104 protein-coding genes, 3 pseudogenes and 1 riboswitch (2 of these 108 running past the window's edge) are annotated in these 113284 nt (G+C 63.0%); of the genes and pseudogenes, 38 read left to right on the forward strand and 69 right to left on the reverse strand.

Annotated elements, in window-relative coordinates:
- Nucleotides 1-106: the 3' portion of a DUF6021 family protein gene (locus R6G97_RS06250; protein WP_167358058.1), read on the forward strand. 62 nt of this gene lie to the left of the window's left edge; only the last 106 of its 168 coding nucleotides appear in the window; its start codon lies beyond the left edge, outside the window; the stop codon is at nucleotides 104-106.
- Nucleotides 107-138: 32 nt separating this feature from the next.
- Here the strand turns inward: R6G97_RS06250 and R6G97_RS06255 are convergent, their stop codons facing one another.
- Together R6G97_RS06255 and R6G97_RS06260 are read right to left on the reverse strand one after the other, a co-directional pair.
- Nucleotides 139-390 carry a hypothetical protein gene (locus tag R6G97_RS06255; RefSeq protein WP_043210548.1) on the reverse strand — a complete coding sequence of 84 codons (252 nt, stop codon included), beginning with the start codon at nucleotides 388-390 and terminating at the stop codon, nucleotides 139-141.
- Between the two features lie 24 nt (nucleotides 391-414).
- A complete protein-coding gene (locus R6G97_RS06260; RefSeq protein ID WP_043210547.1) occupies nucleotides 415-915 on the reverse strand; it encodes a DUF4142 domain-containing protein in 501 nt (166 codons plus the stop codon).
- A gap of 167 nt (nucleotides 916-1082) precedes the next feature.
- On the opposite strand from R6G97_RS06260, the gene R6G97_RS06265 reads away from it, so the two are divergent.
- From R6G97_RS06265 to R6G97_RS06275, 3 genes are read left to right on the forward strand one after another with little or no spacing between them, the layout of a single operon-like run.
- Complete coding sequence (locus R6G97_RS06265) at nucleotides 1083-1325, forward strand: hypothetical protein (protein WP_043210544.1); 243 nt, start codon at nucleotides 1083-1085, stop codon at nucleotides 1323-1325.
- Nucleotides 1322-2116 (forward strand): exodeoxyribonuclease III, encoded by a 795-nt coding sequence (xth, locus tag R6G97_RS06270; RefSeq protein ID WP_043210542.1) that lies wholly within the window; start codon nucleotides 1322-1324, stop codon nucleotides 2114-2116. The genes R6G97_RS06265 and xth overlap by 4 nt, the downstream gene beginning before the upstream one ends.
- Nucleotides 2117-2159: 43 nt before the next feature.
- Nucleotides 2160-3722, forward strand: a complete 1563-nt coding sequence (locus R6G97_RS06275) for a sensor domain-containing diguanylate cyclase (RefSeq protein WP_102082040.1) — start codon at nucleotides 2160-2162, stop codon at nucleotides 3720-3722.
- On the opposite strand, the gene R6G97_RS06280 is transcribed toward R6G97_RS06275, so the two are convergent.
- Nucleotides 3708-4214, reverse strand: coding sequence for a GNAT family N-acetyltransferase (locus tag R6G97_RS06280; protein ID WP_043210539.1), 507 nt, complete (start codon nucleotides 4212-4214; stop codon nucleotides 3708-3710). The genes R6G97_RS06275 and R6G97_RS06280 overlap by 15 nt on opposite strands.
- 132 nt (nucleotides 4215-4346) lie before the next feature.
- On the opposite strand from R6G97_RS06280, the gene R6G97_RS06285 reads away from it, so the two are divergent.
- The gene (locus tag R6G97_RS06285) at nucleotides 4347-4811 is read left to right on the forward strand and encodes a sterol desaturase family protein (RefSeq protein WP_043210605.1); all 465 of its coding nucleotides are present in this window, start codon (nucleotides 4347-4349) and stop codon (nucleotides 4809-4811) included.
- A 2-nt stretch (nucleotides 4812-4813) separates the two neighbouring features.
- Here the strand turns inward: R6G97_RS06285 and R6G97_RS06290 are convergent, their stop codons facing one another.
- The 3 genes from R6G97_RS06290 to R6G97_RS06300 are packed head-to-tail and all read right to left on the reverse strand — an operon-like array spanning nucleotide 4814 to nucleotide 7577.
- A complete protein-coding gene (locus R6G97_RS06290; RefSeq protein WP_317847904.1) occupies nucleotides 4814-5836 on the reverse strand; it encodes a FecCD family ABC transporter permease in 1023 nt (340 codons plus the stop codon).
- Entirely contained in the window at nucleotides 5836-6804 is a 969-nt protein-coding gene (locus R6G97_RS06295; protein ID WP_317847905.1) for an ABC transporter substrate-binding protein, read from the reverse strand. Before R6G97_RS06295 ends, R6G97_RS06290 begins: the two co-directional genes overlap by 1 nt.
- Nucleotides 6801-7577: an ABC transporter ATP-binding protein gene (locus tag R6G97_RS06300; RefSeq protein WP_317847906.1), complete on the reverse strand. Its 777-nt coding sequence runs from the start codon at nucleotides 7575-7577 to the stop codon at nucleotides 6801-6803. Before R6G97_RS06300 ends, R6G97_RS06295 begins: the two co-directional genes overlap by 4 nt.
- Nucleotides 7578-7685: 108 nt before the next feature.
- Nucleotides 7686-7892, reverse strand: a riboswitch (cobalamin riboswitch).
- Between the two features lie 208 nt (nucleotides 7893-8100).
- On the opposite strand from R6G97_RS06300, the gene qhpR reads away from it, so the two are divergent.
- The 4 genes from qhpR to R6G97_RS06320 all read left to right on the forward strand — a co-directional run bounded on the left by qhpR (nucleotide 8101) and on the right by R6G97_RS06320 (nucleotide 12187).
- Entirely contained in the window at nucleotides 8101-9147 is a 1047-nt protein-coding gene (qhpR, locus tag R6G97_RS06305) for an AraC-like transcriptional regulator QhpR (protein ID WP_317847907.1), read from the forward strand.
- 209 nt (nucleotides 9148-9356) lie between these two features.
- Nucleotides 9357-10688, forward strand: a complete 1332-nt coding sequence (locus R6G97_RS06310; RefSeq protein ID WP_182819061.1) for an MFS transporter — start codon at nucleotides 9357-9359, stop codon at nucleotides 10686-10688.
- 72 nt (nucleotides 10689-10760) lie between these two features.
- The gene (locus R6G97_RS06315) at nucleotides 10761-11414 is read left to right on the forward strand and encodes an HAD family hydrolase (protein ID WP_043210527.1); all 654 of its coding nucleotides are present in this window, start codon (nucleotides 10761-10763) and stop codon (nucleotides 11412-11414) included.
- A 227-nt stretch (nucleotides 11415-11641) separates the two neighbouring features.
- Nucleotides 11642-12187: a hypothetical protein gene (locus tag R6G97_RS06320; protein ID WP_317847908.1), complete on the forward strand. Its 546-nt coding sequence runs from the start codon at nucleotides 11642-11644 to the stop codon at nucleotides 12185-12187.
- A 301-nt stretch (nucleotides 12188-12488) separates the two neighbouring features.
- Here R6G97_RS06320 and R6G97_RS06325 read toward each other — a convergent pair whose 3' ends face one another.
- Nucleotides 12489-13406 (reverse strand): LysR family transcriptional regulator, encoded by a 918-nt coding sequence (locus R6G97_RS06325; protein ID WP_182943216.1) that lies wholly within the window; start codon nucleotides 13404-13406, stop codon nucleotides 12489-12491.
- A 108-nt stretch (nucleotides 13407-13514) separates the two neighbouring features.
- Between R6G97_RS06325 and araD1 the strand changes: the two genes are divergently transcribed.
- From araD1 to R6G97_RS06345, 4 genes are read left to right on the forward strand one after another with little or no spacing between them, the layout of a single operon-like run.
- Nucleotides 13515-14513 carry an AraD1 family protein gene (araD1, locus tag R6G97_RS06330; RefSeq protein ID WP_043210520.1) on the forward strand — a complete coding sequence of 333 codons (999 nt, stop codon included), beginning with the start codon at nucleotides 13515-13517 and terminating at the stop codon, nucleotides 14511-14513.
- 56 nt (nucleotides 14514-14569) lie between these two features.
- Nucleotides 14570-15889 (forward strand): MFS transporter, encoded by a 1320-nt coding sequence (locus R6G97_RS06335; protein ID WP_182819059.1) that lies wholly within the window; start codon nucleotides 14570-14572, stop codon nucleotides 15887-15889.
- A 27-nt stretch (nucleotides 15890-15916) separates the two neighbouring features.
- Nucleotides 15917-17470: a UxaA family hydrolase gene (locus R6G97_RS06340; protein WP_090342853.1), complete on the forward strand. Its 1554-nt coding sequence runs from the start codon at nucleotides 15917-15919 to the stop codon at nucleotides 17468-17470.
- A 30-nt stretch (nucleotides 17471-17500) separates the two neighbouring features.
- Nucleotides 17501-19087, forward strand: coding sequence for an aldehyde dehydrogenase (NADP(+)) (locus tag R6G97_RS06345; protein WP_182819058.1), 1587 nt, complete (start codon nucleotides 17501-17503; stop codon nucleotides 19085-19087).
- A 67-nt stretch (nucleotides 19088-19154) separates the two neighbouring features.
- Here the strand turns inward: R6G97_RS06345 and R6G97_RS06350 are convergent, their stop codons facing one another.
- Entirely contained in the window at nucleotides 19155-19994 is an 840-nt protein-coding gene (locus R6G97_RS06350) for an amino acid permease (RefSeq protein WP_317848144.1), read from the reverse strand.
- Here R6G97_RS06350 and R6G97_RS06355 point away from each other — a divergent pair.
- Nucleotides 19889-20788, forward strand: a complete 900-nt coding sequence (locus R6G97_RS06355; RefSeq protein ID WP_269475580.1) for an efflux RND transporter permease subunit — start codon at nucleotides 19889-19891, stop codon at nucleotides 20786-20788. The genes R6G97_RS06350 and R6G97_RS06355 overlap by 106 nt on opposite strands.
- A 114-nt stretch (nucleotides 20789-20902) precedes the next feature.
- Here the strand turns inward: R6G97_RS06355 and R6G97_RS06360 are convergent, their stop codons facing one another.
- From R6G97_RS06360 to R6G97_RS06375, 4 genes and pseudogenes are all read right to left on the reverse strand, one after another.
- Nucleotides 20903-21925: a D-cysteine desulfhydrase family protein gene (locus R6G97_RS06360; protein ID WP_182819056.1), complete on the reverse strand. Its 1023-nt coding sequence runs from the start codon at nucleotides 21923-21925 to the stop codon at nucleotides 20903-20905.
- A gap of 44 nt (nucleotides 21926-21969) precedes the next feature.
- Nucleotides 21970-22101: pseudogene (locus R6G97_RS06365) on the reverse strand (oxidoreductase); the annotation flags it as partial.
- Nucleotides 22102-23319, reverse strand: a complete 1218-nt coding sequence (locus tag R6G97_RS06370) for an MFS transporter (protein ID WP_232095244.1) — start codon at nucleotides 23317-23319, stop codon at nucleotides 22102-22104. It lies immediately after the preceding pseudogene.
- 12 nt (nucleotides 23320-23331) lie between these two features.
- Nucleotides 23332-23958 carry an isochorismatase family cysteine hydrolase gene (locus R6G97_RS06375; protein WP_090342828.1) on the reverse strand — a complete coding sequence of 209 codons (627 nt, stop codon included), beginning with the start codon at nucleotides 23956-23958 and terminating at the stop codon, nucleotides 23332-23334.
- A gap of 210 nt (nucleotides 23959-24168) precedes the next feature.
- On the opposite strand from R6G97_RS06375, the gene R6G97_RS06380 reads away from it, so the two are divergent.
- The gene (locus tag R6G97_RS06380; protein WP_317848145.1) at nucleotides 24169-24666 is read left to right on the forward strand and encodes a helix-turn-helix domain-containing protein; all 498 of its coding nucleotides are present in this window, start codon (nucleotides 24169-24171) and stop codon (nucleotides 24664-24666) included.
- A gap of 65 nt (nucleotides 24667-24731) precedes the next feature.
- On the opposite strand, the gene R6G97_RS06385 is transcribed toward R6G97_RS06380, so the two are convergent.
- Nucleotides 24732-25661: a LysR family transcriptional regulator gene (locus tag R6G97_RS06385; protein WP_043210492.1), complete on the reverse strand. Its 930-nt coding sequence runs from the start codon at nucleotides 25659-25661 to the stop codon at nucleotides 24732-24734.
- A gap of 128 nt (nucleotides 25662-25789) precedes the next feature.
- Here R6G97_RS06385 and R6G97_RS06390 point away from each other — a divergent pair, with 128 nt between their 5' ends.
- From R6G97_RS06390 to R6G97_RS06400, 3 genes and pseudogenes are all read left to right on the forward strand, one after another.
- The gene (locus R6G97_RS06390) at nucleotides 25790-26620 is read left to right on the forward strand and encodes an oxidoreductase (protein ID WP_317847909.1); all 831 of its coding nucleotides are present in this window, start codon (nucleotides 25790-25792) and stop codon (nucleotides 26618-26620) included.
- A gap of 202 nt (nucleotides 26621-26822) precedes the next feature.
- On the forward strand, nucleotides 26823-27116 hold the full coding sequence (locus R6G97_RS06395; protein WP_317848146.1) for a winged helix-turn-helix transcriptional regulator: 294 nt from the start codon (nucleotides 26823-26825) through the stop codon (nucleotides 27114-27116).
- Nucleotides 27014-27349 (forward strand): annotated as a pseudogene (locus R6G97_RS06400) (DHA2 family efflux MFS transporter permease subunit); the annotation flags it as partial. The gene R6G97_RS06395 and the pseudogene R6G97_RS06400, both read left to right, overlap by 103 nt.
- Before the next feature lie 136 nt (nucleotides 27350-27485).
- On the opposite strand, the gene R6G97_RS06405 reads toward R6G97_RS06400, so the two are convergent.
- Both R6G97_RS06405 and R6G97_RS06410 read right to left on the reverse strand, forming a co-directional pair.
- Nucleotides 27486-27908, reverse strand: coding sequence for an organic hydroperoxide resistance protein (locus tag R6G97_RS06405; RefSeq protein ID WP_317847910.1), 423 nt, complete (start codon nucleotides 27906-27908; stop codon nucleotides 27486-27488).
- A 338-nt stretch (nucleotides 27909-28246) separates the two neighbouring features.
- Entirely contained in the window at nucleotides 28247-29038 is a 792-nt protein-coding gene (locus R6G97_RS06410; protein WP_317847911.1) for an SDR family NAD(P)-dependent oxidoreductase, read from the reverse strand.
- Between the two features lie 105 nt (nucleotides 29039-29143).
- On the opposite strand from R6G97_RS06410, the gene R6G97_RS06415 reads away from it, so the two are divergent.
- Nucleotides 29144-30097, forward strand: a complete 954-nt coding sequence (locus R6G97_RS06415) for a GlxA family transcriptional regulator (RefSeq protein ID WP_197852865.1) — start codon at nucleotides 29144-29146, stop codon at nucleotides 30095-30097.
- 77 nt (nucleotides 30098-30174) lie between these two features.
- On the opposite strand, the gene R6G97_RS06420 is transcribed toward R6G97_RS06415, so the two are convergent.
- Nucleotides 30175-31062 (reverse strand): MerR family transcriptional regulator, encoded by an 888-nt coding sequence (locus R6G97_RS06420; RefSeq protein WP_102081660.1) that lies wholly within the window; start codon nucleotides 31060-31062, stop codon nucleotides 30175-30177.
- 154 nt (nucleotides 31063-31216) lie between these two features.
- Here R6G97_RS06420 and R6G97_RS06425 point away from each other — a divergent pair, with 154 nt between their 5' ends.
- The 7 genes from R6G97_RS06425 (at nucleotide 31217) to R6G97_RS06455 (ending at nucleotide 36724) form a co-directional block, all read left to right on the forward strand.
- Nucleotides 31217-31663, forward strand: a complete 447-nt coding sequence (locus R6G97_RS06425) for a PAS domain-containing protein (protein ID WP_043213914.1) — start codon at nucleotides 31217-31219, stop codon at nucleotides 31661-31663.
- 104 nt (nucleotides 31664-31767) lie between these two features.
- On the forward strand, nucleotides 31768-32190 hold the full coding sequence (locus tag R6G97_RS06430) for a nuclear transport factor 2 family protein (protein WP_182943236.1): 423 nt from the start codon (nucleotides 31768-31770) through the stop codon (nucleotides 32188-32190).
- A complete protein-coding gene (locus R6G97_RS06435) occupies nucleotides 32187-32939 on the forward strand; it encodes an SDR family NAD(P)-dependent oxidoreductase (protein ID WP_182943238.1) in 753 nt (250 codons plus the stop codon). Before R6G97_RS06430 ends, R6G97_RS06435 begins: the two co-directional genes overlap by 4 nt.
- 6 nt (nucleotides 32940-32945) lie before the next feature.
- Nucleotides 32946-34193, forward strand: coding sequence for an NAD(P)/FAD-dependent oxidoreductase (locus R6G97_RS06440; RefSeq protein ID WP_102081663.1), 1248 nt, complete (start codon nucleotides 32946-32948; stop codon nucleotides 34191-34193).
- Nucleotides 34190-34999: a DUF1365 domain-containing protein gene (locus R6G97_RS06445; protein WP_090342804.1), complete on the forward strand. Its 810-nt coding sequence runs from the start codon at nucleotides 34190-34192 to the stop codon at nucleotides 34997-34999. The genes R6G97_RS06440 and R6G97_RS06445 overlap by 4 nt, the downstream gene beginning before the upstream one ends.
- Nucleotides 34974-36236: an SAM-dependent methyltransferase gene (locus R6G97_RS06450; RefSeq protein WP_090342800.1), complete on the forward strand. Its 1263-nt coding sequence runs from the start codon at nucleotides 34974-34976 to the stop codon at nucleotides 36234-36236. Before R6G97_RS06445 ends, R6G97_RS06450 begins: the two co-directional genes overlap by 26 nt.
- On the forward strand, nucleotides 36233-36724 hold the full coding sequence (locus R6G97_RS06455) for a DUF2878 domain-containing protein (protein WP_090342797.1): 492 nt from the start codon (nucleotides 36233-36235) through the stop codon (nucleotides 36722-36724). The genes R6G97_RS06450 and R6G97_RS06455 overlap by 4 nt, the downstream gene beginning before the upstream one ends.
- Here the strand turns inward: R6G97_RS06455 and R6G97_RS06460 are convergent.
- From R6G97_RS06460 to R6G97_RS06480, 5 genes are read right to left on the reverse strand one after another with little or no spacing between them, the layout of a single operon-like run.
- Nucleotides 36689-36844: a DUF2256 domain-containing protein gene (locus tag R6G97_RS06460; RefSeq protein WP_317847912.1), complete on the reverse strand. Its 156-nt coding sequence runs from the start codon at nucleotides 36842-36844 to the stop codon at nucleotides 36689-36691. The genes R6G97_RS06455 and R6G97_RS06460 overlap by 36 nt on opposite strands.
- The gene (locus R6G97_RS06465) at nucleotides 36841-38367 is read right to left on the reverse strand and encodes a cryptochrome/photolyase family protein (protein WP_317848147.1); all 1527 of its coding nucleotides are present in this window, start codon (nucleotides 38365-38367) and stop codon (nucleotides 36841-36843) included. Before R6G97_RS06465 ends, R6G97_RS06460 begins: the two co-directional genes overlap by 4 nt.
- Before the next feature lie 8 nt (nucleotides 38368-38375).
- A complete protein-coding gene (locus R6G97_RS06470) occupies nucleotides 38376-38681 on the reverse strand; it encodes a DUF6482 family protein (protein WP_043213933.1) in 306 nt (101 codons plus the stop codon).
- On the reverse strand, nucleotides 38678-39214 hold the full coding sequence (locus tag R6G97_RS06475; protein WP_090342788.1) for a DUF3833 domain-containing protein: 537 nt from the start codon (nucleotides 39212-39214) through the stop codon (nucleotides 38678-38680). The genes R6G97_RS06470 and R6G97_RS06475 overlap by 4 nt, the downstream gene beginning before the upstream one ends.
- 2 nt (nucleotides 39215-39216) lie before the next feature.
- Nucleotides 39217-39756, reverse strand: a complete 540-nt coding sequence (locus tag R6G97_RS06480) for a chalcone isomerase family protein (RefSeq protein ID WP_090342785.1) — start codon at nucleotides 39754-39756, stop codon at nucleotides 39217-39219.
- A gap of 176 nt (nucleotides 39757-39932) precedes the next feature.
- Between R6G97_RS06480 and R6G97_RS06485 the strand changes: the two genes are divergently transcribed.
- From R6G97_RS06485 to R6G97_RS06495, 3 genes are all read left to right on the forward strand, one after another.
- Complete coding sequence (locus R6G97_RS06485) at nucleotides 39933-40424, forward strand: DUF1543 domain-containing protein (protein ID WP_043213941.1); 492 nt, start codon at nucleotides 39933-39935, stop codon at nucleotides 40422-40424.
- A 138-nt stretch (nucleotides 40425-40562) separates the two neighbouring features.
- Nucleotides 40563-41198, forward strand: coding sequence for a ferric reductase-like transmembrane domain-containing protein (locus tag R6G97_RS06490; protein ID WP_070573681.1), 636 nt, complete (start codon nucleotides 40563-40565; stop codon nucleotides 41196-41198).
- 205 nt (nucleotides 41199-41403) lie between these two features.
- Entirely contained in the window at nucleotides 41404-43491 is a 2088-nt protein-coding gene (locus tag R6G97_RS06495) for an acyltransferase family protein (RefSeq protein ID WP_317847913.1), read from the forward strand.
- Nucleotides 43492-43523: 32 nt separating this feature from the next.
- On the opposite strand, the gene R6G97_RS06500 is transcribed toward R6G97_RS06495, so the two are convergent.
- The 8 genes and pseudogenes from R6G97_RS06500 to R6G97_RS06535 all read right to left on the reverse strand — a co-directional run bounded on the left by R6G97_RS06500 (nucleotide 43524) and on the right by R6G97_RS06535 (nucleotide 56217).
- On the reverse strand, nucleotides 43524-43997 hold the full coding sequence (locus R6G97_RS06500; RefSeq protein WP_043213943.1) for a nuclear transport factor 2 family protein: 474 nt from the start codon (nucleotides 43995-43997) through the stop codon (nucleotides 43524-43526).
- Nucleotides 43998-44084: 87 nt separating this feature from the next.
- Nucleotides 44085-46616, reverse strand: coding sequence for a fimbria/pilus outer membrane usher protein (locus R6G97_RS06505; RefSeq protein ID WP_182943242.1), 2532 nt, complete (start codon nucleotides 46614-46616; stop codon nucleotides 44085-44087).
- A gap of 84 nt (nucleotides 46617-46700) precedes the next feature.
- Nucleotides 46701-47453, reverse strand: coding sequence for a fimbrial biogenesis chaperone (locus tag R6G97_RS06510; RefSeq protein ID WP_167358055.1), 753 nt, complete (start codon nucleotides 47451-47453; stop codon nucleotides 46701-46703).
- A gap of 74 nt (nucleotides 47454-47527) precedes the next feature.
- Nucleotides 47528-48133 (reverse strand): fimbrial protein, encoded by a 606-nt coding sequence (locus tag R6G97_RS06515; RefSeq protein WP_043213948.1) that lies wholly within the window; start codon nucleotides 48131-48133, stop codon nucleotides 47528-47530.
- A 102-nt stretch (nucleotides 48134-48235) separates the two neighbouring features.
- A complete protein-coding gene (locus R6G97_RS06520; RefSeq protein WP_043213950.1) occupies nucleotides 48236-48883 on the reverse strand; it encodes a response regulator in 648 nt (215 codons plus the stop codon).
- Nucleotides 48884-48920: 37 nt separating this feature from the next.
- A pseudogene (locus R6G97_RS06525) lies at nucleotides 48921-52130 on the reverse strand (response regulator).
- Between the two features lie 81 nt (nucleotides 52131-52211).
- Nucleotides 52212-53405 (reverse strand): EAL domain-containing response regulator, encoded by a 1194-nt coding sequence (locus tag R6G97_RS06530; protein ID WP_043213953.1) that lies wholly within the window; start codon nucleotides 53403-53405, stop codon nucleotides 52212-52214.
- Nucleotides 53392-56217 carry an ATP-binding protein gene (locus R6G97_RS06535; protein ID WP_317847914.1) on the reverse strand — a complete coding sequence of 942 codons (2826 nt, stop codon included), beginning with the start codon at nucleotides 56215-56217 and terminating at the stop codon, nucleotides 53392-53394. Before R6G97_RS06535 ends, R6G97_RS06530 begins: the two co-directional genes overlap by 14 nt.
- 315 nt (nucleotides 56218-56532) lie before the next feature.
- Between R6G97_RS06535 and R6G97_RS06540 the strand changes: the two genes are divergently transcribed.
- Nucleotides 56533-57648, forward strand: coding sequence for a polyamine ABC transporter substrate-binding protein (locus R6G97_RS06540; protein WP_052352496.1), 1116 nt, complete (start codon nucleotides 56533-56535; stop codon nucleotides 57646-57648).
- A gap of 83 nt (nucleotides 57649-57731) precedes the next feature.
- Here R6G97_RS06540 and hemB read toward each other — a convergent pair whose 3' ends face one another.
- The 6 genes from hemB to R6G97_RS06570 all read right to left on the reverse strand — a co-directional run bounded on the left by hemB (nucleotide 57732) and on the right by R6G97_RS06570 (nucleotide 64634).
- Nucleotides 57732-58703, reverse strand: coding sequence for a porphobilinogen synthase (gene hemB, locus R6G97_RS06545; protein WP_317847915.1), 972 nt, complete (start codon nucleotides 58701-58703; stop codon nucleotides 57732-57734).
- Between the two features lie 158 nt (nucleotides 58704-58861).
- On the reverse strand, nucleotides 58862-59566 hold the full coding sequence (locus tag R6G97_RS06550; RefSeq protein ID WP_102081671.1) for an NAD(P)H-dependent oxidoreductase: 705 nt from the start codon (nucleotides 59564-59566) through the stop codon (nucleotides 58862-58864).
- Nucleotides 59563-61209 carry an ABC transporter ATP-binding protein gene (locus tag R6G97_RS06555; protein WP_317847916.1) on the reverse strand — a complete coding sequence of 549 codons (1647 nt, stop codon included), beginning with the start codon at nucleotides 61207-61209 and terminating at the stop codon, nucleotides 59563-59565. Before R6G97_RS06555 ends, R6G97_RS06550 begins: the two co-directional genes overlap by 4 nt.
- Nucleotides 61210-61211: 2 nt before the next feature.
- Nucleotides 61212-62039, reverse strand: coding sequence for an ABC transporter permease (locus tag R6G97_RS06560; protein ID WP_043210859.1), 828 nt, complete (start codon nucleotides 62037-62039; stop codon nucleotides 61212-61214).
- Nucleotides 62040-62042: 3 nt separating this feature from the next.
- Nucleotides 62043-63005 (reverse strand): ABC transporter permease, encoded by a 963-nt coding sequence (locus R6G97_RS06565; protein WP_232111562.1) that lies wholly within the window; start codon nucleotides 63003-63005, stop codon nucleotides 62043-62045.
- A 27-nt stretch (nucleotides 63006-63032) separates the two neighbouring features.
- The gene (locus tag R6G97_RS06570) at nucleotides 63033-64634 is read right to left on the reverse strand and encodes an ABC transporter substrate-binding protein (RefSeq protein WP_043210857.1); all 1602 of its coding nucleotides are present in this window, start codon (nucleotides 64632-64634) and stop codon (nucleotides 63033-63035) included.
- 162 nt (nucleotides 64635-64796) lie between these two features.
- On the opposite strand from R6G97_RS06570, the gene R6G97_RS06575 reads away from it, so the two are divergent.
- On the forward strand, nucleotides 64797-65237 hold the full coding sequence (locus R6G97_RS06575) for an RrF2 family transcriptional regulator (RefSeq protein WP_090342763.1): 441 nt from the start codon (nucleotides 64797-64799) through the stop codon (nucleotides 65235-65237).
- Nucleotides 65238-65361: 124 nt separating this feature from the next.
- On the opposite strand, the gene R6G97_RS06580 is transcribed toward R6G97_RS06575, so the two are convergent.
- The 12 genes from R6G97_RS06580 to R6G97_RS06635 form a co-directional block, all read right to left on the reverse strand.
- Nucleotides 65362-66777 carry an aldehyde dehydrogenase family protein gene (locus R6G97_RS06580; protein ID WP_317847917.1) on the reverse strand — a complete coding sequence of 472 codons (1416 nt, stop codon included), beginning with the start codon at nucleotides 66775-66777 and terminating at the stop codon, nucleotides 65362-65364.
- Entirely contained in the window at nucleotides 66770-67960 is a 1191-nt protein-coding gene (locus tag R6G97_RS06585) for a pyridoxal phosphate-dependent aminotransferase (RefSeq protein ID WP_317847918.1), read from the reverse strand. The genes R6G97_RS06580 and R6G97_RS06585 overlap by 8 nt, the downstream gene beginning before the upstream one ends.
- Before the next feature lie 20 nt (nucleotides 67961-67980).
- Entirely contained in the window at nucleotides 67981-69207 is a 1227-nt protein-coding gene (gene alr / locus R6G97_RS06590; protein WP_043210868.1) for an alanine racemase, read from the reverse strand.
- A gap of 36 nt (nucleotides 69208-69243) precedes the next feature.
- Nucleotides 69244-70851 carry a 5-guanidino-2-oxopentanoate decarboxylase gene (locus tag R6G97_RS06595; RefSeq protein ID WP_090342756.1) on the reverse strand — a complete coding sequence of 536 codons (1608 nt, stop codon included), beginning with the start codon at nucleotides 70849-70851 and terminating at the stop codon, nucleotides 69244-69246.
- On the reverse strand, nucleotides 70844-72961 hold the full coding sequence (locus tag R6G97_RS06600) for an acetate--CoA ligase family protein (RefSeq protein ID WP_043210845.1): 2118 nt from the start codon (nucleotides 72959-72961) through the stop codon (nucleotides 70844-70846). The genes R6G97_RS06595 and R6G97_RS06600 overlap by 8 nt, the downstream gene beginning before the upstream one ends.
- Nucleotides 72962-72979: 18 nt before the next feature.
- Nucleotides 72980-74140, reverse strand: a complete 1161-nt coding sequence (locus R6G97_RS06605) for an acyl-CoA dehydrogenase family protein (protein ID WP_043210842.1) — start codon at nucleotides 74138-74140, stop codon at nucleotides 72980-72982.
- A gap of 33 nt (nucleotides 74141-74173) precedes the next feature.
- Nucleotides 74174-74965, reverse strand: coding sequence for an enoyl-CoA hydratase/isomerase family protein (locus R6G97_RS06610; RefSeq protein WP_182819041.1), 792 nt, complete (start codon nucleotides 74963-74965; stop codon nucleotides 74174-74176).
- A gap of 310 nt (nucleotides 74966-75275) precedes the next feature.
- Nucleotides 75276-76688 carry an amino acid permease gene (locus R6G97_RS06615; protein ID WP_043210838.1) on the reverse strand — a complete coding sequence of 471 codons (1413 nt, stop codon included), beginning with the start codon at nucleotides 76686-76688 and terminating at the stop codon, nucleotides 75276-75278.
- A gap of 199 nt (nucleotides 76689-76887) precedes the next feature.
- On the reverse strand, nucleotides 76888-79143 hold the full coding sequence (locus tag R6G97_RS06620) for an ATP-binding protein (protein WP_317847919.1): 2256 nt from the start codon (nucleotides 79141-79143) through the stop codon (nucleotides 76888-76890).
- Nucleotides 79140-79913: a substrate-binding periplasmic protein gene (locus R6G97_RS06625; protein ID WP_090342749.1), complete on the reverse strand. Its 774-nt coding sequence runs from the start codon at nucleotides 79911-79913 to the stop codon at nucleotides 79140-79142. Before R6G97_RS06625 ends, R6G97_RS06620 begins: the two co-directional genes overlap by 4 nt.
- Before the next feature lie 5 nt (nucleotides 79914-79918).
- Nucleotides 79919-80635 (reverse strand): response regulator, encoded by a 717-nt coding sequence (locus R6G97_RS06630; RefSeq protein ID WP_043210832.1) that lies wholly within the window; start codon nucleotides 80633-80635, stop codon nucleotides 79919-79921.
- A 74-nt stretch (nucleotides 80636-80709) separates the two neighbouring features.
- Complete coding sequence (locus R6G97_RS06635) at nucleotides 80710-81354, reverse strand: TetR family transcriptional regulator C-terminal domain-containing protein (RefSeq protein ID WP_090342747.1); 645 nt, start codon at nucleotides 81352-81354, stop codon at nucleotides 80710-80712.
- A 204-nt stretch (nucleotides 81355-81558) separates the two neighbouring features.
- Here R6G97_RS06635 and R6G97_RS06640 point away from each other — a divergent pair, with 204 nt between their 5' ends.
- Nucleotides 81559-82305, forward strand: coding sequence for an enoyl-CoA hydratase (locus R6G97_RS06640; RefSeq protein WP_090342745.1), 747 nt, complete (start codon nucleotides 81559-81561; stop codon nucleotides 82303-82305).
- 4 nt (nucleotides 82306-82309) lie between these two features.
- Here R6G97_RS06640 and R6G97_RS06645 read toward each other — a convergent pair whose 3' ends face one another.
- Nucleotides 82310-83176, reverse strand: coding sequence for a LysR family transcriptional regulator (locus R6G97_RS06645; RefSeq protein WP_317847920.1), 867 nt, complete (start codon nucleotides 83174-83176; stop codon nucleotides 82310-82312).
- Nucleotides 83177-83328: 152 nt separating this feature from the next.
- On the opposite strand from R6G97_RS06645, the gene R6G97_RS06650 reads away from it, so the two are divergent.
- Nucleotides 83329-84315 carry an NAD(P)H-quinone oxidoreductase gene (locus R6G97_RS06650; RefSeq protein WP_102081733.1) on the forward strand — a complete coding sequence of 329 codons (987 nt, stop codon included), beginning with the start codon at nucleotides 83329-83331 and terminating at the stop codon, nucleotides 84313-84315.
- Nucleotides 84316-84327: 12 nt separating this feature from the next.
- Here R6G97_RS06650 and hchA read toward each other — a convergent pair whose 3' ends face one another.
- Nucleotides 84328-85203 (reverse strand): glyoxalase III HchA, encoded by an 876-nt coding sequence (hchA, locus tag R6G97_RS06655; RefSeq protein ID WP_317847921.1) that lies wholly within the window; start codon nucleotides 85201-85203, stop codon nucleotides 84328-84330.
- A 176-nt stretch (nucleotides 85204-85379) separates the two neighbouring features.
- Between hchA and R6G97_RS06660 the strand changes: the two genes are divergently transcribed.
- A complete protein-coding gene (locus tag R6G97_RS06660; RefSeq protein ID WP_182940823.1) occupies nucleotides 85380-87710 on the forward strand; it encodes a bifunctional diguanylate cyclase/phosphodiesterase in 2331 nt (776 codons plus the stop codon).
- A 43-nt stretch (nucleotides 87711-87753) separates the two neighbouring features.
- Here the strand turns inward: R6G97_RS06660 and R6G97_RS06665 are convergent, their stop codons facing one another.
- Together R6G97_RS06665 and R6G97_RS06670 are read right to left on the reverse strand one after the other, a co-directional pair.
- Nucleotides 87754-88890, reverse strand: a complete 1137-nt coding sequence (locus R6G97_RS06665) for a glycerate kinase (protein ID WP_043210818.1) — start codon at nucleotides 88888-88890, stop codon at nucleotides 87754-87756.
- Between the two features lie 118 nt (nucleotides 88891-89008).
- Nucleotides 89009-90106 (reverse strand): sugar diacid recognition domain-containing protein, encoded by a 1098-nt coding sequence (locus R6G97_RS06670; RefSeq protein WP_090342737.1) that lies wholly within the window; start codon nucleotides 90104-90106, stop codon nucleotides 89009-89011.
- Between the two features lie 162 nt (nucleotides 90107-90268).
- On the opposite strand from R6G97_RS06670, the gene R6G97_RS06675 reads away from it, so the two are divergent.
- The 3 genes from R6G97_RS06675 (at nucleotide 90269) to R6G97_RS06685 (ending at nucleotide 94334) form a co-directional block, all read left to right on the forward strand.
- A complete protein-coding gene (locus R6G97_RS06675; RefSeq protein WP_102081679.1) occupies nucleotides 90269-91597 on the forward strand; it encodes an MFS transporter in 1329 nt (442 codons plus the stop codon).
- Nucleotides 91598-91698: 101 nt separating this feature from the next.
- Nucleotides 91699-93231: an FAD-dependent oxidoreductase gene (locus R6G97_RS06680; RefSeq protein WP_317847922.1), complete on the forward strand. Its 1533-nt coding sequence runs from the start codon at nucleotides 91699-91701 to the stop codon at nucleotides 93229-93231.
- 92 nt (nucleotides 93232-93323) lie between these two features.
- Nucleotides 93324-94334, forward strand: coding sequence for an aldo/keto reductase (locus tag R6G97_RS06685; protein ID WP_043210809.1), 1011 nt, complete (start codon nucleotides 93324-93326; stop codon nucleotides 94332-94334).
- A 56-nt stretch (nucleotides 94335-94390) separates the two neighbouring features.
- Here the strand turns inward: R6G97_RS06685 and R6G97_RS06690 are convergent, their stop codons facing one another.
- The 14 genes from R6G97_RS06690 to hisN all read right to left on the reverse strand — a co-directional run bounded on the left by R6G97_RS06690 (nucleotide 94391) and on the right by hisN (nucleotide 109205).
- Complete coding sequence (locus R6G97_RS06690; protein WP_102081681.1) at nucleotides 94391-95473, reverse strand: metal-dependent hydrolase; 1083 nt, start codon at nucleotides 95471-95473, stop codon at nucleotides 94391-94393.
- Between the two features lie 123 nt (nucleotides 95474-95596).
- On the reverse strand, nucleotides 95597-96847 hold the full coding sequence (locus R6G97_RS06695; protein WP_317847923.1) for an OprD family porin: 1251 nt from the start codon (nucleotides 96845-96847) through the stop codon (nucleotides 95597-95599).
- 76 nt (nucleotides 96848-96923) lie between these two features.
- Nucleotides 96924-98123, reverse strand: a complete 1200-nt coding sequence (locus R6G97_RS06700; protein WP_317847924.1) for a benzoate/H(+) symporter BenE family transporter — start codon at nucleotides 98121-98123, stop codon at nucleotides 96924-96926.
- Between the two features lie 160 nt (nucleotides 98124-98283).
- Entirely contained in the window at nucleotides 98284-99210 is a 927-nt protein-coding gene (catA, locus tag R6G97_RS06705; protein ID WP_043210803.1) for a catechol 1,2-dioxygenase, read from the reverse strand.
- Nucleotides 99211-99248: 38 nt separating this feature from the next.
- Nucleotides 99249-99539: a muconolactone Delta-isomerase gene (gene catC / locus R6G97_RS06710; protein ID WP_043210800.1), complete on the reverse strand. Its 291-nt coding sequence runs from the start codon at nucleotides 99537-99539 to the stop codon at nucleotides 99249-99251.
- Nucleotides 99540-99668: 129 nt separating this feature from the next.
- Nucleotides 99669-100790 (reverse strand): muconate cycloisomerase family protein, encoded by a 1122-nt coding sequence (locus R6G97_RS06715; RefSeq protein ID WP_090342718.1) that lies wholly within the window; start codon nucleotides 100788-100790, stop codon nucleotides 99669-99671.
- A 29-nt stretch (nucleotides 100791-100819) separates the two neighbouring features.
- Nucleotides 100820-102148 carry an MFS transporter gene (locus R6G97_RS06720; RefSeq protein WP_317847925.1) on the reverse strand — a complete coding sequence of 443 codons (1329 nt, stop codon included), beginning with the start codon at nucleotides 102146-102148 and terminating at the stop codon, nucleotides 100820-100822.
- Nucleotides 102149-102202: 54 nt separating this feature from the next.
- Nucleotides 102203-102964, reverse strand: coding sequence for a 1,6-dihydroxycyclohexa-2,4-diene-1-carboxylate dehydrogenase (locus R6G97_RS06725; protein ID WP_043210794.1), 762 nt, complete (start codon nucleotides 102962-102964; stop codon nucleotides 102203-102205).
- A gap of 95 nt (nucleotides 102965-103059) precedes the next feature.
- On the reverse strand, nucleotides 103060-104070 hold the full coding sequence (benC, locus tag R6G97_RS06730) for a benzoate 1,2-dioxygenase electron transfer component BenC (protein ID WP_043210792.1): 1011 nt from the start codon (nucleotides 104068-104070) through the stop codon (nucleotides 103060-103062).
- A 73-nt stretch (nucleotides 104071-104143) separates the two neighbouring features.
- Nucleotides 104144-104629 (reverse strand): benzoate 1,2-dioxygenase small subunit, encoded by a 486-nt coding sequence (gene benB / locus R6G97_RS06735; protein ID WP_043210788.1) that lies wholly within the window; start codon nucleotides 104627-104629, stop codon nucleotides 104144-104146.
- Nucleotides 104626-105984 carry a benzoate 1,2-dioxygenase large subunit gene (benA, locus tag R6G97_RS06740; RefSeq protein ID WP_043210865.1) on the reverse strand — a complete coding sequence of 453 codons (1359 nt, stop codon included), beginning with the start codon at nucleotides 105982-105984 and terminating at the stop codon, nucleotides 104626-104628. Before benA ends, benB begins: the two co-directional genes overlap by 4 nt.
- Nucleotides 105985-106143: 159 nt before the next feature.
- Entirely contained in the window at nucleotides 106144-107100 is a 957-nt protein-coding gene (locus tag R6G97_RS06745) for a helix-turn-helix transcriptional regulator (RefSeq protein WP_043210786.1), read from the reverse strand.
- A gap of 302 nt (nucleotides 107101-107402) precedes the next feature.
- The gene (locus R6G97_RS06750) at nucleotides 107403-108134 is read right to left on the reverse strand and encodes a hypothetical protein (protein ID WP_043210784.1); all 732 of its coding nucleotides are present in this window, start codon (nucleotides 108132-108134) and stop codon (nucleotides 107403-107405) included.
- A 279-nt stretch (nucleotides 108135-108413) separates the two neighbouring features.
- Nucleotides 108414-109205, reverse strand: coding sequence for a histidinol-phosphatase (gene hisN, locus R6G97_RS06755; protein ID WP_102081686.1), 792 nt, complete (start codon nucleotides 109203-109205; stop codon nucleotides 108414-108416).
- Between the two features lie 177 nt (nucleotides 109206-109382).
- Here hisN and R6G97_RS06760 point away from each other — a divergent pair, with 177 nt between their 5' ends.
- On the forward strand, nucleotides 109383-110273 hold the full coding sequence (locus R6G97_RS06760; RefSeq protein ID WP_043210780.1) for a universal stress protein: 891 nt from the start codon (nucleotides 109383-109385) through the stop codon (nucleotides 110271-110273).
- 188 nt (nucleotides 110274-110461) lie between these two features.
- Here R6G97_RS06760 and R6G97_RS06765 read toward each other — a convergent pair whose 3' ends face one another.
- From R6G97_RS06765 to ptrR, 4 genes are all read right to left on the reverse strand, one after another.
- Nucleotides 110462-110923, reverse strand: coding sequence for an acyloxyacyl hydrolase (locus R6G97_RS06765; protein WP_371906675.1), 462 nt, complete (start codon nucleotides 110921-110923; stop codon nucleotides 110462-110464).
- A 386-nt stretch (nucleotides 110924-111309) separates the two neighbouring features.
- The gene (locus tag R6G97_RS06770) at nucleotides 111310-112053 is read right to left on the reverse strand and encodes a phytanoyl-CoA dioxygenase family protein (protein WP_182940836.1); all 744 of its coding nucleotides are present in this window, start codon (nucleotides 112051-112053) and stop codon (nucleotides 111310-111312) included.
- A gap of 165 nt (nucleotides 112054-112218) precedes the next feature.
- Nucleotides 112219-112662 (reverse strand): hypothetical protein, encoded by a 444-nt coding sequence (locus R6G97_RS06775; RefSeq protein ID WP_043210775.1) that lies wholly within the window; start codon nucleotides 112660-112662, stop codon nucleotides 112219-112221.
- Nucleotides 112663-112746: 84 nt separating this feature from the next.
- Nucleotides 112747-113284, reverse strand: partial view of a putrescine utilization regulator PtrR gene (ptrR, locus tag R6G97_RS06780; protein ID WP_043210773.1) — the 3' portion only. Its footprint extends 329 nt past the window's final position; only the last 538 of its 867 coding nucleotides appear in the window; its start codon lies off the right edge, out of view — the gene reads right to left on this strand; the stop codon is at nucleotides 112747-112749.

The raw sequence follows: 113284 nt of genomic DNA on the forward strand, positions 1-113284 counted from the left end.
CAAGAACGATCTGGGCTTCGACCCGGACTCACCTGATCTCGAAGATCCACAAGTAGACCCGCAAGGGCCGGCCAAGCCGCCCCGGGATGACGAAAAGAAAGCGTGAGCGCAAAGGGCCGCAAGGCGGCCCCTAGCTCATTACTGGTCTACTTTCTTGGCTTCCTCGACCCCCGCGGACGATAACTTGATCGGGTAGACGACGTTCAATTGGTGCTCGGCGTCCACATCGACACTGCCGTCCTGGATGAGGCCCTGTTCCTGCAGGGTCTTGAGCATCCCCGCCACGGCCTTTTCGCCGCGATAGTTATCCAGCAGCTCCTTGCCCAGCCCTTGCGGGTGGGCATGGAGCAGGCGGGTGAGGATTTCTGATCGCAATGCATCGTTACTCATGATGCGCCTCACGTTCGTTGCAGGTCATTTGCCGTATTTGGCCTGGAGTTGCTTGGCCTGTTCCAGGTGATGCTCGAGCTTAGGCAGGGTTTCGCTGGCAAAAGCCTTGAGCTCGGCCTTGTCGGAGGTGCTGGCTTCTTCCTTGAACAGCTTCACGGCTTTCTCATGGGCGTCGACCTGGTTGTTGATGTAGGACTTGTCGAAGGATTCGTCGCGCCATTCCAGGATCACTTTCTTGACCTTGTCGGTCAGCGCGGCTTCATCCGGTGTGCTCAGGTCCAGGGAGCGGGCGATGTCGCCGAGCTTCTGGTTGGCTTTAGTGTGGTCGGTGACCATCTGCTGGGCGAAGGCCTTGATCTCAGGGCTTTTGCTTTTTTCTTGGGCCAGGTTGCCGGCCACGACTTCGGCGATGCCGGCTTCGGTCGCATCGTCGACAAAGTCATTGGAGCTGGCGGCCAGCACGTGCATCGACGCCATGCCGAGTGCGACGGTCAACCCGACGCGCTTGAGGAACAGATTGCTCATGTGTCACTCCTTATCCATTGGCGCGACCTCAGTGTCGCTTATGGTTGAGCGCAGCCTATGGGCAAAGGTTTGATTTTTCTGTGCCGTGGCGGCACCAACGGTCATTGGTTTGAACATTAGGGCAAGACGAGGCTCAGAGATTCAAAGGTTGCATCGAGGAGCGGTCCATGAGCATCGAACGTAGCATTCCGGAGCTTGAGGCCTGGTACGCCCAGTACGATGACGCGAGCTATCGGCGCGAATCGCCAGACGCCTACCATCATGAGCTGGTGCGTACCGCCGAGGCGCTGCGTGACGACGGCGCGATCGACTGGGACGACTGGCTGGCGCTCAAAGCCCTGGCCGACCAGGCCCATGTGCGCGCCCTCGAGGAAGCCGTGCAGGCCCATGTGGACGACCCTGACGCATGAAGACATTGAAAATTGCCACGTTCAATATCAATGGTATCCGCAGCCGCCTGCCAGGCTTGCTGGCCTGGCTCGAGCGCGAGCAGCCGGATGTGGCCTGCCTTCAGGAACTCAAGGCTGCAGACAAGGACTTTCCGCGCGAGGCGCTGGAGGCGGCGGGCTATGGCTGCCTGTACCACGGGCAAGCGTCGTGGAACGGCGTGGCCATCCTGGCCCGAGGCAGCGAACCGCTCGAAGTGCGCCGAGGTCTGCCAGGCATGGACGACGACAGCCAGAGCCGTTATCTGGAAGCCGCAGTGCATGGCGTCCTGATCGCCTGCCTTTATCTGCCCAATGGCAACCCTCAGCCGGGCCCCAAGTTCGACTACAAACTGCGCTGGTTCGAATGCCTGATCGGCCACGCCAGAACGCTGCTCGACAGCGGCCACCCGACAGTATTGGCGGGGGACTTCAATGTGGTGCCCACCGACCAGGACATCTACAACACCCGCTCCTGGCTCAAGGACGCGTTGCTCCAGCCTGAATCCCGGGCGTGCTACCAACGCCTGCTCGAACAAGGCTGGAGCGATGCGATCCGCCAGTTGCATCCTGATGCGCAGGTTTTCACGTTCTGGGATTACTTTCGTAATCACTGGCCCCGCAATGCGGGCCTGCGCATCGATCACCTGTTGCTCAGCCCAGCGCTTTCTGCGCGGCTCCTGGCCGCCGGTGTTCACGCCTGGGTGCGCAACGAACCGAAGGCCAGCGACCATGCGCCGGCCTGGATCGAGCTGTCCGCACCCCCGCGTCACTGATCTATAGTCAAGGGCGGTAGGGTGCTGGACACAAGGGACTGTAATGGCAGCAAGCAGGAGGCAGGACGAGGAGGGACCGTTCGCCGTGACTGGCGAGGGCCGCGCCGTTGCCTTGTTCCGTCTGGTACTGAGCTTCATGGCGGTCGTGATGCTGGCCTTCGTGCTGATCGAAGGCTGGCGGATCTGGCGCGACTATCGGCATGCCTTCCTCAACGCCGAAGATGCGGTAACCAACCTGGCCCGGGCGACAGCCCAGCATGCCGAAGATGCCATTCGCCAAGTCGATGCGATTACGGCCGCATTGGCCGAGCGCATCGAGGGTGATGGCTTCGACCACCTGGACCGGCCTCGGCTGCATGCGCTGCTCAGGCAACAAAAAGCAATCATGCCGCAATTGCATGGGTTGTTCGTCTACGGCGCCGATGGGCGCTGGATCGTCACCGATCAACCGACCATCGCCCCGCGGGCCAACAATGCTGACCGCGATTACTTCATCTATCACCGCACCCACGCCGACCGAGGCGTGCGCGTTGGCTCGGTGGTGCGCAGTCGTTCCACAGGTGATCTGATCATTCCGATCTCACGGCGGCTGAACAACCCCGACGGCAGCTTCGCCGGCGTGCTGCTGGGTTCGATCAAAGTGGATTGGTTCGTGCGCTATTACGGCGACTTCAAGATAGACGAACGCGGTGCGCTCGTGCTGGCCATGCGCGATGGCACCATTCTCGTGCGCCGGCCCTTCGTGGAGCAGGTGGTGGGGCGCAGCCTGGCCGACAGCGAGATCTTTCGCAACCACCTGCCTTACGCCGACCAGGGTGTGGTGGAAGCCGTCGCGGTGGTCGACGGCACGCCGCGTCTGTATGCCTACCGGGCGTTGGCCAATTATCCATTGGTGGTCGAGGCTGGGCTGTCGCGTGAGTCGATCATCGCGCCTTGGCGCCACGACATGCTCAAGTCGGCCGCGGTGTTATTGCTGTTGCTGTCAGGACTCGCGGCCTTCGGCTGGGTGGTGCTGCGCCAGCTGCGCGAGCGCATTGCCATCGAGCGCGCACTGCACCAGGCGCATCAGACGCTCAAATCCTTGGCCCTGACCGATAGCCTGACCGGCCTTGGCAACCGCCGTCGGTTGGATGGGGTGTTCGAGGCGGAGATCCGTCGAGCCCGGCGTCAGGCCTATCCCTTGGCCCTGGTGATGATCGACCTGGACTACTTCAAGGCCTATAACGACCGCTACGGCCATCTGGCGGGTGACCAATGCCTGCGGCGCGTTGGCGAGTTGCTGGGCCACGCATTGAAGCGCCCTGGCGACCTGGCGGTGCGCTACGGCGGCGAAGAGTTCACGCTGTTGCTGCCCAACACCGACGCCCAAGGTGCGGTGGCGATCGTGCAGGAGATACTCATGCTGCTGCGTCGGCAGGTGATCGAGCATGCTGGCAGCCCCTTGGGGCAGGTATCGGCCAGCGCCGGAATCGCAGTGGGCTCTCCGGGGGCGGAGGCGATCACACCAGAGAGCCTGACAGCCGCCGCCGACGCCGCCCTGTATGAGGCCAAGCGCCAAGGGCGTGACCGCTACAGCCTGGCGAGCAGTGCGCTAGCCAATTGCTAACCGCATGGCGCAACGCCCGGACAGGCCATAGGCCTGTTCACTGCGCAATATGCCCCGCAAGCGTTCATCCAACTGCGCAGGCTCCAGGATGGTGAACCCCTGGCGGGCGTAGAACGGCGCATTCCACGGTACATCAGTGAAGGTAGTCAGCGTGACACCTTGCAATCCACGGCTGCGAGCAGCCTCGACAGCCGTCTGCAACAAGCGGCGGCCCAGCCCTTTGCCTTGGGCGTGCTCTTGTACCGAGAGCTCCAGAATGTGCAACTCGCTGGCGGTGGTTTGCGCACAGATGAACCCGATCGGCACATCTTGCTCGTCCACCGCGACCCAACTGGCCTGCTGCGCGATGCAGCACTGATGCGTGGCGTCTTCCAGCACATCGGCTTGTGCCAGCCAGGCCAGTTCAGGCAAGCGCTTGAAGGCTTGAGCAGCGGAGCGTTCGACCGCTGCGAGCTGGGCGAGGTCGTGGCAGTGTGTGAGACGGATACGCATGGGGCTGTCCTTGGCGAAAAAGAGTCGGCTGAAAGTGTCTGTCAGGCCGACACAAGCTTCATGGAAAAACCTCCGAAGGGAGGGCCGGCAATGGTAACCTTGCCCACCTCGTTGCTCATCTCGGACTGTTACATGTTGTTCAATCTCGCCATCCTGTTCGGCACGCTAGTGGCCATGGAGGGCGTCGGCACGCTGGCTCACAAGTACATCATGCATGGCTGGGGCTGGTGGCTGCACCGATCGCACCATGAGCCGCACCTGGGCATGCTGGAGACCAACGATGTCTACCTGGTGGCCCTGGCGCTGGTCGCAGCGGGCCTGGTGGCGCTGGGCAAGGCGGGCTACGCGCCGCTGCAGTGGGTTGGCGGCGGTGTGGCGGGGTATGGCGTGTTGTATGTGCTGGCCCACGATGGGCTCTTTCATCGTCACTGGCCTTGCGCGCCCAAACCTGTGAACCGCTACCTCAAGCGCCTGTATCGGGCGCATCGACTGCACCATGCGATGCCTGGACGCAAGGGAAGCGTGTCGTTCGGATTCTTCTACGCGCCACCCTTGCGTGTACTCAAGCGCCAGGTGCAGGCCCGCAAACATCGCTAGGTTCAGGCCTTGCGGCGCAGCAGGACGATGAAGAACAGCCCGCCGATGGCGGCCGTGGCAATACCGATGGGCAGGTCCTGAGGCGCGATGAGTGTGCGCGCACCGATATCCACCCACACCACGAACAACGCGCCGAGCAGGGCGCAGGCAGGCAGCAGCCGACGGTGCTCGGCACCGACCAGGCGACGGGCGACGTGGGGCAGCATCAGGCCGACGAAACCGATGGCGCCGGAAAGCGATACCAGCACCCCCGTCAGCAGGGCACAGCCAACGAACACTTGAGCTCGCACACGGCGCGGCTCGAAGCCAAGGCTGACGGCAGTCTGTTCACCGCTCATCAACCCGTTCAATGCCCGGGCCAGGCTCATCAGCAGCACAAACCCAGCCAACACGCAGATCGCCGGCAGCCAAAGCAGCGGCCACTGTGCCAAGCCCAGGCCACCGAGCATCCAGAACATCACCGAGCTGGCTGCATGAGGGTCGCCGGTGTACAGCAGCAGGTTGGCCAGCGCCATGACCACGAACGACACAGCCACCCCGGCCAGCAGTAGCCTGTCGCTGTCCAGTCGACCGCGCCGGCTAGCCACTGCCAGGACCAGCAACATGCTGCCCAAGGCGCCGACGAAGGCTGCCAGGGGTAGGCTGAAGGGGCCTGCAAAGGTGCCGAAGAACAGCACCACCAGCACCGCTCCGAGTACCGCACCAGAGCTGACGCCCAGCAGGTGCGGGTCGGCCAACGGATTGCGGGTGACGGCCTGCAAGGCACCACCAACCAGGGCCAGGCCTGCCCCCACCAAGGCTCCGAGCAGTACCCGTGGGGCGCGGATTTGCCAGACGATTTGCGCCTGCCCCCGGCTCCAGTCGCCCATATCGGTCATACCCAACTGATACAGCGTGATGCCCGTGACCTTCGCCAGCGGCACATGGGCCGCGCCAAAGCCCAGGGACAGCAGGCAAGAGAACAGCACACCGATCAGCAGCAGCGACATCAGCAGGCGATAGCCCCCTGGGCTACTAACCGGCATCAGTGCGTTGCCTTGGCGAACAGTTGCGGATGCAGGGCCGCAGCCAATTGCTCGATGGCACTTGCGTTGTCCACCGATGGGGTGACCTGCAGGTACGACAGCACTACGAAGCGGCGCTCGCGGATGGCCTTTACCTCGCTCAAGGCGGGGTGATTGAGCAGGAAATCGCGTTTTTGCGCCCAACTCGTCGGCCCGTAGTCAACGATGACGATCACTTCCGGATCCCGCGCCACGACGCTCTCCCAATTGACCTGGGTCCAGCTGGCATTCACGTCGGCCATTACGTTGTCGGCACCAGCGGCCTCAAACAGTGCCTGGGGCATGCCGAGTCGGCCAGAAGTGGTGGGGCGGTCTTCGCCGCTGTCGTAGAGAAAGACGCGGGGTTTGTGTTGCACTGGGGCCAGTTGCGCGTGGACCTGCGCAACGCGCTGCTGCAGATGCTCGACAAGCACATCTGCACGCGGTTGTACGCCGAAGATGCGCCCCAGGTTGAGCAGGTCCTGGTACAGGTCCTCCAGGCTTGCCTGGCGCCGGGGCATGATCCATGAGCAGGATTCGCTCAATTCATACACGGGGATGCCCAGCGGTGCGAGGGTCTGCGGCGTCAGCGGGCCGCCCACGTTCATGCCGTAACCCCAGCCAGCGAACAGAAAGTCGGCCTGGGCATCAAGGAGGTTCTCCGGCGACGGATAGCGCGGTGCAAGTTCAGGAAGGCCGGTCAAGGCCTCACGCAGGGACGGGTCGAGGGTCTTCCAACCGCTGACACCGCTGTAGCCGACCATCCGCTCGCGCAGCCCCAGTGCCAGCAGCATCCCGGTGAGGTTGATGTCGTGACTCACAGCCCGCTGGGGCGCTTGGGTGAAGGTGATGTCGCGCTCGCAACTGCGCACGGTGACGGGGTAACTGTCAGCCCAGGCTGCGAAGGGCAGGGCGGCGAGCAGGGCCAGATGAGTCAGGCGTCGCTTCATGCGGGGGTGATCCAGGTAATACGTGGGTGGGGCGCCAATGGGTGGCGATCGACCAGGGCGCGAACACCAAAGACTTGCGCCAGGCGGTGCTCGGTCAGCACTTGCTCCGGTGCCCCTTGCGCGACGATGCGACCTGCATCGAGGACATACAGGCGATCGCAGAAGGCTGCGGCCAGGTTCAGGTCGTGGAAACTCGCCAACAGGCCTAGACCAGTCCCGCGCAGATGTTCGAGCAAGGCCAGTTGGTAACGTGGGTCGAGATGATTGGTCGGCTCGTCCAGGATCAACAAGCGCGGTTGCTGCACCAGTGCCCGAGCCAGCAATACACGTTGCTTCTCACCGCCGGACAGCGGCGCAAAGCCCTGGTCGGCTCGGGCATGCAGGCCTAGTCGCTGCAGGCAGGCATCGATCAATGCCTGGTCGTCATGGCTGTCGAACCAACCTTGGTGCGGGGTTCGGCCCATGGCGACCACGTCGCGCACACTCAGGCCGAAATCTTCGGGAAACTCCTGCAGCATCACTGCCACGCGCTGGGCGACCCAGCGTGGGGACTGTTGCCAGATGTCTTCGTTTTCCAGCAGCACGCGCCCGCCATCGGGTCGGGTAAAGCGATAGGCGCAGCGCAACAGGCTGGTCTTGCCGCTGCCATTGGGGCCGATCAGGCCGACGAATTCACCGGGGTGGACTTGCAGGTCGATGTCGTCGAGCAGGCGTTGACCGCCGGGCGAGGGAGCCCAGTGCACGCTTTCCAGACGTAGGGTAGGGGATGACATGCAGACCAACCGTACCGGGGGTGAATGAAGCCCGACTGGAGACGGCGCGCAAGGAAATCGCGGACAGTGGCCTGTCCAAGACGGCCCGCGCCCGCCCACCGCGGGTGTTGCCAACAGAGGTGACAGGCCGGTCTCCGGGCTTGCGAGGGGCTTGAGGCATTCACCTTCCCATGCCGGCGGCACAGTGGTGTATCGAATGCATCGCTCGCTTACCGTTGCGGGGGCAGCGCCGGACTGATCGCGCAAGGCGAGGCACCGGCTTCCCGTTTAATCCCCGGCACGGCGGCAGGGGACACCTGAAACTGGGGCGCATCTGAGCATTAATGGACGGGTCAGTCAACCGAACAGGGCGTTCTGGCTTTGCCGGCTTTCTTGCGTGACTGATTGTTACGCGATGTTACCCATTGCCCCAAGCCTAGGGCGGTCTCTGAAAGCTATTCGACTGCAAGGGGCTGTTTGAGAGGGCGATACGAGGGCACAGCATTTGCATTACCGAATCTACGAATTCGGACTGGAATAGACCATGAGTTCTCCACTGCACTGCTGCACCGTTTCGCCAGTCGCGGGCAACCTCGGCGTCCTGTCGGCTGCTGCCAGTGGGCTGGAGGGGTTCGTGACGGAAGTTGGGGGTGACATCGACCTGGTGCTGGGACGTGCCGGCGTCAATCCTGAAAGCCTGCGCCAACCCACACTCAGCCTGCCGCTCACCAATTACTGCCAGGTGCTCGAGGAGGCAGCCCGCCAATCGCACTGCGACAATTTCGGTTTGCATTACGGTCTGCAGTTTCATCCTCAAGCCTTAGGGCTGCTGGGCTATGTCGGGTTGTTTTCCAGTACGTTGGAGGAGGCCTTGCGCAATTTCGCAGCAGCGTTTCCTTATCATCAGCACGATACCTTGATACGGCTGGCCGACTGCGGCGAGTGCTATCGCTTCGATTATCAGGTTCGGCACAGCGCCATCCTGGAGCGCCGGCAGGATGCCGAATTGACCATGGGCATGGTGCTGAACCTGATGCGCCACGTATTGGGCAAGGACTGGGCGCCATTTGCAGTCAGCTTCGAGCACGCGCGCCCACTAGACGGGCAAGCCCATCAGCGGGCGTTCGGCGCGCCTGTCTATTTCGATCGCAATTGTAATTCGATGCTGGTACCTAAGACCGACCTGAAGGACCAGATCATGCCGGAGCGCGATGCCAATCTGCTGTTTCTGGTCCAGGACGTGCTCCGGCGCTTGGGCGCACGCGATCAACGGCGCAACCTGCTGGACGAGGTGGACGCTCAGGTACGCCTTGCCCTGAGCGGCGGAGAGCCGTGCCTGGAAACGATCGCGCAGTCGCTGCAGCTCAGCGGCGCCGGATTGCAGCGCCATCTGCGCGAAGCAGGCGTGAGCTTCAGCCAACTGGTGGAGAAGGTGCGCCGCGAAGTGGCGGTGCATTACCTGCGACAGCCCAAGCGGCCAGTGTCTGACCTGGCAGCGTTGCTTGGGTACTCCGAAACCAGTGCGTTCTCCCGGGCTTTTCGCCGTTGGTTTGGCGTTAGCCCGCGACAATGGCGTAGCCAAAAGCCTTGACGATTTGTTCGCAGGCTCATGCCTTGAATCCAGTCACGCTAAGCCCCGAATTGACTTTGTACGTAGAAACTCACTCGCAGGGTCAATTCTTGGTCTAGACCAGTTGTTAACATCAAGGTCGCAAGCTCCGGATACCTCCCGGCCGGCGCCTTGATCGAGCAGTGCAGGGTGGCAGGCCTACGTTGCGGTAATCACCAGAGGACAACAACATGTACAAGAGTCCTGAGAACGCCCGCTATTACTGGAAATCCCTTCAACGCTGGCGCGTCCAGATATTCATCATCACGTGGCTGGCCTATGCCGCGTTCTATTTCACCCGCAAGGCATTTTCAGTTGCCAAACTGGGCATCGCCGAAGACCCCACTTTCACGCTCGACAAAGCGGCTATGGCCAACCTCGACGCGCTGTACCTGGCTGCCTACGCCGTCGGCCAGTTCGCATGGGGTGTGTTCGCCGACCGCTACGGTACCCGCGTCGTCGTGCTCGGCGGGCTCGTGGTGTCGGCCCTGGCCGCGCTGGCCATGGGCACCTTCGCGACGTTGCCGATCTTCGCCAGCTGCATGGTGATCCAGGGGCTGGCGCAATCCACCGGCTGGTCAGGGTTGTGCAAGAACATCGGCAGCTTCTTCGCCACACGCGAGCGAGGACGTGTGCTGGGCTACTGGAGCACCTGTTATGCCTTTGGCGGCCTGGTCGCCACGCCGTTCGCCGGGTGGTGGGCCTATCAGATCTCCCATGACTGGCGCATGGCGTTCGTATCTTCGGCCGGTGTCGTTATCGTTGTTGCCGTGCTGTTCTTCCTGCTGCAGCGCAATCGCCCGCAGGATGTGGGGTTGCCTGCGGTCGAGGCGCAGGTCCAGCCGACCGGTCGAGACGACGTCCCCCGGGAGAACTACTGGACTGTGCTGCGCAAAGTGCTCGCCAATCGTACGGTCCTGGTACTGGGGATGGCGTACTTCCTGCTCAAGCCTGCTCGTTATGCAATCCTGATGTGGGGGCCGGTGATCGTCTACGAGCGCATGCCAAGCATCGGCAAAGTGGCTTCGGCCATCGTACCGTCCGCATTCGAAGTCGCCGGGTTGGTCGGGCCAATCCTGATCGGCATCGTCTCTGACAAGTTGTTCGGCGCTCGGCGCATGCCGGCTTGCGTCCTCAGCCTGATGGCGCTGACCTTGTGGCTAATATTGTTCGTGCCGACGATGCAAAGCGGCAACATCTATCTGGTCGTCGGCTTGCTGTTCATGATGGGTGTAACCCTGTACGGCCCTGACTCGATGATCAGCGGCGCCGCAGCCATCGATTTTGGCACTAGCGAGTCCGCGGGTACCGCCACAGGCTTCGTCAACGGGTGTGGCTCGGTTGGCGCCATCCTTGGTGGGCTGCTGCCTGGCTATTTCGACACCATTACCGTGTTCTTCGTCTTCACGGGCGCGGCGCTGCTTGCAAGCTTGCTGCTGGTCCCGTTCTGGAACAGTCGCCCGGCAAACCAGGCGGCCGACGCCCAACCCCTGGCAGCGCCTGCCACCGTCGCGTCTCGCTGATGCCGCTGACATTTCACCGGGCGAAGGCTGGAAGGGCCTTCGCACCACGAACCTGTATCTTGGAGGTGGCCAATGGCCCTCGCACTTTTTGACCTGGACGACACCCTTATCGATGGCGACTGCGCCAGTTTGTGGAGCAGCCATATGGCAGCGCTCGGCTGGGTTGACGGGCCCAGCTTCATCGAACGCGATCGCGAACTCATGGCGCTCTATGCGCAGGGCAAGTTGGCGATGGAAGCGTATATGACGTTCAGCCTGTCCCCGCTGGTCGGCCGAACGATAGAGGAGGTGGCCGAAGCGGTGGACCCCTTCGTGGAGGACATCATCACCCCGCGTATCCACGACGACGCCATGGCGTGCCTGGCGAGACATCGAGAGGAGGGTGACCGGGTGTTGATCATTTCAGCATCGGCACACTTCTTGGTGAGTCGTATTGCCAAGCAATTGGGGGTCGAAGAAGTCCTGGCGATTGATCTTGAACAGCAGCAGGGCAGTTATACCGGCAATACCTGCGGGATCTTGACCTATCGAGAAGGCAAAGTGGCGCGGCTGCACAGCTGGCTGCAGGAGCATGGCGAAGGGCTAGAAGGGGCTTATTTTTATTCGGATTCTCGCAATGACCTGCCGTTGCTTTCGCTGGTCGCCAAACCGCATACCGTCAATCCGGATCCAGTGCTGCGAGCGCACGCTGACGCGACGGGATGGCCGGTTTTGCGGTGGCGGTAGTGCAAAGCATGATGGGCGATTTATATAACTCAACAAAATGAATATTTAGTGTAGTTATTCCTTGAGGTTATATTATTTAGGGCAGGGTAGCTCATCTGGTGAGCTAGGGGTAGCTCATCGGTGATCGCAAACGCTCAAATCTGCACGCTAGCGTTCAAGAATGAGCTAGGGGTAGTTCACCTGGTGAGCTACCTTCGGCGTCATCTACCATCGAGGATCACCACTCAATGACTCATTTTCCAGGCTGGATGCTTGAAAGCGCCCATAACTACCTCAAGGCCGCTGAGCTTCTACACGCCCAAAACCTCCCACATGTCGCCATGGTCAATGCAGCGATCGGTATGGAAATGCTGCTGAAAAGCTTTATTTTCTTGCCAGATCAGCACCAAGGTACGTCTGGCGAAACCTACAAGCTCGACGTCGAAGCTCTCAAAACGGCTCACCAGCACTTGCAGTCAATCGGCAAGATTCCATCCAAACAAAAGCGTGATGCTCACGATCTGCTGACGCTGTTTCACGCGATGCCTGCGGCGATTCGCGAGAGCCTGGCCCTTAACAGGCAGGAACATTCATTCGAGCGGTATCGCGATGTGTTCATCAACAGCCGATATCAGTATGAGTCGGCCAGCTGGAAATTTTCCGATCCAGTGCTGATGAGGTTGCTGCGGTGGACGTTGGCCAACGTGGTTGGCTACTACAAGGAGCGAGGCTCGCAGGATCCGTTCGTGCTGGGTTACATCGCTGAGGTCCAAGCTCGATCTGCAGCGCAGTGATTTAGGCCAGGGGCCTGGCTTCAAATCTGCCCACTCACGGCCCCGGTAGCTTCATACGAAGGTGCGCATAATGTGTATTATGTTAAATTGTATTTATTCCAGATGGATGCTGCCTCCAATTCATCCCAGCTCTCAGGTAATCGTGAATTTTGCGATAGCCATATATGCCTGCGTTTTCTAATCTTCGGCAGATTGAGGCTCCACCGGCCATGCAAGCTTTTGCAGGCTGCTGGTATTTACTCTTTCTGCCCTACCCTGATTCTTTTTTAAGTTGTGTGTGGCAGCGTGTAAGCAAAGAAGCTCAGTCCATCAAGATATCTATGAGCACATGGGTAGGACTGCTCAGTTCCACGTCGCGTCGTGTGACTACTTCGTAAGGTTCACTTCGCGACATCAGTTGCAATGGCAGCCGTACCAACATGCCATGCTCCACGGCCACTTTCGCCACATCCCACGGCATGACGGCGAGCAGTCCGGCATCCTGCTGCAGCATCGACAATGTGGTGAAGGTCGATGAGGTTTCGATGGGATACTGCGGAAAGCTCAACCCGGCCTCACGAAACTCACGCTCGAGCGTAAGGCGCAGGGGCATGTTCACCGGAAACACCACCCAGCGCGAGTCAGTCAGCTGGGACAAGTTCAGGGACTGGCTGCCAGCCAAGGGGTGTGCCGGGTTGGCCACCAACACGAGTTGTTCCTGGTGCTTGACCCGGCTTTCGTAAGCTGCCGGACGATGGCTGACGCTGGTTCGACAAATCACCACGTCCAGTCGTCCCTGATCGAGCAAGCTGAGCAAGCGGTCGCTGGTGTCCTCTACCACCGTGACCGACAGATCCGGCTGGGCCTCGCGCAAGCGCGCTAAACCCTCCACCATCATCGGCACCGCCCCCATGATAGTACCCACCGAGAGACGCCCCCCGTGCCCCTGGAGGATCCCCAACATCTCTTCGCGCAGGTGGGCGAGATCTGTGTTGATCAAACGTGCGTAGCGCACCACGCAACGACCCAAGTCATTGGCCTCCAACCCTTTGTTGGTCCGCTCGAACAGCACTGCACCCAAGGTCGACTCGATCTCGTTCAGGGCCTTGGTGGCCCCAGGCTGGGTTATGGACATTGCCTCGGCTGCTTTGTGGATCGAGCCAAGTTCATCGAGGCTGATCAGGAGGCGCAACTGACGAAGGCGCAGTCGCGAAGCCATGGAAGTCAAAGATGGGAGCATAGGGGATCACTAAAAGTTATCGCGGTGTCAGCAGCTCTCATTAGGCAGCATCAACCGGGAGAAATAAAGTGGCCAGCAATTGATCCCACAAGAACAACAGGAGTCAGCATGCGTCTGATCCAATTTGAAACTGGCCATGCCCAGCGCCGTGTCGGGGTGGTCGAAGGCGACGTAATTCAGGTCGTACGCAATACCACACACATGCGCGAACTGGCCCTGGCGGCCATCCGCAACCGGCGCAGCCTGGGCGACGAAGTTATTGCGCGAGGCCTTGAGCACAGCGATGAGTGCTACGCCCAGATGCTGGCGGAGTGTCGCGTACTGCCACCGCTGGACCACGAAGATCCCGCCCATTGCCTGGTCAGCGGAACAGGCCTGACCCACCTGGGCAGCGCCTCGACGCGTGACAAGATGCATCAGCAGAAAATCGACGATGCCGCTGCTCTGACCGACACGGCGCGCATTTTCCAGTGGGGCATCGAAGGGGGGCGCCCTACCCCTGGGACTGCTGGCGTGCAGCCGGAATGGTTTTACAAGGGCGACGGTTCGATAGTGGTCCGTCCAGGCCAAGCGTTCCAGAGCCCGGCCTTTGCCGAGGATGCAGGTGAGGAGCCGGAGCTCGCCGGGCTTTATGTCATCGGCGACGATGGCCGCCCCTATCGACTGGGCTTCGCCATCGGCAACGAGTTTTCCGATCATGTGATGGAGCGGCGCAACTACCTGTACCTGGCTCACTCCAAACTGCGCAACTGCTCGTTCGGCCCGGAACTGCGGATAGGCGAGTTGCCGCGCCACTTGGATGGTGTCAGCCGAATCCTTCGGGGCAACAGCGTGATCTGGGAAAAGGCGTTCCTCAGTGGCGAGGACAACATGTGTCACTCCCTGGAAAACCTGGAGTACCACCACTTCAAGTATGCGCAGTTCCTGCGCCCTGGCGATGTGCACATTCACTTCTTCGGCACCGCGACCTTGTCGTTCGCCGACCACGTCAGGACAGCTGTCGGTGACGTATTCGAAATCAGCCTGCCGGAATTCGGTGCCCCGCTGCGCAACGGCATTGCCCTGTCGCCAGCGACCTTCGCACCTGGACAGGTGACGGCGCTCTGATTCAGCGGCGCTTAGCTGCGCCGGCATTTCATAAGAACCATAAGAGAGAGATGAGCATGAAGAATAGCCCTTACACGGCGTCACCCTCGTCGTCCCTGGCGAGTGCCGACACTGCCCGCCCGACCAACGTACGCTGGCGGATCTTCCTGATTCTCCTGTTGCTCGCTGCCATCAACTACATCGACCGCGCCTCGCTGTCGGTAGCGTTGCCGTTGATTTCGGCCGAATTCGAACTTACCCCGGCGCTGGAGGGCCTGATACTCAGCGCTTTCTTCTGGTCCTACGCTCTGATGCAGATTCCCAGCGGCATGCTGCTGGACCGCTTCCAGGTGCGCAACATCATCGGCGTGGCCACGGTCGGCTGGGGGGCCTTCCAGGCGCTAGGCGGCTTTGCCCACCACTGGATCACCCTGCTGATCACCCGTGTCGGCCTGGGCGTTGCCGAGTCGCCGATCATGCCGGCAGGCGCCAAGCTCAATGGTGCTTGGTTGACCCCGAACGAACGCGGCCGTGGTGCGACCTTGGTTGATGGCGGCGCACCGTTGGGCACCGCGCTGGGGGCGATCATCATCGCAGGCCTGATCACCTGGTTCGACTCGTGGCGCATCGCATTCATCATCGCGGGTGTCGGCACCATCGTCGTGGGTGTCTGGGCCTGGTGGTACATCCGCAACCATCCAAGCGAACACCCGCAGGTCAACACCGCCGAGTTGTCTTACATCACCCAGGCCAATGAAGCTGCAAGCAAGCACAACGGCAACCGCAAGGCCGTGCTCAAGGAACTGCTCAAGAGCCGGTCGGTGCTGTGCATGTTTGCCGGCTATGCCTGCTACAACAGCGTGTTCTACGGTTTGCTGACCTGGATGCCGAGCTACCTGCACAAGGCTCACAACCTCGACATCAAGGCCATGGGCGGCGCGACTTTCCTGATTTTCATGTGCGGCTTCGTCGGCGAGTTGGTCGGCGGCTGGATCGCCGACAAATGGAAAACCAACGGTGGCCAGCCGAACACCGTGATGCGCAGCATGTTCGCAGGTTCTGCTGCCGTGGCTGCCTTGTGCATCCTGCTGGTCGCCTATACCCCGGATGCCGTGAAGGTCATCGCCCTGCTCTGCGTCGCGCTGTTCTTCATTCGCTGGTGCGGCATGTACTGGTGCCTGCCGGCGATCCTTGGCGGCAAGTCCAAGGCGGGCGTGCTGGGCGGCAGCATGAACTTCTGCGGCAACATGGTCGGTGTTCTGGTGCCGATCCTGATCGGCCTGATCGTGCAGTTCACCGGTTCTTACTTCCTGGCCCTGATCTTCTTCGTGGTCATGGCGTTCGGCCTGATGCTGTTCTCGGGGCTGATCGACTATCGCGAACGCGGCCTGGCCTGAGTGCCGCGTCCCCTTGAGGTAAATGTCATGCAATTGATTACAAAGACGGGCAGTGAAAGTGCTGCCAATGCCGTGATTCGACTCAACCCGCTGGACGACGTGCTGATCGCCCGCCAGGCGCTGCCCAAAGACTTGCAACTGGAAGAAGGCGTGCGGGTGCGCGAACCGATCCCCGCCGGCCACAAGGTGGCCGCTCGCGATCTCGAAGCCGGCCAGCCCCTGCGCCGTTACGGGCAGATCATCGGCTTCGCCAGCCAGGCCATCGAAGCTGGAGAACATGTGCATGTGCACAACCTGGCGATGGGCGACTTCGCCCGTGACTATGCCTTCGGTATCGATGCTCGGGGCGTGCAAGCCCCCGTAGAAGACACTTTCATGGGAATCGTGCGCCCGGATGGCCGGGTTGCTACGCGCAATTACATCGGCATCCTGACCTCGGTTAACTGCTCGGCCACGGTAGCCCGAGCGATCGCTGATCATTTCCGCCGTGACATCCATCCCGAAGCTCTGGCGCCCTACCCCAATGTCGATGGCGTGGTCGCCCTGACCCATGGTGTCGGCTGTGCCGTCGACCCCGGTGGTGAAGCGTTGGCGATGCTGCGTCGGACCCTGGGCGGATATGCCGTACATGCCAACTTCTCTGCAGTGCTGCTGATCGGTCTTGGCTGCGAGACCAACCAGATTCCTGACTTGCTCGCTGCCCAAGGCCTCAAGAGTTGCAATGCGCTGCGCACCTTCACCATCCAGGGTACCGGAGGCACATCCAAGACCATCGCCAGCGGTATCGCCCAGGTGAAGTCGCTGCTCGAGGAAGCCAACCGCGTCGAGCGTCAACCTGTCAGCGTTCGCCATCTCACTGTAGGGCTGCAATGCGGTGGCTCGGATGGCTATTCGGGCATCACCGCCAACCCGGCACTGGGCAATGCCGTGGATCGCCTGGTGGCCGCTGGCGGCACTGCGATCCTCTCGGAAACTCCGGAAATCTATGGCGCCGAGCATTTGCTAACGCGCCGCGCGGTGAGCCAGCAGGTCGGCGAAAAACTGATCGCCCGCATCCGGTGGTGGGAAGCCTATTGCCAGCGCATGGGCGCCGAGTTGAACAACAACCCTTCGGCCGGCAACAAGGCCGGCGGCCTGACCACCATCTTGGAAAAGTCCCTCGGTGCTGTGGCCAAGGCCGGTTCCAGTGACCTGGTGGATGTCTATGAATATGCCGAGCCGGTACGCGCCCATGGCCTGGTGTTCATGGACACCCCCGGCTACGACCCGATCTCCGCCACCGGCCAGGTCGCAGGTGGTGCCAACCTGATCGCCTTCACCACCGGGCGCGGCTCGGCCTACGGCTGCGCGCCCTCCCCCTCGATCAAGTTGGCCACCAACACGCGTCTGTGGGAAACCCAGGAAGAAGACATGGATGTGAACTGCGGCGGCATCGCTGACGGCAGCATGACCATCGAGGAGCGTGGCGAACACATCTATCGACTGATGCTGCGCATTGCCTCAGGCGAGCGCAGCAAAAGCGAGCAGCACGGCTATGGCCAGAACGAGTTCGTGCCGTGGCAGATCGGCGCTATCACCTGATTTCCTTGTTTACGCTTACAGGAGCCTTTCATGACCCGGATCCTCGGTCACAACTACATCGGCGGCCAACGCTCGGCCCAAGGCAACATCCAGCTCGAGAGCCTGGACGCCACTACTGGCGAACCCTTGCCAGGCCTGTTCAGCCAGGCCACCGAAATGGAGGTGGACGCCGCTGCCAAGGCCGCTGCGGCCGCCTTCCCGGCCTATCGCAGCCTGCCCGCTTGGAAACGTGCGGACTTCCTGGAGACCATTGCCGATGAACTCGACGCCCTGGGGGAAGACTTCATCGCCACGGTGTGCCGCGAAACAGCGCTGCCCAACGGTCGCATCTTGGGTGAGCGTGGTCGTACCAGCATGCAAATGCGCCTGTTCGCCAAGGTCTTGCGCCGTGGCGACTTTTATGGCGCCCGCATCGACCGTGCGCTACCCCAACGCCAGCCTGCAGCTCGCCCGGACCTGCGCCAATACCGCATCGGCATTGGCCCGGTCGCGGTGTTCGGCGCCAGCAACTTCCCATTGGCGTTCTCCACCGCCGGCGGCGACACTGCCTCGGCGCTGGCCGCTGGTTGTCCGGTGGTGTTCAAGGCCCACAGCGGCCACATGGCCACCGCCGAGTGGGTGGCCGATGCCATTCTGCGTGCTGCTGAGCGCACCTCGATGCCAGCGGGCGTGTTCAATATGGTCTATGGAGGCGGCGTCGGTGAATGGCTGGTGAAACATCCGGCGATTCAGGCGGTCGGCTTCACTGGCTCGCTCAAGGGCGGCAACGCCTTGTGCCGGATGGCCGCCGAGCGGCCGCAGCCAATCCCGGTTTTCGCCGAAATGTCCAGCATCAACCCGGTGATCGTTCTGCCCGAGGCGTTGCGCGTACGCGGCGAGGCGATCGCACGCGAGCTGAGCGCCTCGGTCACTCTGGGATGTGGGCAGTTTTGCACCAATCCAGGCCTTATCCTCGGCCTGCGCTCCCCTGCATTCAGCGCTTTCGTCGAGCAGCTCAAAGCCCGGATGGCCGACCAACCGGCGCAGACCATGCTCAATGTCGGTACCCTGGCCAGCTACCGTCAAGGCTTGGAGCACCTACACGCCCACCCAGGCATCCAACACTTGGCCGGCGCGTCGCAAGGGATGCAACAAGCCTCGCCACAGCTGTTCACAGCTGACGTCAGCCTGCTGCTTGAAGGTGATGAGCTGTTGCAGGAGGAGGTTTTCGGCCCCGCGACCTTGCTGATCGAAATCGAAGACCAGGCTCAGCTGGCCGATGCTATCAAGGCCCTGCGTGGCCAACTGACCGCGACCCTCCTCGGCGAACCGTCCGAGCTGCTGGCCTATGGCTGGTTGAGCGATCTGTTGCAGGAAAAAGTCGGCCGACTGCTGCTCAATGGCTATCCAACCGGTGTGGAAGTCTGCGACGCCATGGTACACGGCGGCCCCTACCCCGCCACTTCTGATGCCCGCGGTACCTCTGTAGGGACCTTGGCCATCGATCGCTTCCTGCGGCCAGTGTGCTTCCAAAACTACCCCGATGACCTCCTGCCCCCTGCGCTGCAAAATGCCAACCCATTGGGCCTTTTGCGACTGATCGATGGGGAATATAGTCGGGAAGCGGTGGCAGTTTAGCCTGCGCTTTCAGGAGCCATCATGAAAAAACCCCGCCAGTTGGCGGGGTTTCGATCCGACGGCGCGATTATGCAGCGCGCGTCCCACGTTGCCCTGCGTGCAACTGGCGCTTGCGCACCAACAGATGTGCCGCCCAAACCACCGCCAGGCTGATCAGGCTAGCTAGCAGTTGCGTGCGCAGCCCTTCCTGGAACGCCATAGCCACCAGCACCCCGACGATGGCTGCGATAACCGCGTAGGAAAAACCGGGGAACAGCCACATGCGTAGCGTCAGGCGCTGTGGCGCTTCGCGCTCCAGTTGACGGCGCAGTCGCACTTGAGCGATCGCGATGGCCAGGTAGACAAACAACATGATGGCGCCCGAGGCGTTCACCAAGAAAAGGAAAACACCTTGCGGTGATGCGATCGCTGCGGCGATGGCAATGTAGCCAATCATACTGCTCAGCAGTACCGCCATGCGTGGTACCCGGTGCCCGATCAGTTGCGACAGTGCAGCCGGCGCATCGCCACGCTCGCTGAGGCCGAACAGAATGCGCGAGGACACATACAACCCGGAATTCAGCGCCGACAGCACGGCGACCAGAACCACGGCTTCCATGATCGCCGTCGCACCCGGTACGTGCATGACCTCCATGGCGGCGACGAAGGGTGAATGCCCAGCCTCGATACTGCCCCAAGGCGCGATACAGACGATCAACAGAATAGAGATGACGTAGAACGCGATCACCCTGAAGATCACCGAGCGGGTCATAGCAGCGACACTCTTGGAAGGGTCATCCGCACATCGGATGATGAAATGTGATGCAGCGCCGGATATTCTGGGCGTCTGCCGCAGTCCCCTGGAACTGGAAGCAATGCAAGCGGGCTGCGCGCCAGGCTTTGGAACGGCTGATCTGTCATGGCGAATTCGGCGTTTCGATTCCGCTGGAGCAGGTGGGGCGCTTCCAGCCGGTGATGGAGGAACCGATCCTTAAACGCCGCGACCGCGACCTGACCTTCGAGGTACGAGCCGACATCCTCAAAGGCACGCAGCCGCCGGACGTAGGAAAGGCCGTGTACGCTGATCTGCAGCCGATGATCGCCCAACTGCCGGCTGGCTATCGGGTGACTATCGGCGGTCCGGTGGAAGAAAGCGCCAAGGCCAACAAGGCTCTGGCAGTCCTGTTCCCGGTGATGATCATGCTGACGCTGGTCGTGATCATGTTCCAGGTGCGCTCCTTCGCCCTGATGTTCATGGTGTTCGCCACCGCACCGCTGGGCTTGATCGGGGCGGTTCCTGTGCTCCTTCTGTTCGATCAGCCCTTCGGTTTCAATGCCATCCTGGCGCTGATCGGCATCGGCGGCATCCTGATGCGCAACACCCTGATCTTCACCGACCAGATCGAGCAGGAGCAGGCCCACGGCCGCCCCCTGCACGAGGCAATCATCGAAGCCACGGTGCGCCGCGCCCGGCCGGTGCTGCTCACTGCACTGGCCGCCGCGCTGGCCTTCATCCCACTGACCTTCTCGGTGTTCTGGTCGTCCCTGGCGTTTGTACTGATCGGTGGAATTCAGGTGGGCACGGTGCTGACGCTGCTTTATCTACCGGCACTCTGCGCTCTGGTGTTGCGTGCCAATCGCGGGGCCAACGCCAGCAACGAGCCTGAGTGGGAAAAGCTGAGCGTGCAACAGGCGCCTCTGGATACACACCAAGGTGTGTGAGCGCCGGCGAGATCCTGCACGTCGACGGTAGTCAGAGCGCAGGCCATTGATTGACAGAATGCTCATCACCGGCACATTCCGGTGATGAGCAGATTCCCTGTGGAGTCTGGTTTTTTAGAAGTCGAATGCGCTGCGATAGGCATAAACACCTGGTCCGCCGCCTGTGAACAGGAACAGTAGGTTAGCCCCCTCGATGAAATCTCCCGCCGCTATGTCATGAAGCATGCCGGCAAAGGCTTTTGCAGAGTAAACCGGATCAAGCAAGATACCTTCGGCCTGAGCCAGGGATGCAATTGCCTCAAGAGCCTCAGCCGTCGGAATCCCATAGCCTTCTCCCCGGTGATTCCCATCTACATCGATTTGATTGGGCGCGATCTCTGAGGACCCGACCAATGCCAGCGCGTCGTTAGCGAGCTTCAAGGTTTGCTGCACCGCCTGTTCTTGGTCTCCCAACACTGTATAGGATCGAATGATCGTCGGGGAGCGTCCACGCGTGACGAAACCTGCGGCTAGACCCGCATGAGTTCCCGAGCTGCCGTTAGGCAGAAGAACCTTCTCGAAGCGGATGTCGTTATCCCGTTCATACTGCATTATCTCGTCACTGCATTTGGCGTAACCCAGCGCGCCAAGAGGTGACGATCCCCCCATAGGGATCAGGTAGGGTTTTTTGCCCTGTTCTTTGAGCAGCTGGATTCTTTTATCTGCGAATTCGGCTGCCTTCTCCCCTAGCGGAAGTACATGGAGCTTGGCGCCATAGATCTGATCAAGCAGCACGTTGCCGTTGCTTTCGTATTCTGCATCATGCCGCGGCACCACCCTGCCGAGGACCAGTTCGCAGTCCAAGCCGAATCGCGCAGCAGCAGCGGCAGTAAGTCGTGCGTGGTTGGATTGGAGTCCGCCAGTCGTGACGATTGTGTCGCATCCTTGTGCAATCGCCTCACCTAACAGGAACTCAAGCTTGCGAAGCTTGTTGCCACCCCCGGCGAATGCCATGTGATCGTCACGTTTGATGTAAAGATTGACTCGCTTGATACCCAGTCGCAGTTCAAGCTTTTGTAGCCGCTGAATCGGAGTGGCCGCCTCGATGAGCGCCACTTTCTCGAAAGCGTCCAGTACATCCTTTTGAGCATCCCTCATTGATATGTGCTCCGGTTGGTATTTCACTTTGATAGCGATCCAGCCCCCACAAAATCAATCCCCGGAAACCTGGGAAAGTGCCGGGCGATCGGACTGCGGCTTGAGATGCAAAGCGCATCTTTGTAATTCAACGTACTGTGAGACACCGCAACGGTGACACTGCCGACTGGCAATTGTCATCGGATAGCTCTCGGTCCCTCGCCGATCGTAGCGCTCGACTCACGGGGTGCAAGCGCATTGATCACTGCGGCCGCAGTGGACAGCAGGATGCCAACAGCGGCAAGGCCGATCCAGCCGGCCCGGTGCACGCCATAATTCCCCAATGCGGCGCCGATCGCTCCCCCCAGAAAATACGACCCCATGAATAGGGTATTGAGTCGGCTTCTGGCCTCGCTCCTCAGAGTGAATACGCGTGCCTGGTTGGCAACCAGCCCTGCACGATTGCCCATGTCGAGCAGCACCATGCCGAGGATCAGCCAGCCAAGATCTCGCCCGCTCGCTGCAATGCAGGCGAAACCCAGGACGAGGGTCATTGCGCCGGCGAGGACCATGGTGCGTGCGCCCACGCGATCGGTCAGCGCGCCAATATGAGGTGACGCGACGATGCCCAGCAGCGCGACCAGCCCAAACAGACCAATGGTGGCGGAGTCGAGTCCGTATGGAGGTTGTGCCAATAGCGCGGCAAGCGAAGCCCACAGTGCACTGAATGCGGCGAACATCAGCAGGCCGCTCGCCGCGCAGTAACGCAGCACGCCTTCCTGTTTGACCAGGCTGCCTAACGAACCCAGGAGCTGCCCGTAGCTTATCGTCTGCAGGCTGCTGGTGGCGGGCAGGCGCTTGGCAACGATGACCAGCAACAGGACATCGCTGAGCGAGGCCAGAACGAACACGGCTTTCCACCCGGCATGTGCGCCGGCGAAGCCTCCGAGCATGCGCGCCAGTAAAAGACCTGCCGAGAGGCCGCTGAGCAGGCTCCCGACGATGCGACCTCGCTCAGCTGGAGTGGCCAACCCCGACAGACAGGGGATGATGAGCTGCGCAGTGATCGCTGTCACGCCGACAAGAAAGCTGCTCACGCACAGCATTGTGAAAGTCGGCGCTACAGCGCAAAGAAGTAAGGCAACGGCATTCCCCGCGATGGCCAGCAGCGCGAGTTGGCGTGGTTGTCGACAATCGGCGAGCGGCACGATGAACAGCAGGCCTAGCGCATAGCCAAGCTGCGTCAGCGTGGCGATCAGGCCGGCCTGTGTCGGCGCCAGGCCAAAGGACGCGGCCATCTGGGGCAGAAGCGGCTGGTGGTAGTAGATAGTCGAGACCGCCAGCGCGCAGCACAGGGCCATAAGCGTGACAAGGCGGCTGGAAACTCCCATTGGCGATGCGCAAGAGGCAGACATGACGCAGCCCCTTCACTGCTGCTGCAAAGTCTGCACGAGCCCACGGGTGTCGACGATGCTGTGCGCAAACGTCGGCCCGTTCAGCTCGTGCGCCGCGTGCATCATTTCCTTGCTGAAGGCGGCTGTCGCATCGCGTACCAGCGTGACGTGATAACCCAACTCCATGGCGAAGCGTGCGGTCGATTCGATGCAGGTGTTCGCCAGCAGGCCGACGACGATCACGTGTGTGATGCCTCGCTGCTTGAGCTGGAAGTCGAGGTCGGTATTGGCGAACCCGCTTTGTCCCCAGTGTTCCTGGATGATGATGTCGCCCTCCCGTGGCACGAAGTCAGGATGCCATTCGCCGCCCCAGGACCCCTTGGCAAAGGTGTGACGTTCCTGGATCAGGCGTTGGGTGGGATTGGGGTGATCCCAGCGGGTGTAGTCGCCGGGCTGCCAGCGCCGATGAGGTACGTAGTACACCTGAATTGCTTGTGCTCGCGCGGCGGCAACGGTCGTGCGCAGGTTGTCGAGCAGTCGAACTTCATCCGCGACGCTTCTGAGCATGGAATAAAGCTTGCCGCCATCGGACAGGAAGTCGTTGTAGGGATCGACCAGCAGCAGAGCGGTCCGCTCCGAGGCATACACAGGATGGGTCATGATAGTGCTCCAGATGAAAGGAGAAGCGATCTAGGACGTTTGCTATACCGACAAATGCCGCGCTGCGACAGCGCAAGCCGCATAGGCTTCATATTAACTATGATAATCATAGTGTCAACGGGGATGAGGCTTTGAGCGTTAATCCATGCGACATGCTTAACCTGGCTGCGTTACTATGAAAACAATAGTTTCTACGGAGAAAACAGCGTGATGCCGAGGCTGGACTTGACAAGCGATACGGTGTGCCCGGTGGCACGCTCGATGGAATTGGTGGGTGACAAATGGACCATTTTGGTCCTGCGTGAGCTGTACATGGGCGCGACACGCTTCGAGGAAATGCAGATCCAGACCACCGCTACGCCCCAGATGCTGACTTCGCGGCTCAAAGCGCTGGAGGCGAATGGCCTGGTCGAACGCCGGCCCTACAGCGAGAAGCCGCTGCGCTACGAATATCATCTGACCGACAAGGGCTGGGACTTCTATCCTGTGATTTACGCGCTGCGCGCCTGGGGTGAGAAGTGGTGCAAGAACCCGGATGAGGGGTTGGCCGTGCATTTCGTGCACCGCGCCTGCGGCCATGATGTGGGTGTGGCCAGCGTTTGTCCTCACTGCGGCGACGCTGTGGAACGCAAGGACCTGGAAGCGCTGGTCAGCGATCGTTTCATTGCCGAACGCGAGTCTCGCCTAGAAGCCTTCAAGCGGAAGTAGCTGAGGCTAAGACGACGTTCCTGGAGCGGCGGTGCAAGCTGCAAACGTCTACTGGGTATAGATCACTACCCCGATCCAGTCGGCGACGCTGTAGTGGCCGGGCTCGCGCTATATTCGCGTGCGAACTCGATGAAGGCTTTCAATGCTGCTGGCACCTGCCGCCGGCTTGGGTAATACAAATGCAGCCCCGGATAGTAGTGGCACCAGTCGCCCAGAACCTGCTGCAGATCGCCTCGCTCCAGATGTTCCTTGACCATGTCCTCGAACACATAGGCCAGGCCGATACCTTGCAAGGCAGGCGCCAGCATCAGGCTGACATCACCCAGTATCAACGGGCCTTGGACGTCGACCTCCAGTTGGACACCTCCCCGCTCGAACTCCCAACGGTAAAGTGCGCCACTGGGAAAACGGTGTCCGATACAAGGTAGTTTTTTCAGGTCTTGTGGATGTTGCGGAATGAAATGGCGTTCGAAGAACTCGGGCGAACCGACCACCACCGAGCGCAGATAAGGACCAATGGGCAATGAGACCATATCGGCCTGTAACCGCTCTCCCAGGCGTACACCGGCATCGAAACCGGTACCCACCATATCCACCAAGGCATCGTCGCTGAGAATTTCGAGGTGTACGTCCGGGTACGCGACCAGGAAACGCTGGGCCAGTGGCAGCAGCGCAAGTTCCGCTGCGGCGCGTCCGGCGGTGATGCGCAGGTTGCCAGACGGTTTGTCGCGGAAATTATTGAGATCTTCCAAGGCGTCGGCGATGTCACGGAAGGCCGGTTGCAGCCGCTGGTAAAGGCGCTCCCCGGCCTCGGTAAGGGCGACGCTGCGGGTGGTGCGGTTGAACAACCGCACATCCAGGCGGGTTTCCAGGGCCCGCAGCGCATGGCTCAGGGCCGAAGGTGTAAGCCCCAATTCGACTGCCGCACGACTGAAATTCAGATGGCGGGCAATGCACAGGAAGAGCGACAGATCGGCGGTACTGGCTGGCTTCATTGATGAAAATTACTCAAATGCCCATGCGATATTCATGGGATTATCACAGTAAATCAAAAATCTTAAAGTTCGCTCAACTCATCGAGAAGGCCCCGCACGGTGCAGGGTCGGATACAGGAGGAGTTGACATGCGTACTTGGCTCATTACCGGCGCTTCCCGTGGTTTCGGCACCCTGATCGTCCAGCAGGCCCTCGCGGCAGGCGATTCAGTCATCGCAACGGCACGTAAACCGGAGGACATCGAGGCCCGTCTTGGTCAGCACCCGAACCTGCTGGCCGTGCGCCTGGACGTGACCGGCGAAGAAGAGGCTTACGCAGCGGTCGCTGCTGGCATCGAGCGCTTTGGGCAAATCGACGTGCTGGTCAACAATGCCGGGTTCGGCGTGCTCGGCGCGGTCGAAGAAACCAGCGCCAGCGAAACCGAGCGGTTGTTCGCCACCAACGTCTTCGGTGTACTGAATGTCACTCGTGCGGTATTGCCCCATATGCGCCGGCAGCGCAGTGGTCATGTGATCAACATCTCGTCGCTTGGCGGCTACCAGGCTTATATGGGCTGGGGCGTGTATGGCTCGACCAAGTTCGCCGTCGAAGGCATCAGCGAAGCGATGCATCAGGAGCTGGCCCCCTTGGGTATCAAGGTGACTGTGGTCGAACCAGGCTTTTTCCGCACCGACTTCCTGGATGAGCAGTCCCTGGTGAAAACGGCTCTAGAACTGCCGGATTACGCCTCCACTGTCGGTGTCATGCGCAATTATGCCGAAGCGGCCAACCATGCCCAGCCGGGCAACCCTGCAAAGCTGGCCGAAGCCCTGATGACCTTGGCCAACGCGGCCAATCCGCCGTTGCGCCTGGCCTTGGGCAGTGATGCCGTCGCGCGTATCGAGGCCAAGCACAGCGCAGTCGAGCAGGAGCTGGCACGGTGGCGAGCGCTGTCCCTGTCCACTGACTTTGCCTCGTAACCTTCGTTGGGGCACTAAACCTGAACCGGGCGCGCCGGCTCAGGTTTTTTGTGGCGGATAGTGGGCTCATCCAAGCATGAAACCCAAGGTCAACGTCATGAAAAAAGCCAGCTTTCAACCCATGCCCTGCCCTGTAGCCCGAGTGCTGGAACACATCGGTGATGGCTAGAGCCTGTTGGTCCTGCGCGACGCGCTCTATGGCTTGCGTCGGTTCGATGAGTTCCAGCGCAGCCTGGGCATCGCCACCAACACGCTTACTCGTCGGCTGACCGACCTGGTCACCGCCAGCTTGCTCGAGCACCGACCCTACCAGAGCAACCCGCCACGCTTCGAGTACCTGCTCACCGAGGCCGGGCGTGACTTGCGGCCTGTGATCCTGACGCTGATGGCCTGGGGCGCAAAGCTATCGCCGCCTGCGCCACCGGGCTCAACGACCGCACCAACCTGCATTTCCTGCGCCTTGCCGAGCACCTTAACGTTCAAAACGAGACAATGAATGCCTGGCTCGAGCAATGGAGCAGCAACGCCCAGGCTCTCGGCCAGGACAGCCTGGACGCCAGCCACACTGCACTGCGCCAGCTCTGGGCACTGACGTGGCGTGAAGCGCAAACGTTGACCTATGCCGACGCCTTCCTGATGATCATGGCGTGTTTCGCGTTGGCCACGCTGCTCGTGCCGTTGATGCGCAAGGTACAACCCCCAGCACAACCGTCGGCTGACGCCCATTGACCCCTCTCGAAGCGCCCTCTTCGTCTTTTATGGGTACAGGCTTTCAGTTTTTGCGCTATGCGCAGCAGCGCAGCCCATACAACAAGAAGCCCGCGTACCTAATCAGTTACGCGGGCTGGGGTGTATCTGAACGCCATCACAGCATCACGAAACCCACTTCGATATTGCCGCGGGTCGCTTTCGAGTACGGGCATATCTGATGCGCCTCAGCTACCAGCTTCTCCTTTTCCTCGGCGGCCATGCCAGGCAAGCGCACCGTCAGTTGGGCAGCCAGCGCGAAACCGCCGTCTGCGGTATTGCCCAGGGAAACATCGGCATCCACTGCTACATCGTCAGGCAGGCGAATGTTGTACTTCTGCCCCGCGCGGCGCAGGGCACCAATGAAGCAGGCAGACCACCCGATGGCGAACAGCTGCTCGGGGTTGGTGCCCGGGCGACCGGAGCCTGGCGGGCTCAGCGGCAGGTCGAGCTCGCCATCGACAGATTGGCCGCGCCCATCGCGGCCACCGGTCGTATGGGTATGGGCGGTGTAGAGGATCGTTGTCAGGGTATTGGGCATGGTAGTTCTCCAAAGGGCATGCTGCCCTCCCCGACCAGGCACACAGGGAGGGCGTTGGCTGCGATCAGTGCTTGGCCTGGCTCAGTTTGCTGCACAGGTGTGCGGAAAATGGGTTGTCGTTGTCCGCGATGGGGGCTTGCGGAACTGCAGGCCTCGTCCAGGTGGGGCCATTTCACGTCCCGCCTGTATCGCCGATGTATCCGAAGGTGGCGGCATTTGTATGCCAGAGCGTCGGACATCGGCGCTGTACACACAGTGATACGATTCTGTGACTGGACGTTTCCGAAAATGAGGCAGCCCTCGCGAGGGCCGCTTCACCTCGTACGGCATGACGAACGTCAGCTGCGGTAGCGTGTCGCGGGAGTCCTCAACGAAAGATTCGGCATCAACGCTTGCCGCGCCGCCTCGTAACGTTCCAGGTCACCCAGGTCGGGCAAGGACGGGATCGTGATGAACTCTCCTTGGTCCAGCCCGGCAAGCGCGGCGTCCACCATGTCGTCAGCCTTCATGACGATCTCGCCCGGCAGGTAATCCAGGGGTGTGCCTGCTGCCGCCCAAAAGTCGGTCGCCGTCGCACCAGGCAGTACCACCTGAACCCTAACGTGCTTGTCCGCAAGCTCGTGGTGCAGGGATTGGCTGAATGCCAGCACGAACGCCTTGGTGCCTCCATACACGCCGTTGAGCCGTTCAGGCGCAAGGGCCACGACGGAGGCGATATTGATGAGCGTGCCCTGGCGCGCGACCAAGCCTGGAACCGCGGCATAGGTCAAACGCGTCAACACGTTCACGTTGAGCGTGATCATGTCTTGCATTTTGTCGACGTCCGACTCCAGAAGCGGCTGCGTGGCCCCCACTCCGGCATTGTTCACCAGCAAGGTAATGCTGGCGTCAGTGCACAGCAGCAATTCCACTTGGCGCAGGTCATCTGGGTTGCCAAGGTCGGCTGCCACCACTTCGACGGAACGGCCAGTCTCGTCAGTCAGGCGCTTGGCCAAGGCATTCAGGCGTTCGCGGTTTCGCGCGACCAGGATCAGGTCATAGCCACGATGGGCCAGACGCTCGGCGTAGAGGGCGCCGATACCGGATGAGGCGCCGGTGATGAGGGCGGTACCAGGATGTGACTGAGTCATGATGCATCTCCAGGGTTGGGGTGGGTCTGGAGAACAGGATGCAGGGGGATGACGGTATCTCAAATGACGTATAAGGTACTGTTTCCGGACATTGGGGAGTAGGCAATGCATCGCATCAGCTATTTGCTGGCAGACGGGTTCCAAGTGCTTTCGCTGGCCACCCAGGCCGCGTTCGAACTGGCCAACATCGCCGCGCAAGACACCTTCTACACTGTCGAGAACTTCTCGCTCGAAGGCGGCAAGGTGCGTTCGTCCCTGGGCTTGGCCCTCGATACCCAGCCACTCGAAACGCCCCGCCTGACCGACACCTGGATCATCGTCGGAGTCACCAACCCCTTGGAGGTGCCCACCTCGGCGGCGACCCTGGAGTTCCTTCGCCAGGCGAGCACCCATGCCAGGCGCACCGTGGGCCTGTGCACTGGCGCTTTCATCCTCGCCGAGGCGGGGCTGCTGTCAGGGCGTAGAGCCACGACACACTGGGCATTCGCCCACGAGATGCAACGGCGTTATCCGGATATCAGCGTCGAGGAAGACCGCATCTATATCGCCGATGGTACCCTCTGGACGTCGGCAGGCATGACCGCAGGGCTCGACCTGGCGCTCGGGCTGGTGGAAAAGGACCTCGGCGCAGATATCGCCCGGTCGGTGGCACGCAAGCTGGTGATGCAGCAGTACCGCTCCGGCGGACAGTCCCAACACTCCGAACTGCTGCACCTCGCCCCTAAGTCCGACCGGATCCAGCGTGCGCTGGACTATGCACGCCAGCATCTGAACCGCCCACTGGGCGTCGAGGAGCTGGCAGAGGTGGTGAACCTGAGCCCACGTCAGTTCTCCAGGGTCTTCAGCGCCGAAACCGGGCACTCCCCAGCCAAGGCGATCGAGGGACTAAGGCTGGAGGCGGCACGCCTGATGATCGAGCAAAGCCGGCATCCCTTGGACGTGGTCGCCCAGGAAACCGGCTTTCGCGACCGTCGTCATATGCGCGAGGTGTTCCTGCGGGGCTTCGGCATACCACCGCAAGCGATACGCCGGGATGCCCGTCGCCCGATGCCCTCTTGAGGACTCGGTTGTTGGCATTCACAAGCAAGCTTTCAGTTAGAACCGGTCCGAAGGACAAGGCAACTCCCAAGACCGGATTACAGATCCAGCTCACCTCTGATCAACGCCCCGAGCGTCTGGGCAACATCGGGTCGTTGCGCATTCAGCAAGCCCACCGGAGTGCCCTGCAGAAGCGCCTTGGAAGCGTCCAGTTCCTCTCCCATGAGCGCCAGTGGACAGGCAATCTCCATATGCAACCAACGCAGTCGCTTGGCCAGCTGTGGGCTTATCACTCCCTGCACCACAACCACCAAGGCAGCCGGCTGCAGCGTTGCGCACAACAAAGGCAGCTCTTCAAACGGTTGGCCGCAGCCGAGCACCTCGACGCGCTGTTGATCGCTGCTCAACAACCGGCCAGCGCACAGTAGCTCGAACTCGGCTTGCTCCTGCAGACCTGCCAGTAATACGGGCGGCACCTCAGGCTGGTTCATTTGAAGGCGCATCAACAAGCGGGCGCGCAGGAAATTATCCAGATACAGCCATTGGCTGCGTTCGCCGAAGCCGTCGCCTGAAGCCAGTTCATGCCAGACCGGCAACAACACCTCGCGCAACACAGTCACCTTAGGCAGAACAGTCCACAATTGACCGTGCACGGCTTCCAGCGCCCGTCCATCGAATGCCCGTGCAGCTCGCGCCACGGCATCGCGCCACTGCTGGAAGACGCTGTTCGGCTCCGGGGCTGGCTGATGGTCACCGATGAGCCTTTCGCCGACTTTGCTGATCGGCAGCCCATTGGCTGTCCAGCGCTGGATGTCGCGAATTCGCTGAACGTCCTTGGCCGTGTACAGGCGATGGCCGCCCTCGGTGCGTTGCGGACGGATCAGTCCATGGCGACGTTCCCAGGCACGCAAGGTCACCGGATTGATGCCAGTCAGGCTGACCACATCGCGCATGGGCAGTAGGTCGGTTGGTACGGACTCAGTCATTGCGAGCAGTCATCTGAACGGTGGATTACTCTAAACCTATACAGACCTTCTGCGCCGTGCAACCTTAGGTCATCATGCAGCGAATCGTGCCGTAGCTCTACGCTCGGAAGCTACGCTGCGCTTACCGCACATGAAGATTCGGGTGGGCTGGCTAATGATCAATGCAAAACTGCTGCAACTGATGGTCGAAAACTCCAACGATGGCATCGTCGTCGCCGAGCAAGAGGGCAACGACAGCATCCTCATCTATACCAACCCCGCTTTCGAGCGCCTGACCGGCTATCGAGCGGACGACATCCTTTATCAGGACTGTCGATTCCTCCAGGGCCAGGACCATGACCAGCCCGGCGTCGCCTCGATCCGTGAGGCGATTCGTGCAGGCCAGCCTTGCCGCCAGGTCCTTCGCAACTACCGCAAGGACGGCAGCCTGTTCTGGAATGAACTGTCCATCACGCCTGTGCGCAACGAAGCGGACCAGTTGACCTATTACATTGGCATCCAGCGTGACGTCTCGGCCCAGGTCTTCGCCGAGGAACGGGTCCGGGAGCTGGAAGCGGAAGTCGCCGACCTGCGCCGGCAATTGAGCGAGGCCAAGTCCTGATCGAAAAAGCTGTACAGCTATCATTTTTTGTATAGCTTTTATGGCAGGCTTCAGCTATACCTGTACAACAAATCGCGGTTGTACAGGTTTTTCTGGAGCCAAGCATGTCAGCCTATCTGCAACAGTTCGCCGAGCGCTTCGCCCAACTCGATGGCAGTCGTCTCCATGGGCTGGAAAAACTGTACGCCGACGACATTACCTTTCGTGATCCCTTGCATGAAATTCAGGGGCTTGAGGCCCTGAGGGCCTACTTCGCCCAGCTGTATGCCAACACCCACGACATCCGCTATGTCTTCTGCGGCGCTAATGAAGTGTCACCCGGCGAAGGCTACCTACGCTGGAGCTTGCAGTTTCGCCACCCCCGACTGGCCCGCAACCGGCCGGTCAGCTTGCAAGGATGCAGCTACCTGCGATGGCGTGAACGTGTCCATTTTCACCAGGACTACTTCGATGCCGGTGCCCTGCTCTATGAGCATCTTCCGGTCATGGGCTGCGCGATCCGCTGGCTCAAAGGCAGGTTGGCATGAGCCGCTGCTGGTTGACCGGAGCAAGCAGCGGGCTGGGCGCTGCGCTTGCGCAATGCCTGTTGGAGCAGGGTCATCACGTTGCCCTAGGCGGTCGTCACGAGCAACGCCTTGCCCCTTTGGTGGAGCATTTTCCCGGGCAGGTTCTGCTGGCTGTCGGCGACGTCGATGACCCTATCCAGATCGCTCGGATCGCAGCGCAGATCAAGGCTGCCTGGGGAGCGCTGGATTTGGTGATCCTCAATGCGGGCACGTGCGAGTACCTGGAACCTGGTCATTTCGACCCGGCCATGGTCGAGCGGGTGATGCGCACCAACTTTCTGGGCGTCAGCCAGTGCCTGGCCGCTGCCCTGCCCTTGCTTCGCGCTGGCAAACGTCCTCATTTGGTGGTGGTGGGCAGCTCGGTTACCTGGCTGGCTTTGCCCCGGGCAGGCGCCTATGGCGCCTCCAAGGCCGCCGTGCGTTATTTAGTGGAGTCTCAACGCATCGACCTGGCCCACGAAGGCATCGATGTCACGTTGGTCAGCCCAGGCTTCATCGACACGCCTCTGACCCGTCGTAACGACTTCCCCATGCCACAGCTGTGGTCAGCCGAACGCGCCGCACGGCACATCGTCAGGCACCTGCACCGACGTCCGCTGGAGATCAACTTCCCAGGTCTTTTCACCTGGGTGTTGCGTGTGCTGGGTCGACTCCCGCCACGCGCCCGTCTGGCGCTGGGCCGGCGTCTGGCACGTCATGAACAGGAATGAAACGCCATGCGTATAGCGATCATTGGCAGCGGTATCGCGGGCCTGACCTGTGCCCACCTACTGTCTCGCAGACACGAAATCACGGTGTTCGAGGCCAGCGACTGGGTCGGCGGCCACACCCATACCGTCGATGTGGACTGGTGCGGCGAACGCCATGCGATAGACACCGGCTTCATCGTCTTCAACGACTGGACCTACCCGAACTTCATTCGCTTGCTCGATCAGCTCCAGGTGGCTTCACAGCCAACCGAGATGAGCTTTTCTGTCCATGATCCGCTCACCGGGCTGGAGTACAACGGTCACAACCTGAACACGTTGTTCGCTCAACGCCGTAATCTGATCAGCCCACCGTTCTGGGCGATGCTGCGCGATATCCTGCGTTTCAACCGGCAGGCACTGGACGATCTGGACGCACGGCGGATCGATACCTCCACCACCCTGGGCGCCTACCTCCAGGCTCAAGGCTATGGCCAGCGCTTCATCGAGCACTACATCGTGCCCATGGGGTCGGCGATCTGGTCGATGTCCCGGACGCAGATGCTGGGTTTCCCCCTGCAGTTCTTCGTGCGCTTCTGTCGTAACCACGGCTTGCTCTCGGTCAATCGACGTCCGCAGTGGCGGGTCGTCCAGGGTGGCTCGAGAAGTTACATCGCCCCTCTTTGCCGACCGTTCGCCGAGCGTATTCGCCTGAACTGCAAGGTGCATCGTGTCGGACGCGACGAGGGAGGCGTCACGCTGCTCAGTGCCGCTGGCACCGAACGGTTCGACAGTGTGGTCTTCGCCTGCCACAGCGATCAGGCACTGGCGCTGCTGGAGACCCCCAGCGTTGAAGAGCGCGCCGTGCTGGGCGCCATCGGCTATGCGCAGAACGACGTGGTACTGCACACCGATCAGCGTCTACTGCCACAGCGAAAGAAGGCCTGGGCCAGTTGGAACTATCGACTGGGTGGCCCCGCGCATGCCCCAGCTGCGGTGACCTACAACATGAACATCCTGCAAGGTATCCAGGCACCGGTGACGTTCTGTGTAAGCCTCAACCAGACCGCGCTCATCGACCCTGCACAGATCATCGCCCGCTTCTGCTACGCCCACCCGCAGTACAGCCTCGCAGCGTCAGAAGCCCAGACGCGCCAGGCACGACTTCAAGGCTACAAGCACAGCTATTTCTGCGGCGCTTACTGGGGCAACGGCTTTCACGAAGACGGTGTGGTCAGCGCGCTGCAGGTGGCCCGGCACTTTGGAGAAACACTGTGAACAGTGGTCTTTGCCTGGGTTGGCTCAGTCATCGCCGACTGTCCCCGCGGTACCACGCGTTCCGCTACCGCATCGGCATGTTCTATCTGGACCTGGATGAACAAGCCTGGCTGATGAGCCTATCCCGTTGGCTGGGTAGCAGACGACTGTCGCCGCTGAACTGGCGCCAGACCGACTACCTGCCAGCGCTGACCCGCCAGGGGGAGCCGCTGGCCGAGGCTGCCCGCTTGCTCGTTGAACAGGCAACGGGGCACAGGCCCGAAGGCCCGGTCCACTTGCTGACCCAATTGCGCTGCTGGGGGCTGTCGTTCAATCCGGTGAGTTTCTATTTCTGCCACGACCGCCATGGACACCTGACGGCGATCCTACTGGAGGTGCGCAACACCCCATGGCATGAGCGGTTTCACTATGTCCTGCCGGTGCAAGGCCGCCTGGACAGGCCTTTCTCCATGGCCAAGGCCTTTCATGTATCGCCGTTCATGCCTCTGGACATGGACTACCGACTGCAGTTGTCCCTGAACCTCAAGTCGGTGCGCATCCACATGGAGAACTGGCAAGGCTGCCAAAAGGTGTTCGAAGCCGATTTGGCCTTGCAGCGCCAACCGCTGGATCGCAAAGCGTTGCATCGATACCTGCTGAGCTTTCCCTGGATGAGCCTGCGCACCGTCTCGGCCATCTATTGGCAGGCCCTGCGCCTTTTGTTCAAGCGCACTCCCATCCATGACCACACCGCCAGCCGGGGCAGCCTGGCACTCGGCCAACCTTGCGAGGACCCTGATCATGTCGAATCCCACCCTGAGCGTTAGCAAGACCACGGTCCTGGCACCCTTGCTTGGCGCATTGGCCCGAACAGTCGTGCTCGCACAACTGGGCAAGCTCCGTCACGGCCATCTCCGGCTGCTCTGCCATGGACAGCAATGGAGCTTCGGAGAGGCCAGCAGCCCCTTGCAGGCTGAAGTGGAAGTGCTCGATGACGCAACCTGGAGCCTGATCGCCGGTAACGGCTCGATCGGCGCGGGCGAAGCTTATATCCATGGGTATTGGCGCAGCCCGGATCTTGCACGGGTGACCCGCCTGTTCGTGGCCAACCTGGACGTGCTGGACGCACTCGAAGGCGGGCTTGCGCGGTTAGGGCGACCTGCCCTGCGGCTACTGCACCGATTGAACCGTAACAGCAGGCGAGGAGCCCGGCGCAACATCCTCGCCCACTACGATCTGGGCAACGCCCTGTTCGAACAATTGCTGGACCCGACCATGATGTATTCGGCCGCCCAGTTCGAATACCCCGAGCAGTCCCTGGAGCAGGCCCAGTTGCACAAGCTCGAGCGCATCTGCCAGAAACTGGAGCTGCGTGCACAGGATCATCTGCTGGAGATCGGCTGTGGCTGGGGCAGCCTGGCCATCCACGCCGCCACTCATTTCGGCTGCCGTGTCACCACCACAACCTTGTCGCAAGCGCAGTATGCCTATACGCAAGCACGCGTGCGGGCCCTCGGACTGGAACAACAGATCACAGTTCTGTGCGATGACTATCGCGACCTCAAAGGTACCTTCGACAAGCTGGTGTCCATCGAAATGATCGAAGCGGTCGGTCACCGCTACCTACCGGTTTATTTCCGCCAGTGCGCCGCGTTGCTCAAGCCCGACGGGTTGATGCTGTTGCAGGCGATCACCATCCGTGACCAGCGCTACGCCCAGGCTCGGCGCTCGGTGGACTTCATCCAGCGTTACATCTTCCCCGGCGGCGCCCTTCCCTCGCTGAGCGTGCTGCTGGACACCGCCAGCCGCCAGACTGCGCTCAACCTCGTACACCTGGAAGACTTTGGCCTGGATTACGCCCGAACCCTTGAGCACTGGCGCGACAACCTGCGCAAAAGTCGAACGCTGCTGGCCGACCAGGGCTATGACGATACGTTCCAGCGCCTGTGGGAGTTCTATCTGTGTTATTGCCAGGGCGGCTTCGAGGAACGGGCCATCGGCGTAGCGCAGTTGTTGTGGGCGGCGCCTCAGGCCCGACGTGCGCCCTTGCCCGCACTTCGATGATCAAGCGCTACGGGGTGATCGCCAATGCCCTATGGTTGCAGGCCGGCTGGTGGGCCTGCGTGCTGGGCGCCAAGGCCCCTGGGTGGTTGCTGGTGGTGCCCATCGGCCTGGCCATTCACCTGTGCCTGTGCCCGGACTTCAGGGAAGAGGTCAGAGCCGTAGCACGCACAGCGCTGGCTGGCAGTGTGCTCGATAGCGTACTGGGCGCAATGGGTGTGTTCAGGTTCGACGCATGGCCGCTCCCGCTGTGGCTGGTGTTGCTATGGCTGGTGTTGGCCAGCGGCTTGCGACACAGCCTGGCGTGGGCGGGCTGGCCTTTCTGGCGCGGTGCGCTGGCCGGTGCGCTGACAGGTCCTTTGGCCTATCTGGGCGGAGCCCGTCTGGCCGAGGTCAGCTTGCCGCTGGGCCCGTTGGCAACAGGCCTTCTACTGATACCGGTGTGGGCGCTGGCCCTACCGCTGCTGGTACGCATCGCGGCGTGGCGCTGACCGACGGCATCGCTGGGAGCAGTATCGCACCTGCTCCCAGCATCGGGCCCAACGCTTGCGCCAGTTGAAAGGCCGGCCACAGACCACGCAGACCTTGCTTAGCAACAAACGATTGTTCACAGGCAGTCCCCCGCATCGAGACGCGCCAGTAACGCCTGACCACGGCACCATACAGCCTCGCGCCGCGCCGGTGCCATGCCATCGAGGTTCCGATAGACCAGCGCCAGGCGAGGGTTATGCGCGAGCTGCGCGCGGTGACGGATGAGAAAGTGCCAGTACAACGCATTGAATGGGCAGGCATCGGCTTCTGTCGCCTGTTCGACCTTGTAGCTGCAGGCCTTGCAATGATCGGACATCCGCTGGATGTAGCGACCACTGGCACAGTACGGTTTGGACCCCAGGTAACCACCATCGGCATGCATCACCATGCCCAGTGTGTTGGGCAGCTCGACCCAGTCGAACGCGTCCAGGTACACCGATAGGTACCACTGGCAAATGGCTGTCGGCGCGATGCCCGCGAGCAAGGCGAAGTTGCCGGTCACCATCAGGCGCTGGATGTGGTGCGCATAGCCCAACTTCAGGGTCTGTTCGATGACCTGCGCCATGCACCGCATGCGGGTGCGTCCGGTCCAGTAGAAGTCCGGCAACGGCCGGGTGTTGTGCAAATGGTTGAGCTCAGCGTACGCCGGCATGCGTAACCAATAGATGCCTCGCACATATTCGCGCCAGCCGATCAACTGCCTGATGAAACCTTCGGCGGCGTTCAACGGCACCCGCCCCTCCCGCCACGCGGTGTCCACGTCTTCGCACACACGCCGCACATCCAGCAATCCGATATTCAGGGCTGCGCTGATGCGGGCATGGAACAGGTAGGGTTCGCCCTCGGCCATGGCGTCTTGATAGTCCCCAAAGGCCGCCAGGCCGTAGTCCAGAAAATGGCGCCACAGCTGCTGCGCCTGGTCATGGGTCACGGGGTAGTCGAAGCCGTCCACGGCGCCGTAATGGTCGCTGAAGTGTTGGCGAACCAAGGCCACGACCGCCGAAGTGATGGCGTCCTGCTCGAAGTGGGCTGGAAACGGCCCGCGCAATCCTCGTGGCAATGGCTTGCGATTGTCACCATCGAAATTCCAAGCGCCTCCAGCGGGGCTGCCGTCTGGCTCCAAGAGCAAGCCGCAGCGTTTGCGCATTCCCCGGTAGAAATGCTCCATGCGCAGTCCAGAGCGCCCTTGGGCCCAGCGCGCGAACGCTTCGCGCGAGCAGAGAAAGCGGGTATCGCGGTGCCACACCAGCGGCAGCTGAGCATCCCGTAGCGCCTGTTCCAGGCGCCATTCTCCGCACTCGGTCACATGTATTTGCGTAGCGCCCAGTGATTGTCGCCAACGTTGCAGCTCACCGACGATGGTCCCGCTGTTGTCAGCCGCGTCGAAGGCCACGTAATGCACTTGCCAGCCGCGCGCTCGCAAAGCGAGCGCAAAATGGCGCATGGCACTGAAGATGAGCACGATTTTTTGCGGGTGATGCGGCACGTAGCGCGCCTCCTGCGCCACTTCCGCCATCAGGATCGCATCGTGGGCAGGGTCCAGCGCGGCGAGGCTGGCCAGGTCGAATGACAGCTGATCACCCAGAACCAGCCCCAGGCGCACCTTCCTGGCTACCACTGGCTGGCCAAGGTCAGCGGCATCCGCAACGGCGCGACGGGGCCGTCCCTTTGTCCGCACATTTCATCATGTACCACCTGCTGCACCAGCATGCACGGCACCGGGGGCAGGTTGGCCAGAAGCTCGCGCAGCTCAGTGGTAGAACGCAATCGAATGGCCTGCCCGCGCTCATCGCTCAGGGTGACCGGGCTGGTCCCGGTCATCGCGCGCAAGACATAGAACCCGCCTTCGAGCGACAGCAGCTCAAGTGACTCGACCTCGCCGGCCGATACCCGCTGGGAGAGTGTGTTCAGGTTCATGGTGTGCCCTCCGGCAGACGGCGGAAGAACAGCGTGATCTGGCCGATCTCCACGCCCAGTTTGCTCATGCTCGAGCGGTTGATGAGGGTGTCGTCATCTATCAGGTACATCCAGTCGTCCAGGTCAACCTTCCAGTGCCTTCCATCGACCGGCAGATCGAGCTGGTAACGCCATCTAAGGGCGTTGCCCGCTACTTCTCCACGGGCTTGCCCAATTACATCCCCGGCTGTTCCGCGCCAACGACCAGGGCCGTCCGGCACCAATGTCCAGGTTCGTTGCTGACGTGTGCCGTCGCTGTAGAGAAAGTGCTCGTCTAGGATCAAGCGCTCGCCTTCCCGACGGCTGTCGATACGCACTACAAAGCGCTTGACCACTTCTCCGGAGCGCTTCTGGAACATTCCCCAAGCCTGTACCGGCCGCGAGAAGAAGGCCGCCAGGTCAAGGCGGGGCTGCTCAGCGGCATACCGCTCGACCCCGACGTTGCCACAACTGCCCAGCAGCAGGCAGGCGGTCAGCAATAGCGCTTTGTACATGTTCAGTTTCCTCGGTCGTCATCGGCCAGGCCGAGCAGGCGCTGGCGCAATTGAGGATCCCTGGCTCGCGGATCCAGCCAGATAGCGAAGAACGCCCGGGCGAACGCCGGATCGGCGACCTCACGAGCGAGCCGTCCGTCGACATAGAAGCGGCAGCCCTCCTGTGGCAAGTACACCCCCGTGATGCGCATGCCCGGACGTACATCCACGAAGGCCGCTGCCATGGTGTCGGACCAGGCGCTGATCTGCCGGTCCGTCACACTGCCGCCTCCCAGGCGCCGCATTTCCTGAAGGCTGGCCTGCACCAGCGTGTCCCGGGATAGAGAGCGGTGGTAGGTCAATTCAAGGGCGAAGGGCTGGCTCCAGTCCTGCACCGGTCCGGCGGCCCACAACCGAGCGCTGTACAGGCGCAGACCGAACCAGGTGAACTCCCCCTCGCCGAGCCGCTGCGCGGCCGGCAGCGCAGCCCGCCAGTCCGCAGAGACCGACGACATCGTGCCGAACAGCAAACAGAGACAGACCATCCGAACCAGGTATGCCATGACGAGCCTGTATGCACCAGAATCTATACAAAGGCTAGCCACTTGTACAACTTAAATCAAACTGTGTATAGATTTTAAAAATCTCGCGGTAGATCCATATGTCCGCTCTGTCCCTTTGCAACAGGTGTCCTTGACCTTCAGAATGCGGCCCTTAGCGCACCGAGAAGGAAGCCTTCATGTTGTACATAGTCATGCTCGGAGGTCGCCACCCACGCGCCAGCATCGAGGTGCACGATGTGGTGTTCGCCCAGGCGCAGACCCTGGAGCAGACCTACCCGCAATTGCGCCAAGGCTGGTTCGGTAGCCGTGAGGGCCTGCATATCGACGGCTGGCTGGAAGTCGATGGCATCGATGCCTACCGCGTCGAGTTCAGCCACTTGGCGCCTGGGCCAGACGATCCAAGGCTGTTTTTCATTAACCTCGGCGGCTATGAGCCAGCGGTCTTCGGTGAAGCACACCGCTACCTTTTGGTCGTCGCTCGGAACAAGCAACAGGCAAGGCAACTGGGCAAGCAGCGCTTGCACGCCCACTGGCTCAAGCCTCACACCGACGCAGTACTCGAGGTGGATGACTGCCTGCCGATCGACTGTGTGGATGGCCGTTACGTGCACCTGGTCGAAGGTGCGCACAGCGGGATCGGTCAATACAGCGACTATCTGCTGCTCTGACGCCGCCTGCCTGGCTCTGCCTCTCTACAAAGCGATACATAAAGACCGATCCCAGACACATCTGAGATAAACACCTCGGACACCATGGCTCCGGACCGCGGTGGCACCCTGCACGCCGCCCCAACGACGGAGTTTGCCATGCACCTTCATGCTCAACCTGCCAGCCTGCATGGCTGGCGTCTGTTCAGTGTGCTGTCTGTTTCGGTTCTGATCATCACGGCATTGGCGCTGATGGCTCAATCGCCTCTGGTGGAGGCGTTGCGCAGTGCGATCCGGGTGACTGCGCGCACATCGTTCCTGTTGTTTCTGGCGACGTTCCTGGCCTCCTCGCTAGCGACCCTGGTGCCCAGTGCCTTCACGCGCGGGCTACTGCGCGAGCGACGGTTTCTCGGATTGGCTTTCGCCTTTTCCCACGCGGTGCATGCGGTGCTGATCATCGTGTACGCCAACTCGTTCCCCGACACCTTCTGGCAGGGTCGCACGGCCGTGACCAACATCCCCGGCTCGGTCGGCTACTTCTTCATCATTTTGCTGACCCTCACCTCGTTTCCTGCGGCCGTCCGGCTGCTCGGCGCACGCACCTGGAAGGCGCTGCACAGCACCGGTACGTGGGTGATCGCGGGGGTTTTCGTGCTGTCGTTCTACAAACGCATTCCCATGGGGTCCTGGTATCCGCTGGCATTCGCGCTGATTTTCAGTGCCATCGTCTTCAAGCTCACGGCCAAGTTGGCCACGCATCTGCGTCGCAGTGCGCGCACCGAGGTCAGGGCCTGATCGTGTCGGCCAAGCCCTGGCCATCGCCGATGGCATGGACCAGCCGCTTGGCCGACAGCCCCTCACATGGAAACATTCGGTAATATTTATCCAGCCAATCGGATAGCCTGCCAGGAGCGACCCTTAGAGCCTTTGATAAACTCGCCGCTTTTGCTCGCGAGCCCTGCCGCGTCAAAGAAGTCTCAACGCAATAGGATGTTGTGCCGTGTCAACCGATCAGAACCTGGTATTCAAAGCTCCTGCAAGCACCGGCGCCCAGGCTGCCGCCGACCGCAGCAAGGCACACGGGGCTCCTACCGGTGTGCAACCGGCCTCGTACCGCGCCGATATCGACGGGCTGCGCGCCGTTGCTGTCCTGCTGGTGCTGATTTTTCATGGTGGGCTGGCGCTGTTCCCTTCCGGGTTCATTGGCGTCGATATTTTCTTCGTGATCTCCGGCTACCTCACCACCTCGATCATCCTGGGCGCGCTAAGCCGGGGTGATTTCAACCTTGGACAGTTCTATGTCAAGCGCCTATGGCGCTTGCAGCCAGCGATACTGGCGCTGTTGATCGTCACGCTCGGCGCGGCCAGCGTGCTGTATCTGCCCAAGGACTTCATCGACTTTCTCAAAAGCGAGAAGTACACCAGCCTGCTGCTGTCCAACCAGCACTTCTCCAAAGCCACCGACGGCTATGCGACCGCCGAGGCGGCGACCCTGCCCTTGCTGCACACCTGGTCGCTGGCCATCGAATGGCAGTGGTACATCTTCTTGCCGCTCGGGTTGATGGCGCTGACGCGCTACCTGGCGCCCCATCGATTGAAAGCCGCTGTCGTGATGCTGACCGTCGTCTTCATGGCTGTCGCGCTGTTCATCGCAAAAACCTCCCCGGATAAAAGCTACTACGCGTTCTTGGCGCGCAGCTTCGAGCTGCTGATCGGCTCGTGCGCAGCCGTGTTCGGCAACGACCGCCAACGACTCGGCCGTGTCAGTGCCTGCGCACTGGGCCTGGGCGCCCTTGGCGTGCTCCTGTATGGCGCAACGCAATCCATACCGACCACTGCCTATCCAGGCTACCCTGCCATCGCAATCTGTCTGGCAACGGCGGTACTGATCTCGGGCCAGGTTGGCCGGGTGGGCATCACGTCCAGGCTGCTGTCATGGTCACCGCTGGTATTCATCGGGACGATTTCCTATTCGCTGTACCTGTGGCATTGGCCTGTCATCGCCATCGTGGAGTACCTGGGCGTTGAAAAGACGCCAGCCATCCTTGCCGGCTACTTCATCGCCTCGTTTGCCCTGGGCATCGCCTCGTACTACCTCATCGAAAAGCCCCTGCGCCGTACCCGGCTGGGTTTTGGCAAATCGCTGTTCATGCTGCTGGTCGTACCTGCCATCGCGTTTTCGGCGCTGCACTCGGCAGGCAAGTCCGCCGGCGGCTGGATGGAGCGCTTCGGCAATGGCCCGACGCACATCCTGCCGCGTCTGAAGGCAAGCGAAATACCCCAGCGTGGGCCGTGCCTGGGCGGTGCCAGCGACGGCTCCGACAGCAGTTGTGTGCTGGGGCAAGCCAACGCCAGCACCACCGCATTGCTGATGGGCGATTCCTACTCCAACCACTTCTGGGGCTTCATTGACATTTTGGCCAAGGACGCCAACCTTTCCGTCATGGCCCAGGGCAGCCCAGGGTGCCTGGCTCTGCCGGATGTCTATCTCTACGACTGGTGGAAGTACAAGAACACCCTCTACAAGAAGTGCCATGACGCCGCCGCCGAGTACCACAAGCTGATCGCTCGCAGCCACTATGACTACGTGATCATCGGCCTGACTTGGGAAACCTACGCCAACAGCAGCGCCGTGGTGCTGTCGATCGATGACCAACGCTCCCAGGCCCTGTCGCGCGAACGCATGAAAGCCGCCCTGCTCAAGAGCCTCGACATCATCGAGCGCTCCGGCGCCAGGCCCGTGCTGATCAAGAGCAACATCGTCATGCCCGAAGGCGCCAATGACTGCCTGTACCGCAGCATCAAGCTCAGGGGCACGATCGAGGAGCATCATTGCGCGACGAGCGTCGCGCAACCGGAAGAAAACCCCTGGCTTGCGCAGCTGTTCCGGGACGCCAAGCAGGCACACCCGGACTTGCTGGTCATCGACCCCAAGGACGTGCAGTGCGTCGATGGCCAGTGCAAGCTGTCGATCGACGGCCTGCCGATCTATCGGGACATCGGCCACATCACCGATTTCGCATCCACGGCGATGGGCAAGATGTATTTGCAGGCCAAGGGCAATCCCTTTAACGAATCCAACCCTTGATGCCGGGCTGCCCCGCCATGAACAGCCAAGCGCTAGAGGCCCAGTTCACTCAAGCCTGGATGGTCGTCCGGGCGTCTCCCCAACGGCCAGTGGTACTTGCGCTCCTGCTCGGTGATGGGCAGGTCATTGATACTTGCATAGCGCCGCTGCATCAGGCCGTTCGGGCCGAACTCCCAGTTTTCGTTGCCATAGGAGCGGAACCAATTGCCTGAATCATCGTGCCATTCGTAGGCGAAACGCACGGCGATCCGGTTATCGGCGAATGTCCAGAGTTCCTTGATCAGGCGGTAATCCAACTCCCTGCGCCATTTGCGCTCCAGAAACGCCTGAGCCTGGTCGCGCCCTTCGATGAACTCGCTGCGGTTGCGCCAGTAGGTGTCCTCCGTATAGGCCAGCACCACTTTCGCAGGATCGCGCGTATTCCAACCGTCCTCGGCGCGTCGGACTTTCTCGATGGCGGTTTCCAGAGTGAAAGGCGGCAAGGGTGGGCGTGATGACTCGCTCATTTCGATGACCTCCAGAGGCGTTCAGAGGCCTTAAGCTATAGCTCAAATGGGCGACGCGTGGAGCGCCGCCTCTCACCTGCCCCTCGCCTACTGCCCGCAGCGCAATGGCAAACGCTCATAGTTCAGCGCCTTATCGCGCGCGGGCAACGCATAGGATGCCTGACATTGCTGGTCGCCCCAGCGAATCGTCAGCTTGCCCTGCTCTTGCTCGACCAAGGCCAACGCCTTGCCGCTCGGGTCGGAGATCGCCAGTTGCTTGCCCTCGGCATCTTCCAGCGCGGCACCGAACGGGATCTTGCCACCTTGGCTGTCGGACAGCTCGAACTGCACGCGGCGCCCGGTCTTGCCGGCGTAACGCGCCAGCACCACGGCGCCGCGCCGGGGTACCAGTTGCTGGGTGGCATTGTCGATCTCGATATCGGCGCCCAACTCTCGGGTATCCAAGCTGATCCAGTTGACTCGATAGGGCTGTGCGCTCGGGATCACCGCATAGCCATTGCGCCCGGTCTCGACGCCGCTGTAGCTGCTGATCTTGGCACCACGCACACCCGAAACCTCCACCAACGCGAAGGTTTCGCCCACGGTCTGGCCGAGGTTGATGCCACCTTGATGGGCCACCACTGAACCTGAGACGTTCAGGCTCTGCGAGTCGTACCCCCTGCCCTGGCTGTAGCCGACGCTGACATCGGCAACCGATGTCCGCGTGCTGACGTTGGCCGAGGCCGAACGCCCGCCCCCATCGCTGCTGCCGGCCTGCAGCGAATAGAACGTGTCGGCGCTTTCGTTGAAGTAGCCATTGATACCGGCCTGGGTGTTGTTGCCGCTTTTCTGCGAACTGGTGGTGACGAACGCCCGCGGTGCACGTGGGCGAGTACCGAGCGGGAACGACACCGACAGGCTGACCTGGGTGTCGGTGCCGCCAGCGCCGCTGCTCAGGTCCTGTGTCTGGCTCCAGGTGAGGTTGTAGCTGGCATCGCCCCAGTTGTTGCCATAGCCGGCCGAGAAGCTGCGCGATCCGCCGCGGTTCCAGTAGCGCTGGTCGCTGGCGTTCAGGTAGAGGCTGCCCAGTTGTCGATCCGCGCCCAGGCTCTGGTTGATGGTCAAGTCGGTGCGGGTCTTGGAGTGCCCCGAGCGCAGCAGCGGGCCGCTACTGAGGTCCTCGATATGGTTGCTCAGCGTTCGGTAGCCTTCGGTGGAATAGCGGTAAGCCGCCAGGGTGAAACTGGTGGCCGTGCCGGTGAAGGTCTTGGCATACAGGGCACGCAGGCTGTTGCCCGTCTTGCGCTCGCCCTGGGCCTGGCTGCTGGAATGGGTGATGTCCAGCGACACTGCGCCCAGCGAGGTATTTCGTCCTACGCCTAAGGCCAGCGCCTTGTACTGATCGGTGGCCTGGACGCCGACGATGCCGGTCAGGTTGCTGTCGATGCCATAGGCCAGGTTGGCGCTGAGCATCTGCGGTGTGGCCAGCCCTTCGCTGTTGCTGTTGTAGCGACCGGCCGAGACGCTGTAGCGCACCTGCCCTTCACGGACCATGATCGGCAAGCTAGAGAACGCCTGCTGGGTCACCCGCCGGCTGCCATCGGCCTCGATGACGGTGATCTGCAGGTCGCCGTTTGAGCCGCTGGGATAGATGTCGCTGATTTCAAACGGGCCAGGAGGCACGTTGGTGGTGTACAGCAGGTAATTGTCCTGGCGGATCTCCACCGTTGCGTTGGTCTGCGCCACACCACGAATAATCGGCGCATAGCCACGCTCGCTGTCTGCGCGCATGCCGTCGTCGGATTCAAGCTTCAGGCCCCGGTAGCGCACGCTGTCGAACAGCTGCGCATCGGAGAAGATGTCCCCTGCGCTGAACTGTCCTTTCAGGGCCGTGACATCATGCTGCAAGTAGCTGCGGTTGCTTTTGAAGGTGTCCGGGCGGCCAGTGCCGCTGCTGAAGTTGGACTCGTTGCGCAACCGCCATCCGCCCAGGTTGATGCCATTGCGCAGGCCCAGGTTGGTGTTGTAGCGGGTGTCGGTGCTGCCAGCGTTGCGGCTGGTACTCATCTGGTAGTTGACGAAGGCCGCCGGCACCCCGTTATCCCACAGCTGCGGATCGACGTAGCCGCGTAGACCGCGCTGCATGGCCACCTGCGGCACGCTGATTTCCAGGCGCAAGCGACTGGCATCGAAACTCACGGCGGCCTGGTCGATGAGCGCTGAGAGGTCCTGGCAGGCCTGAACATTTTCAAGATCAAGCTTGGCCTGGGCCTGGAGCTTGTCCAGGTCGATCCCCAACTGCTTGAGTAGCTCGACGGTCAGGCACGGTTCGACGCGGCCACTGGTGGGGTTGCGTTGAAAGTCAACGTCCCGTCGCCCGACCAATACTTGGTTGCTGTACAGGTCGACACGGTAGCTACCGGGCAGCACACGAGTGCCGGCCAACAGAAGTTGTAGATCGACCGATGAGGCCGCGCCCTGCAGGAAAGAGGTATTGAAGGCCAGCAACTGCGGTTCGGCAACCTGCTGGGAAGCTGCATCGGCGTGTACACAGGCGCTGTGAATGGCCAGAGACAAGGCGGCGAGCTTGAGCGGCGCGGGTGCACGGAAGCATCCCCGGTTGTCGAACGGCAGAAACATGCGTGGAAACCTTTCATCCGTGGCAAATACCGGGCACGGCGATGCCGCGCGTGCGCCGGCATGCGCCCAAGATATTTGAGGGTGTTAAGAAGAAGCGGCGGGCTCGACAGCCTTGGCCTTGACCACAGTGCTCGGCATCAGCGCCGCGTGGTACTCGCTCTGCGCCCCATAATCGTTGATGCTGCGAAAGGACAGGTTCGCCGGTGCATCGGCCAAAACCTTGGCCAAGGCAAAGGTCCGGGTCTGTCCGGGCGCGATCATCGCCGAATCGGCCGCCAGCGTTCGCTGACCATTGGCCGTAACCGTGAGGTCGGCCATCGACACGTGGTACAGGCTCGGATTAGTCACCGACAGGACTGTGGAGGCGCCCTCGCGGGTCAAGCGCCAGCCCAGCTCCGTCGGCGCCTGCAACGCATCGCCAGGCAGCCCGGCCGGTCGGAAGAACACCTTGATGCGCTGGCGCACGGCCAGTTGCAGTGTGTTGGCCTTTTCGCTGGCCTGAGGGATTTCCTGGACATTGAGCCACACGACCGACTCGCGATCCTGAGGTAAGCCTGTCCCTTCATAGAGGATTCGCAGCAATTGCTGCTGCTTGGCCATGACCCTGGCCAAGGGCGGTGTCACCGCGAACGGGACCGTATGGTGCTGGTCGTCGTCACTGTCGATCCACGACTGGATCAAGACGTCCTGGCCGCCATTGCGCACGGTCACGTTGGCTTCCTTGTGGGCGCCGTCGAACACCACACGTGTGGCGCTCAACGAAATGCCGGCCATCGCCGGAGGCGCTAGGAGCATGCCCAGTAGGCCCAGGCAGGCAATGAGTCTGGGAGTCAACATGTGCAATCACCCCGTTTATCTAAGCGGACGGCGAGGCCCTGAGGCCTCGCGCGTACAGAACCCTGGGTGACGACTTATTCGTACTGCAGGATGAATGGCAGGGTGGCATCACCGCGACCGGCGGTGGCAGTGCCCTCGGCGCCGGTGGTCACGTAGGCGGCCGAGAAACTCAAGGTGGCATCGCCGCCCGCTGCGCCGACACCATGCATGCCGCTCTGGATAGTGGCAGTGGTCTTGCTGCTGAGGTCGATCTTCGCCCCAGTGCTGTCGAGCAGTGCGATACCGACGTTCTTGGCTGCGCCACTGCCTGGAGTCAGTGCCAGCACGCCCTTGCCGGTGACGATACCGGAGCCGCCGAGGATGGTCGGGTCGAAGACCATGGAAACCTTGGTGCCCAGGTTGCAGTTGACGTTGAGGTTGAAGTCCTTGCTGGTGACACGACCCGAGGCTGGAGCTTCGGCGCTACCCATGTCTTTGATCGAAACGTTGCCCATATCCACAGAGATCACGCGATCGGCATTGGCGCCGTCGACCGAGCACGCGTCATTGTTGATGACGCCGCTGAAGCTGATCTTGCCGCTGCCACCTTGTACAGGAACCGGTGGTTCTCCTGCGGCCAAAGTGCCCATGGAAGTAACGAGTGTCGACAGTGCCAAAGCGGCGAGTGAATAGTTTTTCATGATGATGTCCTAGTTGAAATGTGCTGCAGTGAACTGCCAGAACACATTAATAAACCCGGACACCTATCCCCATAAGACGATCCTGATAAGCTCCGCCGAGCGTCAATTAAACAGACGCCGCTCCAGGCAATAAGCCAATAGTGCCTGGTCATTATCGACTTCAAGTTTGCGCATGGCCGAGACTTTTTGCGCACTGATTGTCTTGGGGCTGCGGCTGAGGCTAAGGGCAATATCACCCACGGTCTTGCCGGCCACGAACAAGCGCAACACTTCACGTTCTTTGAGCGACAGCGTTTCCAGGCGCTGGTCAGTGTCCAACCCCGAATCAACCACTGAGGCTCTGGGCGCCTGAGGGCTCAAGTACGGGCGTTTGCCGCGAATCGCCTTGAGCGCGCGCTCGATCTCGGTGTGCAGATGATTCTTCTGAATGACGCCCACCACACCCAACTCGTGCAGGCGCTCAAGAATCATCGAGCTGGATATCATCGTCAATATCAACACTTGAACTGCGGGGTAGTGCCGTTTGAGATAGTCGATCAACTTCAAGCCGTCGCCATAGGGCGAGTCATCCGGCATGTTGTAGTCGGTAATCACCAGGTCGACTGGTTGTTCCTGCAGTAATGCGATCAATGCGCTGGAACTTACCGCCTCCCCGACCACGCAAAAATGCGGGTCCCGTTCGACCAGTTCACGAACGCCAAACAACACGATGGGATGATCGTCGGCAATGATGACCTTGAGTTTTTCCATAAAGCCTCAGGCGAGTGGATGAACAGTCTGGTTAATGTTACTTGAGCGCGTCGATCATTGCCGCCAAGCGTTGAATGACCTTTCGGACCTGTAGGTGTGCGGCCTCATCGTACGCCTGGTCGGCGAGCAACACCTCAAGCGCGATGCAATGTTGCGCCAGGCTGCTCGCCTGTACCGCGCCCAGCGCGCCGGCGATGCTGTGCAGTTGTCTACCGAGCGCCTGCAGGTCGCCCTGCTCCAAGGCGGTCTCCAGTGCCTGGATGTCCTGGGTCATGGTCTCGATGAACAGGGCGCGCATGGCCGGCGATAGCTTCGCCAGCACATCCTCGTGCTGCTCATCCGTGGTGTGGGCTTGCGGCACCACGGGTTCCTGCTTGTCGCCCTGCCAGTGTGGCCGGCACAGTTTGAGCAGTTGGCTGCGCAACGTCTGCAAGCTCAGCGGCTTGACGATCCAGGCATTCATGCCCACCTCTAGGCAACGTGCGCCCTCCTCGCGCATCGCGTTGGCGGTGACACCGATGATCGGCAGCTCAGGGTCCTGTTCACGCAGTGCGGTGGCCAGCTCATAGCCATTGACGACTGGCATGTTCACATCGGTCAGCACGAGGTCGAACACTTCCGGCTGCCATAGCTGCAGGGCGTGTTCGCCATTGCGTGCAACCACGACACTGCAACCCAGCGCCTCGAGCTGCTCCTTGAGGATCGCCTGGTTGATCGGGTTATCCTCGGCCACCAGGATGTGCAAGCCTAGCTCGTTATCGGTGCCGGCCTGCCGCTGCACAGCAGGTTCCATCTGCCCCTGGTTGATCCGACAAACCGCCCGGGCTATGGCCTGGACATCGTGCAGGCTCATGTCCCAGTCGCCGCGCCCGGCTTGCGCCGAGTCGGTAGCATGGCAACGAATGCGCGGGCCAGGCCAAGCTGGCGCCGTTTCATCGGGCAGCACATCGACCAGCACCGCCCGCGCAGGAATTGCAGCGGACGTAGAGGGCGCCAGATGGGCACGCAGTCCCAGGCGATTGAGCCAGTCGCAATGGTGCTGCGCCAGCTCCGGAATCGGCGCGCGGACGAACACCGGCATCGCCGACGGCACGCCTTCGGTAAGCGAGGGCAACGCGTCCGTCACCACCGGCAAGGCAAGCCGCAGCGTGAAGCTGCTGCCCAGGCCCGGCTCGCTGACCACTTTCATCTGCCCGCCCATCATTTCGCTCAGCCATCCGCAGATCGGCAGGCCCAGGCCGGCGCCGCCCTCATTGGAGCCTCCATGCACCTGATAGAACAGCTCGAACAGCCTGGCCTGCTGCGAGTCGGACAACCCGATGCCGGTATCGGCGACCTGCCATTCCAGGTGCACCTGGCCCTCGGCGCAGTCGAACACCCGGGTACGCAGCACAACGCGGCCACTGTCGGTGAACTTGATAGCGTTGCTGAGCAGGTTGTTGAGGATCTGCCGAATCCGGATCGGGTCGCCAAATACCCGCTGTGGCAGCCGGGCATCGGTGCAGCCGTACAGCAGCAACCCTTTACGCTGGGCAAAGGCTGAATAGGTGCGCAGGGTGTCTTCGATCATCTCCAGTGGACAGAACTCCACGGGCTCCAGGGCCATCTGCCCCGACTCGATCTTCGAAACATCGAGCACGTCGCTGATCAGCTGGAACAGCGTGGCCGAAGAGCGCTGGATGGTCTGTAGGTAGGCTTGCTGGCGAGGCGCCAACGGCGTCAGGCCGAGCAGCTCCAAGGTGCCCAGCACCCCATACAGCGGTGTGCGAATCTCATGACTCATGGTGGCCAGGAACAGTGTCTTGGCCTCGTTGGCCGCAGCCGCCGTGCGCCGGGCGTCTTCCAGCGCCCGGGCATCCTCGACATGACGCGTCACGTCATTGAAGGCATAAAGCCGTACATCCTGGCCCTGGTAGCGAGTGGCGACGAAACCAACCTGCAGATGCCGTCCCTCGATCTCGAGCGCATGCTCGGCCCCCTCGCCGCTGTCCTGCCAATGGTCCAAAGCTGCCACCAACGCCGCGGTCCCTTGCCACTGCCTTGCGCGCTGGTTTTCCAGCAGTACCTTGCGATCTGCCCGGCGCACCACACACAGCCCTGTGGGGGCAGTATCGATGACCACACGGCTGAAGGCCTCGCTCTCGGCAATGGCGGCGTGGGCCTGGTTGGCCGGCAGGATCACCTGGCGCCGATACCAGCGGCTCGCCGCCCAACCCAGGCCGCCCAGGCCGGCCAGCCCCGCGCCTAGACTGAGCAACGAACCCAGCGCATAGCGGAAAAAGCTCTTGAAGCCGATGGTGTAGATCGCCGTCCAGGCTGGCCCGTCGTGGTTGACCAGCTTGAACACCAGCCCGTCGGACTTGAGGTTGAACCCCTCATGCAACGTCATCTCGGGACGCAGGATGCCCGAGAGCACTTACCCCGACGGGGTGACCAAGGTGAAACGGTCATACACCGACCAGTCCATGGTGCGCTGAAAATCATTGGCATGGGTCAGGTCGAGCATTACCGCAGCCGTGGCGTGCGGACCGGAATCCTTGATGCGCAGCTGTTCAGGCAGCAAATCGAGGTTGGCATAGGCCAGCACGCGCGCGGCAACCACCCCGTTTCCGGGGCTGCCATAGGCGCGCCACTTGACCTCGGGGCCATCGCCCTGTGGTGCCTGGGCGCGAACCATGTCGAACATCTGGCCGATTGGCTCCCGTGTACCCGTACCGGTACTGTGCTCACCTCTCGCGGGCACGGCCACGTCGAAATCGCCCTGTCGATTGAACAGGAAGGCTTGGGGAGACTGGAAATGCGAAGTGGCCCAAAAGGCGCTGTAATAAGCGCTCAGGTGCGCTGCGAGGACAGCAACCTGGGCGGCCTTGTCAGTGTCCTCGGCATGAGTGGCGAGCCTGACACTGAACGGCATCGAGAAGGGATTCTCCTGACCACGGTACATGCCATCGCCTTCCCATTGACGCGGCTCGACCCCGGGCATCTGGGCTGCATCGCGGGGCATCAACTCGCCGCGCAGGCTACGCTGGCGCAGCGAGGTCAGGAACAGCTCCTGCTCCTGAATGTTTTGCATCAGCCGGGTGAAGTGGAAACGCACCGTGTCGTGGTGCTCCTCGATCAGCCGCTGGAACGACCAATAGGTGGTGCTCACCAGCAGCACCGCCACCCCGAGCAGCACCATGATGCCTTTGCTCAGGCGCGACGAGCTGCGGGTGAGATTGTCCAGAAGCGCGTTGGAGTGTTTCATCAAAGGGTCCGTGGGCCAGCAATACGCGTAAGGGTGGGAGTCTACCTCCTAAGCTAGGCGCGAGCGTTGCGCCAGGTCCGATTAATGGCTCATTGCCGGTCCATCGACCTTCAGCAAATGCAGGAACTGGTCCAGGGACACCGCATGGGAAATCAGGAAGCCCTGCACATGGCTGCACTCCAGCCGGCGCAGCAAAGCCAGTTCCTCAGGTTTCTCCACACCCTCGGCGACCACGTTAAGGCCCAGCCGGCGGCCAAGGGCGACAATGCTGGCCAGGGCGCAGGCCAGGTTGTCGTTCTCGTGGCAGCCCTGCACCAACGCGCGATCGATCTTGAGCTCGGTGAACGGCGTAGACACCAGATTCATGTAAGAGCTGTAGCCCTTGCCGAAATCATCCTGTGAAAGGCCGAAGCCCTTGATGCGCAGACGGCAGGCGCCCGCGTAGTAGTTGCTCACCTCGTCAGGAACGGAGCATTCCATCAGCTCGAAGCAGATCCGGGCTGGGTTGCCCCCATGGTGCAATACGAATTCCAGCAGACGGTCAGCCAGGTCATGACTGTTGAGCAGGTGGGTCGGCAGGTTGATCGACACGGGCAAGTCATAACCCCGGGCGCGCCATTGGGCCTGGGCGTCCAGGCTCTGCTTGAGCATCGACCACAACAGGCGCTCCTCCAGATCGAAGGCCCTGAGCGCTGGCAGAAATGCCCCTGGCAACAGCACACCGTGCTCGGGATGTATCCAGCGCACCAGAGCCTCGGCGGCGACGATACGGCCGGTGCTCAAAGACTTCTTGGGTTGGAACCAGGCCTGGAACGCCCGGTTGTTCAGGGCTTCGAGCAAAGTCTGGCGGTCATAATCGACTGCCTGCGGTGTGGCATGGGCGGGTGTTCGCCGCTGCTCGCGCAGTTGCTCGACGACAGCCCTTAGCGCCTCGGGCGTGACAGGCTTGGACAACAACCCCACCACGTCCACGCCAAGATGTTTGGCCGCCAAGCTTGCGGCCATCAGCATCCGCCGTGATGCCGCGCTCATGATCGCCAGGCCTGTCCTGCCTGGCAGTGCTGCCAGGTGCTGGATGAACTGCACACCGTCCATGCCTGGCATCAACAGGTCCGTAAGGATCAGGTCATAGTCGCGCTGCTGCAGGCGCAACAGCGCCTCGGTGCCGTCCCGGGCGGTGTCCACACGCAGCTCGCCCAGTTCATTGAACAGGTGCTGCAGGTACATGCACTGGAACGGGTGGTCCTCGACGATGAGGATTTCAAAGGCTCTCATGGGCGTTTCCTTGGTAGGCGGCCAGGCAGTGGTACAGCGTCTGCAACGTGAAGGGCTTGACCAGGCAGTGATTCATGCCGGCGGCCAGGCACAGCTCCTCCTCGCCGCGCAGGGCATTTGCCGTGGCACCGACGATGGGTACGGTGCAGCCTCGCCGGCGCAGGGTTCTGGCCAGTTCGTAGCCGTTGACCCGGGGCATGTTGACGTCGCTCAGCACCACATCGAACGCCCCCTGATCCCAGCAGCGCAGGGCCTGCTCGCCGTCGCCAGCGAGCACTACGGTGCAGCCGAGTTCTTCGAGCTGATCACGCAGAATCAACTGGTTGATGATGTTGTCCTCGGCCACCAGAATGCTCAGGCCAAGGTGGCGGATCTGGGGGCCAGCGCTGCGCGTCTGATCACCTGCCACCCAAAGCCCTTGGGCCTGGCAGATGGCCTGGTGTAATGCGACCAGGTGGCTGAGGTTGACGTGCCAGCTTTCGCCGTCCTGGCGCGGTTCGCTGCAGCCATCGGCGCTGGCTAATACCCGGCGTCCATTCCATTGCGGCACCAGCTGAGTGTCCAACCTGCCGGGATGCGCCTCGAGCAGGACCCCGCCTGCACTCATCGATACCGGCTGCCCGACCTGGGCCCGCGCGCCCCAGCGCCGCAACCACCCTGCCAGGCTCTCGGCCAGCTCGCGCAGCGGCGACACCACATGGATGCGCTCGGCCAACAGGTTGCAGGGCAAAGCCGCCTCGTGGGTGCGCAAGGACTCCTCCAGCGGCAACAGCAAGGTGAAGCTGGTGCCCAAGCCGAGTTCGCTGACCATACGCATCTGGCCGTTCATCAATTGCGTCAGGCGCTGGCAGATCGGCAGGCCCAGGCCAGTACCCGCCACCCCTTGGATGTTGCCTGCGGTCTGATAGAACAAGTCGAAGATCAATGGGTGTTCTTCCTCGGCGATGCCACGCCCGGTGTCGGCGACCTGCCACAGCAGACAGGAACGCTCTCCCTCCCGGTGCGACAGGCGCACACGCAGCACAACGCGGCCATAGTCGGTGAACTTGACGGCGTTGCTCAGCAGGTTATTCAGGATTTGCCGGATGCGCGCACGATCCCCCAACAGCCGCAGCGGCAGTTGCGGATCGAGGCAGGCATAGAGCTCCAGGCCCTTGCCCAGGGCCGCGGCGCTGTAGCCCTGGATCACCTCGTGCACCAGCTCCAGCGGGGAAAACTCACTGACCTCCAGGGCCAACTGGCCGGCTTCGATTTTCGAGACATCCAGCACATCGCAGATCAACTGCAACAAGGTGGCCGAAGAGCCTTCGAGCGCTTGCAGGTAGTCGCGCTGTTGGGCATCCAAATGTGTACGCGACAACAGCTCCAGCGTCCCCAGCACGCCATACAGCGGTGTCCGGATCTCATGGCTCATGGTGGCCAGAAACAGTGTCTTGGCTTCGTTGGCCGCATCCGCCGATTGCCGCGCCGCTTTGAGCGCCGCCTCCACCTGCTTGCTGGCGGTGACGTCATTGAAAGCACACAGCAGCACATCCTCTCCTTTGTAGCGGGTGGGCACACTGCTAAGGTGCAGGTGACGACCGCTTGAGGTCTCGAAGGTCTCGCCATGGGGAGCTTCGGGCGCGTCGAATGCCTGGCGGATCCAGCCTGGGCAGAGGATCTCCCGGTCCAATCCCTTGCCCAGCCACTGCTGGGCCAACGAATTTTCCAGCACCATCTGACCGTCACTGCGGCGCAGTACGCACAGCGCCACCGGCGCGGCCTGGATCACGTCACGGCTGAACGCCTCACTTTCGATCAGCGCCTGGATCCGATGGATGGTCGGGGTGATCAGGCGCTGCTCGAAGCGGCGCAGCAACAGCACGATCAATAAAATATTGAGCAGACAGAACAGCAAAGTGCCGAGCAACTGCTTCCACAGCCCCTGCAATACGTCGATAAGATCGATCGAATAGACCAGCTGCCAGTCCGAGGACATCAGGTTCTTGCGGATGACCAGATGATCCGGAAACAGGCCGTCGCCGACGAAACCGAAAAAATTGTCGCCCCGGCGCTCCAGCAGCGATCGGCTCAAGCGCGCGCCCGGCATGTTGCTGAACACCAGCATTTCATCGGCGTTGAGCATCATGAATTCGCCGGCGCTCTGGTCGCTCAGCGCTGCCGACACGGCCCGGCTGTCCATCTCCAGGCCCAGCCAGCCGGAATCGGCATCCTCTTCGTCCAGGCGCTTGAAGATATACAGGTGCGTGGCCTGTTGATCCTGATCGGTCAGCCACAGTTCTTGTAGCGGTGAGCCATCGTCGTCGCGCAACGCCTGCAATTGCTCGAGAATGCGGCGAGGCAACGCCGGCTCTGCGCCGGACGGGCTGAACAGGCGCACGCCGTGGTCATGCGCCCCATTACCCACATACAAAAGACTGACCTGCTGTGCCCTGAGGTAGTCGCACATGCGTCGGGTCAACCAGATGCTCCACTGCTTGCCGGCCGCATCGCCTAGTTGCAGGTGAACCTCCTCAAAGGACGGCAGGTAGACCAGCGGCTCGGCCTGCCAGCCCTTGCGCACGGCCGACAGGCTCAGGCTTTCGAGCAATGCTTCGCGGGTAGTGAAGAAGGTGTGCGCCTCGGCGATGGCACTGCTCATGTAGCCGCGGCGTTGGGAAATGTCGTTATTGAAGGTGAACAGCAGGAAGTTGTAGGCACCGCTGAGGATGCCGACCGACAGCACGATCGCGAACACCCGAAGCAGTCGGCGGACGGCTTCGGGACTGGAAAGCAAAGGGCTGATCTGCAACAGGTAGCTTTTTAATCTCATCCGCCGAATCTAAGATTCGAGCTGGCCAATGGACATCAGACGATCCTTAGTTCCGACGCATACTGCCTGCCATCTCCCATGGGTCTGGCTCCTCTTCTTGCCAGTCCACGGCTCGAGCAAGCGTCGATCAAAGCCTCAAGGTTAAGGCCAGGCCATCCGGCGCCCCATGAGACGAATCCTAATGTGCTGACTTCGCCTGAGGACAATGCCAGTCTCCCCTACCCCAGGGGTTAACCCTTCGACGGGATAGGAAAGCATTCGGTACGCGCCTACATTCGCCCTACCCCTTTTGCAGCGCGATAACAAGGATTACAAATGCAGCTCGTACGTCCCCCAGCCCTCGGCCGTCGCCTGGCCACGCTCGGCCTGGCCGGGCTCCTCAGCCTCGATGCCGTCGCCGCCGGTGCACCCACCGTGCATTTCTACAACTGGTCCGACTTCCTGGCACCGGAAACGCCCAAGGCCTTCGAGCAGGCCACCGGCACGACCTTGGTGCTGGATGCCTTCGACAACGCCGAAGTCATGGAAAGTAAGCTGATGGCCGGCCATAGCGGGTATGACGTGGTGATGGTGCCCGACGACCTGCTGCCCAACTTCATCAAGGCCGGCGTGCTCGCGCCGCTGGACCTCGCCCAGTTGGGCAACCGCTCGCACCTGGACGAGCAGCTGATGCGCAAGCTCGCCACCAACGACCCGGGCAATCGCTACGCGGTGCCTTACATGTGGGGCACCACCGGTATCGGCTACGACAAGGCTAAGGTGACCCGACTGCTGGGCAAGGACGCGCCGGTGGATTCCTGGGACCTGGTGCTGCGCAAGGAGAACATCGAAAAGCTAAGCGCCTGTGGCGTGGCCATGCTCGATGCGCCGGTAGAGATCCTGCCGATCGCCCTGCACTACCTTGGCCTGCCCGCCAACAGCCGCAACCCGGACGACTACCGCAAGGCCGAGGAACTGCTGCAGGGCATCCGTCCCTATGTGCGCTATTTCGATTCGTCGAAGTTCACCACGGACCTGGCCAATGGCGACATCTGCGTGGTGGTAGGCTGGGGCGGCTCGGTGTACAGCGCCAAGCAGGCGGCCGAGCGGGCCAACAATGGCGTGCAGGTGACCTACAGCATCCCCCGCGAAGGCGCGCCCATGTGGATCAACAACATGGTGGTGCTCAAGGACGCCCCACACCCCGAGCAGGGGCACGCCTTCATCAACTACATGATGCGTCCGGAGGTGGTGGCCAAGTCATCCGACTATGTGGGCTACCCCAACGGCAACAAGGACGCACTGTCCCTGGTCGATCCACGGCTGTTGAAAGACCCGGCGGTCTATCCACCGGCTGAGGTGATGGGCACGTTGTTCACCCTGGAGACGTTGCCGCTCAAATACGAGCGGATGCGCACACGGACCTGGAGCAAGATCAAGAACGGGACCTGATGCGAATCCGCAGGGCAACGCCGTTCCTGCAGAGCGGCTTGAGCCGCGAACCTGTGAAAGGGCCGCAGCGCGGCCCCGAGGGCTTAGATACCGTCGCGCGCCAGGTCCATCGCGAAGTAGGTCAGGATCAGGTCCGCACCAGCACGCTTGATCGAGCCGATGCTCTCACGCACCACGCGGGCTTCGTCGATGGCACCGGCCAAAGCACCGAACTTGATCATCGCGTACTCGCCGCTGACCTGATACGCCGCCAACGGCAAGCGCGAGGCGGCGCGGATGTCGGCAATGACATCCAGGTAGGCACCGGCCGGCTTGACCATCAGCACATCCGCCCCTTCCTGCTCGTCGAGCAACGACTCGCGTACGGCCTCGCGGCGGTTCATCGGGTTCATCTGGTAGCTCTTGCGGTCACCCTTGAGTGCGGTGCCGCCGGCCTCGCGGAACGGGCCGTAGAGCGAGGAAGCGAACTTGGTCGAGTAGGCCATGATCGCGGTGTCATGGAAGCCTGCGCCGTCCAGGGCGCTGCGGATCGCCTGGACCTGGCCGTCCATCGCCGCCGACGGGGCGATGAAGTCGGCACCGGCCGCCGCGGCCACCACCGCCTGCTTGCCCAGGTTGGCCAGGGTGGCATCGTTGTCCACGCCGTGATCGTGCAGCACGCCGCAATGGCCGTGGCTGGTGTATTCACAGAAGCAGGTGTCGGACATCACCACCATTTCCGGCACCGTGTCCTTGCAGATGCTCGCCATGCGCGCCACCAGGCCGTTTTCGTTCCAGGTGTCGCTGCCCGTGGCATCCAGGTGATGCGAAACGCCGAAGGTCATCACCGACTTGATACCGGCACGGGCATAACGCTCGATTTCACGGGCGAGCATCTTCTCAGGAATGCGGTTGACCCCCGGCATGCTGGTGATCGGGACGAAATCATCGATACCCTCTTCGACGAAGATCGGCAGGATCAAATCGTCAAGGCGAAATTCGGTCTCCTGGAACAGCGTACGCAGGGATTCGTTCTGCCGCAGGCGACGAGGGCGGACAGTGGGGAAGTTCGACATTGGAGCTCCAGACAGTTTTGCTTGCTGCCACCTTAAGTCGTAGGGCCGCCACTGAAAAGTCTTGACGCAAAGAATATCTGTTGCGCGCCGGGCAACAAACCGGGGCAGACGGCCTGCGCCGCCCTCCCCGGCGTCCGCTCAGCGACAATCGGTCGCAATCATTTGGCCAGCGGGTACAGCGCCTCGTCGAATTGCGAAAGCTTGGGGAACTCAAGCGGCAGGTCGTCCGACAGGTGCTCCAGGCGCTGCTGGTAGTCGCGCAAAAAGCCCTTGCGTGCTTCATCGCTGATGTAAGGCACGTGCCAGGCCACGAACGGCGGCAGCACCTCCAGCCCCACGTACGCCAAGGTGCCGCGCAGGATCGGCCGGAGCATGTCTTCCAGCGGACCATGAATCGCCCCTTCGCCGAACATGTGCTCGCGCCCGCCAAGGGTCACGGTGACCAGCGCTTTCTTGCCCACCAGCCCGCCTTGGTCGTAGAAACGCTTTCCGCCATAGCAAACGCCGGACACCAGCACCCGGTCGATCCAGCCCTTGAGCATGGCCGGCGCCGAGAACCAGAAGATCGGGAAGTTGAGCACCAGCAGGTCCGCCCACAGCAACTTGTCCAGCTCGGCCTGGATGTCCGGGGCGATCGAACCGCTCTTGACGCCCAGGCGCTGCTCCAAGGCATAGACCAGGTAGTCGGGGTTTTCGCGTTTGCCGAAGTCCTCGGCGCTGGCCACCGGGTTCCAGTCCATCGCGTACAGGTCGCTGACCTGCACCTGATGCCCCTGGGCCTTGAAGGTTTCCACCGCCTGGTCACGCAGGGCGGCGGTGAAGGATTGCGGCTCGGGATGAGCGTGGACGATCAGTACATTCATGAAGGTTGTCCTTGCACAGGTTGCAGGTTGGAGTCTCCGGCGCGGCGGGCCAGCAGGCGGTCGAGCCAGTCAGGGTCCATTTCCGGTTCGGAGGAGAACAGCAGCCCGGTGTAGTCGCGATACGGCGGCGAGAAGATGGCCTCGCGGCTGCCGTGATCGACCACTCGGCCGCGTTGCATCACCATCACTTCGTCGGCAATGGCGCGTACCGTGGCCACGTCGTGGGTGATGAACAAGTAGGAAACGCCCAGTTGCCGCTGGATGCGATCAAGCAGCTTGAGCACGCCCTCGGCCACCAGTTGATCGAGGGCCGAGGTGACTTCGTCGCAGATGATCAGCTCAGGCTCAGCCGCCAGGGCCCGGGCGATGCAGATGCGCTGCTTCTGCCCGCCGGATAGCTCGCGGGGCTGGCGGTCCATGTACTTGGCCGGGTCCAGTTCGATCATCTCCAACAGCTCAGCCACGCGCTGGCGCAAGGCCTTGCCCTTGAGGCCCAGGTAGAAGGTCAGCGGACGGCCGATGATGTCGACGATGCGCTGGCGGGGGTTCAAGGCGGTGTCGGGGATCTGGTAGATCATCTGGATCCGCCGCAACTGCTCCTTGCTGCGCTGGCGATAGTCCGCTGGCAGCGCCTGGCCGTCGTACAGCACTTGCCCACTACTGGCCGGCAACAGGCCGGTGATCAGCCGCGCGGTGGTGCTCTTGCCGCTGCCCGACTCGCCGATCACCGCCAGGGTCTGGCCCCGATGCAGCGTGAGCGACACCTCATGCAGCACCGGCTGGGCGCCGTAGCTGGCATTGGCCTTGCGCACCTCAAGCAAGGGCTGGGCCTGGGGTGGGCGCGCTTTGGGCTGGGTGTGGAAACTGCGCACCGCCCATAGCGAGCGGGTGTAGTCCTGGGTGGGGGTTTGCAGCATGGCGCGGGTCTGGGCCTCTTCCACCAGGCTGCCGTGACGCAACACCATGATGCGATCGGCGATCTGGGCTACCAGCGCCAGGTCATGACTGATGTACAGCGCGGCGCTGCCATAGGTGCGCACGGCATCGCGAATGGCCGTCAGCACTTCGATCTGGGTGGTGACGTCCAGGGCCGTGGTGGGCTCGTCGAAGACGATCAGGTCCGGATGACAGGCCATGGCCATGGCGGTCATCACCCGCTGCAGTTGACCACCGGAGACCTGGTGCGGGTAGCGTTGACCGATGTGCTCGGGGTCCGGCAGGCGCAGCACCCGGTACAGCTCCACCGCTTCGGCCTCGGCCTTGGCCCGGTCGATGCCACCGTTCTTCACCGCCGTCTCGATGTGTTGGTCGATCAAACGGTGGGCCGGGTTGAACGATGCTGCCGCGCTCTGTGCCACGTAGGCGATGCGCAAGCCGCGCAGACGGCGCAAGGTCTCGGGCGCTGCGCCCACCAGCTCTTGGCCATCGAAACGCACCGAGCCGCCGCTGATGCGACAGCCGTCGCGCACGTAGCCCATGGCCGCCAGGCCCAAGGTCGATTTGCCCGCCCCCGATTCGCCGATCAGCCCCAGCACCTCGCCTCGCGCCAGGGTCAGGTCGATGCCCTTGATCAGCGGGTGCCAGGCATCGTCGTGGTGGCCGTCGATGCGCAGATTACGGATTTCCAGCAATGATTGGCTCATGTTCAGCACTCCTTGAGGCCACTGGCCGTGTGCAGCACCCAGTCCACGACGAAGTTCACGCTGACGGTGATCAGCGCCACGGCCAGCGCCGGCAATAGTGGGCTGACGTCACCGAAGGTGATCAGCACGGCGTTGTCACGCACCATGCTGCCCCAGTCGGCGGTCGGTGGCTGGATACCCAGGCCCAGGAACGACAAGGCACTGATGAACAGAAAGACAAAACAGAAGCGCAGGCCGAACTCGGCGATCAACGGCGCTGCGGCATTGGGCAGCACCTCGCGGCTGACCAGCCACCACAGTCCCTCCCCGCGCAGGCGCGCGGCCTCGACGAAGTCCTGTACCACCACTGTCATTGCCACCGCCCGAGCCAGGCGGAACACCCGGGTGGCATCGAGCAGCGCGATCACCAGCACCAGCGAAGTGGCCGTGGTGCCGACCACGCTCAGGATCAGCAAGGCGAAGATCAACTGCGGGATGGCCATCAACACATCTACCAGGCGCGACAGGCCCTGGTCGATCCAGCCGCCCTTGATCGCCGCCACCAGGCCGCAAAAGCCGCCCACGGCAAAGGCCAGGGCAGTGGTCAGAAAAGCGATCCCCAAGGTATTGCGCGCGCCATAGACCAGACGGCTGAACATGTCGCGACCCAGGTTGTCGGTGCCCAGCAGGAACTGCCCGCCCCAGGGCGCGAAGCCCTCGCCCACCACCTCGGTCTCGCCGAATGGCGCCAGTACCGGAGCAAACAATGCCACCAGCACATACAGGACGATCACCAGCAAACCGAACTTGGCGCTCAGCGGCGCACGCTGCAATTGCTTGAACAGGCTCATCGGCTACCCCTTCGGATGCATCAGGCGCGGATTGCTGGCGATCGACAGCACATCGGCACTGGTGTTGAGCAGAATGTAGGTGGCGGCGAAGATCAGGCTGCAGGCCTGCACCACCGGGATGTCGCGCTTGGCGACAGAATCCACCAGCAGTTGGCCCAGGCCTGGGTAGACGAACACCACCTCGACCACCACCACCCCCACCACCAGATACGCCAGGTTCAACGCCACCACGTTGATGATTGGCGCCAAGGCGTTGGGCAAGGCATGGCGGAAGATGATTCGCGCCGGCGAGATGCCCTTGAGCCGGGCCATCTCGATGTAGGGGCTGGCCAGCAGGTTGATCAGCGACGCACGGGTCATGCGCATCATCTGCGCGACCACCACCAGGGCCAGGGTCAGCACCGGCAGCAACGAGCGCTCCAGCACTTCGCCCAGGGAGGCATCAGGCGACAGGTTGGAAATGCTCGGCAGCCAGGCCAGCTTCACCGCGAACACCAGGATCAGGATGTAGGCGACGAAGAACTCCGGAAACGACACCGCCGTCAGCGCACTGGTGTTGAGCAACCGGTCGAACCAACTGTTGCGGTACAGCGCCGCCAGCATGCCCAATAGCAAGGCCAGCGGCACCGAGACCAGCGCCGCCAGCAGCGCCAGGCTGAAAGTGTTGCCCAGTCGCGCGCCGATCAGCTCTGCGATCGGCCGCTGGTTGGCCAGCGATACACCCAGATCACCGTGCAACAGCTGCCAGGCCCAGTGGCCGAAGCGGCTCCAGGCCGGCATGTCCAGCCCCAGTTGTGCCCGCAGCGCCGCGACGGTTTCAGGGGTGGCCGCCTGGCCCAGCATGGCCTGGGCGACATCGCCAGGCAGCATGCCCACGGCCAGGAAGATGATCACCGAGACGGCCAGCAGCGACAGCAGGCCCAAGGCCAGGCGTCGCGCGAGTAATGAACCAAGACTATTCACCATGGGCTCCTCGTGCAGTAACGAAAGGGATCAGGCCTGCCACCAGCGCTCGATCAGCCGCAGGCCATCGAGTTCGCCATAGGGCGCGGTGACCCCGCCGTGGGTGACCCGACGCGAACGCGCCGCCACTGAGCTTGCGAACAGCGGCACGATGGCGCCGCCGTCGTCGCGGCATAGGGCCTGCATTTCGTTGTACATCTCCTGCCGCAGCGGCGCGTTCATCTCGCCACGGGCGGCATTGAGCAGCTGGTTGAAGCGGGCGTTGTCCCAGTGTGTCTCGTTCCAGGCTGCGCCTTTTGCATAGCCGATGCTGAACATGCGGTCGGCGGTCAGGCTGCTGTACCAGAACGAAGTGGTGAACGGCTGCTTCATCCATACGTTGGTGAAGAAGCCATCGGCCGGTTCGCGCACCACATCGATGTCGATACCCGCCTTGCGCGCCTGCTCCTTGAACAGCACCGAAGCGTCCACCGCGCCGGTATAGGCGGCGTCCGAAGCCTGCAAACGCACCTTGAGCGCGTCCAGCCCAGCCTGGCGCAGATGGAAACGGGCTTTGTCCGGGTCGTAGGCGCGCTGTTCGAGCGCCGGGTTGATGAAGCGGCTGCCCGGCTGGATCGGATGGTCGTTGCCGATCTGGCCGTAGCCATGCAGCACTGAAGTCAACAAGGCCTGGCGGTCGATGGCGTACTTGAGCGCCAAACGCACGTCGTTGTTCTTGAACTGGGTGCTGTCGCAGAGCATGGGGAAGGTGTAGTGCTGGGCGCCCTTGGTCTCTTCGATCACCAACTGCGGGTTGCGCTTGAGCAGCGCCACGGTCTTGAGATCGACCTTGTTGATCACGTCCACCTGGCCGGTGACCAGGGCATTGACCCGCGCAGCGCCATCGGCGATGGCCAGCAGTTCGGCGCTGGCAAAATGCGCACGACCGGGCTTCCAGTAGTTCGGGTTGCGCTCCAGGTCCATGCGCACGCCTGGCTCGAAGCGCTTGAGGCGGTAGCCGCCGGTGCCGTTGCCGGAGCGCCAGTCAGCCACACCGTCCTTGGCCGGCATGATCACCAGATGGTAATCGGCGACTACATAGGCGAAGTCGGCATTGCCCGAATGCAGCTCGAACACCACGGTGTCGTTGCCCTGGGCGCGGACCTGGGCGACATCGCCGAGCACGGTCTTGGCCGCCGAGGTGGATTTTTCGCCCAGGTGGTGCTGGATCGAGGCGACCACATCGTTGGCGTCCAGGGTCTTGCCATCGTGGAAGGTGACGCCCTGGCGCAGGGTGAAGGTCCAGACCTTGGCGTCGGGGCTGGACTCCCAGCGCTCGGCCAACTCTGGAATCGCCGTGCCGTCGACGCTGATTTCGCTCAGGGTGTTGTATACGGCCGAGAACCCGACAAACGTAAACGTATCGCTCCACGAGCCTGGGTCGCCGGAATCAGTGGTGCTGCCACCCGCCAGGCCCATGCGCAGGACGCCGCCGGCCTTAGGGGTGCCCTCCTCGGCCCAGCCCGACATCGGCAGGCCCAGCGAGAAGGCGCCGGCGAAGGTGGCCGCCGCCGCGCTGTACTTGAGGAAATCCCGACGCGGCAGGCCGCTATCGGGCATCGCTTGAGTGATCTTGTTCTTGTTATCGCTCATGGCATCGCCTCTGTTGAACCGCCAGGAAAGGTCTTGTTCGCCCGACGACCAAATATTTGTAATTGTCATCGTGACAAATACATTAGACTCAATGCCACGCCCCTGCCAAGTGAGATTTTCACAGGGGTGTAGACTTCGGTTTTTACCCAGGGACCTTTGCCGATGAGCCAGTCGACTCGCCTGATCACCGCCTCGTACATCCTCTCGTTCGTGGCCGCCAACGCACCGCAGAAACTGCGTACGGAGACCATCGCCAAGTGGGTCAAGGTCCATCCGGCACGGGTGCGCAGCCTGGCCTCGCAACTGGTCAAGGCCGACATTCTCAAGTCCTGGCGTGGCGCTCATGGCGGCCTGACCCTGGCCCGCCCGGCCAGCGAAATCACCCTGCGCGAGGTGTACGACGCGGTGCAGGAAAGCTCATTGATCGCCGAGAAGATCGACAACCCGTTTTCCGGGATGGAGGATCACTGCAAGGTGTACGAGGTGTTCACCCGTCTGTTCGCCATGCTCGAGGCGAACATGCGCCTGGATCTGGGGGCGATCACGGCCGATCAATTGTTCGTGGCGTTCGACAGGCCCGTGGAGGATGTGGCGGCGGGGTGATCCTTCCCTTCGCGTCCTCTTCACGGGTAAACCCGCTCCCAAAGGTTCACCGTTGCCCTAAAGCAGCGAGGTTGCTGTGGGAGCGGGTTTACCCGCGAATGGGCTGCACAGCAGCCCTCCGGTCTCAGAGCTGAACCGCCTTCACTTCGATGAACTCACCCAACCCCTCCTCGCCCCATTCACGCCCGTTTCCGGACTGTTTGTAGCCGCCAAACGGTGCCCGGTAGTTGAACCCGCCACCGTTGACGAAGCACTGCCCGGCACGCATCTGTCGGGCCAAGGCCAGCCCACGCTCGCGATTGCCCGCCCACACTGCGCTGGACAAGCCAAACGGCGAGTCGTTGGCCATCGAAATAGCCTGCTGCTCATCGGCATACGGGATCAGGCACAGTACCGGCCCGAAGACCTCTTCCTGGGCGATGCGCATGCGGTTGTCGACATCGGCGAACAGCGTCGGCGCAACGTAGAATCCACGCTCGAACCCAGGCGCCGAATCACCACCGCACAGCAACCGCGCGCCCTCTTCCTGCCCCAGGCGGATGTAGTCGAGCACCGTGCGCCGCTGCCCTGCCGAACACATCGGCCCCAGAAAACTCTGCGGATCACGCGGATCGCCCATGACCAGCGCACGCGTCTCGGCCAAGGCGATCTCCAAGGCCTCGGCGTAGCGCTCGACCGGCAGCAGCATGCGGGTCAACGCCGTGCACGTCTGTCCGGAGTTGATCATCACGTCCTGCACACCATGGCGCACCGCCGCTTCCAGGTCGGCGTCGGCGGTGATCAGCAGCGGCGACTTGCCGCCCAGTTCGAGGCACACCCGTTTGACCGTCGGCGCCGCCGCCTGGGACACCCGCACCCCAGCGCCGGTAGAGCCGGTGAATGACACCATGTCCACTTGCGGATGCCGGGCCAGCGCCTCGCCCACCTTCGACCCCGGCCCGCTGACCAGGTTGAACACCCCGGCAGGCAGCCCGATGGCGTCGATCATCTCAGCCAGCAAGAAGGCGTGCAGCGGCGTCTCCTGGCTCGGCTTGACCACCACCGTGCAACCGGCAGCCAAGGCCGGTGCCAGCTTGCCGATCATCTGGTGCAGCGGGTAGTTCCACGGGTTGATGAAGGCACACGCGCCCACCGCCTCGCGGTACACCAGCGAGTTACCGACTTCACGCACCTCATCCATCAAGCCAGCCAGTTCGACATACTGCTCCAGCCCTTCGATTGGCCCGTCGACCTGCACCATCTGGCACCACTGCACCGGCATGCCCAGTTCGCTGGTGATCACATCGGCCATTTCTCCGGCCCGCGCACACAATTGCTCGGCCAAGGCACGGATATAGCCTGCACGCCGGCTCGATGGCGTGCGCGACCAGTCAGCGAACGCCCTTCGCGCCGCATTCACCGCCCGCTCCACATCCTGCTCGTCACCCAGCGGCACACGGCCGATGGCAACTTCGCTGGCCGGGTCGATGACCTCGGCCATCCCCTGCCCGCTCGGCACCTGCCAGGCGCCGTCGATGTACAGCCGCGCGTACTCACGCATGGGTCTGCTCCTTCATCAGTTCGGCGGCGCACCGGGCGATGCGTCGGCACGCCTCTTCCAGCGCCTGTGCACCGACCACCAGGCCAAGGCGGATATGCCCGGCAGCGCTCGGGCCGAAGGCCTCGCCCGCCAGTACCGATACACCCTGACTATCCAGCAGGCGGTCGGCGAAGGCTTGGGCACTGAGGCCGGTTTCTCGGATATCGACCATCACGAACATGCCCCCATCAGGCTTGAGCGCCTTGATGCCCGGGCAACCAGCCAGACGCTCGCAGACCAGGTCACGGCGCTGGCGGTACGCCAGGCGCATTGCCTCAAGCTCCGGCAGCTGTTGCTCCAGTGCCGCCACCGCAGCGTCCTGGATGAAGTCGGGCGAGCCGTAGAGCATGCACAGGGCCAGATTTTCCAGATGGCCCGCCAGCGCGGTCGAACCCACCACCCAGCCCACCCGCCAGCCGGTCATCGCGTGCGACTTGGACAGGCTGTTGAGGGTCGCCGTGCGTTCGGCCATGCCCGGCAGGCTGCCGGGGCTGACATGCTCGCCGTCATACAAAAGCTCGCTGTACACCTCATCGGAGATCAGCCACAGGTCATGGGCGATGCACAGCTCGGCCAGCGCCTCCCAGGTGGCGCGCGGCAGGCTCGCGCCCGAAGGGTTGTGCGGGCTGTTCAGTGCCAAGGCACGGGTACGCGGGGTGATACGTGCCGCCACATCCTCGGGGCACACGCGGAACCCGTTCTCAGGCTTGACCGGCACCGGCACCACCGTCGCGCCACAGTCGCCGAACACGGCCTCGTAGGTCACGTACATGGGTTCGGCGACGATCACCTCGTCGCCCGGATCGAGCACGCACTGGGCCACGCAAAACAACGCGCACTGCGCACCGGCCAGCACCGTGACCTGGTCGGCGCTCACCGCCTGGCCGCTGCGTTGCTGGTGGCGACGGGCAATGGCCTGGCGCAGGGCCAGCTTGCCGCGTACATCCGAATAATGGGTGTGGCCATCGCGCAGGCTATCGATGGCCGCCTCGACGATGGGCGCCGGCGTGTCGAAATCCGGATCTCCCACCGACAGCAACAGGACGTCCTTGCCCTCGGCCTGCATCGCAAGGGCGCGGTAGTGGATGTCCCAGGCGGCGGCGCCGTCGCCGGCGATGCGTTGGGTCAGCTTGGCAAAGCGCATGAGCGTCTCCTATGAAGGCGTCAGTCGACGAGGATCTTCGGGTTGGCACTGCCCCAGACCGTGTAGAGGTCGGCCAGCAGCGCGTCATTGATTTCTTCCATTTCGCTCTGGGTGATTTCACCGCCCGCCTGCTTGCCGAACAGCACCACCTCGTTGCCATTCTTGACGTCAGGGAAATCGGTGACATCCACCATCAGGGTGTTCATCGACACCTTGCCTACCACCGGCACACGGTGACCGTTGATCAGCACATGGCCTTTGTTGGTGAACACCCGGCGATAGCCATCGGAGTAGCCGACGGTGATGTTGGCCAGGCGCGAATCGCGGCTCAGGGTGAAGGTGCGGTCATAGCCGACGGTGTTGCCGGCCGGGTAACTGTGCACGGCCGCCACGCGGGACTTGAACTGCATGGCGCGGCGGTACTCGGTGTGGCTCGGCACGGTGTCGCCGAACAGCGCGCCGCCGGTGCGTACCATGTCCAGGCGCGCTTCGGGCACCTCCAGGGTGGCGAAGGAGTTGGCCGCGTGCAGGGTCAGCTTGCGGCGGTCGAGCTTGGCATGCTTGATCAGCCAGTCGCTCTGCTCCTTGAAGGCGGCCAGGCCCTTGCGCACGTCGTCCTTGTCTTCGACGGCGAAGTGGGTCATCAGCGCGACCAGTTCCAGGTTCGGCTGCTCGGCGATCTCCAGTGCTTCACCACGGCCCGACCAACTGGCCATTTCCACGCCGTTGCGGCTCATCCCGCTGGAGTTCAGGGCCAGGTGGATACGCAGGGTCTTGCCGTGGCGCTGGGCGATCGCCGCCACCTGGCGGGCGAACTCAGCGCTGCCGACCAACTCGTCCATGTTGTACTGCAAGGCGTCTTCCACCTCGCTCACGCTGGCCAGGCGCACCCGCACCAGTTGCCCTTTGAAGCCGCTGGCACGGACCACACGGGCTTCCTCGTTGCTCGCCACCGCCACGCACGGCACATCCAAGGCGATGATCGAGGGCATTACCAGACCAATACCGTGGCCATAGGCGTCAGCCTTGAGCACCGCGCACAGCTTGGATTTACCGTTCAGTTCTGCCTGCAGGGTCCGGATGTTGTGTTCGATGGCGCTCTTGCTGATCTCGACCCAGGCGTTACTGTTCTGGATGGTCAGGGCGTTGATGCCGTTGTCCATCGACAACGGCGGTGCGGCGTACAGCGGGGCCTGGGCGGCCAGCAGGGCCAGGGAGGCGGCAAGAAGGGTACGACGGAATGGCATCATGCTTGTTCTCTATTTGTTGTCCTGAAGGTGCGGTCAACGGGCACAGGCGTGCTTGAGTTCGATGAAGGTCACGCCTGGCGTGGCAAATCCGTCGACCAAATCCGATTGCAACTCGTCCAGACTGCGCGGCTGGCGCACGGCGCACCCAAAGGCGCGGGCCAGGCCGATGAAGTCCGGGTTGCGTGGCAATACGCCAATCGGTTCGATGTCCAGGCCCAGCATGTCGTCACGAATCTGCCCCAAGGCGTCGTTGTTCCACAGCAGCACCACCAGCGGGCGGTCGAGCTCTTCAACGGCGGTGGCCAGTTCCTGGGCGGTATAGAGGAAGCCGCCATCACCCACCAGCACCAGGCCCGGGCGGTCTTCGGTGGCGAACATACCGCCGATGCCGGCCGGCAGGCCGTAGCCCAGGGTGCCGTAGCCGGTCGGGTGCAGCCAGCTGCGCGGTGCCCGGCTGGTGAAGGCGTAGTTGCCGGTGTAGGCGAGTTGGGTCATGTCGGTGCTGATGAAGGCGTTTTCCGGCAGTGCGGCGGCGATGCGGTCGAGAATCGCCTGGTGAATCGCCTGCAGCGGCGCATGCCCTGCCCGGATCGCCTGGCGCAGGTTGTTGACGGCCGCGATGGCGGCACCGGCATCGCGGGTGGCCTGCGGCAGATGCTCCAGCAGGCTGGCCAGGGTCTGCCGGGCATCGCCGTGCAGGGCAATCGCGCAGGGGTAGAAGTCGTTGAACTTGCGTGGGTCGATGTCCACCCGCAGCAGTTCGCCGGCCAATGGCAGACGTTCACGCCAGAAATCGGTATCGGCCATCTCGGTGCCTACCGCCAGTACCACATCGGCCTCGCCGATCATTTGCCAGCCCGGCTCGACGCACAGGCTGGCACCGGCATTGAGCGGCGCCTGCGGGGCTAGCAGGCCCTTGCCGGCGACACTGGTGAACACCGGTGCGGCCAGGCGCGTACTCAGTTGCGCGAGCTCAGCCGCCGCGTGCAAAGCGCCACCGCCCGCGATGATCATCGGCCGCTTGGCGTTGGCCAGCTTGACGGCAGCCTGCTGCAGACTGTCGCGATCCGGCAGGCCGCGCCCTGGGCGGCGCACCACGTCATTGCTCCAGTCGCGGGTGACCGGCGCGGCCAGCACATCCAGCGGCACCGAGATGTGCACCGGACGCGGACGCTCGCTGTCGAACACCGCCCAGGCACGGGCGATCAGCTCCGGCAGGTCCTCGGTGCTCAGCGCCACGGCGGAGAATGCGGTGATCGGCGCGGTCATGGCGCGCTGGTCCTGGGTCTCGTGCAGACAGCCCCAGCCTTTGCCCAGGCTTGCGGTGTGGTTGACGCTGGAAATCACCAACATCGGGATGGAATCGGCGTAGGCCTGGCCGATGGCGGTGGCGGCGTTGGTCACACCAGGGCCGGTGATGACGAAGCACACTCCCGGCTTGCCACTGACCCGCGCATAGCCGTCGGCCATGAAGCCCGCGCCTTGTTCATGGCGGGTCAGCACATGGCGGATGCCGCTGCCCGGCAGCCCCCGGTACAGCTCCAGGGTGTGTACCCCGGGGATACCGAACACCGTGTCGACCCCATAGTTGCTCAACAGCCGTACCAGGGCTTGGCCGCCGGTCAAAGGACGTTCATGCATGTTGTTCTCCTTGCGCCTGGCCGAGGCGGATCAGCGCGTCGACCGCGGTGGTGCCTTGGGCACCGACCATCAATGGGTTTACGTCGAGCTCCAGCAACTGGCCGGCGTTTTCGCAGGCGTAGTCGGCCACCGCGCGGATCGCCGCCACCAAGGCGTCGAGATCGGCGGCCGGGCGGCCACGGAAACCTTGCAACAGACCGGCGCTGCGCAGGCCCAGCACGGCGTTGCGGATGGCGCCGTCGGTGGTCGGCAGCAGCAGATTGACGCTGTCCTTGAGCAATTCCACCAGCACCCCACCGGCACCGATCACCAAGGCCAGGGCAAAATCGTTCTCGCGCTTGATGCCGACGATCAGCTCGGCCAACGGCGCCTGGGCCATGGGCTCGAGCAACACCTGGTCGAACGGCACGCCAGGGGCGTAGGCCGCGATGCGCCCGTGCATCTGCTCGAGCGCCGCTTGCAGGGCGTCGGCATCGCGCAGGTTGAGGGCCACCGCGCCGGCTTCGGTCTTGTGCGGCAATTGTGCGCTGACCGCCTTGAGCACCAGCGGGTAGCCGACGCGTGCGGCATCCTTGAGTGCCTGCTCGGGCGTGCTCAGCACACCGCCAGGTACCGGCAGGCCAAAGGCACGCAGCGCCTGCTTGGATTGCCATTCATCGAGCAGTTGCGCCTGGCCACCCAGGGCCTGCGGGCACAGTGGCACCAAGGCCGACTCGCCCAGCTCCAGCAAGCGCTGGCGGTTGCGCTGGTAGGCAACGATCCGCCCCCAGGCCGCCAGGCCATCTTCCACGCCCTGCAATGCGGCGATGCCTCGCGCATGCAGGCGTTCGCGGGCGCTGGCCGGCAGCAGCTCAGGGAAGGCCGAGGTGACGAAGCCGATTTTGCCGTGGCGCTGCAAGGCATCGCAGTACAGCCCCAGCAGCAGGTCGCACTCCTTGCGCTCGCCGGTGAACTCCGCCGGGTAATCCAGCACCAGCATGGCCGCATCGGCATCGGTTTGCAGGGCGCTGTCGAGCATGCGCTCGAGCGCCGCGCCATCGCCCCAGATCGCCGTGGTGAAGTCCAGTGGGTTGACCAGGTTGGCGTAGGCCGGCAACACCTGGGCCAACTCATCCACCTGCATTTGCTCAAGCTTGGGCAAGGCCAGGTGGTTGCGCTCGGCGTAGTCGGCGATCAGGCCCGCATCGCCTCCGGAGCACGCCAGGGCGATCAATCGGCCATCCTGGGGCAAGTGGCCGCAGGCGGCCGCCTTGAGGGTTTCGGCAAAACTGACCGGGCCGCTCACGCGGATCACGCCCAAGCGCTGGAACAGGCTGTCGTACAGGGCATCGGAGCCCGACAGCGAGCTGGTGTGGCTCAGGGCGAGCTCGGCGCCGATCTGCGACACGCCGGTCTTCAAAGCGATGATCGGGATGCCCCGCTCCAACGCCTTGTGTGCGGCACGGGCAAAGCCCGGCACGTTCTTCAGGCCTTCCAGGTGCAGGCCGATGGCGGTAACGCGAGGGTCGTCGAGTAGCACGTCCATTAGCTCGGCCACGCCCAACTGCGCCTGGTTGCCCACCGAGGCCATGTAGGCCACGGGCAGCGAGCGGTCGCTCATGGACAGGTTGTAGGCGAAGTTGCCGCTCTGGGTGAGGATCGCCACGCCCTTCTCTACCTGTTTGCCGCCGTGGGCAACCGGCCACAGGGCTGCGCCATGCAGGTAATCGAGCAGGCCATAGCAGTTAGGGCCGAGCAAGGCCATGGAGCCGGCCGCCTCGAGCAGGCGCTGTTGCAGCACGCGCCCTTGCTCGCCGCTCTCGGCAAAGCCTGAGGCGTAGCAGATGGCGCCACCGGCGCCGATCGCGGCCAGATCCTTGACGCATTGCAAGGTCAGGTCACGGTTGGTGGCGATGAACACCGCGTCCGGCCCACAGGGCAACTCGGCCACACTGGGCACGCACGGTACGCCATCGAGGCTTTCATGCTGTGGGTTCACCAGCCACATCTGGCCGGCGAAGCCGCCTTCGGCGCAGCGCTTGAGCGCCCGCGCCATGCTGCGCCCGCCGACGAAGGCCAGGTGCCGGGGCGCCAGCAGGCGCTTGAGGTTGTCACGAATCGAGTGCGACATGGGCAATCTCCAGGCCGATCAGCGCAGCAGTGGACGCAGCAGTTCGCGGGAAATGATGTGTCGCTGGATTTCGGATGTGCCCTCCCAGATCCGCTCGATCCGCGCGTTACGCCAGATGCGCTCGACCGGTCCCTCGTCCATCAGGCCCATGCCACCGAAGATCTGCACCGCCTCGTCAGCCACCTTGCCCAGCACTTCACTGGCGAACAGCTTGGCCATGCCGGCCTCGCCGTCGGTCATGCTGCCTTGGTCCATCTTCCAGGCGGTGTGCAGGGTCAGCAGTTCCGCGGCGCGGATCTGGGTGGCCATGTCGGCGAGCTTGAACGACACGCCCTGGTAGCTGCCGATGGCCTGGCCGAACTGCTTGCGGTCGGCGGACCACTGCAGGGAAAGATCAAGGGCGCGCTGGGCCTGGCCCACGCAGTTGGCGGCCACCATCACCCGACCTGCGGTGAGCCAGGCGTTGGCCACCTCCCAGCCTTTGTCCACCTCGCCCAGCACCTTGCTGGCCGGCACGCGGCAGTCGTCGAAGAACAGCTCGTAGGTGTGGTAGCCACGGTTGCTCACGCACTTGGGGCCACGACGGATGGTCATGCCTGGCGTACCGCGGTCGACCAAGAAGGCCGTCACGGCATTGCGCTTGCGGCCGTTGTGTTCGTAGGTGTCGGTGACCGCGAAGACGATGGCGAAGTCGGCGTGGCCGGCGTGACTGATGAAGTGCTTGCTGCCATTGATGACGAAGTCGTCACCGTCGCGTACAGCGCGGGTCTTGATGGCATTGGCGTCGGAGCCGGCGCCCGGCTCGGTGAGGGCGAAGCAATCGATCTTCTCGCCTTGCACGCACGGCAGCAGGTAGTCGTTGATCTGCTCGTCCTTACAGGCCATGAGGATCTTTGAGGGGCGCGCCACGAACACGTGCAAGGCCCAGGAAACCTTGGACAATTCACGCTCGATCAGCGCCTGGGACAGATAATCCAGGCCACCGCCGCCGACTTCCTCGGGCATGTTGAAGGCATAGAACCCAGCCGCGATCGCTTTGCCGCGGATCTGCGCCGCCAGCTCCGGCGACACCGCATCGGCGCGGTCCACCTCTTCCTCATAGGGCAGCAGCTCTTTGGTCACGAAGCTGCGTACCGCTTCCACCAACATTTCTTGTTCTTGGGTCAGTTGGAAATTCATCTGGAATCGTCCTGAAGAAGGTCGTGTAAGGGGTTATTTACCAACGAATTCTGGCGCGCGTCGTTCGACCGAAGCCCGTAGCGCCTCGGCGCCGTCCTGGCTGCGCCCGCACAGCAGGCCTGCGGCAAGCTCGGCTTCCAGCTGCTCGCTCAAGGTGCGCTGGGCTCCGTCACGGATCAGGCGCTTGGTCTGGGCGTAGGCGAAAGTCGGCCCCTTGGCCAGGCGAGCGGCCAGTTCGGCAGTGACGGTCGGCAACTGGTCATCGGCGCACACCTCACTCACCAGTCCGGCAGCCAGGGCGCGCTCGGCGCCCCACAGCTCGTCCAAGAACAACAAACGCTTGGCCTGCTCGGTACCGATCAGCCGTGGCAAGTGCCAGCTGGCACCGGCGTCCGGGCTGTAGGCCATGCTGGTGTAACCGGCCTTGAAGCGCGCCGAGGCGGCGGCGATACGCAGGTCGCAGCACAGGCTCAGGTCCATCCCGGCGCCGACGGCGGTGCCGTTGATGGCGGCGATGGTGGGTTTGTTCAGGCTGTGCAGACGCTGCATCAAGGCGTGGGCGGTCTCGGTCCAGCCGTAGCTTTCCAGGGCACCGCGGGCTTCGGCCTCGGCCCACTCGGCCAGGTCCGCGCCTGCGCAGAAGCTGCGCCCAGTGCCGGTCAGCACCACCACCCGCACGGCCGGATCGGTGTTGAAGGCTTCCAGCAGTGCGTGCAGTTGCTTGAGGCTGGGGATGTCCAGCGCGTTGCGTTGCTCGGGGCGGTTCAGGGTGATCCAGGCAACGCCGGCTTCGACCTTGCTCAGCAGTGAGGACGGGCTAGTCATGGGAGGCCTCGATATTGTTGTTGGTGGGTATGAGGGGGACGACTTGGGAGAGATACTAAACAAGTGTTCAACAAGACGGCAATCGGGGCCTGAGTTACTGTAACAACTCAATAAAGCGCCATATCTAATTGTTTTATAAGAGTATTTCTCCAACAGAAAAGGCTTTGATGCGTCGGCTGTTACAACTTCGCACAACTACGGTTTTGCACTGACGGCGCCAAAGCATTCGCGGGTAAGCCCGCTCCCACAGGGCTTGTGCAACACCCTGCAGGAGCGGGCTTACCCGCGAATAGGCACCGCCACTGTCACGTCATACGCCAGGCGCGCTCGGCTCGAAGGCCCCCTGCCGACGACGGTTGATCAGGAAGTACGCCGCGTAGCACACGGCAATGAAGCCAAAGCCCCAGTACAGCGACGGACGCTGGGTCTCGTCCAAGGCCAGGAACACGAACAACGAACTGCACAAGGTGATGCACAGCAGCGGCACCAGGGGGTACAGCGGCGCGCGGTACTTGAGCTCCTCAAGCTTGCCGCCATCACGCAGGAAGGCTTTGCGGAAGCGGTACTGAGCCAGGGCAATGACGATCCAGGTCACGGTGCCGGACATTCCGCTCACCGCCATCAACACCATGAACAGGGTGTCGGCGGCGACGAAACTGGTCATCAGCGAGATCAAAGCGAAGCACAAGGTGATGCTCAGCGCCCGCAGCGGCACGCCGCGCTTGCTCAGCGGCGACAGGCTCTTGGGCGCCATGCCGGTCTTGGACATGGCCCAGAGGATACGCGTGGAGGCATACAGCCCCGAGTTACCCACCGACAGGATCGCGGTGAGGATCACAAAGTTCATCAGGTCCGCCGCGTAAGGGATACCGACCATGTCGAACACTTGCACGAACGGGCTTTCCATCAGGCCGGCCTGCTCGTGCGGCACGATGGCCGAGAGCACGGCGATGGCCAGCACATAGAAGATCAGGACGCGGAACACCACGTTGCGCACAGCGCGAGGGATGCTCTTTTCCGGATGCTCGGTCTCGCCCGCGGCCACGCCCATGATCTCGCAACCCTGGAAGGCGTACACCACGGTCATCATGACCGCGAACACCGCCGACAGCCCATGGGGGAACAGCGAATCGCCAATGAGGTTGTCGAGCATCGGGGCCGGCGCCCCATTGTTCAGCGGGATGCCGCCGAAGATCACCAACAGGCCGATCACGATAAAGCCCAGGATGGTCGCGACCTTGATGCCCGAGAACCAATACTCGGCCTCACCGAAGGCGCGGGTGGCCAGGGCATTGAGCCCGAACAGGACGGCGACGAACAGCGCCGACCAATACCAGATCGGCACCTCGGGGAACCAACGGGTCATCAGCATGCCGGCGGCGGTGAACTCAAGGCCCACGGTGGTGGCCCAGCTCATCCAGTACACCCAGCCGATCATGAACCCCGTGGCCGGGCCGATGAACTTGGTGGCATGGGCCTGGAACGAACCGGACACGGGCATCTGCACCGACAGCTCGCCCAGGCAGACCATGACCAGGTACATCAGAAGGCCCGCGACCAAATAAGCCAGGATCGCCCCCATCGGGCCGCCCTGGTTGATCGTGACCCCCGAGCCCATGAACAGGCCGGTGCCGATCACCCCGCCCAGCGACAGCATGAAGATGTGCCGGCTCTTGAGCGCACGGGTCAGTTGGATGCCTTTGCGGTCAGTGGATTCAGACATGGCGCACCTCGACCTGGCAGGCGCACTGGGCGGGAAGACAATTCAGGAGGTCTTGAGCTTTACGGCATTTCATTATTCTTATCTCCAATAAGCCTCATGGACCGTGTGGAGCACGGTTGCCATCGATTATTGGAAACGGATGTAAGGTGCCGTTGTACGGACGGATCGAAGATGTAAAAAGTCGTAACTTTTTTGTACGTCAGCCCTGGATCAGCTGTTCCAAGGTGGTGCGGGCCAGGCGGATCTGCTCGGCCAGCGGTTCGCTCAAGGCTTCGAATGCCCCAGCATCTCCCTTCAACCCGACGTTCTCCAGGTGTCGTAACGTCGTCGCCAGGCCCGCAAAGCCCAACGAATCGCAGCTGCCCGCCAGACGATGGGCCAAGTGGACCACCTCTGTGCAGTCACCTGCCTTCAGCGCCTCCCCCAGCGCCGCCTCGTGCTGATCGACCGCCTGGCGCAGAACCACGAGCAGACCTTGCAGTTTCTGCTCGCCCAGTAACGCGCGGTGGGTCTGCAGCAAGGCCCAGTCCATCGACGCCTCGGGCACTTGTGCGTCCACCACCGGCGTCAGGTCAACCAGAGCCTCGCGCAGGCTGTCCAGCTTCAAGGGCTTGGCCAGCACGCCCTGCATCCCAGCCTCCAGGTAACCGGGCACCTGCGCCGGTTGCACACCTGCGGTCAAAGCCAGAATGCGCGTCTCACGGTTGAGCCCTGGCGTAGCGCGGATGAGGCGGCACAATTCCACCCCGCTCATCCCAGGCAGGTGCACGTCCAGCAGGATCAGGTCGAACCGGCACTCGGCGCACGCTTGAAGGGCTTGCTGGGCATGCTCGGCGAAACTGACTTGGTGGCCATCTCGGGTGAGCAACCCCCCGGCGACTTCTCGGTTCAGCGCCACGTCCTCGACCACCAGAATTTTCAGTGGTGACAGGGCCTGGCGTACCGGCGCCTGAGTTTGAGGCTGGCGGCCACAGGCCAGGTCCAGCTCGAACCAGAAGCAGCTGCCCTGCCCCTCGACGCTGTCCAGGCCGATGCGCCCGCCGAGTTTCTCCACCAGGTGCTTGCAAATCGCCAGGCCAAGGCCGGTACCGCCGTAGCGCCTGGCCACGGCTTCGCTGGCCTGGGTGAAACGATCGAAGATCTTCGCCTGCATGGCAGGGGCGATGCCGATGCCATCGTCACTCACGTTCACCCGCACCCGTTGCAGGTCCATCCGCGGCTCCAGCACCTGCACCTGCAGCGTGACCTGCCCGTGTTCGGTGAACTTGATGGCGTTGGCCAACAGGTTGCTCAGTACCTGGCGCAGGTACTGTTCGGCGCCGTGCTGGAACTCGGCCAGCTGTTCGTCGATGTGGCAGTGCAGGCGGTTGCCGTTGTCGACAGCCCTGGGCTCGAGCAGGGTCATGACTTCCTGGCACAACTGGCGCAGGGAGAAGTCGACCATTTCCGGACGGCTCTCGCCTTCTTCCAGGCGGGCGAAATAGAGCACTTCGTTGAGAATCGCCAGCAATCCCTCGCCGGCCTTGTACAACGCTTCCAGGCGCTCGCGGTCACGCAGCGCCAGGCTGCCGCCGCGCAGCAGCTCGGCCATGCCCAGGATGCCATTGAGCGGCGTGCGCAGTTCATGGCTCATGGTCGCCAGGAACCTGGACTTGGCCAGGTTGGCCGCCTCCGCCTCGTCCTTGGCCCTGGCCAGGCTCGCGGTGCGCCGCTCGACCATCGCCTGTAGCTCGTCGCGCTTGTCCTGCAAGGCCAGGCGATCCAATTCGCGGCGCTCGATGTCCCGCAGGATGGCCCGGCGCATGTCATCCAGGGCATGGGCCACGGTGTCGATCTCGTCCGGACGGGCCGAGCGGCGCCGGGCCAGGCGCAGCGGTTCCTGCCACTGCCCCGCACCGATACGCCGTGCGAATTCGGCCATCACTTGCAGGTGGCGCGTCACCAGGCGGTAGAACAGCCCGGACAGCGCCACCGCAAGGCCGCAGAGGAACACGCCCATCCACAACAGGCTGGTCAGCCCCGTGGCAAACAATCGCCGATGCACAGCGCCCAGGTCGATGCTGACCTCCAGCTCGCCCAAGTGCCGGGCAGGCCCGGACGGCGGTTGGTAATCCAGGGCGAAACGTTCGATGCGCAGCGGCCCCTTGGGCGTGGCGTCGCCGCGCAGCAGCCTGAAGTCTTCGCTGATCAGCCGCACCCGCGCCACGTCGGAAAAGTCCACCAACCCCCGCAGTTGCACGTCCAGTTGCGCCTCGTCCAGATCCCACAGGCTGCGCTCCAGGCTCGCCAGGTAGCCGGCGCGGATCAACGCCATGCGCGCCTCGATGTCGCGCATTTCCCGGCGGTACTCGAAGTACAGCTGGACGGAGCTTGCCAGCACGGTAAAGCACAGGCTGAACAGAAAGATGAACAGCAGCAGGCGGCGCAGCAGGCCGTCGGTGTGCAGGCGGATCATCGGGCGTCCACCGGCAGGTTGATCATGTCGCGGTAAGTCACTTCGCTCTGCTCCAGCCAACGCTGGATCTCGCCAGCCTCGGTCATCTTGCGCAACTGCTGGTCGATGGCATCCATGCGCCGGCTCAAAGGGGAATGTCGCGAAACCGCAACGCGCAGATAATCCACGCTCAGTGCGGTGGGCAAGGCGTGGATATCCTTGGCCCCAGGTAGGTGCTCGACGAACAGCTGGCCGGTACGCCGCTCCTGGATCACGAAGTCGATGCGACCACGGATCAGCTTGCCGAAGTTCTGCTGGCTGGAGGACACCCATTCGATGTTCTGGTGCCGCGCCACGAAACGGTCGAACTCAGGCCCATAGCTTTCGCCGTAGAGCAGACCGCCCCGGTAGCCGGCCAGGTCGTCGAGGTGCTCGAAGCGCACCGGCCGGCGCTGATTGACGAACACCGCCACCTCCTCGCGCAGCACCGGCACCGTGGAAAAGCGCATGCCCTGGTCGCGCTGGTCGCTGTTGTAGGCCAGCACCACATCGACCCGCCCTGCGGCGGCGTCCATCAGGCAGCGCTTCCAGTTCCCCAGCACAACGATCTCGACCTCGTAGCCCAAGCGCCCGAGCAACTCGCGCACCACGGTGGGTGCCAGGCCTCGGACCTGGCGGCCATCGCTCCAGGAAATCGGCGGGTACACCGGGTAGTCGCAGTAGCGGATGCGCTCGCCGGCCACACCGTGCAGGCTCACCAGCATCAGGGCCAGGGCGCACAGGCGTCCCATGGACGTCAGGCCGCCACGCTGGCGGTGAACAGGTAACCGGTGCCGTGGATGGTGATGATCAGGTGCGGCTCGGCCGGATCGTCATGCAACTTGCGCCGCAGACGGCCGACCAGCACGTCGATGGAGCGGTCGTTGGGCACCCACTCGCGATTGCGGATCTGGTCCATCAATTGGTCGCGGGTCAGGGTATGGCCGCTGTTGCGCAGGAACACACTGAGCAGTTGGAACTCGCCGTGCGTGAGCAGGGTTTCGGCGCCGCGCGGGTCGATCAGGCGACGGCGATCGGTATCGAGCGCCCAATCGGCAAACTGCTTGAGCGACTGCACGCAGGCCGGCGCAGGCTTGGCGACACGAGCGTGGCGCACGCGGCGGATGAGGTTCTTGGCGCGCGAGACCAGCTCGCGTGGGTTGAGGGGTTTGATCACATAGTCGTCGGCGCCGCATTCCAGGCCGACGATACGGTCGATGTCGTCATTGCGACCGGTGATCAGGATGATGCCGACTTCCGAGCGCACCCGCAGTTCGCGGGTCAGCGTCAGACCGTCCTTGCCCGGCAGGCGAATGTCGAGCAGCACCAGATCGACATCCTGGCTGGCGAGGAAGGCATCGGCCTGTTCGGCGGTGTCGGCACAGTGGACGTCGTAGCCTTCCTGGGACAGGTAGGCGTGCAGCAAGTCGCGAATAATCGGATCGTCATCGACGATCAGTACCCGAGGCGTCATTGCGTGTTGTCTCTTTTTTATAGGTGTTGTTCATCGAACCCGCGCCCGCAGCGTACTCGTTACTGAACAGCCGATCAACAGCCCCCACTGACACTGAAGCGACGTCGACCACCCGCCTGGAGACCATCGACCCAGGCCTCGCAGATCAACACCCCCTGTTCCGGCGAGAACGTCCCCGGGTTGAGGCCGGATTCCAGCCACAAACCGTCGAGCAGTGCACTGAGGCTGATGGCCGCAAGGTCCGCATCGAAGCCTTCCCAGCCCTCCTCCGTGGCCAGTGACGCCAGCAGCTTGCTCAGTTCGTTGCGGTATTCACCGTAGGAATGGTCGTGGACCTGGTTGATCGCCTCGGCGGTCTTCACCGCCCCCCAGAATGCAAGCCACGCGTCGAGCAGCTTGGGGTCCAGTACGTCCGATCCGAACGATGCGCGAAAGAACGCCGACAGCCGCTCGCGGGCATTGGGCGCGGCCTTGGCCATGGCCTCGCGCAACAGGCCCATGACCCGCCCGGTGACCGCCATGTAGGCATCGGCCACCAGTTCATCCTTGCCCGAGTAGTGGTGGCTGATCAGCCCCACCGACACCCCTGCCTCGGCCGAGATCTTGCGGATCGACGCGCCCTGGAAGCCATGGCGTTTCAGGCACACCAAGGTCGCCTCCACCAGATTGGCCTTGCGCAGTTCCGGCAGCATGCGGTTGTAGCGGGCTTCCTGACTCATCGGTGCTCCTGGAGAAAAACAGCGTTATCGAGTTGGCACGCGCCTTTGGCAGCGGCGACTTTCATTCTCTATGCGCCAGGGCGACTGGGGCTCCCACAAGGGGACTAGTCTGGCTGAACGACTGTACAACAAGCCAAGCACCGTGATAAACCCTCACGGCGCCCTCGCGCCAAGACCCCGATTCCAACAACAAAAGCGGCTGCCATGAACGACCTGATCACACGCGAGCTGGACCAAGGCCTGTTGACCCTGACCTTCAACCGCCTGGACAAGCTCAACGCCCTGAACATCGCCATGTACGAGCAGCTCGCCGAGCGGCTGCTGGCGGCTGACGAAGACCCGCAGGTGGACGTCATCGTGCTTACCGGCGGCCCGCAATGCTTCAGCGCCGGTAACGACCTGCGCGACTTTCTCGATAACCCGCCACGTGACCGGGACAGCCCGGTGTTTCACCTGATGCGTGTGGTCATGGGTGTGAAGAAACCACTGATCGCCGCCGTCAGCGGCGCGGCCATCGGCATCGGCAGCACCCTGCTGCTGCACTGTGACCAGGTGCTGGTCAGCCGCTCGGCCAAACTGCGCATGCCTTTCGCACCGCTAGGGGTGTGTCCGGAATTCGGCTCCAGCCTGCTGCTGCCTCGCCTGCTCGGCCATGCCCGCGCCGCTCGCCTGCTGCTGGCCAACGAACTGCTGACCGGCGAGCAGGCCGTGGACTGGGGCTTGGCCAACGAACTGCACGAAGACGGCGAGCAATGCCTGGCGGCGGCGCGGAAGCTTGCCCGGCGCCTGCAAGCGATGCCCCGTGAGTCACTGCTCATCAGCAAGCGCCTGATCAAAGAGGCCCATCGCGCCGAACTTGAGGCCACAGTCGAGCGTGAAAGCCAACTGTTCGTCGAACGCCTGCAAACCCCTGAAGCCAAGGCCGCCTTGCGCGCCTTGCTCAAGGACTGACCGCTCAGCCCTCGAAGGTTCGGACCAACTGGTCGATGACCAGACGAACCCGGGCCGTGTGGCGCAAATCCTTGTGGGTGACCATCCACACCTCGTAAGGCGCGCTGCGTTCACGTGACGGCCAGACCCGCGCCAAGCCGTCGCGCTCGCCCAGGGCAATGGGAATCTCGCCGATTCCTAAACCTTCGGCGATGGCGCGGCGCACCATCATGCTGGAGTTCACCGCTGCCACCACCCGCCCCTGGTCGATCACCTCATCGACCAGCGTCGGCACCGTCCGATCACGCCAGTACGGCTCATACATCACCAAATCGTGCCCTGCGAAACCACTGGTCGGCACCGGTTCGCCTTGGCGGGCCAGATAGTCGGTGCTGGCGTACAGGCCCATCGGCCAGCTCGCCAGCTTGCGCAGGATCAGGTCCGGGTTGTCCGGACGCTGGTTGCGGATGGCGATATCGGTCTCGCGTTGCGACAGGTTGACCAAATCCGAGGAGCCATGCAGCACCACGCGGATCTCAGGGTGGGCCAGGTGCAACTGACGCAGGGCTGGCATCACGAAATCGCAGGCCAGGGAATCGGTGGTGGAAATCCGCACCTCCCCAGCGCCTTCATTGTCTACTCCGCGAATACGCCGGGTGAGCTCAAGCGCCGCGCTTTCGACCTTCTGCGCGAGCGCGAACGCCTCCTCGCCAATGGCGGTCAGTTGATAGCCTGCGGGCGTTCGCAGGAACAGGGTCGACCCCAGGTCGGCCTCCAACGCAGCGATCCGTCGCCCTACGGTCGCCTGGTCGACCCGCAGCACGCGCGCGGCCCGGCGCAATGTCTGTTCGCGGCCCAGGGCCAGCAGGATCCTTGCGTCATCCCAATTCATCGATGGTCTTTCCTCACAGCACTTGTGCAACAGGGCGCCGCGAAATCGCCGCGCGCCCGGGGCCGACGAGTTCCGTACCCTTGGGAGCAAGTCGCCAACGCGGCCAACCTTCACCTCACAAGGGCACAGTACCCATGAACAACGTTTCCAACATGACCGCCATCGAGATCACCCAACCGGGCGGCCCCGATGTCCTCCAACCCACTCGCCGGACGATTCCCGAGCCTGCCGCACGCGAGGTCCTGATCAAGGTTCGCGCCGCAGGCGTCAATGGCCCGGACCTGCTCCAGCGCAAGGGCCTGTACGACCCACCCGCAGGTGCCTCGGACATCCCTGGCCTGGAGATCGCAGGTGAAGTCGTTGCCCTTGGCAGCGAAGTCCGAGGCTTTGCCGTTGGTGATCCGGTGATCGCACTGGTGACCGGTGGCGGCTACGCTGAATACGCCGTGGCCGACGAGCGTACCACCTTGCACCTGCCCGAGGGCCTGTCGATGATCGAAGCCGCGGCCCTGCCCGAGACGTTCATGACCGTCTGGGTCAACCTGTTCCAGCGAGGCGGGTTCAAAGCCGGCGAGTCGGTGCTGATCCACGGGGGCGTATCCGGTATCGGCACCACCGCGACGATGCTGGCCAAGGCCCTCGGTGCCTCGCGGATTTTCACCACCGTCGCCAACCCCGAACAGCAAGCGGCCAGCCAGGCCCTGGGTGCCGACGTTGCGATCGACTACAACCGTCAGGACTTCGTCGAGGAGGTCTTGCGCCATACCGAGGGCCAGGGTGTGGACGTGATCGTCGACATCATCGCCGGCGAATACGTAGCGCGTAACTTCCAGGCCGCGGCCATGAACGGGCGGATCGTGCAGATTGGCGTCATCAAGGGCCCGGCGCCGCAGGTTGACCTGTTCCCGATGCTGGTCAAGCGCCTGACCCACACAGGCTCGACCTTGCGTGCACGAAGCGCAGACGACAAGGCGCAGATCATCACCGACCTGCAACGACACGTCTGGCCCCATGTGCGCAGTGGCGCGGTCAAGCCGCTGATCTTCCGCACCTTCGCCCTGGGCGATGCGGCCCAGGCCCACGCCTTGATGGAAAGCGGTCAGCACATGGGCAAGGTGGTGCTGACCGTCGACGCCTGACACCAAAGCAACTCACCCGGCGCCGACTTCCTTGAGCAGCGCAGCGGCCGCCAGCTTGCCCAGTGCATTGCCGGCCAACGGGCTGTCGCCGGTGAGCAGCTTGCGGTCCTGCAAGGTGGCGCCGGAAATGTCTTTGTTGATGATTTCCACGCCCAGGGCCTTGAGCTGCTCGCCGAACTTCCACGTCAGGTGCCCGGGCATGTAGCCAATGTCCGGGGTCTTGGCATCCAGATCGTCCGGGAAGGCGCAGATGCGGTAGCCGTTGTAGATGCAACTATCGCGCGTCTCGCCGAGACCCGCGGCGAGCAGCGCCGCTGGGCCATGGCATAGAGTGATGACGAACTTGTCGTGCTTGGCCGCCCAGAGCAGCAGCTGTTTCACCGCTTTGCTTTCGGGCAGGCCAATCAACGCGCCGTGGCCACCGGGGATGAACACACCGATGTAGTCCGAGTCAGGGCCCAATGCACGCTCGACGACATCCTCGAGTTTGAGCGGTTGTTTGAAGGCATCGCGATAGCGGGCGTACAGGCCCTTGACCTCGGCATCCTCCGAAGGCATCGCCCAGAACTCGAACTTGACCGGGTTGCCAGACAACGTCGCCACATCGAAGGCAAAGCCGGCTTTGTCCAGGTGGTACATGGGCAGCAGGGTTTCCACCGGATGGTTGCCGGTGGAGAACATCGTGCCGTTGTCGGTGAGCAAGTAGCGCTCGTCGGCACCGACCATCAGCACTTTCCAGCGGCCTCCCGTGTAGGGCCTTGGGTAATCGGCGCCACTGAGGTCGGATGTGGGCGAAGTGAACTGACTCAGCGAATAGGGCGAGGGGAAAAACGCATTGTCCTCGGCCGGGTCAGGCGTGGGGCGTTTGTCATCGTTCGGCTGTGCCATGGCGTTCTCCAACAGGCTGGTGGGGACAATCGGGCAGTCTAGTCCAGCCCAGTAAAAGCTATCGCAGGACGCGACTTGCGGTGCGTCGGTCAATAAAGGCTATGTGCCACCAGTCATCCAGCTGTCATCTTTCTGTCGTATTTTCCGATCACTACCCAAGGTCGGGACCATCAGCTGTGATTCGCCGTTTCTTATCGTCCGCAGGGTTGCTCCCCCTACTGATACTGACGCTCTGCGCCATCACCCTCGCCTTCCTGTGGGGGCTGCATGTCACCCAGAAGGCCGCCTCGCGCCAGGATGCGCTGTCGGCCAAGGCCGCCGAGCACATGAACCTGGCCAGTATCGTCGCGCAGAACCTTGGCCAATTGGTGGACCGCGCCCAAGCGGTGGGCCGGGTGACACAGCACGACATGAAATCCCTGCGCCAGGGCAATCTGAGCCTGGCGCGGATCTTGGTCGAAGACCCAGCGTTCAAGCGCATGAGCCTGTATGACCGCCAGGGCCGGCTGCTCGCCTCCAGCCACGCCGACGAACCCCAGGCGCTGCCCCCGGATTGGCTCGACCAGCTCAAGGTGCGGGTTTCCCACGATGGCTTCAAACCCTTCATGCCCCACCTCGCGCCTTCAGACACCCCAACGTCCGGGCCCCACTGGCGCCTGCCGTTCATTCTGCCGCTGACCGACGTGCGCGGGCGGGAGATCGACAGCCTCCTGGTGGTACAGCTGGATGTCGGCTATCTCGCTGTCCTGCTCCAGCACATCGACCTAGGCCGCACCGGGTTGATGCGTGTGCTCCAGGACGATGGCCAGGAGCGCCTGCGCATCGACTCCAGCGGCGTGGTGATGACCGGCGACCGACTGATGCCGAACCTGCCCGAAACCGGTGAGGAGGCCGGCCTGCTCACCCAGTACAGCGTCGAGGGCGCCTACCAGAGCCTGTACCGGCGCGTGGCCAACCGGGGGTTCAGCGTGGTGGTGAGCCAGCAGCACGATGAGATCCTCGCCCCCTCGGCGCTGACCTACGCCCGCCAGTTCTGGCTGAACCTGAGCATGACCCTGATGATTCTCGCCAGCCTCGCCTGGAGCCTGCGCCTGCTGGGCAAGCGCCAGGAGGCCTTCAGCGCCCTGGAGCACGCCCAACGGGTCAACCAGCAACTGATCGGCCGCCTGGAGGATGAACATCGACGCAGCAGCCACGCCGCTGCTACCGACCACCTGAGCGGTTTGCACAATCGCCGACAATTCGTCGAAGTGGCGACCCAGGCCCTGGCCCGGCAACGGGGCAAGCGCCGATTGATGGCGATCCTGTTCATCGACATGGACCGCTTCAAATCGATCAACGACTCCCTCGGCCACAAGATCGGCGACCTGCTGCTACAGGCCGTGGCCGGGCGCATCCAGCGCCTGCTGGAACTCGGCGACGAGGCCTCGCGCTTTGGCGGGGACGAGTTCGTGGTGCTACTGGCCGGCGAACGCGACGAGGAGCAGATCGACACCTGGGTGCGCGAGCTGGTCGCCAAGCTCTCTGCCACCTATGCCCTGGACGGCCAGGAGGTCAATACCAGCCCCAGTGTCGGGGTGAGCATCTGCCCGCGCGATGGTCAGGACATCGACACACTGATCCGCTGCGCCGACGCTGCGATGTACTCGGCCAAGCAGGCCGGGCGCGCCCAGTACCGCTTCTTCGACCCGTCCTTGAACCTTTCCGACATCCAGGCCTTCACCCTTGAGCAAGCCTTCGGCATCGCCCTGGCCGAACGCCAGTTCCTGCTCCATTTCCAACCCCAGATTCGCCTCGACACCCTGAAGGTGCAGGGCTACGAAGCGCTGGTGCGCTGGAACCACCCTGAGTTCGGCTTGCTTTACCCTGATCGCTTCATCGCCATGGCCGAGCGCAGTGGTTTCATCGTAGAGCTGGGCTGGGAGGTGCTGCGCCTTGCCTGCGAAGCGCTCGGCCGCTGGCAAGCCCAAGGGCGTGATGTGCGCCTGGCAGTCAATGTCTCGGCCTTGCAACTGCGCCAGATGGACTTCAGCGAGCGCTTGCTGGCCACGCTGCACGAGCATGCCATCGACGCACACCGGCTGGAGCTGGAAATCACCGAAACCACCGTGCTCGACCCCGAAGGCACCGCGCTGGACCACCTGCACCGCCTACGCCAGGCAGGCCTGGGCGTCAGCCTGGATGATTTCGGTCGAGGTTATGCAGGCTTTGCCCACCTGCATGCGCTGCCACTGACCAAACTCAAGATCGACCGTGCCTTGATCGCCCCGTTGTGCAATAGCCACGACGACAGCCCGATCGTCTCCTCCACCATCATCCTGGCCAAACGCCTGGGCCTGGAAGTGATCGCCGAGGGCGTGGAGACCCGCGAGCAGGTGGTGTGCCTGAAACTCGCCGGATGCGACAGCGCTCAGGGCTACCACTTCAGCCGGCCTCTGTCACCGGCGCAACTGCTGGAATACCCGCCCTTCAGTGGCGCCCGGGACAGCGCCTGTTGCAGCCTCTGACGGCGTCTCCTGCGTCCAGGCGACCCATCGCCGCGAATCGCGTTCAGCCCCGCGCCACCTGCCACAACCGGGCGACGTCAGTGGCCCGCGCTTGCAACAACTGCGCTGCCTGGGCGCACGCCTGTTCCAGGCTCATCGGCCCGCTGGCCAAGGCGAAGGCCGCATCGATGCCATGGGCATACAACTGCTGGTAGCCCTCGCCCAAAGTTCCGGCCAGCACCACCACAGGCACACCATGACGCTTGGCCACCCGGGCCACGCCCATCGGCGTCTTGCCGCGCAAGGTCTGGGCATCGAAGCGCCCTTCCCCGGTGATCACCAGATCCGCCCCCTGCACCAGCGCATCGAGCCCTGCCAGTTCTGCCACCACTTCAACCCCAGGGCGGAATTGCGCGCCCATGAAGGCCTTGGCCGCAAAGCCCATGCCGCCCGCCGCGCCACATCCGGGAAACTCACGCACATCGTCACCCAGCAATTGTGCGCACAGGTCGGCAAAATGCCCCAGGGCCTGGTCCAGTGCCTGCACCTGCGCGGGGCTTGCGCCCTTCTGCGGGCCAAAGATCGCCGAGGCGCCATTGGGGCCGCACAAAGGATTGTCGACATCGGCCGCCACCTCTACCTGAACCTCCGCCAGGCGGGGGTCCAGATCGCTGGCATCGATACGGGCCAGTCGGCCCAAGGCCAACCCGCCCTCCTCCAGTGCCTGACCGTCGGCATCCAGCAGGCGCAGGCCCAGGGCTCGCAGCATGCCGCTGCCGCCATCGTTGGTGGCGCTGCCGCCAATGGCCAGGACGATGCGCGTCGCACCGGCGGCCAACGCGGCGGCGATCAGCTCGCCAGTGCCCCAGGTGCTGCTGCGGCACGCATCACGCTGGTCGGTCGGCACCCGTTGCAAGCCACTGGCCTGGGCCATCTCGATGATCGCCGTACGGCTCTCGGCCAGCCAGCCCCAGCCGGCCTCGACGCTATGGCCCAGCGGCCCACGTACCACCTGGCGACGCAGCTCGCCATGGCTGGCGGCCAGGATCGCGTCCATGGTCCCCTCGCCTCCATCGGCCATGGGGCATTCGACCCGTTCGGCGTCCGGCCACACTTCGGCCAGGCCCGCACCGATAGCGCGGGCCACACCGGCAGCGTCGAGGCTGTCCTTGAACGAATCGGGGGCGATGACGACTTTCATGGGGATTCTCCTGTCCAGATACCCCGCATGCTGCCAGTTGTGGTGCAGCGGGGCCTCTGTCGAATGCACAAAAGCGTTGCGGTGTTGTTTGGGCGAATGCCTTTTTTGCCAGGGGGCATCACTGCGTCGGCAGCAGTTGCAAGCCCAGGTACAGGCTGAGCAGCCCTTCAAGGCGCAACGGATCGACCTCGCTCACCTCGGCGATCCGCTCCAGGCGATACCTCAGGCTGTTGCGATGGATACCCAGGGCATCGGCGCAGGCCTGGCTCTGCCCGTCGTGGGCACACCAGGCGCGCAGGGTCGCAAGCAACTGCCCGCTGGCATCCTTGGCGCGGATGCGCTGCAAGGGCTCGAGCAGTTCGTCCAGCGCGTCATCGTTGCGATGGCGCCAGAGCAAGGCAGGCAGGCGGTAGCGCGATAGACTCAGCAGCCGTTCCTGAGGCAGGACCTCGCGCCCGTAGGCGAGCAGGTCGCGCACCCGCCGATAACCCCGGCGCAGTTGCTCCAGGCTCTGCGCCGTATTGCCCATGGCCAGGCGCTGGACCTGCCAGCCATGGCGATGAAGACGTTCGACCAGGCGCTGTTCATCCAGCGCGACGCCTGCAGGCCGACACCACAACAACGAATGCCGGGCCGGGCTGACGCACCAACTGTCGGGAAAACGACTCATCAACCAGCCGGACAATGTCTCCGCGCTCGGCCCAGGCTCGAGTTCGAACAGGCACGGCACCCGAGGCAACTGGGGCTTGAGGCCCAACTGCTGGGCTTCATCGAGCAGCCGTGGGGAATCGCTGCTGCCTCCGAGCAACAAGGCCAACAGGTCGTCGCAGCGCTGACGCCGCCACTGTTGCTCCACCTGCAAGTGGCGCTGGGCCAGGAGCATTTCGGCGGTCATGCGCACCAACTCGCCATAGGTACGCAACTGCTGCGGATCGCCCGTAAGCCCCAACACGCCGATCAGGCGGTCATCGAGCATCAGCGGCAGGTTCACCCCGGGCTGCACGCCCTTGAGGCACTTGGCGGCCTCCACATCCAGTTCGACGATCCGCCCGTTGGCCAACACCAATTGCGCGCCTTCATGGCGGGTGTTGATACGCTCCGGCTCGCCACTGCCCAGGATCAAACCCTGGCTGTCCATGACGTTGACGTTGCACGGCAGGATAGCCATCGCCCGGTCGACGATGTCCTGCGCCAGGTCGTGGTCCAGTTCGAACATTCAAGGGTCCTTGCGGTGGTAGGCTTTGGTCGCCGGCACAGCGGCCCGTGCCAGAAGCTGTGCAAAAGCACAAAGACAGCCGCGCCGCGCTCACCGAGACTCGTCGTGGCGAGCGCCGGAAGCCGCGACGCCGCGACAACCATAAAAAAAGAGAATCCGATCATGGCACACAGCCCCGCCCCTGACCAAGGCAAAGACATCACCCGCGATGCGCTGTACCGGCGTATCACCGTGCGGCTGATTCCCTTCATCTTCATCTGCTACCTGTTCAACTACCTGGACCGCGTCAACGTCGGCTTCGCCAAGCTGCAAATGCTCGACGCCCTGAAGTTCAGCGAGACCGTCTACGGCCTGGGTGCCGGGATCTTCTTCATCGGCTACGTGCTGTGCGGCCTGCCCAGCAACCTGGCGCTCAACCGCTTCGGCCCGCGGCGCTGGATCGCACTGATGATGATCGCCTGGGGTACGCTCTCGACCTGCCTGCTGTTCGTCACCACACCCACGGAGTTCTACGCCCTGCGCCTGCTCACCGGCGCCGCTGAGGCCGGCTTCTTCCCCGGCGTGGTCCTGTACCTTTCGCGCTGGTTCCCGGCGGACCGCCGCGGCCGCATCATGGCGCTGTTCATGTCGGCGATCCCGGTCTCGGGGCTGCTGGGCGGGCCGTTCTCCGGCTGGATCCTCGATCACTTCGCCGCAGGCCAGCACGGCCTGGCCGGCTGGCAGTGGATGTTCCTGATCCAGGGCGTGCCTACCGTGGTGCTGGGCATCCTCGCCGTGCTGCTGCTCAGCGACGGTTACCAGAAAGCCGCCTGGCTGAGCCCGGCCGAGCGCCAGGTGATCGAGGCCGACCTCAAGGCCGATGCCGCTAGCAAGCCCACCACCCAGGGTGACGGTGTGTTGGCCGTGCTCACCAATCCGCTGGTCTGGACCTTCGGCTTCGTCTACTTCTGCATCCAGAGCGGCGTGTACGCCATCAACTTCTGGCTGCCCTCGATCATCAAGAACCTGGGCTTCGACAATCCGCTGCTGATCGGCTGGCTGAGCGCCATCCCCTACCTGCTGGCCGGTGTGTTCATGATCGTCGTCGGGCGTTCGGCGGACCTGCGCAACGAGCGGCGCTGGCACCTTGTGGTGCCGATGCTGATGGGTGCGCTCGGTCTGTTGATCGCGGTGAATTTCGCCCAGAGCCCGACCATCGCCATCCTGGGCCTGTCAATCGCTACCATGGGCGCGCTGACCGGGCTGCCGATGTTCTGGCCGATGCCGACCGCCCTGCTCAGTGCCAGCGCTGCCGTAGCGGGCCTTGCGATCATCAACTCGGTGGGTCAGATGGCTGGTTTCCTGAGCCCCTACCTGGTCGGCTTCATCAAGGACCAGACAGGCTCCACCGACGCTGCGCTCTATTCGCTGGCCGCGCTGATCGTGTTCGGCAGCCTCGTGGCCCTGCGTGCGACCCGTGCCGGCGCGCTGAGCGCTGCCCGCGCCAACTGAAGCTGTTCGGGGGCGCTTCGGCGCCTCCGATCGTCGGTCTGTTGCATACCCGGCTCGGCGAAGGCGTCAAATGAACCTGAACGGTTCTACGGAGACGCCCCATGACCCAGCACAGCGTGGCCCGCCTCGAACAGCTCGACGACCACACGCCTTTGCGCGTCCAAGCTGGCAGCGAAGAAGTCATCCTGATCCGTCAGGGCGACTTGGTGCATGCCTACCAGGCCCATTGTCCCCATGAAGGCGCGCCGCTGGACGAAAGTGCCCTGTGTGGCGGGTTGCTGGTGTGCCCTTGGCACAAGGCGGCGTTCGCCGTGGACGAAGGCGCGGTCTGCGAGCCTCCGGCCCTGGCCGACCTGCGGCGTTATCCCGTGCAGGTGAAAAACGGCGAGATCCTGGTCGACGACCAGCCGCTGCCCAGGGCCAACCCTCCCCGGCACAGCGACGCCCGCTGCTTTGCCGTGATAGGCGCGGGTGCGGCTGGCAGCGCGGCGGTGGCAACCCTGCTCAGCCATGGTTTCGGCGGCCGTCTGGTGTGGATCGACCAGGAACAGCACCCTGCCTACGACCGCACGTCCTTGAGCAAATTCGTCATCGCCGGGCAGATGGCCCCCGACGAAGTCCCCGCCCTGCTCGAACCTGAAGCCCTGCGCCAGGGCCATCTGGAGCGCTGGCACGCCAAGGTGCGGGCGCTGGATGTCGCCAAGCGCCAAATCCTGCTGGCCGACGGCAAGCGCCTGGATTACGACGCGGCCCTGGTGGCCACCGGGGGCAAACCCAAACGCCCGGACCTTCCCGGCGCCCAGTTGCCTGGCATCTGCTTGTTGCGCTCCCGGGACGACGCCGCACGCCTGCTCGATGCCGCCGAACCGGGCCAGCCGGTGGTCATCGTCGGCGACGGCTTTATCGGCCTGGAGGCGGCTTCGGCCCTGCGCAAGTACGGCGCGCAAGTGCATGTGGTCAGCCGCCATGAAATCCCCCTGGCCAGGCAGCTCGGCGAACGTATCGGCCGCACCCTGCGCGAGCTGCACGAGCTCAAGGGTGTGGTGTTCCATGGACCGACGGAGGTCGAACGCTTCGAAGGCACCGACCACGTCCAGACCGTGGTGCTGGCCAATGGCGAGCGCCTGGATACCGCGCTGGTGCTGCTGGGAGTGGGCGTCAGACCGGCCACCGGTTTCGTGCAGGGCCTGGAGCTGGCAGACGATCAGTCCTTGCCGGTGGACGCCGAGCTGCACGCCGCCGAAGGGCTCTGGGCCGCCGGCGACATCGTCACCTTCCCCTTGGCCGGCCGCCCCGTGCGCATCGAGCACTGGCGACTGGCCGAACAGCACGGCGTGATCGCTGCCGCCAACATGCTCGGTGAGCAGCGCCGTTACGACGACGTGCCGTTCTTCTGGACCTACCAACACGGACGCACCTATGAAGTGCTCGGTCATGGGCAGCACTGGAACCGTATCGAGTATGTGGGTGAACCGGAGAAAGGCGATTTCATTGCCCTGCAATGCATCGACGATCGGGTCGAAGCCGTGATCGCCAAAGGCTACGCCCGCGCCATGGCGGTACTGTCGCAACGGATGAAACGCCCCTTGAACAGTCGCGAGGCGCGGGAACTGATCAATGCCTGGCCGGGCTGAGCCTGCACGTGCCCTGTGGCCAGCCGGATCCTTTCAATGGCAGGTGGATGTGTGTAAAACAGCCCTACACTCCTCGACACAAGGCGCCGCGCATGATCTACCGCCCCCTCGGCCACAGTGGCCTTCAGGTTTCCGCCCTCACCCTTGGCAGCATGATGTTCGGCGAACAGACCAGCACCGAGGACTCGCTGCGCATCATCGACAAGGCCTGGGACCAAGGCATCAACTTCATCGACACCGCTGACGTTTACAACGCCGGGCGCTCCGAAGAGATCGTCGGCGAGGCCGTGGCCCGCCATCGCCAGGACTGGATCGTCGCCTCCAAGGCCGGTTTCGGCCCGGCAGAAGGCTTGCCCAACCGCAGTGGGCTCTCGCGCAAGCACCTGTTCAATGCCATCGAGGCCTCGCTCACGCGTATGGACCTGGACTACCTGGACATCTACTACCTGCACCGCGAAGACCACAAGGTGCCCCTGGAAGAGACGGTGCGGGCCATGGGCGACCTGCTGCAACAAGGCAAAATCCGCTATTGGGGCGTGTCCAACTTCCGCGGCTGGCGCATCGCCGAGCTGTGCAACCTGGCCGAACGCCTGGGTGTGGCCAAGCCGGTGGTGAGCCAGCCTTTGTACAACATCGTCAACCGCCAGGCCGAGCCCGAGCAACTGACTGCAGCCGCCTACCATGGCCTGGGTGTAGTGCCGTTCAGCCCGCTGGCCCGAGGCGTGCTCAGCGGCAAGTACGCGCCGGGTGCCGAGCCTGCGGCTGGCAGCCGCGCTGCGCGCCAGGACAAACGCATCATGGAAGTAGAGTGGCGCCAGGAATCGCTGGCCATCGCCCAGAAAATCCAGGCCTACGCCCAGGCCAAAGGGGTCGGGATCGTGGAGTTCGCCATTGCCTGGGTGCTGAACAACCAACTGGTCAGTTCGGCGATCGTCGGACCGCGCACCGAGGCGCAGTGGGACACCTATGCCGGTGCGCTGGAGGTGAAGATCACCGCCGAGGACGAAGCCTTCATCGATTCGCTGGTCACCCCGGGGCATGCCTCGACGCCCGGGTTCAACGATGTGGCGCATTTCGTCACCGGGCGCCTGGCTCGCCCATAGGCGTTGGGCGCGCGCAGCCCCCACTGCAATCCCTCAGCCTCGGGCGATGGCAAGGCTCAACGCCCCGCCTCGCGTTGCCCTAGGTATTTCTCGGTCCAGGCCGCCAGCGGCAGCGGAGGCTGCTGCTGGACAATGCGCCGCCAGATCAGCGCGAGGTCCTCGCCGTTGAACATCGAGCCCACGCCATCGCCCAGCCACAGGGTCGGCGTCACCGCGTTCCAGCGCCCGGTACTGTCCCGGCTGGCCATCTGGAAGCGGAAGGTGTAGTTGCCTGGGATGCCCATGCGCAGGTCGGTCACCACCAAGGCATTGCCCACCCTGTCGTAGCGCAGCCAATCATCGGTGAACCAACGCAGTCGCTCGTGCAGCGGCATGCCACGCAGTACCTGGGCGGCCTCCAGGTTCAGCGACTGGCGCTGCATTTCCGGCGGTTCCTGGTCAAAGGCGCTGCTGATGCCTTCGTAGTACTGGCCATCCGGGGTTTTGGCCAATACCCGCCAGACCAAGCTGTTGAAGGCGATGGGCACGGCGCGCACGTGGGTCACGGCAATGCCCTGCTCATCGAGGGCGAGCGCAAAACGCTGTTCGGCCGCCATGCGCCCGGCCAGCCCATAGCCCAGGTAAGCGGTGCTGAACGCCAAGGCCACGCCTAGCACGGTGACAGCCTTGCCACTCATGCCTTTGAACGCCGCGTACAGCACAGCGCCGAGCAAGGGCAAGGTGTACACAGGATCGATGATGAACACCGCCGCCCAACTCTGCGGGGTCAGGTGCAGGGGCCAGAACAACTGGGTGCCGTAAACGGTGAAGGCATCGAGTATCGGATGAGTCACCAACACTAGCCAGAACGCCAGGAACACCCGCGGTAGGCGGTAGCCTTTGTCGGGCCAGCGCCTTCGGGCGACCGCGCTGACCAGCCAGGCCAGGGCCGCCGCCAGGGCGGTGAGGACGAAGAGGGAGTGGGAAAAGCCTCGGTGGTAAGTCATCTGCGACACCGGGTCGGCATAGCGGATCAGCACGTCGAGGTCCGGCAAGGTGCCCAGGGCCGCGCCGTACAACAATGAACGACGCCCCTGGATACGCCCCAGCACCGCGCCTTGGAGGGCGGCGCCGAGGACAGCTTGGGTCAGTGAGTCCAAGGTGAAAGTCCCTGATCGGTGTTTTTCAGGAACCTACCCTCATTCACCGTACTCGCCAAGGGGCGGCTGCGCAGCCTATCGCAGGCTGCACCTGGGCCTTGCGTCGTAGAGGCTCAAGAAGGCTTACAGCAGTTGCCAGGTATACATCAGGATCAAGCGGTTCTCATCGATGTCACTGCGGTAGTTGGAGCGTGCCATGGCATTGCGCACGCGAATCCCCAAGCCTTTGAACAGCCCGCCCTGCACCGCGTAACCAAGATCCAGGTCGCGCTCGCGGTCCTTGCCCTCGTAGCCTTGGCCGGTGTCGACGTTGTTGCCGGTGATGTAGCGCACCGTGGCCGTCAGTCCAGGGATACCCATCGCGGCGAAGTTGTAGTCGTAACGCACCTGGTAGGAACGCTCGTCGGTGTAGGCGAACTCGTACGTCGGCACTTCATTGCCCAGCGGCGAGATGTTGGCGAATACCCGAGGGAACGGGCTGTCGCCATAGATCCCCTGATAGCCGACATGGAAGCTATGCCCGCCCTGCCGGGCGGTGAGCATCGAAAAGAACGCCTGGTTGTCGATGTTGCCCAGCAGCGCATCACCGTCCTCGCGGGCGGTGAAGTAGCCCAGGTTGGCGCTGAGCACCCAGTCGCCGAGCGGCTTGCTGTGCTTGAGGCCAATGAAGCCCTGTTCGTAGATGTCCTGCAGTTGGCCGTACCAGAGGCTGGCGCTGCTTTGGTTGTCGTTGAAGGCATAGTCGCCACCGAGGTAGTTGAAGGCGTCGCTTTGTGCCTGGCGCATGGGCACATGCCCAAGCATGGCGATCATCTTGTCGTCACCGGCCTCGTTACGTAGGTGGCTGGAGGTCAGGTGCCCGGCCTGCAGGGTCAGGCCGGCCAGCTCGGCGGAGCTAAGGCTCACACCTTGGTAGGTCGGCGGCAGCAGGCGAATGTCGCTGAACGTCAGCACTGGCAGGTTGGGCTGAAGTTCGCCGAGCCTCAGTTCGGTCTTGGACAGACGCGCCTTGAAGGTCGGCGCCAGGCGGCTGTATTCGTCCGCGGCGCGGCCATCGCTGTGAACCGGCAACAACCCGGTATTGACCCGGTCAGGGCTGCTGTCGAGCTTGATGCCCAGCAAGCCCAGGGCGTCCAGGCCGAACCCCACCGTGCCGGGGGTGTAGCCCGACTTGAAGTCGAGGATGAAACCCTGGGCCCACTCCTGGGCCTTCGATTGCTGATTGGCCCCGACGATATCCGAATAGTCGCGGCTGAAGTAATAGTTGCGGGCGCTCAGGCTGGCCTTGGCATCCTCGAAAAAGCCGTTTTCCGCGGCCAGCAGGGGTTGGCTGAGCAAGGTGATGCCCAGGGCGACACAAGGGGTGTGGTTCATTCCGAAGCTCTCTTTGATCTTGTTTTTATGGGTAAAGCGCTGGGAACGCGTGGGTCTTGAGTGATGCCTCTCCTCTTCAGCGGGCGCGGCGCAAGGCCGCTTGAACAAGGGGGCGACGCAGGCGTGGCAAGACGTGGGCGGCAAGACCGAACAACAAACCCCAGAACGGCGCCGACAACCCCAGGAAGGACACACCGGAGGCCGTCACCAGGAAAGTGAACAACCCCGCGTCGCGTTCGCCCGGTTCGGACAGGCTCCTGACCAGGGCCTCACTGATCGCGCCGTACAAGGCCAGGCCTGCCAGCGCGGCAATGAGCGCGGCGGGAAAGGCCGCGAACAGCGACATCAAGGTAGCGCCGGCGATACCCAGCAGCAGGTACAGCACGCTGCCGGATACTGCCGCCACATAGCGCCTGCGTGGGTCCTCATGGGCTTCACGCCCGGTGCACAGGCTCGCGGTGACCGCCGCAAGGTTCAGTCCATGGCAGCCAAAGGGCGCGAGCAACGCCCCCCCTACGGCACTGGCGCTGATCAGCGGGCTCGCCGGCACGCTGTAACCGGCATTGCGCAGTACCGCCATGCCCGGCATGAACTGCCCGGTCAGGGCCACCAGCACCATGGGCAGCGCCAGGCTGAACAGGGCTGCAACACTGAACTGCGGTGCGATCAAGCGTGGCGAGGCCAGCTCCAGCACCAACGCATCACTGCGAAACTGCCCGCTCAGTAGCGTGACAAGCGCACCGACCAGCAGCACCATCGCCACCGCATAGCGCGGCTGGCGCGCGCGCATCAGCACATAGGTGGCGAACATCGCCAGCACCAACATTGGCTGTGCCGGTAACGCGCGGAACACCTCGGCCCCGAAACTGAACAGAATCCCAGCCTGCATGCCGGCGGCAATGGAGCCTGGCAGGCGAGCGATGATGCGGTCGAAGGCGCCGCTGATGCCGATCACCAGCAACACCAGGTTCGCCACCAGGTAGGCGCCGATGGCCTGTCCCAGGCCCAACTGCGGCAAGGCGGTGACCAGCAGCGCCGAGCCCGGGATCGACCAGGCGATCACCACCGGCACCCGATAGCGCAGGCTCAGCAGCGCCCCCAGCAGCGCGCTGCCCATGGACACCGCCCAGACCCATGAGGACAGCACCGCGTGGGGCAAGCCGGCTGCCTCGGCGGCATGGAAGATGATGACCAGTGGCCCGGCATAGGAAATCATCGTTGCGATCATGCCGGCGACGATGGCCGACACGGAGCAATCCTTGAACAGGTCTTTCATGGGACCTCTCGCAAGCGCTGGCCGGCCTTGATGGCTGGCACTTGTTTTGTGTTGACTGCATCGCAGGCTGGCGTTGCGTGTGCGATGCGTTCTTCACGAGTAAGCCCGCCCACCGTCCCTGTGGGAGCGGGTTTACCCGCGAAGGGGACACCTCGGGGTATCAGCCCTGCTGCAATGCCCGCGGCCGTCCGCTGCGCTGCTCTGCCTCGCTGTCCACAGCCTTCTGCAGTTGGAAATCGAACGTGAGCTCGGCATACCGCCCCTGTACACCCCGCGCGCCGTCCTCGCGGAACTTGATCTCGCCGACCAGCCCATCACGGGTGGCGTAGGCGAAGTCGTCCCACAGGTACTGGTCACCGGCCAGGTTGATCTGGGTGGTCAGGTGGCGATGGCCCGGCGCAGAAATGAAGAAGTGGATGTGCGCCGGGCGCTGGCCGTGGCGGCCGAGCAAGTCCAGGCATTCCTGGGTCGGGCCCTGCGGGTCGCAGCCGTAGCCCGAAGGCACGATGCTGCGTGCGCGGTAGCGGCCCTGGGCGTCGGTGACGATGCGCCGGCGCAGGTTGTACTGCGACTGGCTCTGGTCGAAGAACGAGTAGGTGCCGCGGGTGTTGGCATGCCACAAATCGACCGTGGCGCCGGCCACCGGCTGGCCGTTCGGGTCGAGCACCTGGCCTTCGAGGAACATCACCGTGGCCACGCCCTCCTCGCTACCGTCGTCCATGCGCACTTCGCCTTCAGCAATAGGCGCACCGGCGACATACAGCGGGCCTTCGATGGTGCGCGGGGTGCCCCCGGTCAAGCCGGCCTGGGCGTCCTTGGCGTCTTGCAGCAGGTCGAGGAAATGCTCAAGACCCAGGCCTGCCACCAGCAGCCCGGCCTCGCCTCGCCCGCCCAGGCGGTTGAGGTAGTCGACGGCGAGCCAGAACTCGTCCTCGGTGATCTCCAGGTCCTCGATCAGGCGCGCGGTATCCTGCAGCACGCGCTGGATGATGCGCTTGATGCGCGGGCTGCCATCATCGTTACCGAAGCCGGCCGCTTCTTCGAAGAACTTCTGGATATCGGCAGTGTGGGAAATCTTCACGGTCATGGTGCGTACCTCATCTTGTTCTTGTGCAAGGGTTCGAATCAGCGATCGTCGCTGTGGATCGACGAGGGGTGGCGGCACAGGCCGTCGACCTCGATGTCCATGTAGGGAAACAGCGGCAGTTGCATCAGGGTGTCGTGCAGGGCCTCGACGCTGGGCACGTCGAATACGCTGTAGTTGGCGTAGTGGCCGGCAATACGCCACAAATGGCGCCAGGTGCCCTCGCGTTGCAGACGCTGGGCCAGTTCCCTTTCATCGGCCTTGAGTTGCGCGGCCTTGGCCGGGTCCATGTCGACCGGCAGCTTCACGGTCATCTTCACGTGGAACAGCATGGGATTCTCCTTGAGTCTGGTTAAGTCGTTGCGGGCGCGGCTTTAGCCGCGAACACCGGCACAGCCGGTGCTATCCACCGCGTTGTCTGCTTCGCGGCTTAAGCCGCACCCACAGGGTCGTGCGTTTTTTCAGCGGCGGGCGAAGCGCGCCAGGCGGGCTTCGTCCAGGGTCAGGCCCAGGCCCGGGGTGCGCGGCACATGCAACTGGAAGTCGCGGTACTCCGGCGCCTGGGTGACGATTTCCTCGGTCAGCAGCAACGGCCCGAACAGTTCGGTGCCCCAGGTGATCTGGCGCAGGGTGAGGAACGCGTGGGCCGAGGCCAGGGTGCCGATCGCGCCTTCGAGCATGGTTCCGCCATACAGGGCGATACCGGCGGCTTCGGCGATCTGCGCGGTGCGCAGCACGGCGCGTGGGCCACCGTTCTTGGCGATCTTCAGGGCGAAGATGCTGGCGGCGCCGTCGGCGGCCAGGCTGAACGCATCCTCGACGCTTTCGATCGACTCATCGGCCATGATCGGCGCCGGGCTGCGCTGGTTCAGGCGGACCTGGCCGGCGCGGTTGATACGCGAGATCGGCTGCTCGATCAGATCGATACCGTTGTCGCCCAGTACCTGGCAGGCACGGATGGCCTGGGACTCGTCCCAGTACTGGTTGACATCGACCCGCACGCTGGCCCGCTCGCCCAGGGCACGCTTGATTGCCACCACGTGCTTGAGGTCCTGCTCCACCGGGTTGGCGCCGATCTTGAGCTTGAACACCCGGTGGCGACGTGCCTCGAGCATGTGCTCGGCCTCGGCGATGTCGCGTGCGGTGTCGCCGCTGGCCAGGGTCCAGGCCACTTCCAGGCTGTCGCGCACCCGCCCGCCGAGCAGTTCGCTGACCGGCAGTCCCAGGCGTTTGCCCTGGGCGTCGAGCAACGCGCTCTCGATGCCGGATTTAGCAAAGGTGTTGCCCTTGGCCAGCTTGTCGAGCTTGAGCATGGCAGCGTTGATGTTGTCTGCCGGCAGGCCGATCAACGCCGGTGCCAGGTGCGCGTCGATGTTGGCCTTGATGCCTTCGGGGCTTTCGTAGCCGTAGGCCAGCCCGCCGATGGTGGTGGCCTCGCCGATGCCCTCCACGCCGTCGCTGCAGCGCAGGCGCAGGATCACCAAGGTCTGCTGCTGCATCGTATGCATCGCCAGCTTGTGCGGGCGGATGGTCGGCAGGTCGACGATGATCGCCTCCAGCCGGTCGATAGTCGGGCTTGTCATGCAAGGCCTCCAGTTGCGTCAGTGAACGGTCAGGCCTGGGCAGGCGCGGTCAGGCCGTGGCGCCGGCCGCTGGCCAGGTGCACGGCCATGGCCAGCGCGGCAATGGCACCAGGGATGGCAAATGCGATGAAGTTCAATTGCAGCGGCAGGTTGATGCCCATCAGCGCACCCCCCAGCAGCGGGCCGACAATGGCGCCATTGCGGCCGATACCCGACGCCCAGCCCAGCCCCGTGGAGCGCACCGACAGGCCGTAAAGCTGGGCGGCGCCGGCATACAGCAGGATCTGCGTGCCGATGGTGGTGGCGCCGGCGATGAAGATCAGCCCATAAAGCACCGGCATTGGGCTGTTCACGCCCAGAAGACTGATGGACAAGGCCGCAGCCAAGAAGAACGCCACCTTGACCTTGACCAGGTTGTAGCGGTCCCCCAGCCAACCACCGAAGATCGCCCCGGCCATGCCACCAAAGTTCAGCGCCAGTAGGAACGACAGGCTCGAGCCCAGGCTGTAGCCGGCATTGGCCATCAGCTTTGGCAGCCAGGAGCTCAGCGCATACACCATCAGCAGACAGCAGAAGAACGCCAGCCACAGCGCCAGGGTGCGCACCGCCAGGCCCTCGCGGAACAACGCCGCCACTGAAGCGCCCTTGGCCTTGCGCTCCAAGACCTGCAGCACATCGTCCGCCTGCACATCGCAGTCAGGATCCACACGCTTGAGCAGCGCACATGCGTCCTTCACGCGGCCCTGGCGCACCAGAAAGCCGATGGACTCCGGCAGGTAGTAGAGGATCACCGGCAACAGCAGCAGCGGCAGCGCTGCGGCAAAGAACATCGACTCCCAGCCAAAGCGCGGCAGCAAGTAGATGCCGACGCCTGCCGAGAGCATGCCGCCCAGGGAGTACCCGCTGAACATGACCGCCACCAGGGTGCTGCGCAGGCGCTTGGGCGCGTATTCGTTCATTAGCGCCACGGCGTTGGGCATCAGCCCGCCGCAGCCGAGCCCGGCGATAAAGCGGTAGATACCGAATTCGCCAGGGCTGCTGGCAAAGCCATTGAGGATGGTCGCCCCGGAAAACAGCGCAAAGCACAGGGCAATGCCTTTCTTGCGGCCGATGCGGTCGGCCAGGCTGCCGAACGCCAGGGCGCCGAACATCATGCCGAACAGCGCATAGCTGCCCAGGGCACCGGCCTGCAACGGGGTCAGGCCCCACTCTTTCATGATGACCGGCAGGACCACGCCGTAAATGAACAGGTCATAGCCGTCGAAGATCAGCAGCAGGCCGCACCAGGCCATGACCATCCAGTGAAAGGGCGTGAAGCGTGCGTTGTCGATGATCGCTTGGACGTCGAGGGTTCGCATGGCATCTATCTCTGTTGTTTTTGTTGTGTGAAGAAAACCTTGCCGCAGGCAATCTCAGCCGAGATCGCCACCACCGACCGGCAACGTGACGCCGGTGATGTAGGAGGCCTCGTCGGAGGCCAGGAACAGGATCGCGCCGACCTGCTCGTCGATGGTTCCGTAGCGCTTCATCAGGCTGCTGGCGACGGTCTGGTCGACGATCTGCTGGTACCAGGCCTTTTCCTGCTCGCTCTGCTCGGTGCTGTTACGCGGGATGCGCCGCGGTGGCGCCTCGGTGCCGCCCGGAGCGGTGGCATTGACGCGCACCCCACGGCCGGCGGTTTCGAACGCCAGGCAGGCGGTCAGCGCGTTGACGCCGCCTTTGGCTGCGCCATAGGGCACGCGGTTGACGCCACGGGTGGCAATGGAGGAAACGTTGACGATGGCGCCGCTGCCGCGCTCGAGCATGTACGGCAGCGCCGCATGACAGCACCACAGGGTCGGGAACAGCGAGCGCCGCACCTCGGCCTCGATCTGCTCGACCGCGTAGTGCTCGAACGGCTTGGCCCAGATGGTCCCGCCGACGTTGTTGATCAGGATGTCGAGACGGCCGAAGGTCGCCACGGCCTCAGCCATCACCTGGGCGCAGTCAGTGTGCTGCTCCAGATCGGCGATGAGGGTCAGCACGCCTTCCCCGGCCAGCTCGTGGACCAGCTCGGAGCGGTCCACCGCAACCACTTGGGCGCCCTCGGCCTTGAGCCGCCAGCACACGCCACGGCCGATGCCTTGGGCGGCGCCGGTGACCAGGGCGACCTTGCCTTGGAATCTGTTGTTCATCTGCACTTCTCCGATGCGCCGCTGCCACAGCGTTCGCGGACGAAATAAAAAGGGGGCCGCCCTCACCCGCACGATGCGGGCAGCCCCGTGAAACCTCAGGCCGCCGCCGCGAACTTCTCGTAGTAGAAGTTCGCCGGCGTGATGCCTTGCTCGCGGATGTACTGGCTGACCGCCTCGACCATCGGTGGCGGCCCGCACAGGTACACGTCCACGTCGCCGTCATTGAGGTGGCGTGGGTCGATGTGCTGGGTCACGTAACCCTTTTGTGGGTACTGGCTGTCGGGGTTGGCCACGCAGGCGCTGAAGGTGAAGTTGGGAATCTGCGCGGCGAAGGCCTGCAGGCGGTCCAGCTCGACCAGGTCGAAGTCGTTGGTGACCCCGTAGATCAGATGCAGCGGGTGCTCGCTGCCCTGCTCGGCGATCTTCTCCAGCATCGCCGTGAACGGTGCCAGGCCGGTGCCACCGGCCAGCAGCAACAGAGGCCGCTGGATCGGGCGCAGGTAGAAGCTGCCCAGAGGGCCGGCCAGGGTCATCTGGTCGCCCGCCTTGGCTAGGCTCGTGAGGAAACTGCTCATCAGGCCACCCGGCACATTGCGGATCAGGAAACTGACCTCGCCGTCCTTTTGCAGCGAACTGAACGAGTAGGCGCGGGTCTGTTCGCTGCCCGGCACCTTGAGGTTGACGTACTGCCCCGGCAGGAACGCCAGACGGTTCAACGCCTCGCCCTTGATCGACAAGGCAATGGTGCTTTCGGACAACTGCCGCACATCGGCGATGGTGGCCTCGAAGCTGGCCTGCTCGGTCTTGCACAGCTGCGAGGACGCCGGAACGCGGATCACGCATTCGCTCAACGCACGCATCTGACAGGTCAGGACATAACCCTGGGCGATCTCGTCCTCGTTCAGGGCGTCTTCGATGAAGTTGTCGCCCAAGTCGTAGCGCCCGGCCTCGGCCTGGCACTTGCAGGTGCCACAGGCACCGTCGCGGCAGTCCAGCGGGATGTTGATGCCTTGGCGGTAGGCGGCATCGGCGACGGTTTCGTGGCCGTCGGCCTGGATGAAACGGGTGACCCCGTCTTCGAAATTCAGTGCGATCTGGAAGCTCATGGCGTACCTCCGGGGCGAGCCTGGCCGCGGCGCGCCTTGCGGCACCCCGAACGGCCCTCGCCGTGACCTGGAATCAGATGTGGTAGATGTCGATGACCTGACGGACGTAGTCGTTCTTCAGGACCACCTTCTTGGCCAGGATCAGCGGCTGCTCGCCGCGCAGATCGAGGGTGTAGAAGCTGGTGCCGAAATAGCTGTCGGTGGTCTTGTAGCGAAAGCTCAAGGTGTGCCAGTTGAAGCGCACCTGGCATTGGCCATCGCCCTGCTCGACGATCTCGATGTTGCTGATGTTGTGCGAGGTGCGGGTGTCGGGCACCGTGGCGCTGGAGCGCTCGGTCTTGATGCGGAACACCCGGTCCTCAAGACCGCCACGGTTGCCGTACCAGATTAGCGAGATTTCACTCTGCGGGTCTTCGGTGAGCGTGTCGTCATCGTCCCAGGAAGGCATCCAGAAAGTCGCATCGGCGGCGTACAGCTCCAGCCATTGGTCCCACTGGGCATCGTCCAGGTAGCGCGCTTCGCGGTAGAGAAAGTCGCGCACGGTCTCGTAAATGCTCATTGCACGGCCTCCACGGGGATCAATCGCTGTTCCTGCTCCAATGCCTTGAGCATGGTGTCCTGCCAATACTTGTGCTGCAGCACGAACAGGCCTTCATCCTCGGTGCGCACGCCCGAGAGCAACGGCTTGAGTTCGATTTCTTTGGCCGCCTCGTCGGCGCCCTCCACCCAATGAGTCGCGCCCCGGGACATGTCGTTCCAGCCGGTGCCCGCGCCGTAGCCGGTCTGGCAGGAGCGGAACTCTTCCAGATCGTCCGGGGTGGCCATGCCACTGACGTTGAAGAAGTCCTCGTACTGGCGGATGCGCTTGGCCCGCGCCTCGGCGCTTTCGCCCTTGGGCGCAATGCAGTAGATGGTGATCTCGGTCTTGTTCACCGAAATCGGCCGGGCGACACGAATCTGCGAGCTGAACTGATCCATCAGGTAAACGTTGGGGTACAGGCACAGGTTGCGCGAGTTCTCGATCATCCAGTCGGCGCGGGCCTGGCCGAAATCGGCGGCCAGCTGCTCGCGGCGCTCGTAGGCCGGACGGTCCTCAGGGTTGGCCCAGCGGGTCCACAGCAGCAGGTGGCCATGGTCGAAGGAGTAGAACCCCCCACCCTGCTTGGCCCAGGCGCCGGCGCTCATGGTCTTGATCTCTTCCCCGGCCTCGCGCTGCTTGCGCTGGTTCTGGGTGGCGGCGTAGTTCCAGTGCACGGAGCTGACGTGGTAGCCGTCGGCACCGTTTTCGGCGGTGAGCTTCCAGTTGCCTTCATAGATGTAGGAGCTCGAGCCGCGCAGCACTTCCAGGCCTTCGGGGGACTGGTCGACGATCATGTCGATGATCTTGGCCGACTCACCCAGGTGCTCACTCAACGGTTTGACGTCCGCGTTGAGGCTGCCGAACAGGAAGCCACGGTAGGACTCGAAACGGGCGACCTTGGTCAGGTCGTGGGAGCCGTCGCAGTTGAAACTGTCGGGATAGCCGGCGTTGGCCGGATCCTTGACCTTGAGCAGCTTGCCGCTGTTGTTGAAGGTCCAGCCGTGGAACGGGCAAGTGTAGCTTGAGCGGTTGCCGCGCTTGTGACGGCAGAGCATGGCGCCGCGGTGGCTGCAGGCATTGAGGAAGGCATTGAGCTCACCGTCCTTGTTGCGCGCGATGAAGATCGGCTGGCGCCCCATGGTCAGGGTGAGGAAGTCGTTCTTCTCGGGAATCTGGCTTTCGTGAGCCAGGTAGATCCAGTTGCCCTCGAAGATGTGTTTCATCTCCAGGTCGAACAGGCGCGGGTCGGTGAACATCTCCCGCTTGCAGCGGTAGACACCTTTTTCCCGATCGTCCTCGAGCATGGCATTGACGTAGTCGAATCCCAGGGACATGGCCAGGGTCTCCATTGTTATTGTTCAGGCCAGGTCAGGTTAGGGATTGGGCGGCGGGGGCAATATCCGGATCGTGCAGAGTGCTATCCAGTTTGTGCAGGCAGATCGGTGCGGAGGGTGCAGGGCTTGCGCAATCGCGGGCAAGCCCGCGAGCACAGGTCAGTTGCGGCGCTTGAGAGTCTCCGATGGCAGCTCGCCAAAGCGCTGCCGGTAGTGCTCGGAGAACCGACCGAGGTGCAGGAAGCCATAGTCCATCGCCAGTTCGGTGACATTGCGGACCGAACAGCTGGCGTCGCGCAGGCAGGCATGCACCTGCTCGAGCTTGCGCTGGCGGATGTACTGCTTGGGCGTGGTGCCCAGGTGCCGGTCGAACAACGCATACAACGAGCGCAGGCTCATGCAGGCCTGCTCGGCCAGGCCTTCGGCGGTGAGTTCGTGCTTGAGGTTGCGGTCGATGTGCTCGAGGATGCGCTCCAGGCTCGCACCCGCCGCGCCCAAGGGTTCGCGCTGGACATTGGTGCTCATCAGCGTCAGCAGCTTGCTGGCGACGATCTGGCTGTAATGGCCCTGTACCCTGGGCAGCGAATCGCTCACCTCGGCTTCATGGCACACCATCGACAGCAGGTTGACGAAGCCGTCGAGTTCTTCCAGCCGGTAGTGGTTGCGCAAGAAACGCACCCCGCCGCTGGGCCGCTGCCAGCGTTGCTCCTCGCAGATCGAATCGAGCAGATGGGTGGGCACCTTGAGGATGAACTTCTCGCAGTCCTCCGAGTAGGTCAGGTCCACCGGTTCGTCCGGGTTGATCAGCAGCAGTTCGCCCGGCACCAGGTAATGCTCGCGCTGGTGCCCTCGCCACAGGCAATTGCCGTTGAGCAGGATCTGCAGGTGATAAATGGTCTCCAGCGCCGGCGATGTGACCCTGACGCTGCCGCCGTAGCTGATGCGGCACAGGTCGAGCTCGGCCATCTTGCGGTGGCTGAGGCTCGATTGGGGATGGGTGGTGCGGGACAGGCCGATGCAGTGCTGGCCCACGTGCCGGTTGACGTAGTCGGACACGACATAAGGATCGGCGCGATGAAACACGCTGCTGCGCTCGCTCAACAGGCGGCTTTCCATAGGCAAGGCACTCGGCTTCGTTATTGTTCTGGTCGCCGCGTCCTACGGGCACTGGGGCCAGTGGTTGCGGTCATTCACGGTCAGTCTATCGAGCCGGTGGAGGGAACATGGAGGCAGGCGACCACCGGCGTGGTGCTCGCCACACACTAAGCAAAAAGCGGGACCTTGGGCAATGCGACTTAAGCAAACGACGTGCGGATAGCGAACGTCCCGCAAGCGAGACGTGTTCGTTTATCGCACAGCGCTACGCGGGTAAACCCGCCCCCGGAAGGTTGCCAGACCTTCTCGACTTCAGAGGCCGGCTACTGCACCGGCAGGAAGTTCAGCAACAGCAAGCTTTGCGCATAGTTCAGACCGATCCGCCGGTAGCGTTCGTCAAGCATCTGGGCCAACAGGTCCAACCGCGCGACGATCTTGCCGAACTCCACGGCAAAGCTCAGGTTGCTGCCCTCTTCGGAGATTTCATTGGAAAACAGCAACAATACGCCATTGGCGTCCTGGCGCTGGCTCAGCATCCAGGTGGCCTTCTCGATGTTGCGGGCGGCGTTGTTGACGAACAGCGGGTCGATGGTGTCGGTCATGTAGAACTCGGTGCGCCCGCCATGAGCGGTGATCAGCATGCTGCCGATGGCATAGATGAAGGCGCCGACCCGGTCGCCGCGAAATTCCGGGCTCAAGGCGTAGCTCAAGGCCGCCAGGTCGCGCCGATTGCCAAGCTGTGCCAAGGGTTGGCGCTGCTCGATGGCCAGGCGGATCTGGCGCTCGGCGGTAGCGGCGTCGAGGTAGCCCGATTGCTTCCACTGGTTGGGATTGCGCTGGTAGAGCTTGTTCATCAGCAAGTACAGGCTCTGCAGGTTGTCACGCATGGCAATCGTCGCCATGCGGTCGACACTGGTCTGGAACAGCTCGCTGGGCTTGCCGTCACCGAGCTGGGTGAGGACATCGCGCCCCTGCTCCTGGGTGCAGGCGCACAGGGCCGTCAGGGCGCCAGCCAGGAGCAGGCGGGATAAAAGTCTGGGCAGTGAAACAACCATCGGCACCGGGGTCTGGGATCAACGGCTGGGTCGGGCATCGGCTCAGCCTGGCCATCGATAGAGCGTGCAAATGGAGAAAAGTGCGGCGGGTAAGCGAAACGCTTGTAGTGCTGGGACGCTTCACAGGCCAAACAGCAGACTCAAAGACAGCGCTGCGCCGCGGCAGCACCTGTCTTGTGTTGCTTGCTATGGCCTGTTCGCGGGTAATCCCGCTCTACAGGGACTGCCGCGTTGTTGAAAGCGCCGCAGCACCCCGTGGAGGGTTCACCCGCGAAGCGATCACATGGCGTGACGCAGCATCTCGATAACCTGGGCATGCAACGCCGGATCGCCACAAGCCACCACGCAACCGCCATCCTGCGCCGAGGTGCCGTCCCAGGCAGTGATCACACCGCCTGCGCCCTCGATGATCGGCATCAGCGCCTGCACGTCATACGGCTGCAGGCTGGCTTCGACGATGACGTCGACATAGCCCGACGCCAGCATGCAGTAGGCGTAGCAGTCACCGCCATAACGCATCAGCCGCGCCTTGCCGGCAACCGCCTCGAAGGCCGCCTTGCGCGCGGGCGTGTCGAACATGTCCGGAGTGGTACACATCAAGGTCGCCGATGCCAGGTCGACGCAAGCGCGGGTCTTGAGCGGCGTGCCGCTGCGCCAGGCGCCCTCCGGGGTGCCGACGAAGCGCTCGCCGGTGAACGGCTGGTTCATCACCCCGACCACCGGACGTTCGCCGTCGTTCAGGGCGATCAGCGTGCCCCACAGCGGCAGGCCGGTGATGAATGCGCGAGTGCCGTCGATCGGGTCGAGCACCCAGGTCAATGGGCTGCTGCCCTTGGCCACACCTTGCTCTTCACCGAGGATGCCATGGGCCGGATAACGCGCCTGGATCAGCTCACGCATGGCCTCTTCGGCGGCCTTGTCGGCCACGGTGACCGGGTCGTACAGGCGTCCGCCTTTGTCCTCGACGTCCAGGCTTGCACGGAAATACGGCTTTATCGCCGCAGCGGCGGCATCGGCCAACTGCTCGGCGAAGGCGCGGAATTCGCCAATCTGTTCAACGCTCAGGGACATGGATCGGACCTCGATGTAGGAGAAAAGGCTCGCATCATACCCCAGTCGCCGGGCACCGGAGGCATCGACACAAGGCCTACCAGCCACCAAGGTCTAGACTGAGAAAGGAACTTGGGCGCCGCTTGGCGCGTAAACCGGCACGGGCGGTTTGGGGGCCGCCACACGTGGAGGTATGAGATGAGCCAGTTCAAGCGATTGTTCGTGATGCTCGGCCCGCAGATGCGCCACACACCCGCCCTACAGAGGGCCGCGGCGCTGGCCGAATCCAGCGGCGCACTGCTGGATATCAACGTGTTCGTTGACGATGTTGATACCTTTGGCTTGATGAGCGATACCCGCGAGCGTGAGCGGCTGCTCGAGCACAACCGCCAGTGGCTGGCCGACGAAGTCGAACAGCTGCGCAACGCCGGGCTGGATGTGTCCACCGAGCTGCTGCTGACTCGCGACCCGCTGGGCAGTGTGTTGGAACAAGTGGAGCGCCTGGGATGCGATCTTTTGATCAAGGACGTTCAGCACGAACCGGTGCTCAAGCGCCTGCTGGTGACGCCGTTGGACTGGCAACTGCTCAAGGACAGCCCTGTCGCCGTGCACCTGGTCAGCGACATCCGTCTGCCCCTGCCCCGGCAGATCGCCGCCGCGGTCGATCTGAACTGCCATGGCGCAGGCGAGCATCTGGATGAACAGGTCATCCGCTGCGCCCATGCCCTGGCCCTGCAGTGCAACGCCGAACTGCACCTGCTGCATGTGTGCGACGCGGCCAAGACCCACATCGCCGACTTCGGCGCCGGCACGGTGACCATGCCAGGCTTTGACGGTAGCGTGCGCACGGCCCAACGCGCCGCTTTCAACCGTCTGGGCGATCACCACCAGATCGATCTTGAGCGTCGACACTTTCTGGAGGGGCCGGCCACGCGCGCGATTGCCCAGTTCGTCAGCCATAGCCGAATCGACGTGATCGTCATGGGCAGCCATCGTCACGATGCGATGCAGACCTTCCTCGGCGGCACCACCGCCCATGTGGTGGAGCATCCGTTGTGCAATGTGCTGGCGATCAAGGCGGTGCGCTGACATGCAGAGACGTCGCAGGCGTGCAGAAGCCGTTGTCTCGCGAGCCTGCGCTGGCCAATTCGCGGGTAAACCCACCCCCACAGGATTGGCGGTGATCCCTGCAGGAGCGGGTTTACCCGCGAACACCGGCGCAGCCGGTGCCAGGCAAAGCCTAGCGCTCCGACAGCCGCACTCTCACTCAACGGGTATCAGAAGCCCTTGCTGTAGTACAGCGAGTAGGACTCGATGCCGTCGTTCGGCTGCTTGAGACCGGCGTTGGAATAGTGCATTGCGCGTACACCGATCTTCTGTTCGGCCGGCAACTTCAGGCCAAAGCCGATGCGGTCTTCGAAGTTGACCGAAGAGCCCAGGCGCTGATCGCCCACATCGGTCTTGGAAAATGCCGCAAGACCTATACCGGCTTCGATGAAGGGGGTGTAGGTAAAGCCGCTGAACTCATAGACGAACACCGGGCTGAACGACAGCGAGTGTGCGCCGCTGGCCTCGCCGCCTTCCCAATAGGTGTAGGCCGCATCCCAGTAACCGGTCAGGTGGCCAGTGTTGCTTTCGAACCACTTCTTGTCCCAGTCGAAGGAAAGGCCGATACGGTAGGTCATATCGCCTTGGCCGGTGGCGCCAACGGCACCAGACACTTGTGCGGCCTGGGCCATGTTGGCGCCGGCGAAAGCCAGGACGGCGGCAGCCAGCGAAGCGGCGAGACGGGTTTTCATCTATGAATCTCCTGATGGTCTTCACGGACAAGCCAGCGCAATGCCTGCCAGCTTGATTCCAGATTGGGGGCTTATGCCCCTCCTTCTTAGTGCCCTGAACCGGGTGCATCCAACCAAGTTACAAGACGCAATACTTTTTGGATTATCGGCCAACCCAACAAAAAGTTGAAAGGCTATTTACCGCTTGTTGATAAAACACTCTGTTGCATATTTGTAAACAATTGAGCATGCCGCACGGAATCTAATATCCCAGCGTCTGAAGATCGCTCAGAAATACTTTAAACATGCTGACGATTTTCCCTCTCGCTAATGCTGTCGCCCCCCGCTCAGTCATACACCGACTCCTCGTGTTCCCCCAATAAGCGCCGCTGCCTGGGCGTCGCTTCTTCCAGCACTTCAGGGTTGAAGTGCCAGGCCAAGTAGGGAGAGAACTTCTGCGCAACCATGCGCCGGCCGTAGTGCACTTGCAGCATGTCGCGCATTGCGGCGCTATGGTTGGCACCCCCGCCATGCCACAGGTCACTGCGAAACACCAACGCGTCGCCGGCGTGACACAGTACATCCCTGGCACCTTGCCCCTGCCAGCTGTCCTCGCCCTCCTGGGGCGAGCGACCGGCGAAATGGCTGCCCGGTACGACCCGGGTCGGGCCAACGGACTCATCGATATCGCACAAGTACAACTGGGCGGTGAGAATCTGGACTGGCTGGCTGTAGTCCCTCCGAGCGCGGATCCAGTCCGGCAACTCGATGGGCAGGTAATCCAGGTGCAGCTCCATGCCGGGGTAACCGGGATGACTGCGCCAGGCGGTCTGGCCAATCACATGACAATCCTGTCCCAGGACGGCCTCGGCCAGATCGATCAAGGGCGGAAGATCCAGAAACGACAACCACAGCGGATTGCGGTTGAACACACATTTGTAGTGTTCCAACAGGCCTTGGTAGTCCCAGTGAAGTGGCTGCAGGTCGTCGATGGCACAGCGCAGCAAGGCAATGCGCAATGGCTCCAGGACGCCCGGAATCAGCACGTAGCCGTATTCATCCAGCGATTTCAACTGAGTTTCCAGGTTCATGGCCATGCTCCGGCAGGCGCTCTGCTGAAATATCAGAAGGACGCGGAATCAAGATCGTTCAAAAAAATATAGGCCCGATCGGTACCTCCTGCAGGAAGCCACGATCAGGCCTGTGGTCTGGATCCGACAGGAGTACAGATGTACTCCTTGATATTCAGGGACGTTTTACCGCCAGTGCAAACTCACATTGGCGGGGGATTTGCCGCTCACGCTCACCTGCTGCTGCACGGTTTGGCCGTCGGCATTGCCGGTGACCCGGTATTGCCCTGGCGGCAGTTGCACGAACAACAGCGGGCCGACGTCCTGCAACGCCAGGACCTGCTGGCCTTGGGCGTTCTGTATATCCACCGTTGCGCCGCTCTGGAACTTGCCCTCCGGGCCCACAGACAAGGTGACATGCAGGTCATAGCCAGGGGTGCGACGCAAGGCATTGGCTTCATCCTGGCCGATCCCGCCTTGCAGGTAGCGCACGCCGTTTTGCTCTTGCGGTTGCAGTTGCACCGCTTGCGGATCGATTGGCGCATTCAGGTCGGCAGCGGCCGCAAGGGTCCAAGGCAAGGCCATGGCCACCAGCAAGGCGGCGCATAGCCCGTAATGATGTTTGCGCATGGTGCATTCCTCCCTGCGAGGGATGGTCTACACAATGTTCGACGCCATAGGGCCAGGGGTGTTCGAGCAGAGGACAGCCGTCGGTCAGGCCGCGCGCCGCTCCTCCAGCAGCTTGACGAACATGCTCAGGCTGCGCGAGACCGTTCCTCGGCGCCACACCAGCCAAGTCTTGAGGTAGCGAAAATCCTCGGACAACGGCCAGACGCTCACCGTGCTGCATCCCGGCATGCTGTCGAGCATGCTGCGCGGCATCAGGGCCAGGCCGGCCCCGGCGCTGACGCAGGCCAGCATGCCATGGTAGGACTCCATCTCATGGATCTTGCCCGGCACCGCCTGGTCCTGGACGAACCAGTTCTCGAAGTGATGCCGATAGGAGCAGTTGGCCCGGAAGGCATAGATGCTCTCGCCGTTCACATCCCGGGCCCGGCCCACCGGGGCATGGTTGAGCGGCGCGATGATGACCATTTCCTCCTCGAACACCGGCATGCCTTCCAAGGTCGGGTGCAGCACCGGGCCGTCGACGAACGCCGCCACCAGGCGCCCGGACAGCACACCTTCGAGCATGGTGCCCGACGGCCCGGTGGACAGGTCCAGGTCGACCTTGGGAAAGCGTTGGTTATAG

It is taken from the genome of Pseudomonas sp. HTZ2 (assembly GCF_033173945.1).
GTDB classification, from domain to species: Bacteria; Pseudomonadota; Gammaproteobacteria; order Pseudomonadales; family Pseudomonadaceae; genus Aquipseudomonas; species Aquipseudomonas guariconensis.

Bases quoted from the DNA above. Each gene is read 5' to 3' on its own strand.
- R6G97_RS06325 (WP_182943216.1), bottom strand. From the start codon at position 13,406: ATGCTCCCATCTTTGACTTCCATGGCTTCGCGACTGCGCCTTCGTCAG.
- benA (WP_043210865.1), bottom strand. From the start codon at position 105,984: ATGTCCCTGGGATTCGACTACGTCAATGCCATGCTCGAGGACGATCGG.
- qhpR (WP_317847907.1), top strand. From the start codon at position 8,101: ATGAGTTCTCCACTGCACTGCTGCACCGTTTCGCCAGTCGCGGGCAAC.
- R6G97_RS06380 (WP_317848145.1), top strand. From the start codon at position 24,169: ATGCCGAGGCTGGACTTGACAAGCGATACGGTGTGCCCGGTGGCACGC.
- R6G97_RS06430 (WP_182943236.1), top strand. From the start codon at position 31,768: ATGTCAGCCTATCTGCAACAGTTCGCCGAGCGCTTCGCCCAACTCGAT.
- R6G97_RS06385 (WP_043210492.1), bottom strand. From the start codon at position 25,661: ATGAAGCCAGCCAGTACCGCCGATCTGTCGCTCTTCCTGTGCATTGCC.
- R6G97_RS06625 (WP_090342749.1), bottom strand. From the start codon at position 79,913: ATGGGACGCCTGTGCGCCCTGGCCCTGATGCTGGTGAGCCTGCACGGT.
- R6G97_RS06760 (WP_043210780.1), top strand. From the start codon at position 109,383: ATGAGCCAGTTCAAGCGATTGTTCGTGATGCTCGGCCCGCAGATGCGC.
- araD1 (WP_043210520.1), top strand. From the start codon at position 13,515: ATGCGTCTGATCCAATTTGAAACTGGCCATGCCCAGCGCCGTGTCGGG.
- R6G97_RS06565 (WP_232111562.1), bottom strand. From the start codon at position 63,005: ATGGTGAATAGTCTTGGTTCATTACTCGCGCGACGCCTGGCCTTGGGC.
- R6G97_RS06300 (WP_317847906.1), bottom strand. From the start codon at position 7,577: ATGTCATCCCCTACCCTACGTCTGGAAAGCGTGCACTGGGCTCCCTCG.
- catC (WP_043210800.1), bottom strand. From the start codon at position 99,539: ATGCTGTTCCACGTGAAGATGACCGTGAAGCTGCCGGTCGACATGGAC.
- R6G97_RS06260 (WP_043210547.1), bottom strand. From the start codon at position 915: ATGAGCAATCTGTTCCTCAAGCGCGTCGGGTTGACCGTCGCACTCGGC.
- R6G97_RS06370 (WP_232095244.1), bottom strand. From the start codon at position 23,319: ATGTCTGCCTCTTGCGCATCGCCAATGGGAGTTTCCAGCCGCCTTGTC.
- R6G97_RS06470 (WP_043213933.1), bottom strand. From the start codon at position 38,681: ATGAACCTGAACACACTCTCCCAGCGGGTATCGGCCGGCGAGGTCGAG.
- R6G97_RS06255 (WP_043210548.1), bottom strand. From the start codon at position 390: ATGAGTAACGATGCATTGCGATCAGAAATCCTCACCCGCCTGCTCCAT.
- hemB (WP_317847915.1), bottom strand. From the start codon at position 58,703: ATGTCGAACTTCCCCACTGTCCGCCCTCGTCGCCTGCGGCAGAACGAA.
- R6G97_RS06280 (WP_043210539.1), bottom strand. From the start codon at position 4,214: ATGCGTATCCGTCTCACACACTGCCACGACCTCGCCCAGCTCGCAGCG.
- R6G97_RS06600 (WP_043210845.1), bottom strand. From the start codon at position 72,961: ATGTCGCACTCGATTCGTGACAACCTCAAGCGCCTGCTGGCGCCCCGG.
- R6G97_RS06560 (WP_043210859.1), bottom strand. From the start codon at position 62,039: ATGAGCCTGTTCAAGCAATTGCAGCGTGCGCCGCTGAGCGCCAAGTTC.
- R6G97_RS06310 (WP_182819061.1), top strand. From the start codon at position 9,357: ATGTACAAGAGTCCTGAGAACGCCCGCTATTACTGGAAATCCCTTCAA.
- R6G97_RS06490 (WP_070573681.1), top strand. From the start codon at position 40,563: ATGCACCTTCATGCTCAACCTGCCAGCCTGCATGGCTGGCGTCTGTTC.
- benB (WP_043210788.1), bottom strand. From the start codon at position 104,629: ATGAGCATTTACGAGACCGTGCGCGACTTTCTCTACCGCGAAGCGCGC.
- R6G97_RS06605 (WP_043210842.1), bottom strand. From the start codon at position 74,140: ATGAATTTCCAACTGACCCAAGAACAAGAAATGTTGGTGGAAGCGGTA.
- R6G97_RS06680 (WP_317847922.1), top strand. From the start codon at position 91,699: ATGACCCAGCACAGCGTGGCCCGCCTCGAACAGCTCGACGACCACACG.
- R6G97_RS06640 (WP_090342745.1), top strand. From the start codon at position 81,559: ATGAACGACCTGATCACACGCGAGCTGGACCAAGGCCTGTTGACCCTG.
- R6G97_RS06440 (WP_102081663.1), top strand. From the start codon at position 32,946: ATGCGTATAGCGATCATTGGCAGCGGTATCGCGGGCCTGACCTGTGCC.
- R6G97_RS06265 (WP_043210544.1), top strand. From the start codon at position 1,083: ATGAGCATCGAACGTAGCATTCCGGAGCTTGAGGCCTGGTACGCCCAG.
- R6G97_RS06275 (WP_102082040.1), top strand. From the start codon at position 2,160: ATGGCAGCAAGCAGGAGGCAGGACGAGGAGGGACCGTTCGCCGTGACT.
- R6G97_RS06520 (WP_043213950.1), bottom strand. From the start codon at position 48,883: ATGGAAAAACTCAAGGTCATCATTGCCGACGATCATCCCATCGTGTTG.
- R6G97_RS06715 (WP_090342718.1), bottom strand. From the start codon at position 100,790: ATGACAAGCCCGACTATCGACCGGCTGGAGGCGATCATCGTCGACCTG.
- R6G97_RS06505 (WP_182943242.1), bottom strand. From the start codon at position 46,616: ATGTTTCTGCCGTTCGACAACCGGGGATGCTTCCGTGCACCCGCGCCG.
- R6G97_RS06375 (WP_090342828.1), bottom strand. From the start codon at position 23,958: ATGACCCATCCTGTGTATGCCTCGGAGCGGACCGCTCTGCTGCTGGTC.
- R6G97_RS06745 (WP_043210786.1), bottom strand. From the start codon at position 107,100: ATGGAAAGCCGCCTGTTGAGCGAGCGCAGCAGCGTGTTTCATCGCGCC.
- R6G97_RS06575 (WP_090342763.1), top strand. From the start codon at position 64,797: ATGAGCCAGTCGACTCGCCTGATCACCGCCTCGTACATCCTCTCGTTC.
- R6G97_RS06585 (WP_317847918.1), bottom strand. From the start codon at position 67,960: ATGCGCTTTGCCAAGCTGACCCAACGCATCGCCGGCGACGGCGCCGCC.
- R6G97_RS06580 (WP_317847917.1), bottom strand. From the start codon at position 66,777: ATGCGTGAGTACGCGCGGCTGTACATCGACGGCGCCTGGCAGGTGCCG.
- xth (WP_043210542.1), top strand. From the start codon at position 1,322: ATGAAGACATTGAAAATTGCCACGTTCAATATCAATGGTATCCGCAGC.
- R6G97_RS06675 (WP_102081679.1), top strand. From the start codon at position 90,269: ATGGCACACAGCCCCGCCCCTGACCAAGGCAAAGACATCACCCGCGAT.
- R6G97_RS06770 (WP_182940836.1), bottom strand. From the start codon at position 112,053: ATGAACCTGGAAACTCAGTTGAAATCGCTGGATGAATACGGCTACGTG.
- R6G97_RS06410 (WP_317847911.1), bottom strand. From the start codon at position 29,038: ATGACTCAGTCACATCCTGGTACCGCCCTCATCACCGGCGCCTCATCC.
- R6G97_RS06685 (WP_043210809.1), top strand. From the start codon at position 93,324: ATGATCTACCGCCCCCTCGGCCACAGTGGCCTTCAGGTTTCCGCCCTC.
- R6G97_RS06550 (WP_102081671.1), bottom strand. From the start codon at position 59,566: ATGAATGTACTGATCGTCCACGCTCATCCCGAGCCGCAATCCTTCACC.
- R6G97_RS06570 (WP_043210857.1), bottom strand. From the start codon at position 64,634: ATGAGCGATAACAAGAACAAGATCACTCAAGCGATGCCCGATAGCGGC.
- R6G97_RS06665 (WP_043210818.1), bottom strand. From the start codon at position 88,890: ATGAAAGTCGTCATCGCCCCCGATTCGTTCAAGGACAGCCTCGACGCT.
- R6G97_RS06420 (WP_102081660.1), bottom strand. From the start codon at position 31,062: ATGACTGAGTCCGTACCAACCGACCTACTGCCCATGCGCGATGTGGTC.
- R6G97_RS06765 (WP_371906675.1), bottom strand. From the start codon at position 110,923: ATGGCCCAGGCCGCACAAGTGTCTGGTGCCGTTGGCGCCACCGGCCAA.
- R6G97_RS06635 (WP_090342747.1), bottom strand. From the start codon at position 81,354: ATGAGTCAGGAAGCCCGCTACAACCGCATGCTGCCGGAACTGCGCAAG.
- R6G97_RS06650 (WP_102081733.1), top strand. From the start codon at position 83,329: ATGACCGCCATCGAGATCACCCAACCGGGCGGCCCCGATGTCCTCCAA.
- R6G97_RS06485 (WP_043213941.1), top strand. From the start codon at position 39,933: ATGTTGTACATAGTCATGCTCGGAGGTCGCCACCCACGCGCCAGCATC.
- R6G97_RS06620 (WP_317847919.1), bottom strand. From the start codon at position 79,143: ATGATCCGCCTGCACACCGACGGCCTGCTGCGCCGCCTGCTGCTGTTC.
- catA (WP_043210803.1), bottom strand. From the start codon at position 99,210: ATGACCGTGAAGATTTCCCACACTGCCGATATCCAGAAGTTCTTCGAA.
- R6G97_RS06515 (WP_043213948.1), bottom strand. From the start codon at position 48,133: ATGAAAAACTATTCACTCGCCGCTTTGGCACTGTCGACACTCGTTACT.
- R6G97_RS06645 (WP_317847920.1), bottom strand. From the start codon at position 83,176: ATGAATTGGGATGACGCAAGGATCCTGCTGGCCCTGGGCCGCGAACAG.
- R6G97_RS06540 (WP_052352496.1), top strand. From the start codon at position 56,533: ATGCAGCTCGTACGTCCCCCAGCCCTCGGCCGTCGCCTGGCCACGCTC.
- R6G97_RS06510 (WP_167358055.1), bottom strand. From the start codon at position 47,453: ATGTTGACTCCCAGACTCATTGCCTGCCTGGGCCTACTGGGCATGCTC.
- R6G97_RS06435 (WP_182943238.1), top strand. From the start codon at position 32,187: ATGAGCCGCTGCTGGTTGACCGGAGCAAGCAGCGGGCTGGGCGCTGCG.
- benC (WP_043210792.1), bottom strand. From the start codon at position 104,070: ATGAGCTTCCAGATCGCACTGAATTTCGAAGACGGGGTCACCCGTTTC.
- R6G97_RS06335 (WP_182819059.1), top strand. From the start codon at position 14,570: ATGAAGAATAGCCCTTACACGGCGTCACCCTCGTCGTCCCTGGCGAGT.
- hchA (WP_317847921.1), bottom strand. From the start codon at position 85,203: ATGGCACAGCCGAACGATGACAAACGCCCCACGCCTGACCCGGCCGAG.
- R6G97_RS06295 (WP_317847905.1), bottom strand. From the start codon at position 6,804: ATGAAGCGACGCCTGACTCATCTGGCCCTGCTCGCCGCCCTGCCCTTC.
- R6G97_RS06500 (WP_043213943.1), bottom strand. From the start codon at position 43,997: ATGAGCGAGTCATCACGCCCACCCTTGCCGCCTTTCACTCTGGAAACC.
- R6G97_RS06720 (WP_317847925.1), bottom strand. From the start codon at position 102,148: ATGCGAACCCTCGACGTCCAAGCGATCATCGACAACGCACGCTTCACG.
- R6G97_RS06775 (WP_043210775.1), bottom strand. From the start codon at position 112,662: ATGCGCAAACATCATTACGGGCTATGCGCCGCCTTGCTGGTGGCCATG.
- alr (WP_043210868.1), bottom strand. From the start codon at position 69,207: ATGCCATTCCGTCGTACCCTTCTTGCCGCCTCCCTGGCCCTGCTGGCC.
- R6G97_RS06480 (WP_090342785.1), bottom strand. From the start codon at position 39,756: ATGGCATACCTGGTTCGGATGGTCTGTCTCTGTTTGCTGTTCGGCACG.
- R6G97_RS06630 (WP_043210832.1), bottom strand. From the start codon at position 80,635: ATGACGCCTCGGGTACTGATCGTCGATGACGATCCGATTATTCGCGAC.
- R6G97_RS06530 (WP_043213953.1), bottom strand. From the start codon at position 53,405: ATGAGAGCCTTTGAAATCCTCATCGTCGAGGACCACCCGTTCCAGTGC.
- hisN (WP_102081686.1), bottom strand. From the start codon at position 109,205: ATGTCCCTGAGCGTTGAACAGATTGGCGAATTCCGCGCCTTCGCCGAG.
- R6G97_RS06340 (WP_090342853.1), top strand. From the start codon at position 15,917: ATGCAATTGATTACAAAGACGGGCAGTGAAAGTGCTGCCAATGCCGTG.
- R6G97_RS06345 (WP_182819058.1), top strand. From the start codon at position 17,501: ATGACCCGGATCCTCGGTCACAACTACATCGGCGGCCAACGCTCGGCC.
- R6G97_RS06415 (WP_197852865.1), top strand. From the start codon at position 29,144: ATGCATCGCATCAGCTATTTGCTGGCAGACGGGTTCCAAGTGCTTTCG.
- R6G97_RS06555 (WP_317847916.1), bottom strand. From the start codon at position 61,209: ATGAGCCAATCATTGCTGGAAATCCGTAATCTGCGCATCGACGGCCAC.
- R6G97_RS06615 (WP_043210838.1), bottom strand. From the start codon at position 76,688: ATGTCTGAATCCACTGACCGCAAAGGCATCCAACTGACCCGTGCGCTC.
- R6G97_RS06290 (WP_317847904.1), bottom strand. From the start codon at position 5,836: ATGCCGGTTAGTAGCCCAGGGGGCTATCGCCTGCTGATGTCGCTGCTG.
- R6G97_RS06725 (WP_043210794.1), bottom strand. From the start codon at position 102,964: ATGAACAACAGATTCCAAGGCAAGGTCGCCCTGGTCACCGGCGCCGCC.
- R6G97_RS06285 (WP_043210605.1), top strand. From the start codon at position 4,347: ATGTTGTTCAATCTCGCCATCCTGTTCGGCACGCTAGTGGCCATGGAG.
- R6G97_RS06610 (WP_182819041.1), bottom strand. From the start codon at position 74,965: ATGACTAGCCCGTCCTCACTGCTGAGCAAGGTCGAAGCCGGCGTTGCC.
- R6G97_RS06595 (WP_090342756.1), bottom strand. From the start codon at position 70,851: ATGCATGAACGTCCTTTGACCGGCGGCCAAGCCCTGGTACGGCTGTTG.
- R6G97_RS06355 (WP_269475580.1), top strand. From the start codon at position 19,889: ATGCAGCGCCGGATATTCTGGGCGTCTGCCGCAGTCCCCTGGAACTGG.
- R6G97_RS06455 (WP_090342797.1), top strand. From the start codon at position 36,233: ATGATCAAGCGCTACGGGGTGATCGCCAATGCCCTATGGTTGCAGGCC.
- R6G97_RS06360 (WP_182819056.1), bottom strand. From the start codon at position 21,925: ATGAGGGATGCTCAAAAGGATGTACTGGACGCTTTCGAGAAAGTGGCG.
- R6G97_RS06695 (WP_317847923.1), bottom strand. From the start codon at position 96,847: ATGAACCACACCCCTTGTGTCGCCCTGGGCATCACCTTGCTCAGCCAA.
- R6G97_RS06750 (WP_043210784.1), bottom strand. From the start codon at position 108,134: ATGGTTGTTTCACTGCCCAGACTTTTATCCCGCCTGCTCCTGGCTGGC.
- R6G97_RS06700 (WP_317847924.1), bottom strand. From the start codon at position 98,123: ATGAAAGACCTGTTCAAGGATTGCTCCGTGTCGGCCATCGTCGCCGGC.
- R6G97_RS06390 (WP_317847909.1), top strand. From the start codon at position 25,790: ATGCGTACTTGGCTCATTACCGGCGCTTCCCGTGGTTTCGGCACCCTG.
- R6G97_RS06535 (WP_317847914.1), bottom strand. From the start codon at position 56,217: ATGAGATTAAAAAGCTACCTGTTGCAGATCAGCCCTTTGCTTTCCAGT.
- R6G97_RS06425 (WP_043213914.1), top strand. From the start codon at position 31,217: ATGATCAATGCAAAACTGCTGCAACTGATGGTCGAAAACTCCAACGAT.
- R6G97_RS06475 (WP_090342788.1), bottom strand. From the start codon at position 39,214: ATGTACAAAGCGCTATTGCTGACCGCCTGCCTGCTGCTGGGCAGTTGT.
- R6G97_RS06320 (WP_317847908.1), top strand. From the start codon at position 11,642: ATGACTCATTTTCCAGGCTGGATGCTTGAAAGCGCCCATAACTACCTC.
- R6G97_RS06670 (WP_090342737.1), bottom strand. From the start codon at position 90,106: ATGTTCGAACTGGACCACGACCTGGCGCAGGACATCGTCGACCGGGCG.
- R6G97_RS06450 (WP_090342800.1), top strand. From the start codon at position 34,974: ATGTCGAATCCCACCCTGAGCGTTAGCAAGACCACGGTCCTGGCACCC.
- R6G97_RS06315 (WP_043210527.1), top strand. From the start codon at position 10,761: ATGGCCCTCGCACTTTTTGACCTGGACGACACCCTTATCGATGGCGAC.
- R6G97_RS06405 (WP_317847910.1), bottom strand. From the start codon at position 27,908: ATGCCCAATACCCTGACAACGATCCTCTACACCGCCCATACCCATACG.